Below are 115,343 nucleotides of genomic sequence, written 5' to 3'. Positions count from 1 at the left end.
TGGGATTAGGAAGCAGACTTAGTAAAAGGTTTACTAAGAACTTAATTAGAAATTTTCTATTACTTGAATTAGCTTTATCACTAATTGTTGCTTTTTCATCTGTATTAGTGTATACACTAGCAGCAGTATCATCATACTATGATGCAGTTATCTATTTTTTAAGTATGCTTGTTGGTTTACTAATTGGTTTAGAAATCCCTTTAGTTGTAAGAATTAATAAAGAATATGAAGATTTAAAAACTAACATTTCTTCAATTTTAGAAAAAGATTATTATGGAAGTTTATTAGGTGGAGTATTCTTTGCTTTTATAGGCTTACCTATACTAGGACTTACCTATACTCCTTTTATTTTAGGGTTCATTAATTTTTTTGTAGCCTGTTTAGTGTTTTATCGCTTTAAAGGTAAAATGATAAAAAACCAATTAAAATCAATGTTAGCTATGATAAGTATTGTTTTAATTACACTTATCATGGGAATGAGTTTTACTGACACAATTATTACCTGGGGTGAACAAAAAAAATACAAAGATAAAATTGTTTATTCAACCCAAAGTAAATATCAAAAAATTGTGCTAACTGAATGGAAAGATGAACATTGGCTATACTTAAATGGTAACTTACAATTTTGCTCAATAGATGAAGAAATGTATCATGAACCTTTAGTACATCCAATTATGCAACTACACCCAAATCCTCAAAAAATATTAATTTTAGGAGGAGGTGATGGATGCGCAGTAAGAGAATTACTAAAATATCCTTCAGTTGATAAAATTGATATGGTAGATCTAGATCCTAACATGACTGAACTTGGAAAAAAAAGTCCAATTCTTATCAATATTAACGAAGGATCAATGAATAGTGAAAAGCTTAAAATTTACAACAAAGATGCTTACGTTCATCTAGAACAAGACAATCAATCTTTCTACGACGTTATTATTATAGATTTACCTGATCCAAGAAGTGTTGAATTGGGCAGACTTTATTCTCATGAATTTTATACATTATGCAAACGTAAATTAAGACCTCATGGATTAATCATCACACAATCTGGTAGTCCTTATTTTGCAACCAAAGCTTTTCAATGTATTGATTTAACAATGCAATCTGCAGGTTTCACTACAGTTCCAATGCACAATCAAATTATATCTATGGGAGAATGGGGATGGATTATAGGAACAAAAAACAAAGATGTTTCTAAAGAGAAATTTAAGCAAAAACTTCGAAACCTACAATTTTCATCAGTATCAACAAAATGGATTAATAAGGAAGCTATGTTACTAATCACTTCTTTTGGTAAGAAAGATTTTTTTAATATTGGCACAAATAAAGTTGAAGTTAATAAAATTCAAAACCCAGTATTATATCAATATTATTTAAAAGGAAATTGGGATTTATACTAACACAAAATGAACACTGACTACAAACACATACAAGCCAATATATATAATTTTCAAGAATGGATTTCTGAAACTAATCCTGAGGTTTTAAAAACGAATTTTGAAAATTTATTACAACAAAGTAAATTTACTTTATTAGCTTTTAACGAACATCATTTTGAACAACAAGGATACACCTGTTTTTGGCTACTAGGAGAAAGTCATTTAGCCATTCATACGTTTCCTGAGAGTAACAAAACCTATATAGAACTTAGTAGCTGTAATCAAGAAAAATTGAACGTATTTAAAAACTTGATGCAAGTATGAGTTCCAAACAAAAATTAATATTCTTTATACTAGTCGCTGGAATCTATAATATACTAGTATATAGCCTATATCATTTTGAATCTAATTTTGAAAATACTAATATAAATAACCTTGCTGATGCTTATTGGTATTCTATTGTTACATTAACTACAGTTGGTTATGGTGATTTTTACCCAATAACATTCTGGGGAAGACTCATCGGTATTTTATTTGTATTGGGAAGTCTTGGTGTCTTAGGATACATCGTAACAGAATTAAGCTTAAAAATATCAGAATACTTAAAAAAAAGAGAAATGGGATACTTTGGAACTGACATGAATAACCACTGTATAATTATTGGATGGAATGCTTTTTCTAAACAAGTAGCAGATCAAATTATTAAGGCTGAAGAAGACCTAGCAATAGTTGTGAATAAAGAATCTGACTTAAAAACTATTAAGCAACTATACTCTGATAAAAACTGCTTTGTTTTACTTACTGACCTTAATGATTACAAGGCATTAGATAAAATAAAGCTTAAAGAATCAAGAAGAGTTTATATCAGTTTTGAAAATGATACCGACACATTAGTTTATACAATTAGTCTAAAAAAACGATTTGAAAACATTAATTGTGTAGTTGCTATAGAAAACATAGAATTAAAATCTTCTTTCAACTATTTGGGAGTTCAGTTCATTATTCCAAAAAATGAAATTGTTTCAAAATTTATAGCTAGTTATATATTTGAACCTAATGTTGCTTTACTTACAGAAGATTTAATTTCTACTTCTAACGACAAAAGTAATTTAGACATTTGCGAAACTAAGCTATCAAGTAAACATACTTATATTAACACCACTTATTTAGAAACTTTTATTCATTTAAAAGAAAAATATGGTATTACACTAGTAGCCCTTAGCAGAAAAGGACAACTCATTAAAAACCCTGAAAACCATCTTACACTTCAAGAGAATGATGTTATAATATATATAGCTAATGGGGAAAATAAACAGTTTATAAATTAGCCTATGGACAATCAATTAAATGATATACTAACAAACATTCCTTTATTAAGGAAAAAAGTTGAAAAAATAAGTTTTGAAAATAATATAGATAAAGATGAATTATTAATAGAAATGCTAAAATTTCTTAACCTTATTCATATTACAAAAACAAAATTAAGTCCATCCTTATTAATTGATTTAGCATGGCATGAATTTATTTTATTCACTAGGTATTACCAAAAGTTTTGCTCTACTCATTATAATAGGTTTATACATCATACTCCTAGTGAAAATGAAGATTATACTATTTATCAAAAAACAATAAAATTATATATTAAACATTATAATAAACCACCAGAATCTATTTGGGGATCTTATGCTATGACCCAATGGGAATCTAATAATTGTGGGGCTTGTCATAATTAAAAATTAGCCTATGTATTTAGAAGGAATTATTACCATTGACCCTAGTCAATTAACAGAAATTAAAAAAGTAAAACCAACAAAAGCTTTTAAAAAATTCTTCCATCACCTAACGCTTGGAGTTATTTCAGATAAAGAAGAACGTGAAACTTTTACTGCTGTAGCAATACTGCAACAATTAAACGCCACATTTAGAAGTTTAAAAATCAACAATATCATTAAAATATCACATGATGATATTGATTTCTATCATGATAAAGATGGAAAAGAAAATGATTTAAAACATGCTCTCGATAAATATGAAATAGAGGTAAACGATGCTATGTCTATTCATTTCAAGCAACTAAAACTTGTTTTAGAGCATGAAGATTTCGATTTTAAATACCTGATAGAAATTGAAATAAATAGAGATCACAAAATAGGAGTTTTCCCTTTAGTTATTAAAATTTCAGGGTTATTTAAAGAACTTGAATCAGGAAATCCTAATAAAACTATATCTCAGGCAACCAGTTCTCAATTAAAATTTGACCAGTTTAAAGAAAAGAAGACTTCAAGATTTGATTATTTTTTAAACAAAATAAAACTTGAATTAAAAAAACAAGTAGAAACTGATGACATTAAATCTTTCATTAAAAACAAACACGTACTACCTAAACAAAAAGTAAATACAAAAGAAGATATTAGATACAATACAAAAAGAGGGGGGATTTATGGTGGATATCATGGCTTTGATGACTATCTTTTTTATAGTTTAATTTGGTCAGATATCATGCATCATAATAACAATATAGTTATAACAGATTCTTATTATGAAAATGATTCTGGAGAAGATATTGGATATGCCAAAGAGTTAGAAGTTTCAAATGATGCTTTTAATAGTGAATCTAATAATGACTTAACTGATTCTGTCACTTTTGAAGAAGACCCTTTAAGTATTAATGAACCACCAACAAATGAATCAAGTAACTGGTTTGATTTCAATTCTTGGGGTGGTGATTCAGATTCAAATGGATTTGATTTCAGTAGTAGCCCATGCTCTAACTGTTCATCATGTTCAAGCTGTGCTTCTTGTGGTGGTGATTAATATTAAAAACATATTGAAAATTGATTTTAGCATTTGATACCTATTATTTTGAAAACCAAGCAAAAACCGTTTGTATACAATTTAATAACTGGAACAGTAAGGAAACTACTAAGGTTTATGAAGAAACTTTAACTGGTATTTCTGACTATATTCCTGGAGAATTTTACAAAAGAGAATTACCTTGCATTTTAAGCTTACTTAAAAAAATTAACCTAGATAATTGTTACGCAATAATTATAGATGGATTTGTTTTTTTAGATGACAACAAAAAACTAGGACTAGGTGGACACCTTTATAAATCATTAAAAAATAACATTCCTGTAATTGGTGTAGCCAAAAATGATTTTAAAAATATCAATACTCACAAAACATCGATTGTAAGAGGTAATAGTAAAAAAGCATTACATATTACTGCAATAGGAATGGATGTAAACATTGCTGCCAAAAAAATTAAAGAAATGCACGGAGAGTTTCGTTTTCCTGATTTATTAAAAAAAGTAGACTCACTAGGTAGAGAAAACCTTACAAACTAAACTTATGTTCTTTTCTGAAATAAAAAGTAATTACAACGAAGATATCTCTATCTTAATAAAACCAGATAATCACCCTTGGAATTATATTTGTGAATGTGGTGATGCTAGTAACTTAACCGTAAAAGAGATACAAAATACGAATGCGATTTTTATTAGTCATACCCATATAGATCACTTTGTAAACTTTGACGCTATCATAAGACATCAAATAGGTACACAAAGAAGAATTCTTATCTGCGGCCCTAAAAATATAGCTAAACAAGTTCAAAATAGAATAAAAAGTTACACTTGGAATTTGATTGAAAAAGATGCTATTATTTACGAAATACGTGAAATGATTTCTGACAATGAAATTCATATCTATGAAATAGAACCTCCTGTATGGGAACTTAAAAAAACTTCTATTAAACATAACAACATTCTTTTTGAAGAAAATAACTTTATAGTAACTGGAATATTGCTTAACCATAAAACACCTTCTCTAAGCTATAAATTTAAAGAAAAAGACACACTTAAAATCAACCTTAAAAACAGTAATTTTAAAGGAGGAAAATGGGTAAATGATTTAAAAAACGCTTTTCTAAAAAAAGAAGAAACCGTTGCTATAAATATTGAAGGTAAAAACTATGAATCTAAAGATTTATTTCATTTACTACACACCCAAGAAGGAGATTCGATAGGAGTTATTATGGATCATGCAGCTAATTTTGAAAATCATTCTAAGATTAAAAAGCATTTTTTTCAATCTAATAAAATATACATAGAATGTTTTTATAAAAATGAAGACAAAGAATATGCTCACCTTAATTATCATAGCTACTCAGAAAAATCAGGAGAAATAATGAACGCATCTAAAATAAATGAGGCAATACCTGTACACTTTTCTAGAAAATATAACGAACAACAAATAGAGGAAATTATTTCAGAATTTAAAACAGTTTTCAAAAACTAAAAAAACCCTTTGAATTTTATAAAAGCTCAAAGGGTTTAAAATAAATAAAAAACAACTTCTTTTTATTATCTTAGAATAACCATAAGTTATTTAATAATAAATCGTTTATCTTCTTTGGTATATTTATTTTCTATTGTTAAAATATAAATACCAGTTTTTAATTTATCTGTTTGAATACTTCTTCCTGCTAGTTTTCCAGTTTCCAGTACCTGCCCCAACATATTCGTAACACTATAAGAAGCATTTAATAAATTCTTACTATTTCCTGTTAAATAAAGAAGCTCTCCTCTTTTAACTGGATTCGGAGCTACTTCGATTGAAGAAAACACACCTTCATCCTGAGTACCAATAACGTCTGTTCGAATGCCAAATTCACTTACATTAATTGATGATGTTCCACAAGAGCCTTCATAAATTTTCACATTAGAAAAAGTAGAATTATTTCCTGATCCAGCATCATTATCATTAATAAAAACTAACCTATCCATGGTTCCTGTATAAGAACTACCTACAGGAATTACATATTTTTTTGTTCCACTTACATAATTATCAAAATTAGTTACTCCATAATTTTGAGTTCCATGAACTTTGAAATATCTTGAAGAAGTTAAATTATTGTCATTTTCAAATCCTACTGCGTGAATCTCACCTTCAGACGTACTGCTAAACTCAAACTCTATTACAGTGTTAGATGTAACTGTATAATTCATTAAAATATACTTCCAAGTATTATTCGTTAATGCTAGTGAACCTCCTGAGCCTCCAATAGAATAATTTCCACTTGAATCTTGATTAGAAAATGGACTTATAGTAAAATCGTTAAAATTCAAAGCTGTACAATCACCTCCTGGGTCTCCTGCTCCATTAGTAATAGATATTGCATCTATAGCAATATCACTTTGCCAACCACTATTTCCAGAACCAGTAACTACATTAAACCTTAATTGTACACTTGCTTCATTAGCATAAGCACCTAAATCAATAGTTGCAGTTTTCCAGCTATTTCCTTGATCTCCACTTTTGCTAAACACTGATGTCCAAGTACCTGTATTGTCTTTTCTTGCCTCAACTTTTAAAGTCGCAATTGCGCTACCATACATGTGATATTGAAAAGCCAATTTAGGATTTACTACCGAACCAAAATTTAAACAAGGAGAATTTAAAATAGCTCTCTTATTAGGGTACCCTGAACCATTTCCTGAAGCTTCAACATATAAATACGTAGAACCATCAGCTGCATTACTTGGCCCAGTATTACTTGAAGGAGTTCCTCCAGAATCTCTTGTAAAGTTTAAATCATCTCCAGTGGTTGCATCTTTCCATAAGCCTAAATTAGATTCAAAACTTTCATTGAAAGGAAAAGAAGTAACATCACCAGCACAACTTCCTGGATCTGGATTACCTCCATCACATGGATTGGTATACGATACTGTTTGATCTGAGTTAGTATTACTACCACCATTATTATTTTCTACAGCTCCTTCTCCTACTCCTCTGCCTGAGAAAGCTTTCCAAATTAAACATTTATATTTTCCTCCGTATAAATCTTGATCAGCTTGTAAAATACCATCTCTACCTGATACAAAACCAGGATTACTTGCTGTATTTTTTAAACCTTCTATAACTAAAGCCATTGCAACATTATTACCTCCAGTACCTGTATAAAAATTTGGATCAAAACCTTCTTGATCTATAATCAACCAAGTCATATCCCATAATATTGAAGCAAAACTATAACCAACTCCATGCGGTACTCTTAATCCACCTATATCAGCATAATCTGTATTATTCACAGATCTATCAGTAGAATACACCGTTGGCCTAATTCCTACTCCATCTAAAGCCTGACCTAAAGCATAAGTACCAACTCCTTTTCTATCTGTTCCTTTATCACCTGCTTTCATGGTTAACATTAATCCAAACCAATCAGACCAACCTTCACCCATTTGCTCAGATCCTCCTAACACATTCGCATTCCTTCCACCTACTAATCTTGTAGAGATACCGTGTCCATACTCATGAGCAATAATCATATTATCAAATGAACCATCTCTATTAGGATTCGTTCTAGTCCATAAATACATTTGCATTCTTGCATTACCTCCATCTGTTGGAGTTGCCATATTTGCATTATTAGTTCCTCCTCCATCTTGAGAATCAGCATTTACAGAATCACTTCCTGCTCCCCCTTTTCCATAGTTGTTTTCTTGAAAGTTTCCTGAAGCTTCATCAAAACCATATTGATACCATACATCATGCATAATATTATTCCAATAAAACAAATTTGTAGTTGAAGCATCTCGATAAGTACTTGGTGCTTGACTTAAATTAACTGGGAAATTAAAATCTAAACTAGAACCTCCACTTGGAGAAGCTCCAGTGCCATTATTTCCGTTTGCATCTTCTTGAGCCCATACATTATTACCTCTTGTAATTGTATGTTCAGCACCTGCAACACCATTTGTATCATGCCACCCATAAGGTGATGCTACAGAATTAGCTGGATTAGTAACAACTGTTCTTCCTCCATCATCTGGGTTAATTAATGGCATTGCATATACATTATAAGAATCTGGCGCTAACATGCTAGATTCTTTTAAATATGGAGTACTAGATTCTTTATTTGAATTAAAAAACTCAGAAGAATCATGAGTTGTATGAGAATCATGACCATGATGAGTGTCAAAATTACAAGTTATAACCCAGTTACTTTCCGATATAATTTTATTTGAAGAAGCATCTACGTAACTATTCCACCAGTTTTTACCTCCTTTTTCATATAAATTAACATTCCAGCACAAACGTAATTCACCTTCATGTAAGAAGTATACCTTTTTAACAAGAATGGGTTCATTATCTTCTGTAATTCCTGAATTCTTAAACTCAACTAAATCATCTCCTTTACTTTTTCTCATTGTTTTAACTAATTTAGCACTAGTTAATTTATGAGCTCTTATAACTTCATTTATAGCTTGTGTTTCCGTTATAGATATTGATTTTTGTTTAGATGTTTTTATCTTTATATCATTAACAAATTGATTTTTTGAATAATTAACTTTATTATTTATAATTGATAAATTATAAGTACCATTTACAATAGGAATACCATTATAATACTGTGTTAAATAATAATGCGTCAATCCTTTTTTTAAGGAAGACGCAGTACTAGTTACTTTCCATTCAGCATAATCTAAAGATGTCGTTTTTCGAGCTTTCTGTAAATCATTAAAATGTTGTTGGATCAGTCCTAAATTTTTAGGGGTTTGTGTTTGCGAAAAATTTGTTTGGCATATTAAAAGTAATACAGCAAACAGGTAGTTTTTTTTCATTTGTTTGGTTTTGAGGGATTTATATCTACGTAAAGTTAACAAACCATCTCCCAAAACTTAAAAATGTTAAAAAAATAAACATAATATCGTTTTTTAACAAAAAAACACACTTTTAAATCATTTTTTTAACAATAAAATAAATTAAACCAAAAATTAACAGTAAAAAAATATTAATTTTTTCAATAAAACACAATTAAAATTTACACTCCTATCAAAGTTAGCACCAGCTTTCTTTTCCCTCCACAATTTCTATGTTCTCCTAAATATATACCTTGCCAAATCCCCATATTCAATTTACCATTTGTTACAGGAATCAAAACTTGACAACCTAATATTGAACTTTTAATATGAGCAGGCATATCATCATCACCTTCATAATTATGCTTATAATAAGACATCCTCTCCGGTATCATTTTATTAATATGTGTTTCAAAATCTAATCTTACAGTTGGATCAGCATTTTCATTAATTGTTAAACTAGCAGAAGTATGCTTAAGAAACACTTGAAACTGTCCGGTTATAATATCTCCTATTTCAGGCATTTCTCTAACTAAAATATCAGTTATTAAATGATAACCTCTTCTATATTCATTTAATTGAATTTCTCTTTGGTAAATTTTCATTTGCTAAAAATAGAAGACTATTAATTTAATTCATAAAAATCATCTATTTTTTTAAACATTCTTTCATTGTTTTCACTCTTAGGAGTTATCTCTAAAGCCCCTCCCCATACTTTATCGTTACCTTTTAAATGTTTAAGTATTGCTTTCATATCTGAATACTCAATAACCTTCATTGCATCTACCAATGAAAACCATCTGATATCAGAACATGACTTAGGTATTTTTAAATCGCCTGATTTGTACGAAGCTTGATAATAATGCATTAATGTTGGTTTTACACGACCTTTATAATGAAAAGTAAACAACCCTCTTAGTTTAATTTTTTTAAGTTTAGCCCCAACTCCGTCACCCATTCTCTCAATAAATTTATATAACGAATAGTTGCCTTTATATTTTCTCCCTTGTATTTCCCATGAATCTCCCCATTTAACTAATAAAATTTCTTTTTTATTATTTGTTATAATTAATTTAAAGAAAGAATAATTGGTAGAAACTACTTCAGACTGACCTACAATTTTTGCACTTATTAAAAACAATACTATTAACAAAATTCTCTTCATTCTATTATATATTTTAAAAACAAAACCGAATAGTGTTTTCTACTATTCGGTTCAAACTTAAATAATCAAAAAAAAATGGATTTATTCATCTAAATAATCCTCTAAAACTGTGATCCACCCTTTAACTGGATCTAGTAATAGTTTTTCAGTATTTTTAGTATACTCTAATTGAATTGTACCTGTAGCTACAGGATCAATATTTTGTCCATCTTTATAAGCCCATACAGTTACTTTTAAATCATATACTTTTCCTTGAGTTAAATTATCTTGCGTTAATCTTAATAACTCTAAAAAAGCATAATCAGCAATATTGTTAGAAGTATTAATCGTTACTTTAGGATAAAAAAAGTAAAAATCATTTTTATAATCTGTTAATTGAGGAATGTTTTTAGAAAACTTTGTACTCGTTTTTCTTAAAGCCTCTCTACTGGTTTTTTGCCCTGCCATCTCATACGTAATATTAAACCACGCTCCTGGATGAGAAACTGATAACGGCTGCTCAAAGTAAGGCTTAAAAGCTACTGTTTCACCCAACTCTCTTTTTGTTATAAAATTAGCAGATTTTTCAACCGGTTGATTAGCTTTTGAACTTTTTAAATAGTGCGTTTGCTTAGCAAATGCAACTTTACCATGGTAATTTTTATACGTTTCAAAACGCATTAATTTCTTTTTAGTTTTAGCTATTTTAGCAGTATTTAAACTACTTATTAACATATCAACTTTAGCTTGTGCTGTTTCAATATCCCAAGTATCTAAGTCTGCTTTATTTTTTGCCATTACCTCAATTACTGTTCTTTTTGAATCTAATGGAACAGACTCTTCGTATTTATTAATACTTCTACTTGTTTGTTGAGTTTGTGCTAAAACCCCTGGTGCCACTTCAAAAACCTCAACATAAGATTTTGCATAAGAAGACATCCATACAAAAAACATTTTTACTTGTTTTTTTCTGTAATAACTCTCCTTAAAGTTCATTTTTAATTGAGGCTTTTCTTGTTTTTTTTCCCAATAATGTAATTCATTAACAACTTTCCCCTCATTTTCTTTTACAAATCTAAAGCCAAATGCTTTTTTATCTTTTAATCCATGATACTCACCACTTAAGCCTAAATCATCTTTTTCATTGTTTAAATATGAAAACGTACCCCCTGAAGCTCCTCCAGATTTAGATTTTTTAGATGAACTTTTTTTAGAAGTTACTTTTTTTAATAATCTTTTAAACTGAGCATTTGACTCATTACTTGTTCCGAATAGCATTGCTATACTTAACGCACATGTTACTAATATTTGTTTTCTCATTATACTTGAATTTAATAGTTTATTTAGAAACTTAATTTAACTGCTTTTACTTGTTTATTAATTCTTCCTTTATCTCCTCTTACTCCATTTCTTCCTCTACTTGCATATGAATATTTAGGAGCTCCTCCTTTTCCACCTGCTCCTCCTGCATTATTTAAAACAATATTTAATTTGGTAACAGAAGGATCTTTAATTAATAAAATATTACCTCCTGCTCCACCATTACCTCCATTTCCTCCATTTGGAGAGCCTTTTCTTCCTTCAAACCCATTCATTCCCTGACCACCATTATTATTTACAATTAGCTTAGTGTTTGGTGTTAACTTATACCTCACAACCAATTTATTTTTAGTTGTATTGAATATTTCTATTTTATTTAATTTCACTCCAGTTTGTTTGTGTGAAACCGTTTTAACTTTAATTGTTAAATTATCACCTCTTCCAGCATGTTGTCCATTTTGACCTTGAAAAACAGTTACATATTTATGTCTTTCATGCCCCCAGAAACCTGTTTGATTTACCTGTATAGACAAGTTGTTTGTTGTATTAATATGTTTAGTAGCTTTTAATGTTTTATGAAATTTTGAAATAGCTTGAAGCGTAATTCTATCTTCTTTTAAAGTTTTAGCATCTTCATCAATTCTTACTTCATCAATTGTATTACTACAACCTTTGTTTTTAAGAATAAAATCACTCCAAGGAATTTTACCTCCTAAATTTTCTGTTGATAATTTACTTCCATCTTTAAGAATTGCAACAACACCATATTTTATAGCTTCAGAAAAATGAGCTACTTTATTAGGAGTATTCACTAACTGTATTTCTATTTTACTTACCTCTCTATTTTGTAAAGAATTTTTCTTTCTTTCTGCTTCGGCTATAGCTGATTTTTGTTCTTTTACTTCTGCTCTGGCATTCGTTTGATTTTTAAATACAGCTTTTGAATAATTTTCTACTAACTTATTTAGCTCTTTATAGTTTTTATTTAAACCACCTTTTGTAAAAACATATTTTGTTGTTGCTTGCTCTTTTCCATTCCAACTATAATAAACCCCTATACCATCTATAAAAGTTAAACGATATGTTGAAAAAGAAAAATATGCTGGATGACCTGGTACGTCTGGTTTAAAAGTTTCATCTAAAATACCTGCTCTTTTTACTAAAACTGTGCTGGTTTTATCTCCTGATTTTGAAAATTGTATTGGCCATTGCTTCTTAACTTTTACCATCTTATACTTACCATAAGAAACTTTTTTAACTTTATACACTGTATATTTTCCAGAATTATAGTTTGCTAATATTTCATTCTGGTTTTGTTGTGCAGAAGCTATCAATGTAAAAAGCACTACTATTATTAATAAAATTCTCTTCATGTTTACTTCTATTTAATTCTGTTTATACCCCTCTTTAATTCTTATACAAATAACGCTTGCTAATATCAAAAAAGCAGAAAATTACTTCCCAAACACACTAAATTACTTCCGAATGAAAAACACACAAAAACCTACAAACCAACAATTTGAACACGCAAACAATTAAAAAACCTGAAACATCAAAAAACCTGAAACATCAAAAAATAACCTCCAATAAAAAAAGCCAAAACTAGTATCCTAGTTTTGGCTATTAATCTCTTTAAAAAAATTTACGTTATAATAATTTTGACAATTTTAAAACCTTGCCACAATGCTTACTTTCTATTTTAAAAATTACTTTTCCTTTTCTACCACTTTTTGCCCAACGTACTTCTTTTCCCACTTTACATGAAATACTTGTTTTTGACCCTTTATTTAAGGATACAAAACCAGTTCCTGTATAAATTGACACTTTACTTTTAGTATCATTTATTAATGAAAAACTGCTTCCAATTATTTTTTCTGTCTTTACTTCTTTAAAGGTTTTACTTTCTTTTGGTGAGTTAAATAATAAAGCTCCAATTGTTGATATAATAATAAATACTAATTTCATTTGATTATTTTTTAGTTAATTTTAAAAACAAAAACTGCATGAGACAATATGTATCTCATACAGTTTTTAACAACACTACTTTTTAACAAACTTCTTGATTCCTATTTTATCATTGTCTGTTTGTACTTTTATTAAATAAATACCTGAAGATAAGTCACTGATATTTATTTCTCTTTCTTTTGATGTTTTTACTTCTCTTCCCTGAATACTATATATAGTTATTTCTTTAACCTGCTCATTTAATTGTAATCTTAAAATTGTTTCTACTGGATTAGGATATACAGCAAAATCTTTTAATTTTTTCTCATCTTCTATCCCAGCTGTTACTTGACTAAACGTTGCTGTAATCGATTTATTTGCATTCATAGTAACTGTAATTTGGTTGGTAGTTCCACTTGCATCACCACTCCAACCATCAAACTTCCATCCAGATTCAGGAGTAGCTGTTAATGTTACATTTGTTCCATCAACATATCCACCTGTAACATTTGGATTTGTAGTTACTGTTCCATTTCCTGCTTTAGTTACAGTTAATGTTCTCATTATTCTACTAAACATTGCTGTTACCGTTTTATCTCCACTCATTACAACTGTTAATGGATTCGAAGTTCCACTTGCATCTCCACTCCAACCATCAAATTGATATCCTGCATTTGGCATAGCAGTTAACACAACACTTGTTCCATCATCATACGTTCCACTTGTTGGATTAGGATTCGTTGTTACTGCCCCGTTAGATGCATTGATTGTTAACGTACGTTGGATTTTACTAAACGTTGCCGTTACTGTTTTATTAGCATTCATTACAACTGTTACTGGATTCGTGGTTCCACTTGCATCTCCACTCCAACCATCAAATTGATATCCTGCATTTGGCATAGCAGTTAACACAACACTTGTTCCATCATCATATTTTCCATTTGTTGGATTAGGATTCGTTGTTACTACCCCGTTAGTAGCATTGATTGTTAATATACGTTGGATTTTGCTAAACGTAGCTGTTACAGTTTTATTAGTATTCATTACAATTGTTACTGGATTAGTGGTTCCACTTGCATCTCCACTCCAACCATCAAATTGATATCCTGCATTTGGCATAGCAGTTAACACAACACTTGTTCCATCATCATATTTTCCATTTGTTGGATTTGGATTTGTTGTTACTGTTCCATTTGTTCCATTAATTGTTAGCGTACGTTGAATTTTGCTAAACGTTGCTGTTACTGTTTTATTAGCATTCATTACAACTGTTACTGGATTCGTAGTTCCACTTGCATCTCCACTCCAACCGTCAAATTGATATCCAGCATTTGGCGTAGCAGTTAATACTACACTTGTTCCATCATCATACTTTCCATTTGTTGGATTTGGATTTGTTGTTACTGTTCCATTTGTTGCATTAACTGTAAGTGAATATTTAGCTGTACAATTAACACTATAACTAGCAGTAGCATCTTTATTCCATACCGAAGTTGGAGTAAATCCTGAATCTATTTGAATACAACTTAAATTTGGATTTCCAGTTACCGTCATATAAATAAACTGTGTATTATTACCATTAGCTACATTTAAACTCGTTAACTTACTATTTCTAGCATCTACCCCAGTTAAGTTAGAATTTTGAGACACATCTAAACTACTAATTAATGTTTGGTAAATGTTTACGGTTTTTAATGAAGTGTTATTAGACAAGTTTAAACTTGATATATTATTCTTTCTACAATTAAGAACCTCTAAAGCTATATTAGAAGAAACATTAATAGCTGTAAGTTCATTATCAGCACTAATCAATTCTTTTAAAGCTGTATTCGTAGTCAAATCTAAACTTGATATTTTATTAATTTGAGCATCTAACTTTATTAGTTTTGTTAATCCAGTAGTGTTCAAAGTAACAATTTTATTCACAGAACACTTCAATTCAATCATATTTGGGTTACCAGATAAATCTAAAGCTGTTATATCATTGTTAAAACAATTAACCTTAGTCAAAGTTCCTGTTTGAGGTAAAATTAAAGTTGTTAATGATGCTTGCTGCTGTGAGCAATCAATTTCTGTTAAAGCAGTATTACTTGATAAATCTATACTTGTTAGCTTATTTCTTTCAAAATTAAATTTTGTGATATTTTTAAACTCCTCAATACCCGTTAGATCACTAATATTTTTAACACGTATACTTAAAGTTCCAGTAAAAGCATTTGCCTCTGTACATTGTATTTTACCATCATTATTTATATCAATTTTTGGAGTATGATTTAATAAACCATTCTTAAAATTAACATCCGGTATAGATACAATACAGATAACACTAAACTTTGCTGTTACTGTTTTATTAGAGTTCATGGTAACATTTACTGAATTAGCAATACCAGTAGCATCACCTGTCCAACCATCAAATTGATAACCAGGATTTGGAGTAGCATTTAATGCCACCACTTGCCCCTCGTTATATTTTCCATTTACTGGATTAGGATTTGTAGTTACTGTACCATTAGTACTGGTTACTGTTAATGTGTATTTTATTCTACTAAATTTTGCAGTAATTGTTTTATCTGAATTCATTACTACTGTCAAAGGATTAGTTGTTCCACTTGCATCACTAGCCCATCCATCAAATTTATATCCAGCATCAGGAGTTGCTGTTAATACTACACTTGTTCCTTGACTATAGCCACCATCAACAGCTACTGGATTTGCAGTAACACTTCCATTTTCAGCTTTTATTTTCAACATTCTACTAACATAAGTAGACGCACCAAACTCATAAGCCCCCATATCAACAGTTCCATTATGAATTCTTACATTCCCTATTACATCAGAAGCTCCAATCATTACTGCATTGTCCCCAGTATCTTTTGCAGGAGAAGCTGTAGTTAATGAAACATCATTATTTGCCAAATCTGTAAATAAAGGATCAGAATTAGACACATTTGTTACTCTTGAACTTGGTAAATTTGAAAAGCTATCTTCTCCAATTGAGTTTTTTACAGTAATATTTTGCCCTAATGTTGTATGAACTTGAGCTATAGATTTACTAACAACACCTCCAGTAGTTGTGTTTTTCCAAAAAATACAATTTGCCACATTTCCATTAAACACTCCGTTTGTTCTTCCCATACCAACAGCTGACCTATTAAAATTATTTAGACCACTTGTTGTTCCTAAATTAACATTATTAACATAAGTATTATTTATTAAATCACAATTCATTGTAGATCCAGTACCATAAGCTCTAAACCAGCCTGCACTTCCTGCATGACCTTTATTTGTACCATTATCTTTAGCTATATTATTATCAAAAACAGAGTTTTTAATTTTTATAGTTGCTATTTTGTTATTTCCAGTATAACTATATATCGCAGTTCCATATCTTGATAAATTATTTTTTACAATCGTATTTCTAATTTTCAAATATCCAGACTCTTCAAACCTTGATAAAATAGCCGCCGCTGCTGAAGTCGATACATTATTATCTATAATACAATTTGCAATTTCTAAATTTATCACTGAATGACCTTTGAAAATAGCCCCTCCAGACTGATCATCAGACGCTGTTCCATTGGCATGACCTCCTTGAATAGTTAAACCATCAAGAACTACATCATCATTATTAACTTTTATAATATGATAAGAGTTATCATTTCTTGTAGTGTTAGTAAACTCTAAAGTAGAATTATCATTTCCTAATAAATCACCAGATAATACAGTTCTATTTGCATTTATATTTCTTTGAGATACTTCTGTTTCAGTACCTGCAAAACTTCCATATATTTTAATTCCTTTTTTAGAAATTGTAAAAGAATTAGATCTCCCCGAAGTTGATGGTAAATAGGTTCCTTTTGCAACCCATATTTCATTATTTTCATAAACCTCTGTCAAAGCATCATTTAAATTTACAAAAGCATCTACCCAACTAGAACCATCATTTCTTCCTGTTGCATTTTTATTCACATAAACTGGAACCCTTTCATTTTTGAATATTTTATACTCAGACCATGGAGAAGTAGTGCTTGCCCCACAATTTCTTCTTACATAAACTTTGTACGTACTAGGAGAGGTATTATTAAGAGTAAAACTCCCTGTTTTATTTGTAATAATAGTTGCTGAAGAAAAAGAGTCAGCAATTTTATGATAAGCTACATCTATAGCTTGAGATCCTGAAATATTAATATTAATTGTATCCTCTGTTACATTAGAAGCTGATAATATCTCTGCTGAAATTGATCTACAAAAATTATTATAAGAACCTATATTATTAATTTCCGTTGCAGTTAATAATCTTCCATACACTAATACATCATCAATATCGTTAGCATATTTGTAATTTGCAGGAGCATTACCACCATTTAAATTTGCGATTTGAAATTTACGTACATTTTGAGAATGCCCATTAGTAACCCTTAACTGTCTATTTAAGAAAGTATTTGGTCTTTTGTTCTTTTTATGATTTGTATCTAAGGCTCCATCTACATAAATTCTTATAAAATTGTCAACCCCTTTACTTGTTCCAATATTATCTGATCTATTAAATATTGAAACTACTATATGATGCCATTCACCATCACTCACATTTCTATTTGATATAGCTGAATGCCTATCTAATCTTCTTAATCCATTATAAAAAGTAAACTCATATCCATTTTCTACTCTTATTTTTCCATTTTCTAGTCTTACTGAATACCCTAACATATTAGTTGAGCTAGCTGCATTACCTCTTGAGCTTTTTTCAAAAATTATTTTTGAATCTGATGACACCTCACTTGTTTTAACCCAAAAACTAATACTTGTATCAATTGTTGAATTACTAGTTGAATAATTAGTATTAAATGAACTACCACTTAATTTAACTGCACTAGTTGGTGCAACATTGAACCTATCATTTATTTCAGTGTATGTTGTTCCTGAAACCGAAAGCGCCCCCCCATTAACTCCATCAACCAAAACACTTCCATTGTTGAAGCCATATTGAACAATTAAGTTATTCGTAGGGAATTGTGCACTTACAACACTAGTTACAAACAAACATATTAATAGTATTTTTTTTACCATAACATCTCTAAGTTTAAAGAATTTTATATTATTTCTCAAACAAAGAAAGTTTAACCCAAGTAGTAGAATTCATTTTTACTTCCGAATGAAGTATTTTATTTTCCAAATGAACTTTTTACTAAATATTTCTTCTCTTTTTATGTGTAAAAAAGTGTTTCGAAGTTCTCCTTATAGCTTTTACTTACTGGTACTTTAAAATCAGATTCTAACGTTACTTCTTTTTCTTTTTTAGAATATACTTCTATTTTATTGATATTTACAATCCACGAACGATGAAGCCTTACAAAATCTTTTTTATTGCATAATAAATTTTCATAATAGCTTAATTTTTTTGCTACCATATATTTTTTATTATTTTTTGTATATACTACTGAATACATTCTATCTGCTTCAATACACAATACATTATCAATATCTAATATTACATAATCTGTTTTATATGGTATCGCAATTTTTTGCAATGCTTTTTTATTCTCTTTTAAAACATTTAAATTGGCTTTTGAAAATTCAGTGTTTTTAATTGATTTTTTTACCTTTTTTACCGCTTCTTGTAAACGCTCAATATCTATAGGCTTTAATAAATAATCAATTGCTGCTACCTCAAAAGCTTTTATAGCATACATATCATAAGCAGTTATAAAAATAATTTGAAAATCAATCTCTGAAAACTCATCCAATAATTGAAATCCATTTTTTCTAGGCATTTCAATATCTAAGAAAACTAATTGCGGTTTATGTTTATTTATAGCAACAGTAGCTTCATCTACATTTGCTACTTCTGAAACAATTTCAACTTCTTTACAAAATGCATTTAATAAGTATCTTAAATTCTCTCTTGCATTTAATTCATCATCGACTATTACAGCTTGTATTTTATTCATCTTTATTTACATAGGGTATTTTAACAATTACTTTCGTTCCTTCATTGATTGCCTCATATTCAAAACCTATGTCGGTTTTATAATAATCTTTCAATAAGGTTAATCGTTCTTGAATTGCTTTGGTTGAAAACGAAGCTTTTTTTGTATTTAAAATATTTATTTCTTTTGACTTTTCCACTCCAATTCCATTATCAATTATCACACATTTAAAAACTTCTTCTTGATAAAAATTAATAGTTACTTTTTTTAGTCCAGTAATTTTATGAAGTAAACCGTGTTTGATTGAATTCTCTACAAAAGGTTGAATTATCATTGAAGGTATTTTTATATCTTCAATATTTTCAATTCCTTTTATTTCATATACAAAATCATCTCTAAATCGAAGTTTTTCTAACTCTAAATACTTTTTTAATAACGATAATTCTTCTTCAAAATAAACGAAACTCTTTTCACTCATTTGTAAATTCTCTCTAATTAAAGAAGCAAATTTTGTTAAATAAGTATATGCTTCATGCTTATCTTCTTTTAAAATTAAACTTTGAATAGAATTTAACGCATTAAACATAAAATGAGGATTCATTTGTGCTTTTAATGATTTTAATTGCAAATGTGCTAATTCATTTTTCTTTTTATCTTCTAGTTCTTTATATGCATACGCTAACTCATTTTCATTTTTTTGATTTTGTTTTTTAAAATAATTTACTAAAATAAATGTTCCAAAAAATTGAAATAACACATTCAGATAACCAAAATATTTTTCTGGATAAATAGGGTTTATATAATTTGGCAAATAATATAAACTTATTGCTAAGAATAGCACACCAAAATGAATTACTTTATTATCGAAAAAAAACAATGCCAATAATGGTAGTATTATATAACTATACTCTCCATAAAAACCTCTAAAAGCAAAATTTGTATTATAAAATAAAGCTATTATCACTAGCATAACAAATAACACCCTTCCTATTTTATACTTTTTTTGACTCTGTAAATAATATATAGTTATAAAAACAACAATTTGCACAACAAAAGAAAGTGTTTTACTTATATCTAATTGACCTAGAAAAAAATCAACTGTTAAAAAAAATACAGCTGACAACAAACCAAAAGCACAACAGTAATTTAAAACTTTAATTCTTTTAACATCTGTTGTTGTTAATTCTTTTACTATTCCTGTATGAATAATTTTATATAACAGACTCATTCTTATTCATCTTTATTTACATAAGGAATTTTAACAATCACTTTTGTTCCTTCATTTATTTTTTCATATTCAAAACCTATATCACTTTTATAATAATCTTTTAAAAAAGTTAATCGTTCTTGTATTGCTTTTGTTGAAAATGACGCTACTTTACTATTTAAAGTATTTATCTCTTTTGATTTTTCTATTCCAATTCCATTATCAATTATTACACATTTAAAAACTTCTTCTTGATAAAAATGTATGTTTACTTTTTTTAATCCAGTAACTTTATGAAGTAATCCATGTTTTATTGAATTTTCTACAAAAGGCTGAATTATCATTGAAGGTATTTTTATATCTTCTATATTTTCAATTCCTTTTATTTTATATTCAAAATTATCTCTAAATCGTAACTTTTCTAATTCTAAATATTTTTTTAATAACGATAATTCTTCTTCAAAATACACAAAACTCTTTTCACTCATTTGTAAATTTTCTCTTATCAAAGAAGCGAATTTGGTTAAATAAGTATATGCTTCATGCTTGTCTTCTTTTAAAATTAAACTTTGAATAGAGTTTAATGCATTAAACATAAAATGAGGATTCATTTGCGCTTTTAATGATTTCAATTGTAAATGTGCTAATTCATTTTTTTTCTTGTCTTCTAATTCAACATAAGCTTTTTTTAACTTGTCTTCGTTTTTAATATTTTCATTCCTGAAATATTGCACAGCCACAAACATTCCTAAAAAAAAAGGAATTACATGAAAGAAACCAAAGCTTTCCTTATCATAAATATTTAAATAGTAATTGGGTATAAAAAACAGTAATAAAGCAATTATTAAAAAAATATAATGGACCCACTTGTTGTCAAAAAACAGTAATGTTCCAATTGGAACTACTAAATAATAGTATTCCGTATACTCCCCTTTATACAAGAAATTATTATGTAAAAATAAAATTGAAGTGAATAATATGATAAATAAAAACTTGGCAGCTTCGTATTTTTTAAAATAACTAACAATTAAAACTGAAAAATACAATACTGATTCTAACAAAAATAACAAAGCCATTTTATCAGGTAAATCATTTGTAAAGTATTTAACCACTAATGCTATTAATGGATTTAACCCCATAAAAAAAGCTGCAAAATTTAATATTTTAATCCTCTTTACGGTTTTCTGAGATAAATAGCCATGAACACCAATACTTATAATACTCTTGTATACATTTTTTATTCCATTCATTTTATATAGTATATGGTATTCTAATAACAACTTTCACCCCTTCTAAAGCTTCTTCATAAACAAAACCTATATCTGTTTTATAAAATTCTTTTAATAAACTTAACCTTTCATAAATTGCACTTGTAGAAAACGATTTTTCTTTATTATTCAGCTTATTTATTTCTTTTGATTTCTCAAGACCTACTCCATTATCTATTATTTCGCATTTAAAAACTTCTCCTTTAGAAAAAGATACTGTTAATTCTTTTATTCCTTCAATTTTATGAAGTAATCCATGCTTTATTGAATTTTCTACAAAAGGTTGAATTATCATTGATGGAATTTTTATATCACCAATATTTTCTATTCCTTTTATTTGATATTTAAAATCATTTTTAAAACGTAGTTTTTCTAATTCTAAATATTTCTTCAGTAACGATAATTCTTCTTCGAAATGAACAAAACTTTTTTCACTCATATTTAAATTCTCTCGAATCAATGATGCAAACTTTGTTAAATACACATAAGCTGCATGTTTATCTTCCTTTAAAATTAAACTTTGAATTGAATTTAAGGCGTTAAACATAAAGTGAGGATTCATTTGTGCCTTCAGTGATTTTAATTGTAAATGTGCTAATTCATTCTTTTTTTTATCTTCGAGCTCTTGATAAGCCTTTTCTAATTTTTTTTCATTTTTTAAATTTAATGACTGTGAGTAATTAAGAATTACATAGCATCCTACAAAAGCAGAAAGCAATAGTAATGGATTAAATATTTCAATGGGATAAATACCTGGTATTAATTTATAGGGTACATAATATAACAACCAACAAAATATCATTATTGAAATTGTTATTTTCTTATTATCTATTAAAATAAGAGCAACTAATGGATATACAAAGTAAAAATTTTCCATCATTCTAGATGGCTCTATAAAATTTGCAAAAATAAACGTCACTACTATTAACGTTACTATAAATAAGACTCTTGCTGTAATATATTTCTTATGTTTCTGTAATCCATATACAGATACAATAGTTACAAATGAAAATAAATGTAAAACAATACTTCTATCTAAGCTTTGTGAAAAAAAAGGATCTAAAATCATAAAAAAACAAATACAAATAGCCCATGTTAAACAAAACGCATTCAGTAACCTTATTTTTTTATGTTCTCTTTCATTAGTATCATAAATACCAATATTTAAAGCAAATTTATATCCTCTTCTTAAAACCTCCATCTCTATATTGTATATGGTAATTTTATAACAACCTTTGTTCCCTCTTCAACCTCTTCGTAGGAAACTCCAATATCCATTTTATAAAATTCATTTAATAACTGTAACCTATTCTGTATTGCTATTATTGATGATTCATTAATATTCGATTTAGTGTTAAGTACACTTACCTTTTTAGACGCTTCAATACCAATACCGTTATCAGTTATTACACAAGTAAATATCTTACTCTGATAAAACTCTATTGTAATTATTTTTTTTCCATCAGTTTTATGCAGCAAACCATAACGAATAGCATTTTCTATAAACGATTGTATTACTGAAGACGGTATTTTTATTCTTTGAATTTCTTTCTCTCCTTTTATTTCATATATGAAATCTTCTCCAAAACGTAATTTTTCAAGTTCTAAATACTTTTTTAACATTGATAATTCTACATCAAAACCTATAAAACTTTTCTCACTTGTTTTTAAACTTTCTCGCATTAATAAAGAAAATTTTGTCAAGTATTTATATGCTTCTTCTTTATTATTTGTAAGTATTAAATTTTGTATTGAGTTTATTGCGTTAAATAAAAAGTGTGGATTCATTTGAGCTTTTAATGCTTTTAACTGTAAACTAGCCAACTCACTTTTTTTACGTTCTTCTAACTCTAAAAACGCCTGTTCTAATTGCTCTTTATTTAGTAACAATTCTTTTTCATGCTTTTTATTTAAAGTTTCGGCATAATTTAAAATTACGAAGGCAGCAACAAATACCGAAAACACTAAAACTGGTAAAATGGTATTTTTAGGATAATGTTCGTAATATAAATTTGGCACAAAATATAATAGAAAACATACTACAAGAATAACTATATTAATCCATTTTTTATCTACTAGTATCAAAGCTATTAGAGGGTAAACAAAGTAAAAATTTTCAATTAAATTTAATGGAGTAGTATAATTTGCAAACACAAATGTAACACCAATTATAGAACTCAAAAATAAGACCCTTGCTAATGTATAGAATTGTTTACTTTGAAAATAAAAAATGAATGCTATTAAAATATAAGAAACACCATGCATTATCAAACTACCTTCCAACTCTCTTCCAAAAATAATATCAAAAATAGTTATCACAGGAATCATGACAGACCATGTAAAACAAAATATATTTAAAAGTTTTATCTTTTTATTTTCTTTTGTCCCCTTAGTATTTTGTATACCTGTATCAAATATTTTTTTTACAATAGAATTCATTGAGCTTTTATAATCTTAAAACAAGGAAAAACACTTTCTTTTTTCAAGAATATTCCTGTAATATATTTTTATTTTTTTCGATAACTTAAATCTTCTTCCTAATCAAGCAAATTTGTTTCCAAATGAATATTTTACACTTTTGTAAATGGAATTTTAATAACAACTTTAGTTCCTATAGGAACTTTTTCATAGACCACTCCAATATCAGTTTTATAATAATCTTTCAAAAAAACTAGTCGATCTTTAATTGCTTTAGTAGAAAATGACTCACGAGTTATGTTACTTTCTTTTTTAATTTTCTTAGCTGCTTCTACCCCAATTCCGTTATCAAATACAACACATTTTAAAACACCATCTTCTTGAGAAAATTCTAAAATTATTTTTTTATCATCTCCTTTCTTATGTAATAAACCATGTTTTAAAGCATTTTCTAGATAAGGTTGAATTATCATTGTAGGTATTTTTATATCTTCAACCTTACTATCTCCTTTAATTTCATAAGCAAACTCCCCTCCAAAACGAAGTCTTTCTAATTCTAAATACTTAACTAACAACTGTAATTCATTATCAAATTGAACAAAACTTTTTTTACTCATATTTAAATTTTCTCTAATTAAAAATGAAAATTTAGTTAAGTAATCATACGCTTCATGCCTCTCACCCTTTAATACTAAGTTTTGAATAGAATTTAACGCATTAAACGTAAAGTGTGGATTCATTTGAGATTGAAGGCTTTCTAATTTAGAAGATACCAATTGTTTTTGCATTCGTTCTTTTTCTAACAATTGTTTTTGTTTTATTCTTAAGCTCTTTATCCTATTCGTAAAATAAAACCACACAAATACAAACAACAACAACAAGCCACCTACAATGAACCACCATTCTTTATAAAAAGGGGGATTTATTTTTAATTTAATGGTTTTTACTGCTGTTTCTTCTTTTCCATTTATTTGAACAGCTTTTAATTCAAACGTATAAGATCCAGCAGCCAAATTATTAAAAGTAACCTGATTAACACCTTGTGAAATCAAACTCCATTCTTTTGATGCTCCTAGTAATCGATACTTATATTCAATGTTGTCTTCAGCTAAAAAGCCATTGGTATGAAAACTAAACTGAATTTTTTTTGTATTAGAATCAAGCTTATAACTTTCCTTTATAGAAACCTGCTTATCTTCAACTGAAATCTTAGTGAAATAGAAATCTAAAAGAACAGTATTGGTAAAAACCTTTTCTTTATCTATTTGAAAAATACCTTTATTAGAGCTTAAAAAAACAGTTTTATCAAAAATTGAGATATCAGAAATATTAAAAGAATTTAATCCATGCCTCTTAGTTAAATTTCTAAACCTACCAGTTATTGTATTTAATACTTGTACACCTTTGTTAGTAGAAATCCATAAATAATCTCCATCACTTTTTATAACACTTGTTAAATTAGAAAGCAACCCATTTTTTTGTGTGTAGTTAATAATTGTCCCATCTTCTTTTAAACCAACTATACCATCTTTAAATGTAGAAAACCACACCACACCATTAGCTGTTTCATCAATATCAACTGCAAAAATTTCTCTATTTTTAAAAGTTATTGTCCTACTTTTTAAATTCTCATCATATTCTTTTACCCCGTACACATATCCTACATAAATTTTTTTGCTTTTTTTACTATAATAGGTTGAATATGATCTTTTAGATCCAATTCTTTTATTCTCTTTTGGATTATCTACCAAAACAATAGCTGCTGAAGAATAGGCTGCCATCACTACTCTATTTTTATCTATGAACGAAAAGTCTTTTACATTACCATTCATCTGGAATTTTTTATACTCTTCAGTTTTTATATTAAAAACATAACAATAGGTAGCAAAACTTATTAAAGCTAGTTCATCAGTTAATCCTATAATAGCAAACACTTTTTGTTTATCATTTAAATCAAATTTCTTAAGTGTTTTTTGTTTAATATCAATAACACCAATATCTCCATTAGTAGCCCCAAACAATACACTATTATCCCCTACCCTATCCATGGCACTAATATTTTGCCTGCTTTCATCTAATTCATACTTATTCAAATAAGAATTTGGTACTATAAAAACACCATTTCTATGAGTGGTATACCAATAATTGTTATATCTATCTCTTAAAAAACCAGTTATATACTTTCCTTCAAAATTTGTTCTTTTATAAAAAAACTCTCCTTCTTTATATTCACAAATTATTACTCCTTTATTAGTTCCAAACCAAAATTCATCTCCAGCATCGTAAAAACTTTTAACAATTGTATTACCTCTTAAAATTCTTGGAAGTAATATCTTTTTAAAAGATTTGCCTTGCTTCATTAAAATTGATGGTTTTTCAACATTCACCCCATCAGCCTGAAAATTAAAGGAATAAACAAACTGCTTATTTTTATGAGTAAAATAACTTGTAGCTCCTTCTATTGAAATATTAGAGCCCAATGAAAACTCATTGGAATATTCCTTACCATTAAGACTATACTTATAATAATTAGTACTTAATAAGAACAGTGAGTCCTTGCTTCTAAAAACCGAAGCAACTACATTAACACCATCTTTAAATATTTTTTTTTCTTTTGTTTCTAAATCAATTTTTGCCACATAACCTAAATTTGAAGCTATCAAACTATTTTTATATAAAAAAAAGCTTGCTAATTGGCCACTTGCATGTTCTTTTATATCTACAGATAAATTTAGTTTATCATTTTCTATATAAAAATACTGACCAGAAATATTATTACACCAAACCCTACCTTTTTCATCCAATTTCAATCCGAATACTGATAACCCTCGTTTGTCAGGGTGTGAATAATTTTTAAATTCCTTTCCATCATAACGAAAGAGACCTTTATCTGCAGCTAGCCATACAAAACCTTCTCTATCTTCTATAACGCCATAAAATTCAATATCTGGTAAACCATCTTTTTCTGTTAAGTGATTATATACTGGATGTTGAGCAAAAGTTAACTTACTCAAAAACAGTAAAAAAAATAAAAAGTAAAGGGTTATTTTATTCATAATACTTCTTCAGATCTATATTTTCAAATGTAGTTATTATTATAATAGAAAAAACCCATTGCAATAAATTGCAATGGGTTTAATGTATATATTAGAATGTAATTACTTCACTTCTTCGAAATCTACATCTTCAACATTATCACCTTGAGCATCACCTTCAGGTTGTGCTTGTTGTTGAGCTCCTGCATCTGCTCCACCAGCTTGTTGCTGTGCAGCATACATTTCTTCTGAAGCAACTTTCCATGCTTCATTAATCTTCTCCATTGCAGTATCAATTTGCGCTAAATCTTTAGATTCGTGAGCTTTCTTCAACTCCTCTAAAGCTGCTTCTATTGGCTCTTTTTTATCTGCTGATAATTTATCTCCAAATTCTTTTAATTGCTTTTCCGTTTGGAAAATCATAGAATCTGCACCATTAATTTTCTCTGCAGTTTCTTTAGCTTGCTTATCTGCATCTGCATTTGCTTCGGCTTCTGCTTTCATTTTCTCAATTTCTTCATCAGATAATCCTGAAGAAGCTTCGATACGAATATCTTGAGATTTCCCTGTAGCTTTATCTGCAGCAGAAACATTGATAATTCCATTTGCATCAATATCAAAAGTTACTTCAATTTGAGGAACTCCTCTTTGCGCTGGTGGAATATCAGTCAATTGGAAACGTCCAATTGTTTTATTATCTGCAGCCATTGCTCTTTCTCCTTGTAAAACATGGATATCAACAGAAGGTTGGTTGTCTACTGCTGTAGAAAACACTTGAGATTTTTTTGTAGGAATAGTTGTATTTGCATCAATTAACTTAGTAAATACGTTACCCATAGTTTCGATTCCTAAAGATAAAGGCGTTACATCTAATAATAAAACGTCTTTTACATCTCCAGTTAAAACTCCTCCTTGAATTGCAGCTCCTAAAGAAACTACTTCATCAGGATTTACTCCTTTACTTGGTGCTTTTTTGAAAAACTTCTCAACCGCTTCCTGAATAGCAGGAATACGAGTAGAACCTCCAACTAAAACAACTTCATCAATTTCATCAATTGATAAATCTGCATTTTTTAAAGCAGTAGCACAAGGCTCAATAGTTCTTTTAATTAAATCATCAATTAACTGCTCAAATTTAGCTCTAGTCATTGTTCTAACTAAGTGCTTTGGTCCACTTGCAGTAGCAGTAATATACGGTAAGTTAATTTCAGTAGAAGTTGTACTAGATAACTCAATTTTCGCTTTCTCTGCAGCTTCTTTTAAACGTTGTAAAGCCATAGGATCTTGACGTAAGTCCATGTTTTCTTCAGCTTTAAACTCTTCAGCTAACCAGTTGATTAATTTTTCATCAACATCATCTCCTCCTAAGTGTGTATCTCCATCAGTAGCTAATACTTCAAATACTCCATCTCCTAACTCTAAAATAGAAACATCATGTGTACCTCCTCCAAAATCAAATACAACAATTTTCTTATCGTCATGAGATTTATCTAATCCATAAGCTAAAGCTGCAGCAGTTGGTTCGTTAATAATTCTACGAACTTTTAATCCTGCAATTTCTCCAGCTTCTTTAGTTGCCTGACGTTGTGCGTCATTAAAATATGCTGGAACTGTAATAACAGCTTCAGAAACTCCTTGACCTAAATAGTCTTCAGCAGTTTTTTTCATTTTTTGTAATACCATTGCAGATATTTCTTGTGGCGTATATAAACGTCCATCAATATCTACACGAGGTGTATCGTTATCTCCTTTAACAACTTTATAAGGAACCCTTCCTGCTTCTTTAGAAGATTCAGAAAATTTATTCCCCATAAAACGTTTTATAGAATAAACAGTTTTAGTTGGATTAGTAACTGCTTGTCTTTTTGCTGGATCACCAACTTTACGCTCTCCTCCTTCTACGAAAGCCACAATAGATGGTGTAGTTCTTTTTCCTTCTGCATTTGGAATTACTACTGGCTCATTTCCTTCCATTACAGAAACACATGAGTTGGTAGTACCTAAATCAATACCTATAATTTTACTCATAATACTATTTATTTTTTTATTTTTAATTCAATTTTACGAGTAGAGATAGACAAACTGTATGCCAATAGAAATTTAGCAATAATTTGTCAGTAATTAATAACAAAACAGAAGTATTCAATGACACAATGTCATTTTACATGTCTTTTTGGTATTCTTTATAAACTAATTTAATATTAGCGTATGTATTTTGTAGTGCTTCTTCTATTTCTTTTTCATTCTTAAAACACACATCGGTAATTCCTTCTTCTATTTGAGGCTTTAATTCTCCTTTATAATTTGAGTGCATCAAATACCAATATGTTTCTTTAAGTCTTTTTTCTCCATTTTGTAAAAAAAGATGGTATGTATTTAACAAGAATTTCTTTATTACTAAATTTTCAATACCACATTCTTCTTCTACCTCTCTAATGGCAGTTTCTTCAATTTCTTCTCCTCTTTCAATTCTTCCTTTTGGCAAGTCCCACTTATTTCCTCTGTATATAAATAAAACTTCTTTTTCTTCATTCAAAACTAACCCTCCTCCCGCTACAATAGGATTAAATTTTTCTCTAAATCTTCTCCAATCTTCATCTAAATTTGTAGAAAACAGGTAAACACCTGATAAAATATTTGCTTTTAACTTATAAATTAGCTCCTCTATAACAGTGTTTTTAAAAAGATAAACAGGATAGTTTTCTTCTTTTTTTATCGAAGTTGTTAATATTATTGGTTTATCATTAACAAAAACTTTATACATTTGCGACATGGATTTTAACAAAGATACGGCAAAAAAAACGGCTGAACTCCTTTTACAAATAAAAGCGATTAAACTTAGCCCTCAAGAGCCATTTACATGGGCTTCAGGATGGAAGTCTCCAATTTATTGTGATAATAGAATTACATTATCTTTCCCTTCAGTTAGAAATTTTTTAAAAGAAAAAATAGCAAAAATTGTAGAAGATAAGCATGGTAAGCCTGATGTTATTGCAGGTGTTGCTACTGGAGCAATAGCCATAGGTGTATTGGTTGCTCAAGAATTAGGTGTTCCTTTTATATATGTAAGACCAGAGCCAAAGAAACATGGTCGAAAAAACCAAATAGAAGGTTACTTAGAAAGTGGACAAAATGTTGTGGTTATTGAGGATTTGATAAGTACTGGTAAAAGTAGCTTGAATGCTGTTAAAGCTTTAAAAGAAGCAAACGCTACTGTAAAAGGTATGGTTGCTATATTTTCTTATGGATTTGATATAGCTTCTGAAAACTTTAAAAATGATAATGTCGAATTAACCACTTTAAGTAATTACGAGTTTTTATTAGAACAAGCTTTAGATAGCAAATATATAACTAGTGAAGAACTTCGTACTTTAGAAGATTGGAGAGTTTCTCCTAGTACTTGGAAACAAAAAGAAGAATAGTTAAAAAATAGATTAATGAATATTGAAGGAAATATTGTAAGAGTAAAAAAATCTTCGGAAGAACTTTTTAATTTTTTTACTAAACTTGAGAATTATGAGCAATTAATGCCTGAAAACACTCAAAAATTTGAAGTTGATGGTGATAGTTTTATTTTTGGATTAAAAGGTATGCCAGAAATTAGATTGGTTATGAAAGAGAAAACTGAGTTTTCAAATGTAACTTTAGGTGCTGCTAGTAGTAAATTACCTTTTACCTTGGCTTCAGACATCAAAGAAATATCTGAAAATGAAAGTGAGGTTACATTAAAATTTAATGGAGATTTTAATCCTATGATGGCCATGATGGTAAAAAAACCTTTAACTAAATTTATCGAAACCCTAACAGAAAATATAGCTAAATTATAACAGTATATTTTTAGTACTAAGCAAATGAAACTTCTTTAATTTCAAATTCTTTAATAGTTTCATCGCTTAATTCTATTTGGAGTTTACCATTTTTAGATACTCCAACTATTTTACCCATAAATAAAACGTTTTGATTTGTTTTAAACATACTCGGAACGTTTTTTTTATACAACACATCTAAATACTTTGATTCAAGATAGTCATACTCTTTTGCATTTAAAATTTCTATATTTTTTTCTAATCTAACAACTACTTTTTTTAATAAATCATCCAAACCTAATTCTTCTTTTAAAATATCTTTAATTGAAACAGCTTTTAATTCTTTATTAGACAAAAAAGATTCATTAACATTTAACCCAACACCTATTACTGACGATTGTATTTCATTGCCTTTCAAAGAATTCTCTATTAAAATTCCGCATATTTTCATTCCTTCTGCCAGAATGTCGTTAGGCCATTTTATAGACATTTTTGGCAATTTCAACTCATTAAGTACTTCATATACACTTATAGCAACAGAAAAGTTTAAATATCTCTGACTTGTTACCAACAAACCTTTAAACTTAACAAAAACACTAAAAGTCAGGTTTTTACCCTCTTTAGAATTCCATTCAGTTTTCATTTGCCCTCTACCTAACCTTTGATGTTTAGCTACAACAACTGTAAAATTTTCTAGTATTGAATTTCCTGCCATTTCTTTCAAAAAAGTATTTGTTGAATCAATGGCATCAAGTTTGATTATTTTCATAAATATTTTATAAGTAAAAGTAGTATCAATAATACACTATTTACTCGCAAAAAAATAATAACTTTGCTAAAATTTAATTTTTTTTAATGACTAAAAAACAAGCAAGCACAGACGATTTAATAGCTGTGATTATAAAGGGGATTGATGACGTAAAAGGAGAAGACATTCAACTACTTGATTTAAGAGAAATTGAAAATACCGTATGCGATTATTTTATAGTTTGCTCTGGTAATTCAAACACACAAGTTAATGCTATATCTGGTTCAATACAAAAAGTCGTTAGTAAGGAACTAAAGGATAAACCTTGGCATGTAGAAGGTCAAGGAAACTCTGAATGGGTTTTGATGGATTATGTAAACGTAGTAGTACATGTTTTTCAAAAACAAACACGTGAATTTTATGATATTGAAAGCCTTTGGGGAGATGCAAAAATAACGCAAATAAATCCGGCATAATTAATATATTTTGAAACAAATTTTATGAGTGATAAGAAAAAAAACACACCTAAACTAACCTTTAATTCTCTTTGGATATATATTCCAATAGCAGTTTTATTTATAGGGTTAACTTTTTTTAACTCAGGTTCAATGGGTTCTAAAAATTTATCTGAAAACGAATTCAATCAAATTCTTAAGGATAATGATATTTCTAAAATTTTTATATACAATAAATCATACGCAGAAATATTTATTAAAGATGAATCTTTGAGTAAAGAATCTCATAAAAAATTAAGTAATTCTCCTTTTTACAGAAAAGGGGCTCCACTTTACAAATATAATTTTGGGGATTTACAAAATTTTGAAAAAGAACTTCAAAAAGCAAAAGATACATATTCTTTAGATTTTGATAAAGGGAATGATAGTAAAACTAGTATGATGGATACCATTATAAGTTTTTTACCTTTTATTTTACTAATTGTTATTTGGTTATTTTTTATGAGAAGAATGTCAGGATCTGGTGGTGGTGCCGGTGGTGGTGGACAAATTTTCAACATTGGTAAATCTAAAGCTAAACTTTTTGATCAAGATACTAAAGTAAAAACTACTTTTAAAAATGTTGCTGGTTTAGAAGGTGCTAAAGAAGAAGTACAAGAAATTGTAGATTTCTTAAAGAGTCCTGAAAAATACACAAGATTAGGTGGAAAGATACCTAAAGGGGCCTTATTAGTAGGACCTCCTGGAACAGGGAAAACGTTATTAGCTAAAGCTGTTGCTGGTGAAGCTGGTGTACCTTTCTTTTCTTTATCTGGTTCTGATTTTGTTGAAATGTTTGTAGGTGTTGGTGCTTCACGTGTAAGAGACCTATTTAAACAAGCTCAACAAAAGTCTCCTTCAATTATATTTATTGATGAGATAGATGCTATTGGTAGAGCAAGAGGTAAAAATAGTATGACTGGTGGTAACGATGAACGCGAAAACACGTTAAACCAATTATTAACTGAAATGGATGGTTTTGGTACTGATACAAATGTTATTGTACTTGCCGCAACAAACCGTGCAGATGTTTTAGACAAAGCTTTAATGCGTGCTGGTCGTTTTGACCGTCAAATTTATGTTGACTTACCTGACTTACACGAACGAAGAGAAATTTTTGAAGTACATATAAAGCCTTTGAAATTGGCAGACAATGCTAATTTAGAATTTTTAGCACAACAAACTCCTGGGTTTTCTGGTGCTGATATTGCCAATTTATGTAATGAAGCTGCTTTAATAGCTGCAAGAAATAATAAAGAAGCTATTGAACATCAAGATTTCTTAGATGCTGTTGATAGAATTGTTGGAGGTTTAGAAAAGAAAAACAAAGTAATTACTCCTAAAGAAAAGAAAGTAATAGCTTTTCATGAAGCAGGTCATGCTACAGTAAGTTGGATGTTAGAACACGCAGCTCCTTTAGTTAAAGTTACTATTGTACCACGTGGGCAATCACTAGGTGCAGCATGGTACCTTCCAGAAGAAAGAAAGATTGTTCAAACCGAACAAATGCTAGATGAAATGTGTGCTACCATGGGAGGAAGAGCTGCTGAAAAATTAATGTTTAACAAAATTTCTACTGGAGCTTTAAGTGATCTAGAAAAAGTAACTAAACAAGCAAGAGCAATGGTTACTGTATACGGATTAAACGATAAAGTAGGAAATATTACATATTATGATTCATCTGGTAATGACGGTTTTGTAAAACCTTATAGTGATGCTACTGCTAAAACTATAGATGAAGAAATTTCAAAAATAATAGAAGGTCAATATGTTAGAGCTATTGAAATATTAGAGCAACATAAAGATAAGTTAACACTATTGGCTGATCGTTTACTAGAAAAAGAAGTTATCTTTAAAGACGATTTAATTAAATTATTTGGTAAAAGACCATTTGAAAAAGACGAAACAAAAGAAAATACAAATCCAATAACAGAAGAATAAGTTTTTTGTTTTAATGAATTTTTTTAAAAAACTATTTAAATCATATACAGAATCATCTAAAGAAGAAATTAATCGTCAACCGGTTAATCTTTCTTTAGATGATTTGTTTGTACATCATTTTATTAACAAAGGAGGAAAATTTTTATATTCTACAAGTATTAATGAAGTTATCATCAATTTAGAAAATATTTTGAAAGAGAATAACTGGGAAAATATAACTTGTACTGATTTTGATTTATTAAAAATCACCCAGCAATTAAAAATAAAATCTCAAGATACACCTAACAATACTATTCCTTTTTTTACTAGTTGTGAGCATTTAATTGCTAATAAAGGAGACATATTATTTTCTTCAAACCAATTAGGAAGTAATAAAATATCTGAATTATCTGAGAACTTTATTATTTACGCAACCACAAGTCAATTAGTGAAAAACATTAGTGAAGGTTTAACAGGTATTAAAACCCATTTTAAAGGTAATATCCCTACTAATATTAGTTCTATAACCAATTATACAATACAAAAGAATAATGATGATTTTTTGAATTACGGTAATAGCAATTCAAAAAATTTATACTTACTTCTTTTTGAAGACCTCTAAAACATGCGAAACTTAGTAATAAGAAGTATTTCTGGACTTGTTTATGCTATTATTTTTATCTCAGCAATATTATACTCAGCAGAATCATATACTGCCTTAATTGCAGTTTTCTCTGCTATATGCTTGTGGGAATTTAATAAAATCATTAATTTCAAAAATTATATTCCATATATAATACTCCCTATAGCTATATATTACACTAAAGAAATAGCATCTAGAAGAACTCTTTTATTCATACTGATTATTACATTAATTTGTTCTTTTCAGATGATTTATAACCTCTATAGAAGTAAAAATTCAGAATATCCAAAAACATTTATGGATAAATTAGATGTAGGTATTCGTTATATTATTTTACCTTTTACTTTTTTAACTTTACTTCCTTTTATAAACAACAACTATCATCCATATGTTATAATATATATTATAGTTCTTATATGGACTAACGATAGTTTTGCTTTTTTAGTTGGAAAGAATTTTGGTAAAACTAAATTATTTGAAAGAATCTCTCCTAAAAAAACTATTGAAGGATTTATTGGAGGTTTATTTTTCTCTTTAATTGTTGGTGTTTTAATTGGTTATTATTCTTCTGTATTATCTATATTTAACTGGATTATCATTGCTTTAATTGTTTCTACAGCTGGTACTTTTGGTGATTTAGTTGAATCGATGTTTAAAAGAAGAGCAAATGTTAAAGATAGCGGAACCATAATGCCAGGACATGGTGGATTACTTGATCGTTTAGATAGTTTATATTTCCTTGCTCCTTTTGTATATTTGTATATACACTTTTTAATGTAATACCATTTACATATTATTTATGATAAATGATTTAGACATACAATTTCAGGAGGCTTATAAAATAGCTTCAAACATGCAAGGTAAATTACCTCAAGATATTATGCTTAAATTATATGCGTATTATAAACAAGCTATGAAAGGAGATCAATTTTCTTTTAACGCTAATAATAACACAACTACAGGCCTGAGAAGTGCATTTAAATTCAATGCTTGGGTACAGTTGAAAGGCATGAGTCCTGAAGATGCAAAAAAAGAATATATTAACTTAGTAAATACTATTATAAAACAATACTTATGAAAAAATTAATCTTTCCTCTCTTATTATGTGCTATTACTTTACAGCTAACTTCTTGTAAAAAAGAAACAAAAAAAGAAGAGCAAAAGGAAGCTAAAGTTGAAAAAAAACAAGCTCCTTTTTCATTAAAAAATGCTGATAATAAAGTAAACTGGACAGCTTATAAAACCACAGAAAAAATACCTGTAAAAGGTCAATTTAAAAAAGTAAACATCACCGCTGGTGGTGAAGGAAACTCTGCTAAAGAAGCACTTAATAACGCTGAATTTTCAATTCCTGTAAGCAGTATTTTCACTTCTGACTCTGGAAGAGATTTTAAAATTAAAAAATTCTTTTTTGGTATCATGGACAAAACTGAATTACTTTCTGGAAAATTAGTTTTAGAGAATGATTCTATTGGGTATTCTGACATCACAATGAATAATGTTACTAAAAAATTACCTTTTACTTATACTTTAGATGGAAAAAAATTTAGTTTAAATGCAACTATGAAAGTAAGTAACTGGGAAGCACGAAAAGCTTTAGATTCATTAAACACAATATGCAAAGACTTGCATAAGGGAGCAGATGGAGTTTCTAAAACCTGGGATGAAGTAGCTATAAATATAGTTTCTGTATTTAAATAAAAAGAAATAAACATAATAAAAAAGGTCGTCTAATTTTTTAGACGACCTTTTTTAGTTTCTTAAATACATTTTCTTATTTAAATATACAGAGATGCTTGTTTAACTCTTTTTTGTTGCTTTTAATGTAAATATTAATGGATATAATTTATCTTTTGTCGTAAACATTCCATTTTCAGTTTTTACAAGGTCAGGAAAAACATCATAGGGGCTTTCGTCATACTCATTTAGGTACTCTATCTGCAATCCTTCAGATGTTAAGGCTGTAATTATCTCTCCTAAACCATGATTCCACCCATATTCCTTACTGATAACTTCATTTTTTTCATCTGCATAAGTACCTGAATATTCTTCATAGATAACTTCCTTTTGATTGTATCCAAAACTAAGTTCTGCAGGTTTCTTTAGATAATCAAACATCCACACGATTGGGTGGAATTCTGCAATAAAGAAAACCCCTCCTTCTTTTAATCTAGATGCTATTATTTTTGCCCAAGGCTTTAAATCTGGCAACCAACCAATGGCTCCATAACTTGTGAACACGATATCAAATTGCTCGGAAACATGTTTATTTACATCATATACATTACAACATATAAATTTAGAATCTAGCTTTAATTCTTCATTTAACTCTCTTGCTAACTTAATTCCTTCATCTGATAAATCGATGCCAGTGCATTTAGCCCCCTTTCTACTCCAACTTAAAGTATCTTGTCCAAAATGACATTGCAAGTGTAATAATGATTTATCTGAGACATCTCCTAAAGCATCCAACTCATATTTCATTAATGAATTTTCACCTTCCTTAAATGCTTTTAAATTATACATTTCACTTTTAGCATGCACAGCAACTTTTTTATTCCAAGTTTCTTTATTTGTTTTAAAATAATGTTCAGTAGTTTCCATAGTACCAATATATAAAAAAATAAAAACTAAACCCTTAAGCTAATACTAATGTACATTTTGCATCATTCTTTTTATTTTTTTTGAAAATATCATTACCAACACACCTATTAAAAAAGTAAAAAATCCAAAACCAGAATACACAGAAACATAAGAATATAATTGATGAAATATTGGTTCTTTAGATAAAATTACTTCACTTGACATTCCTGTTATAAATGTTGTTATTTCTCCTAGTAATCCATTTGAAAACATTCCTAAATCACCTTCTGAAACAGTTGTTAAATTTGCTATTTTCCCTGCAAAAAAATGCCCATAAAAATTAGCAGAAAACCAAACTCCCATTATAAAAGCTACATATTTAGTTGGAGATAATTCTGTTATTTTAGACAACCCTATTGGAGATAAAAAAAGCTCCCCCATAGTTAACACTAAATAACCTATTATTAAATAAAGCATTGGCGTTTTAGCAAACTCATCAACTTGGTATGCAGACATTGCAAAAACTACAAACCCTAATCCTAAAAGAGCTACACCTATACCAAATTTGATTACTGAATTTGGATTTTTGTTTATTTTATTTAAGTACATCCACAACATTGAAAATGGTATGGCAAATAAAATTATAAAGCTTGAATTTATACTATTAGTTTGAGCAGCATTTATTCCTATTAAATTCACGTTTCTGTCTGCAAATAACGTTAGTGAACTACCAGCTTGTTCAAATATTGCTGAAAAAACAGTATACAATACTGTAAAGTAAACAGCTACTAATAATTTTTGGCGTTCAGAAACAGTTACATTTCGTAAAACATTAATTATATATAAAACCAAAAACAACGAAACAATCCAAACTAAATAGTGTTCAAACTGATGATATCTTACAATTAAAGCAAAAACAGGCACGAATAATAAAGCGCAGACTGTTATTAAACTTCCCATTTTAATACCAAACCTTTTTTGATTATATACCGCTAAATTCGGAACAGCACCATGCTCATCAAATACATTATTATTTAATCCTTTTTTAAACACTAAAAGCCCTAAAAGCATTCCTATTCCTGCTAAAACAAATCCGTAATGCCATCCATACAATTCAGCTAACCATGCACATAATAATGGAGCTACAGCTCCACCAATATTAATTCCCATATAAAAAATAGTAAAACCAGCATCGCGCCTTGTGTCTCCTTCATTGTATAACTTCCCTACAAAAGAAGATATATTAGGCTTAAAAAAACCATTTCCTATAATTATTAAAGAAAGTGATCCATAAAAAAATATAGGTTGTTCAAAAGTTAAAAAAAAATGTCCTAAAGCCATTAATACCCCACCTAAAACAATTGCCTTTCTAAAACCTAATACTTTATCTGCTAACATCCCACCTATCATTGGCGTTACATATACTAATGACATATAGGCTGCATAAATACCAAAAGACATTTCATCTGTAAATAACAAATGCTTGGTCATGTATAGAACCAATAATGCTCGCATTCCATAAAAAGAAAAGCGTTCCCATAATTCTGCAAAAAATAAATATAACAATCCTCTAGGATGACCTAAAACATCTTTTGTTGATGTATGATTTTTCATATAAAAATAGTTTTGAGCGAATATAAAATCTGCTAAAACCACTTTCTACAATTGTAGTTAATTGTAATAAAAAATAACCTTTTGTGAGTTTATGTAACACTGAAAATCAGTACTTAAGAATTTTAAAACATAATAGACTTAACCTTCCAATTTATACTATCTTTTTCAACAATAATTAACCCTTCTTTTTCAGAATCTAAGGCTACTATTTTTTTTCCTTTTTCATTCCAAAAGGCACTTTTACCTCCAGCTTTAACACCCCAATGTTCTCCACAAAAGTTACTCATAAGAATTGGTAACATGTATTTTTCAGAATACCTTTTTAAAGACGAACACCCATTATCAATACCTTCTTTAGAAAAGAATATACTAGGAACATAAACTGTTGACTTATCTACTTTTGCTTGTTTAGGATGTTCTTCATTATCAATATCTGCACAAATAGCAAAAGATAATTGTTCTTTTGTAATAGTCACTTTTGGATTGTATAAAAAAGAACTTTTATAGTACATCTCTTCTCCTGAATGTAAATATTGCTTTGTATAAATTTCCTCGTCTCCTTTTGGTTTTAGTATGAAAGACCCTATGAATAACATATCATCTAACAATATTGGAGCTCCAACAACAATTATAATATTATTCTCTTTAGATAATTTTCTTAAGCTATTTAATCTATTATCTTTTCTTTCAAAAGCTACTCTTCTTCCTTCTTCTCTACAATATCCAGTTATTGACATTTCAGGAAATGTAATTAAATCTACTTTTTCTTTTACAGCTTCTTTTATAGCTTTGATATGAGTAATAATATTCTTTTCAATTTCACCTACAGTTACATCAATTTGAGTTGCTGCTATTTTCATTTAATTACAAGTTTTTTATACTCTTCTAATAATGCTTCATCAACAAATATATGTTCTGGAATAATTCGTAATCTATATTTACTTTCTCCTATAAAAGTAATTAAATCTTTACGCTCTAATTTATTTTCATCTGTTAATTGAAGTATTACATTTATATTATCTATAATCCTTGTTAAATATGTTTGACTCTTTATCTCACCTCCATAACTAACAACAATACTTTGCTTATTAACTTCATTAAACTTTCTTTTATATGCAAAATTCAGTAAATTTTTATACTGAGTAGTTTTTGAACCAAAATCAATTTTCTCTGCTATAATTCCTTTAGAAGGAATAGTTAATTCGACTAAAGACCAATCTAGAAACTTTATTTTCATTTCATTTGGTTTTGGTGTATTCGCTAGTTGAATAACCCAACTTGTTGCTAAAACTAGAAAAACGGAAACTAACGAGGTTTTAGTTATAATTCTAATAAGCTGATTAAAAAAATCGTTATTCAAGACTGTGAACACATCTGAAAACTGTGAAATAAACAATAAAAAAATTGCAATTATTGAAATAACAGCTACTAACTTTAAATCTCTATGCATAAAGGTTCTATAAAATGAAACCCCCATTAAATAACATAGAAAAGTTGTTAATAAGAAATCAGGAATTCCAACAAGTTTAATTCCATAGTAAATATTAGTACCAATTATAAAAGATAACAATAATGTTAATGAAGCAGCTATAATTATAATAATAGAAATAATTTTTACATTTTTTTCATTTCTATAAATAAACTTAGGAGCATCGTGCACATAATGTAGCGCCAATAACCAAAATAAATTATTTATAGTAGATAATATATTTATTCCTATTTGGTACGATAATGTGTCTTGAAAATTAAAATAATTAGCAATGAGTCCCCATGAACCTGAAAACACCCACACCAACATACCAAAGCTAAAATATAATAACCCTTTATCTACTCGTTTAATTCCGTTTCCATCTTCTAATACCGAAAAAAAACGTTTTCTTATATTATAATAAATTGCCAATAGTAAAACAGCACCTATTAATGAGATAAAAATATGTGACAGGTTATGAAACTGTGTTACTTCTGACATACTTTTATTTTGAAAGTATCTTATTTACCAAATCCTGTTTTGCTTTTACATCATCTCCAAATAACCATCGTAAAGTATTATCTTCCCAAATTTCATCATATTGCTTCTGGTCGATAATATCTCTATCAATTGCTAAATCTAATAATTTTCCTGGATATGATGATTGGGCATCACTTTCCATTTCTCCTAACGGATATGGATCATCTAGCCCCATTATTATTTGATTTGACCCTTGACGATCTATCATTAATTTTAAAGAATCTGTATCATGAACTAACGTATCAAAAAAGATATTAGGATGCCCTACCGCCTTCCTTGGATGCGTTTTTCCTTCAAACAAATCTGGCCTTCCATCAAATCCTTGAATACGTCGTCCTAAATTCATTTGAGCTAATTGCCCTCCATGTGCAAAACATGTTCTAATATTTGGAAAGCGTTCTTGCATTCCATTTAATGTATAAAAATGATAAGCATCACCACATTGCGCCAACATCCAAATTAAATGAAAACGCCAATTAGTGTTCTCTAATTTTATCATTTTATCTCCATCATACGGGTGAATTTCAATAGCTAACTTATACTTATCTGCTAACTCAAAAATACGGTCATTTTCTTTATCAAATACACAACGCCATTGACCAATTGAATCCATAAAATGAGTTGGCAAACACAATACTTTTAACCCCAACTCTTCTACGCAACGTTCCATTTCATATAATGCTCCGTAAATAAACCCTGGATGAACTACAAAACCACAAGTAAACTTATCTGGATGATCATGCTGAACTTTTGCATTAAAATCATTTTGAAAACGCAATGCTTTTTTCATTTCTTCTAAACGCAACCCGTTACCATATAATTGAGAAAGATTTAGAACCACTGCATGATCTAATCTATTTTTCTCCATCCAAATCAATTTCTCATCTAAGAAAAAACTAGAGTCAGTTACAGGTCTTTTCCATCCTTTTTGAAGCATATGTTTACGTTCATCATCTACCCAAAAAATTTCTTTTTCCTTCATAAATTGAGGAATTTGTTCTGGATAAGGTAATAAGTGTGAGTGACCGTTTATTCGTAGTTTTCGTTGTTTCATTTTTTATTTTAATTGCAACTATAATTTATAATATTAATTAGCATTCTTTTTCTGTAAACAAATCATTGTAGCCTGCATAGTAGTATACAATGTGCCTTGTTCATCTTCAACTTTAGCTTCACAAAACACTAGAGTTTTTCCCGACTTTACCACCTTTCCTGTGGCTACAACTAATTTAGAATTAGCTGGTCGTAATAAATTTGTTTTAAATTCTACAGATAAAACATCTGAATTTTCTGGCATTATTGTTAACGCTGCATAACCACAAGCAACATCCATAATACTTGTTAGTACGCCAGCATGAAAAAAACCATGTTGCTGGGTAAGATTATCTACCTTCATACACTGTATTTTCACTTCTCCTTCTTTGATATGAAGAATTTTTGCTCCTAGAGTTTTCATAAAACCCTGTTTAGAAAAACTTTTCTTTATCTCATCAATCATTATTTTACTTTACTAGGAGATTCCATTACTGTTCCACAGTTAGAACAGGTACATTTTTCCGTATTAGAATAGTACTTATCAAAAATAATAGGCATATCAGTTTCTATATTATCTAAAGCAAATTTTTCTCTATAAAGCTGCGTACCACATTTTTCACAATACCATTCTAAAGCATCTAACATACCCTCATCTCTTGGATATTCAATAACTAAACCTACGGTATTAGCTTTACGTTGTGGTGAGTGAGGTACTTTTCCTGGCAATAAATAAATATCTCCTTCTTTAATTTCAACATCTATCATTTCTCCTTTATCATCAATAATTTTCAACACCATATCTCCTTCTACTTGATAGAAAAATTCTGGTGTTTCATTATAATGATAATCCTTTCTATTATTTGGGCCTCCAACTACCATAACAATATACTCTCCATTATCCCAAACTTGTTTGTTACCTACTGGTGGTTTTAATAAATGACGATTTTCATCAATCCACTTTTTAAAATTTAAAGGTTGTACTAACTTGCTCATTTTTTATTATTCTATAATAGGTCAAAAAAAAGATTGTCTAAAAAAGTAACACTTTTTCATAAAAAACAATTTACAAAAACAGTCTTAATCAAAATTTATGATTTATATAAGACTCTATTGATTTATTTTAAATGATATACTTTCTAGACAATCTCCTTTTAAGAAACCTTAGTTACTTTTTTAATCTAACAGATAATTGCTCTAGATTTTTTTCTACTACTTTTTAACGTAATAGTATTATTCAATTTATTTTTATAAGAAAAAATACTTTCCTTACCTTTTTTAGCTTCTTGTATTTTTACAGGAAAAGCGAATTCGGCTAAATCATAGCTAAAACCATTTGTATCCATATTATAGCTATAGTTTTTTATTAAAGTATTAAACTCAACAGCTAACTTCTCTTCTAAAATATAATACTTACTCGTTCCGTTCTCTTCAATAAGTATTGCTAACTCATCACTTGTAAACCCTAATAAGGATTTTTTCTGTACCGAAATAGCATAACACTTACTAGATAATTTAACTAGTTTATTAGAATCATACATATACCCTAATTGATTCAGCTCTGCTATTAAACCTTCATGTGCCTTTGTAAAGTTAAATGGTAAACTACTCAATGAAATATTTTTAATTTTATTTAAACTAGACAAAGAGTTTACATTGTTACTAGCAATAGTTGAAGTTGGAAGCATTGTTAATGCACCTGCTCCAATAGCTGAAGTTATAATAAATTTTCTGCGATTCATACTTTAATATTTAAGTTGGTTAATTAATTATTTACTAAGTTATAAAGTTACTATATTTATATATATATTTAGCTACCCCTTATTTTTTTTAGTATTTTAACCTTAAAATCATCACAAACTTTTAGTCCTACCCCCATCAACAGGGACATTAATTCCATTAATAAAACTTGCTTTATCACTTGCTAAAAAAACTACTGCATTTGCTATTTCTTCTGGTTTTGCAAAACGTTTAGCTGGTGAAGCATTTTTCATTGCTTCAGATACTTCTTCTATTGTTTTACCCGTTTTTGTTGCTTTGTTATTTATTATTTCGTTTAAACGCTCGGTTCCTGTAGCTCCTGGTAATACATTATTTACAGTTATTCCAAACTGTCCTAATTCATTTGCTAATGTTTTAGACCAACTAGCTACTGCACCTCTTATTGTATTAGACACTCCCAATCCGTCAAGTGGCTGTTTTACAGAAGTAGAAATTACATTTATAATCCTTCCATATCCTTCTTTTTTCATAAACGGCACTATTGCCTGAGCCAACACATGATTACATTTTAAATGCTGAGTAAATGCTCTTTCAAACTCATCTAATTGAGCATTGAAAACAGGACCACCAGCAGGGCCTCCTGTATTATTTATTAAAATATGAAATTCTAAAGATGTAGCTTCTATTTTTTCTTTTAACTCTTTAGGGTTTGAAAAATCGGCAACAATATAAGCATGCCTTTGATTATTATTTGGTAACTCGTCTAAAACCTTTTTTAACTTTTCTTCATTACGAGCTATTAAGGTTACATTAACTCCTTCTTCAGCTAATTGAATTGCTGAAGCTTTTCCTATACCTTGTGTACTTCCGCAAACTAAGGCATTCCTATTTTGTATATTTAAATTCATATCTATTCGTTATTCTTAACCTTTCTTTTAATTTTAATTGCTTTTTCAAAATGATCTAATTGATGTGTTTGAATCCACCAAGTTGCCACTTCCATGAGTAATTTAGGATCATCATTTTTATTTTTAAAAAATGCGTAGAATGAAACTCCAACTTGATCTCCTTTTTGAGCTATTTTTTTATCACAAACCTCAACAATTCTTTGTCGTATTTCATTATTCATATTTTATACAAATATTTTTAGGTTCAGTAAAAAAACGCAATGCTTCAAAACCACCCTCTCGTCCAACTCCGCTCGCTTTTTGTCCACCAAAAGGCGTTCTTAAATCTCGCAACATCCATGTATTTACCCAAACAATTCCAGTATTCAATTGTTTAGAAAACTGCATTGTTCTGTTTAAATTATTAGTCCATAAAGTTGCTGATAACCCATACTTTACATCATTAGCCAACAATAGAGCTTCTTTATCCGTTTTAAAAGACATTAAGGTTACTACAGGTCCAAATATCTCTTCCTGGTTCAATACACATTTATTATCTCCAACTTCGATAATTGTAGGTTGTAAATAGTATCCGTTTTCACTTCCCTCTACCACTACTCGATTTCCTCCATAAAGAATTCTTCCTCCCTCATTTTCGGCTATATCAATGTATGATTTTACTTTTTCTAAATGTTGTTTTGAAACAAGTGCTCCTACATTTGTATCATTATCAAAAGGATTACCTATTTTTAATTCAGATACTTTTTTTACAAAATCTTTCTTGAATTGCTCATATATAGATTCTTCAACAAAAATTCTACTTCCACATAAACAAATTTGACCTTGGTTAGCAAATGAAGATCGTACCGTTGTAGTTAGCATCTTATCGTAATCAGAATCTGCAAAAATGACATTCGGATTTTTTCCACCAAGTTCTAAAGACAACTTTTTAAACATAGGTGCTGCAGTTCTTGCAATATGTGCTCCTGTTGCTGTACCTCCTGTAAATGAAATTGCTTTTACCTCAGGATGCTCAATAATTGCTTGTCCAGTAGTTTGTCCTAAACCATGAACTATGTTTAATACTCCTTTTGGTAATCCAGCTTCATTACATATTTCTCCTAATAAATATGCAGTCATTGGCGTTACTTCACTTGGTTTTGCTACAACACAATTACCTGCTGCAATTGCCGGAGCTATTTTCCATGTAAATAAATATAAGGGAAGATTCCATGGTGATATACAACCAACTACGCCAATAGGTTGACGTAATGTAAAATTGACAGCACCTAATCCAATACTTTCATGAGACTCTGATGAAAACTGAGTAATGGCATTTGCAAAAAAACGAAAATTACTTGCAGATCTTGGGATATCAACCACACTTGCTAACGAAACTGGTTTACCATTATCTTTAGCTTCTGCATTAGCAAAACGTTCAAGATTAGCTTCTAATAACTCAGATATTCTTATTAGAATTCTACTTCGATCTTCCAATGTTTTATTAGACCATTCAGGAAAAGCATCACTTGCTGCTTTATAAGCCAATGCAACATCCTCTTTAGTCGAGTTAGGTATTGTACCGTATACTTCTCCTATTGATGGATTATAGTTATCTATGTAATTCTCATTAATTGGAGACAGAAACTCGCCATTTATGTAGTTTTTTATGTTCATATAATCTCTTTTCTTTCTAACCACTCCATTGGAATTTCTTGATTACAAAATTCTAAATGAATTACTCTTCTATCATGATTTGTTATTGATTTAGAAGATGCATGTAATAGTAATGGTTTCATTAACATAACTCCACCTTCATTTACAATACACAACTCTTCTTTACCTATATTTTCTTTTTTAAAATTTTCATCAATTCTAATAATTCCATTTTTATGGCTCTCTAATATCACTTTTAAAGCACCATTAGTTTCGTCTGTTTTATCTAAATGTATTCTAAAAGTGATTATGTTTTCTAAAATTTCTTTAGGAGGTATAACTCCTAATTGCCCTTTTTTATTAGTCCAATTAGTATAGCCTTCAATAATTAATTTCTTTTTTACACTAATGCTTAAATCTTGATGATGACTAACAAACCAATTAAATTTCCCTATTTTATTAAAAAAGATAGCTTTTGACAAAAAATAATCAGTACAACAAACAGAAGCATATAGTTTTTTAAATTTTTCATTTTTAAAAATAACTTCTTTTATTTCTGGCACCTTGTTTACTAATTGCCTAATAGCATATTTATTTTCTGAACTTTCAATCAAATGAATTAATTGTAAACGTTCTTCATCACTAAAAATAGACTCAGTAATTGAATAACCTTTATTAATTAGCTCTTTTTTATTTTGACTGAATTTACTCATTAAATTAGTTTGCTTTTTTATATGCTGTAACTTTAATTTCTACCACTAAATCAGGGTGTGGTAATTGATGTACAGCTACAGTAGTACGTGTAGGACCTGTTTCTTTTTCAAAAAACTCAGCATATGCTTTATTATAACCTGCAAAATCATTCATGTTTACCAAAAAAGTAGAAACATCTACTACATCTTTTATGCTAGCACCAACTGTTTGTAAATTCTTGTCAATGTTTTTTAAAACTTCACGCGTTTGTGTTTCTATATTCAAACGTTTGGTTCCCATTTCATCAATAATATCTACTCCAGCAATTGAATTATCTGCACGGCGCGAACTTGTTCCTGATACAAAAATAAAATCTCCTACTACCTTAACATGTGGATAAGCTCCTCTTGGTGTTACTTTTTTTTCTCCCATTATTCTTTTGTTGCCAACTCTAATAATTTTACAGTTGTTTTATAGTTTCTTGTAGTTGCTACTACATTTAATTTTTTTTCAATGCTATTATTTGTCAGTTTCGTTTTTCCAAAACCAGACACACAATTTAAATACACAACATCACCATCAACTTTATATTTATCATCTTTAATCCCTTTTACTTCTATCTCGGTAGATGCTGGTTTTTTATTTAAAAAAGAAAATGCAACTATTTTTTCATTCTCTAATGAAAAAGGATAAGCTGTAATTGCTTTTTTCCATTCTTCTTGATTTCTTGCAAATACAGGAACTTTATACCCGTATTTGCTAGTAATTTCTTTTTCTATTTTTTGACAGATAACTTCCTTTGAATCGTCAGAATCTAAAATAACATTTCCACTTTGAATATATGTTTGTACATTTTTAAATTTCAAATTGTTTAATAACTCTCGTAATTCTGCCATAGGAATTTTATTTTTTCCTGACACATTAATACCTCGTAATAAAACTATGTATCTTCTCATCTATAAACCTGCTATCTTATCTTCCTCTAAAATCTCATTCGTTTCTTCTTGCACCTTTCTAAGTACCTCTTTTAAATTAGAAACTGAATTCAAATCATTATGAGCAACCATATTTAACAATGCTTTATCTTGCGCTCTTCCCTTCTTCATTGCTTCTGAATAGGATATGTTTTCATTAAAAGTAACCATTGAATATTTTGAGAAATACTCTTTAGGAAAATTTTCTTCTAACGACATTTCTAACATACGTTTTTGCTTAAATAATGGGTTAGCAACATGATCACGCATTTCATAATAATTATCTATTGCTAAATCGGCTATTGCATCTGTATCTTCTTTTCTAACCAGTTGGTATTCTTTAAAAACAGCTTCCCAGTTACCTTCATGTTTGTCTAAAATTGTATCAAAAACTGTTACATCTTCAAAAGAAGCATTCATACCTTGCCCATAAAATGGAACAATCGCATGAGCTGCATCTCCCATAAGCACTGTATTTCCTTTATAAAACCATGGAGAACATTTTACTGTTCCTAATGCTCCTGTTGGATTATTAAAGAACTCATCTTTTATACTTGGAATTAATTTTAACGCATCTGGAAATTCTTTTTCAAAAAATTCAGTTATTCTCTTTTCAGTTGTTAAGTTATTAAAATTATATTCTCCTTCATCATAACTTAAAAATAAAGTAACGGTAAAACTTCCATCTAAATTTGGCAAAGCTATTAACATGTATTCTCCACGAGGCCAAATATGTAAATGGTCTTTACTTATTTGATGATTTCCTAATGCGTCTGCAGGGATTTCAAGTTCCTTATATCCATGTGTTAAGTAATTTTGAGAATAACTAAACAAAAATTTCCTTTCTAAATAATAACTTTTCCTCAATACAGAACCGGCTCCGTCAGTTCCAAAAATCACATCTCCATTTACTGAAAACTCTTCTTTTGTTTTATAATCTTTAAAACGTACTACCGTTTCTTCAATATCTACTGAAATACATTTTTTGTTAAAATGTATGGTTACATTTTCATGCTTTTCTGCTTCAGTTAACAAAATACCATTTAAATCTCCTCTAGAAATTGAGTTAATATATTCCCCTTGTCTTCCTGAATAATTTGAAGCAAATGTATTTTCTTTAGCATCATGAATTAAACGCCCGTGCATTGGAATACATATCTCTCGTGCCTTATCTTCAACTCCAGCTAAACGCAATGCTTTAAAGCCTCTATCCGATAATGCTAAGTTAATAGATCTACCTGCTGATATATCATTAGTTCGTAAATCTGGCCTACTTTCAAATAATTCAACTTTGTATCCTCTTTGTGCTAATCGTAAAGCTAACAATGAACCACATAAACCAGCTCCTATAATAAGTATATTATCTTTTTTATTCATAAAACTAAATTAGTTCATTTCTCCGTTTCTTAAATTTATCCCTGTATACAAATACGCTTTTAATGAACAAATAAAATCTGTCCATCCTTGAGTTTGTTGCATTACTTTTTTAATCCCTTCTTCATTATTATCATAACTTCTTTCTTTAATACTTACTTCAGTTACATTATCACTTTGGCTATTAAATTCCATTTCAACTTCAGTGGTAACTTTATTTCCTTTCCAACTAAAAATAATCTTACTATTTTCATTAATTGATAATACGGTAACCAAACATTCGGCACAAAAATCTTTCCACTCCCATTTTACTTTCGTTCCTTCAATTAAATCAGCACTTGCATTAGAAACAAAGTATTTTGAAATTATATTTTTATTTACTACTGCATTAAAAACAGTATTTACATCTCTTTTAACTACATCTTTAATATGAACTTCTAAACTCATAATAGTCCTTTTAAAATTGAAACCATTTTATAAACATCTTCAAAACTATTATACATTGGTACGGGTGCACAACGAATAACATCTGGCTCTCTCCAATCAGTAATAATATTATTCTCTGTTAACTTTTTATGTAAACTTTTATCTGCATTCTTTACTTGAATAGATAACTGACAACCTCTTTCTTTTGGGTTTGAAGGAGTAATTATCTTAATGTCATCAGAATTTATTTCATTTATTAAAAACTCAAAATAACCTGTTAGTTTTTCAGATTTTTCACGTAATGCTTCCATCCCTACTTCATTAAACATATCTAAAGAAGCCTTAATTGCTGCCATTGATAATATAGGAGGATTTGACAATTGCCAGCCTTCTGCTCCAGCCATTACGTCAAAAGGTTGACGCATATTAAAACGTGTTTCTTTATTATGATTCCACCAACCTGAAAAGCGCGGTAACTCTTTATTTTCTGCATGTTTCTCGTGTACAAACAAGCCTCCTAAACTTCCTGGTCCTGAATTTAAATATTTATATGTACACCAAGCAGCAAAATCCACTCCTGAATCATGTAACTCTGGAGATATGTTACCTGCTCCATGCGCTAAATCGATACCTACAAAACAGTTTTTAGCATGACCTATTTCTGCTATTCTTTTTAAATCTAAATATTGACCTGTATAATAGTTTACTCCTCCTATTAACAATAAAGCAATTTCATCACCTTGCTCAGAAACAATACTTTCTAAATCTTCTATGTTTAAAAGCTCTTCTCCCTCTCTTGGCTTCCATTCAATTAATCCTTCTTCAACATCAAAACCATGAAATTTTAATTGCGACTGAACTGCATATCTATCAGATGGAAATGCATCACTTTCAATAACTATTTTATATTTTGTTTTTTTAGGCTGATAAAAAGAAACCATTAACAAGTGTAAATTTGTTGTTAATGTATTCATTACAACAACTTCTAATGGTTTTGCGCCAACTATTTTTGCCATAGTTTCCGTTAAAAACTCATGATAAGGTAACCATGGTGTTTTACCTTCAAAATGACCTTCAACTCCATAATTAGCCCAGTCATTTAATTCTTGTTGAATATATTTTTGTGTTTGTTTAGGTTGCAATCCTAAAGAGTTTCCTGTAAAATATAACCAATCATTCCCATCTTCATCTTTTGGTATATGAAACTCTTCACGTAAATATGATAATTTATCTTCTTTATCTAACCCTAACGCGTATTCTAATGTTGCTTTATACATACTTTCTTTTTAAATCACCTAGTAAAAAGAGCTTTTAAATGCTCAATTTATATAACATAAAAAACAATAAGTGTTTCACTATTTAAAACGGTGTTTTATAAATTTATATCTTTTTTATTACTTTAGCAAATAAGTAATACAATTATTTTTTATTAGATGAAAGAAGTTAACGACAATAAATTAAATCAATCTATCATAAAAGCTTTTAAACTTTTAGATGCTTTTACTGAAGAAAAATCTTCGTGGGGGGTTAGAGAACTAGCTATAAAAACTGGTTACAACAAAAGCACAACTTATCGTTTATTGCACACATTAACTTCATTAAATATTGTTCATCAAAACAGTGACGAAAAATACAGTTTAGGTAGTAAAATTTTTGAATTAGGCAATCGAGTTTCCATATATAAAGCAATCACTAAACTCACCAATAAGTCTATAAAAAAAGTAGCTCTTGAAATACAAGAAACAGTTTTATTTAGTATACTTAAAGACAATAAGGTATTTCATATAGACAAAGCAGATAGCTTACATGGTTTAAAGATCAACACATCAATTGGATCATTTGAACCAATTCATGCTACAGCTTCAGGAAAATTATTATTAGCATTCTCTTCTACCTCTATCAAAGAAAATATTTTAGAAAATATTGAATTAACTTCTTATAATAAAAACACTATCTCTTCTATTTCTTTATTAAAAAAAGAGTTAGAAAAAATACAAAAACAAGAATATGCCTTAGACATGGAAGAGTTAGAATCTGGTCTAGTGTGTATTGCTATTCCAATAAAAAACAAAAATAAAAAAGTAATCGCTAGCATTAGTGCTTCTGGGCCTTTAAGTAGATTTAAAGTTGAAAACATCACTAACTATATTACAACATTACAAAAAGGCGCAAATATTATTGAAACAGAGTTAAGTAGTTTTGACACTTTATAAAATACATTATGAATCAAATAAGAAACTCTTTAAATGAATTATCTAACATTTCAGACGCTGACTGGACATATTTCTCTTCTAAATTAAAAAAAATTGAATTCAATAAAAAAGAAACTATTCTTTCTAATGGTCAAACTGAAAATTACTTATTGCTTAAACTTATTTTTTTACCATAAAAAATGCCTCGAATTAACTTCAAGGCATTTTAATAAATTTTAAACTTAATTACTAGTACAATACTCTAAATTTAATTGTACCATTTACTTTTTTAAGCTTACCTATCACTTCTTGGTTATACTCTTTATCAACATCAGTAATAACGTATCCAACTTTCTCATCAGTAGAAAGGTATTGACCTGTAATATTCAATTCATATTTTGCAAGCACCTTATTAACTTCTGCCATAACACCAGGTACATTTTTATGAATATGCAAAAAACGATGTGCGTTTTTATGCTTTGGCAATCTAATATTAGGGAAGTTTACAGCATCTACCGTATTTCCAGAATTAATATAACTCATGATTTTATTTGGTACAAAATCCGCTATATCTTTTTGAGCTTCTTCAGTACTCCCTCCTACATGTGGTGTTAATATAACATTATTCAACCCTTTCAATTCAGTATAAAAATCACCATTTTTCCTTGGCTCTTCAGGATACACATCTACAGCTGCGCCAGATAATTTCCCTGACTTTAACCCTTCAACTAAAGCTTCAATATCCACTACAAAACCTCTTGACAAGTTAACTAAGTGTGCACCATCTTTCATTTCAGCTATCTCTTTTGCTCCAATAAAATTTTTATTTGCAGCGTTATCATCAATATGCAACGTAATTACATCTGAGATATTTAACAACTCTTTTAAAGTGTTAATTTTCGTTGCATTACCCAATGCTAATTTATCTTCAACATCATAATAATACACATCCATACCTAAAGCTTCTGCCAATATAGAAAGCTGTTTACCAATATTACCATAACCAACAATCCCTAACTTTTTACCTCTAACCTCTCTAGAGCCCTGTGCTGTTTTATTCCATTCTCCGTTATGTAATTCTGTACTTCGTTGAAAAACACTACGCATTAACATGATAATTTCTCCAATAGCCAACTCAACTACCGAACGTGTATTACTATATGGCGCATTAAAAACTACAATTCCATTTTCTTTACAAGCTTCTAAATTTATTTGTTTAGTACCAATACAAAAAGCTGATACGACCATTAATTTTTCAGCAGCCTTAATCACTTTTTCAGTAACTTGAGTTTTAGAACGAATACCTAATACATGTACATCTTTTATTTTCTCTATCAACTCTTCTTCTGATAAACTTCTTGACACAGTTTCTACAGAAAAACCATCAGCAGAAAGTTTTGTAAAAGCATCAGCATGTACATTTTCTAATAATAAAATTTTAATTCTATTCTTTGGGTATGAAATATTTCTTGGCAAATCGTTTACGTATAAAAATTCATCTAAATTTGGAGTAATATAATCAGCATTAGCAACTGTCTTATCTCTTGATACATTTTCAGTATAAGCAAAAAATTTATCTGCTACTCCTGCTTCTCTAGTTACATAATCACTATATCCATCACCTATCACTTGAATTTCTCCTTCAAGCTCTAAATTTTTCAAGCATTGGATCTTCCCATTATGAGTTGATAACACATTATCCTTATCAAAACCAACTATAACATCATTTTCATCAAACTCAAAAGTATTTGCATACACTCTTTCAGATGGAATATTATATGCGGCAACTATAGGGTCAATAAACTCTTTAAAACCAGCGGAAATAACATAAATATCATCAGAAAAATTTTCAAAAAACTCTTTATTCCTTTCAATTGACAAAGATACTTTTTGTTTTAACTCCTCTATTAAAACTGTCAAATCTGATTTTTTAGCATCCAATAACTGAATTCGTCTTTCCAAAGATTCAGGAAAAGAAATTTCGCCATCAATCCCTAAGTTTGTTATATTAACTATACCATTAATAATCTCTTCTTTTTTAGGATTATTAACTAGAGTAATTTCAGCTAAAACATCTAGTGCTTCTACTTTAGTTAACGTACTATCAAAATCAAAAATATAATTTCTTTTTAAAGTACTTATTGTGTTCATTTTTTAAATATTTTAGTATGTTGTGTTGTGTCAGCGCAAATTACAAAGGATGTGTTAAAAAAGTATCACAAAATGATAACATTTTCATTTTTAAGTTAATTTGCTTAAAAAAAGAAACTTTTACCCCTTATTTTTTAAAAAATCAAAAGCATTCCCCACCACAACAAAGGAATAGCTTCTACCCAAAAAGAACTATAATACTTTGACTGTTCTTCTTTCGCTCTCATTAACATTGTAGAAAAAAGTAGAAAAACAATAAAAAACACCTTTCTAAAAACATTCTCCTCTGCTATTAAAAACTCTAGAAACAAACATATCATTAAAATAAAAAAGCCAGCTTTTTTAGTATTTTCAATTCCTATTTTTCTTGGTATCGTTTGAAGAGAAATAGCATCAAATTTTATATCTCTTATATCAAAAGGCAGAATTAATACTATTACAAATAAAAAACGTTGAAATAACATATAAAAAGTTTTAACATCTAACTGATTGCCCGCATCATATATTGGCAACAACACAGTTACTCCAGCCCAAACTAATGCAACTACTATAATTTTCAAATAACTAATATTTCGTAAATTTTTTTGAAGCTTCCCTATAAAAGGCACAGCATAAAATAAAGTCAATAAACCAAATGGTAGAGTTAGTATTAGTGTTTTTACTTTTAAGTGAGCTAAATAATAACACGCTAAGAGAAAACACACTAAAGAAAAAACTTGAATATATTTCAGATTATTAGTCAAGCTTTTATGATGTAATTTTGCTACACCTGCATATTTTACAAAGTTATAACCTGTTATTGTTCCATAAAACACAAAAAAATCTAACGGTTCATTATAAGGTAATCCAAAATACAATTCTGTTAACCTCATAAAAGCATACACAGAAAACCCTACATGAATACTTGAATTTATATAAAAATTTACAACTTTTTTTAAGTAATCCATTAAACAAAAATAACACATATGTTTATTATTATATATATAGGTAATAAATTAATAGTTTACGATAAAAACATGCTTATTAAATCATCTATTTTAATTATTTTTGAGGCACTTAAAACAAACAGCACAAATGAACACGAATTCATTTCAATTAAGACACATTGGTCCTCGTGTTAAGGATCAAGAAAACATGCTAAAGACCATCGGTGTAGATTCTTTAGATCAAATTATTAATGAAACTATCCCTGACGATATTCGATTACAAGAAGAGTTAAATTTAGCTCCCGCAATGAGTGAATATGAATATTTAGGGCATATAAATGAACTAGCTGCCAAAAATAAAGTTTTTAAAAGTTATATAGGTTTAGGTTACCACGAAGGTATTGTACCTAGTGTTATTCAACGTAACATTTTAGAAAACCCAGGATGGTATACTGCTTATACTCCTTACCAGGCTGAAATAGCTCAAGGACGTTTAGAAGCTTTATTAAATTATCAAACAATGGTTTGTGATTTAACTGGAATGGAATTAGCTAATGCTTCTTTATTAGATGAAGGTACTGCCGCTGCTGAAGCAATGGCTTTATTATTTGATGTTCGTGAAAGAGCTAAGAAAAAAGCTGGTGCTAACAAATTTTTCGTTTCTGAAGATATTTTACCGCAAACGTTATCGGTATTACAAACTCGAGCTATTCCTATTGGAATTGAACTAGTTATTGACAACCATGAAAACTTTGATTTTTCAGATGAGTTTTTTGGGGCCATTGTTCAATACCCTGGAAAACATGGACAAGTATATGACTATACTGATTTCGTTGCTAAAGCAAATGAAAACAACATAAAAGTAGCTGTAGCTGCTGATATTTTATCTTTAGTTTTATTAAAAGCACCTGCTGAATTTGGAGCTGACGTAGTTGTTGGTACTACACAAAGATTTGGTATTCCATTAGGATATGGAGGTCCTCATGCTGGTTATTTTGCTACTAAAGAAGCTTACAAACGTAGTATACCTGGTCGTATTATAGGTGTTACTAAAGATAGAAATGAAGACCGTGCTTTACGTATGGCTTTACAAACTCGTGAACAACATATCAAACGAGAAAAAGCTACTTCAAATATTTGTACTGCTCAGGTATTATTAGCTGTTATGGCTGGTATGTATGCCGTATACCACGGTAAAGACGGCTTAAATTTCATTGCTAATCAAGTTCACACTGCTGCTACAACATTAGCTAGCGGGTTAGAAAGATTAGGTTTCAAACAAAAAAATAGTTCTTATTTTGATACTATTTTAGTTGAAGTAGAAACTAGTAAGTTACGTTCTGTAGCTGAATCAAATGGAATAAACTTTAACTACATTGATGAAAATCATGTTTCAATTTCTGTAAACGAAACTGTTGGTTTAAAAGAAATAAACACAATTATTGATTGTTTCGAACAAACTTTCAATATACAAGATATTACTATAACTGAATTTACTTCTGTTGATGTAATACCAACAAACATTCAAAGAAATACTACTTTCTTAGAAAACGAAGTATTTAATACGTATCAATCTGAAACAGATATGATGCGTTATATTAAAAAATTAGAACGCAAAGATTTAGCTTTAAATCACTCTATGATTTCTTTGGGTTCTTGTACTATGAAGTTAAATGCAGCTTCTGAAATGTTACCTTTAAGCAACCCTCAATGGGGTAATATTCACCCTTTTGCTCCTTTAAATCAAGCTCAAGGGTATCAAGAAATGCTTATCAATTTAGAGCAACAATTAAATGTTATTACTGGTTTTGCAGGTACTTCTTTACAACCTAACTCAGGCGCACAAGGAGAGTTTGCTGGATTAATGGTTATTAGAGCATACCATAAATCAAACGGTGATGATCACAGAAACATCTGTTTAATACCCGCTTCTGCACATGGTACCAATCCTGCTTCTGCTATCATGGCTGGTATGAAAGTAGTTGTTACTAAAACTGATGAAAGAGGAAACATTGATGTTGAAGACTTACGTGTCAAAGCCGAATTACACAAAGATAATTTAGCGGCATTAATGGTTACCTACCCATCTACTCATGGAGTTTATGAAAAAGCCATTAAAGAGGTTACACAAATTATTCATGATAATGGAGGACAAGTTTACATGGATGGTGCTAACATGAATGCTCAAGTAGGTTTAACTAACCCTGCTACAATTGGAGCTGATGTTTGTCATTTAAATTTACATAAAACTTTCGCTATACCTCATGGTGGTGGTGGACCTGGAGTTGGCCCAATTTGCGTTGCTCCTCAATTAGTTCCTTTTTTACCAACAAACCCAATTATTAGTACAGGTGGTGATAATGCCATCACAGCAATTTCAGCAGCTCCTTGGGGTTCTGCTTTAGCTTGTTTAATTTCTTACGGGTATATTACAATGTTAGGTGCAGATGGATTAACAAACTCTACTAAAAATGCAATATTAAACGCAAACTACATAAAGGAAAGATTGCAAGGTCATTTTGACACCTTATATACAGGTGAAATGGGGCGCGCGGCTCATGAAATGATCTTAGACTGTAGAGCTTTTAAACAAAACGGTATTGAAGTAGTAGATATAGCTAAGCGATTAATGGATTATGGCTTCCATGCACCAACTGTATCTTTCCCTGTAGCTGGAACTATAATGGTAGAACCTACAGAAAGTGAAAGCATAACTGAACTAGATCGTTTTTGTGATGCATTAATATCCATCAGAAAAGAAATTAATGAAGCTGTAAAAGATAACAACAACAATGTTTTAAAGAATGCTCCTCATACTCAAGAGATGTTAACTGCTGATGAATGGGACTTACCTTATTCTCGAAAAGAAGCAGCCTTTCCTCTAGAATATATAGCTGAAAATAAATTTTGGCCGTCTGTTAGAAGAGTTGATGATGCTTATGGAGATAGAAATTTAATTTGTTCATGCAACCCTATTGAAGACTACATGGAAGTTGAAGCTTAAAAGCAAATACTTTATATTCACAAAACCACCTAAAAGAAACTTTAGGTGGTTTTTTATTTATTTAACTCTCTACCCCCTTTCTACGCTTTCTAATTAACTCAATTTTATTTTCCATATTAATTTCACAAAAACACTAGCTACTTACCAGTATTAATTATCTCTAATTATCCTTAATAAAAAAACACCCACTAGTACAATAATTATTAACATATTTTGTATCTGGAAATTAAATTAGTCCATTCGGAAATTAATCAACTCACCTATAATAGAAATAATGTTTTTTTACATTAGATTTAAATAAATAACTTTATGAAAAAAATAATAATTGCTGCAATTTTTATCGCAAGCGGAATTTTAAATGCTCAAGAAAATAAGGGAGTCACTAAAATCGAAAAAGGAACATGGAATTTCACAACTGATCTTTCTGTTTACAGCTTTAATCGAAGCTATGACCAAATTAAAAATGAAAACTCAACTTTTTCATTTAATATCACACCAAAACTAAATTATTTTATTGGTGATAACCTTAGTCTTGGCTTTGGAATAGGGTATAATTATAGAAACAATGATAATACAGACAATAATCAAAATCTAACTACACAAAACACAAATACTTTTAGTTTCAACTCTTACATCAAAAAACATTATTTTATTGTTTCAAATTTATCTTTTTTCTTACAGGGTGAAGTGAATTATCAAACTGGAAAAACAAAAACTATTTTTCAAAACTCAAGTAATATACCAACCAGTGATATTAATACATTTTTCATAGGAATTAGACCAGGAGTAAGCTATTTTTTAACAAATAAAATAGCTATTCAAGCCTACTTTGGATCTTTAGGATACACAAATACTACTATTAAAAATGGTACTTCATTTAAAGAAAATCAAAATAGATTTGACCTTAACTTAAACTCTTCTCAATTAATTTTTGGAATGTCATATTATTGGTAATTATTTTTAAAAATCAACAAAAAGGCCACATAAAACATGTGGCTTTTTTATATTTTAATAAATTCTAACTACTCTTTATCATATTTACCTCTAATTAACACATTCATAAATTATAAATTTTGCATTTTCAGCCATTACAGTAACATTATTAAATAGAATAGTTAAATGAGTTTTATAATTCAAATGTTTATTCGCAACTAAAAGAAAACGACCGTCTCCATTTAAAACCCTCTTTACTCCCTTAAATAACTCTAAAGCTACTTCTATATTATTTTCATGTTCAAAATGAAAAGGTGGATTAGAAACCACCAAATCAAAATACCCTTCTTCTAAATTATTTAAATTATTATCACAAATAAAAGTAGCTTTTTTATTTTTTAAATTAAGTTTAGACGAAGCTATTGCCAAATTAAAATCATCAATTAAAGTAGCTTCTATATCTGGATATTTACCTATTAACTCATGAGCAATTACACCATTACCACTAGCTAAATCTAAAACTTTCAATTCACTTGGTAACACTTTTATATGTTTCAAAAAAAACTGTGTCCCAATATCAATTTGCCCAGATGAAAACACTCCGTAATATTGATTAAATTCTTTTCCTTTGTAACCTATTTTATTACTACATTCTTTATATTCAATATCCTCTTTTGGTTGTTTTAACACTAACAATCTAGCTTTTTTCCATGCTTTTGATTGTTCCGAAATTTCGAAATAATTTGAAGCTATTTTTAAAAAAGAAGGTGAAAAATACTTAGTCATAAATCCACATACAACTTCCGTAGAAGAAATTGAAGCTTTATGGACTTGTTGTAAAAACAATTCAAATAACTCTAATGATTTAGGTATCTTAATCAATGCCAACTCTACTTTTTCTAAATTATCTAAAGAAGTTTTATAAATAATATTCGAATTTAATTCATTAAGGTTTTTATTATGATTAATTGCCTTTTGCTGACTTGCGTAATTCCAAATAGTAGTTACTTTTTTATCATTTAATGTACAATTCCAAAAACCAAAACGATCATTAAATAAATGAATATTTTTTACGTCTTTACTTATAACATTATTCAACACCAACAACTCAGCATTACTCCATGCCTTTAAAGTATTATCTTTTGTTTTTGGATAACGTTCTAATTGATATTTCTGATTGTTTATAGTAAGAGTTGATTCCAAAAAATCTTGTTTGTTTTGATTTATAAATTTTTATGAAAATTTAATTTTCATAAATTTCATTTAAAGAAATAATAGCTCCAGCTTTATCTCTTCTAAATACATGTTTTGAAGTAACATCGCTAATTTTATCTTTACCCATGGCTGCAACTACCTCCTTAACTGCATCAATTGTTTTACTATGATAATTTTTAACCCTAACGTTTTTGTACTTAACAACCAGGGCTTCTACTAAATCTTCATCTTGTGTTGCCACTCCAACGGGACAAGTATCTAAATTACATTCACGCGCCTGAATACACCCTAAACTTAACATAAAACTTCTAGCCATACCTATTACATCTGCTCCCAATGCTAAATATTTAACCACATCAAAAGCATCAATTGCCTTACCACTTGCTATAATTTTAATTTGTTCTTTTAATTTATACTTTTTTAATGTTTTATTCACAAAAACCAATCCATCTAGCAAAGGAGTACCAACATAGTTAGAAAACTCAAGAGGTGCTGAACCTGTTCCTCCTTCTCCTCCATCAACTGAAATAAAATCTGGATAGTTCTTAACCTCTGCAAAAGTTTTAATCATTTCTTCAATCTCATCATTATCGCCTACACAAAACTTAACTCCAACAGGTTTTCCATCACTTAAATCTCTAACCCTTTGAATAAAAGCTATCATTTCTTCAAAATTAGAAAAGGCATCATGATTGGGTGGAGAGTCAACCCTAGTATATGGCTCAACAGAACGAATTTTAGAAATTTCTTTTGTATTTTTCTTAGCTGGTAAAATACCTCCATGTCCTGGTTTTGCTCCTTGTGAAAATTTAATTTCAATCATCTTAACTTCCGGTCTTACAGCATTTTTTCTAAAAATTTCCTCATCAAAAACACGCTTACCTTTAACTGTTTTTCCAGCACCAAAATAACCAGTTCCAACTTGAAAAATTAAATCACCACCTTCTAAATGATAGGGTGAAATACCACCTTCACCTGTATTATGTGCAAAATTCCCCATTTTTGCTCCTTGGTTTAGCGCCATAATAGCGTTTTTACTCAAAGACCCAAAAGACATTGCTGAAATATTTATAATAGAAGTATCATACTTTTGAATACACTTATCTGAACCTATTAGCACTCTGTCCCCTTTTACTATATGATGATCTTTTGGAAATAGAGAATGTTTTACAAACTCGTATCCCTTTTCATATACATTATGCTGTGTACCAAAAGGAACAGTTTCAATTTCTTTTTTTGAGCGTTGATACACAATACTCCTTTTTTCTCTATTAATTGGAGTACCGTTTAAATCATCTTCAATGAAATATTGCTGAATTTTTTCTCGCTCTTCTTCAAAAACCCAACGCAACCTAGCTACTATTGGAAACGCCCTCATCAATGAATGCTTTTTTTGTAAAAAAGCATCATATATCGCTAACAAGGTGAATGCCGATGCAATGGTTAGCAAAATATAATTCCCCATATCAGGTATAAAATAAACCAATACGCCACATAAAACATTTGCAACAATAACAACTGACAAAATAGTGTCTCTCATTTTTTTTGAATTTTACTCGCTAAAATACAAGATTTTCATCATAAAAAAAGCTCTGATATTTATCAGAGCTTTTTTTATATTGTGAATAAACAAAATTACTTTTTGAATTTTGAATATTTATTTTTGAATTTATCAATACGTCCTGCAGTATCTACTAATTTAGATTTACCTGTATAGAACGGATGAGAAGTTCTAGAAATTTCTAATTTTAATAATGGATATTCTTTACCTTCAACTTCTAATGTTTCTTTAGTATTAGCTGTTGAACGAGTTAAAAACACATCTCCGTTAGACATATCTTTAAATGCTACCATTCTATAATTTTCTGGGTGTATACCTTTTTTCATCTTTTAAAAAACTTTAAACTTTATAGTGAAATTATTTATAATTGGTAAGATTATAAACGCTTTCAGTAAAATCAAAAACCTGCAATGGCTATTTGAAGTTGCAAATTTAATTCTTTTTTTTAATTTCCAAACAAAAAAATGTTTTAATTTGTAGTATTAATACATAAATTGAAAATCAAACAACAAAATATGCGCATCTATAAATACTTAACAATACTAGCACTACCTATCATCGCATTAACATCCTGTAGTGAAACCAGTTACAAATTCAAATTAAACACAAGCAAAAAAGTTAAATTAGGAGATAAGGCTGCTGTTAAACTTGAACAATTAAAGGGAGATGCTATTGATTCTGTTCACTTATATGTAAACAGTAAACGTATTAATAATAAAGAAACAAGTATTGCTATAAATACGAATGATTTTGGAGTCGGTAAACATGCTGTAACCGCAGTTGTTTTTTATCCAAAAAAATCAAAAAAACTAAATAATTCTATTGAGGTTTTAGCTAACAAAAAACCTGACCTTTATAAATATAAAATTGTGAACACTTTTCCTCATGACAAAAATGCATATACGCAAGGTTTAGAGTTTCATGATGGTTTTTTATATGAAACAACTGGAAAAAGAGGGAAATCTTCTTTAAGAAAAGTAGAACTGGAAACAGGAAAAGTTATACAAAAAATTGACTTAGATAAAAAATACTTTGGAGAAGGAATGACCATCTTTAACAACAAAATTTACTGGCTAACTTGGCAAGCTCGTAAAGGTTTTATTTATGATTTAGAAAGTTTTAAGAAATTAGGAGAATTTAATTACAATAATAGTAATGAAGGATGGGGATTAACTCATAGTAAAAATGAACTAATAAAATCTGATGGTACAAATAAAATTTGGTTTTTAAACCCTAATAACCAACAAGAAAAAAGAAATATACAAGCCTATACCAATAAACTTTCTTTAGAAAAATTAAATGAACTTGAATTAATTAATGGTAAAATTTACGCTAATTATTGGCAAAAACCATTAATTGCTATTATCAATCCTAAAAATGGAATTGTAGAAGGAATTGTGGATTTAAAAAATTTAGTAAAAGAAATGGAAAAGACACAAAAATTAGTAGATGAAGATGATGTTTTAAATGGAATAGCTTACAATTCAGAAAATAATCACTTATATGTTACAGGTAAGCATTGGGGTAAATTATTTGAAATTGAATTGGTAAAACAATAATTTCAATAATCTAAGGTTATATTGTTATTTTTATCACTTTGTTAAACTTATGATACTTAAATTATGAGATATGTTTATTGCTTTTTATTTGTTTTTTTATTAATTATTAATAGTTCTTGTAGAAAAGATTTTGAAACTATTCCAAGTTTTGGAAGCCTAGAATTCTCAAAAGACACAGTTTTTTTAGATACTATTTTTAGCAATATAGGTTCAGCTACCTATAATTTAAAAGTTTATAATAAAAGTAATAAAGCTATCACCATCCCTGAAATAAAGCTAGAGAACGGAACAACATCTAACTATCGTTTAAATGTAGATGGAACACCAGGAAAGGATTTTAAAAATGTTGAAATTTTAGCAAATGACAGTATGTATGTTTTCGTTGAAACTACTATTGATTTCAATACTGTAACAAACCCTCTTTACACTGATAAAATTTTATTTGATAATGGTAATAATCAACAAGATGTAGATTTAGTTACTTTGGTTCAAGATGCTCATTTTATTTTCCCTGCTAAAAACAATATGGGAATTGAAACACTTACTATAGATGGTAATGATTCCAAAATACAAGGACGCTTTCTTAAAGACAATGAACTAATTTTTACTGATGATAAACCCTATGTAATTTATGGATATGCAGCTGTTCCTAATGATAAAACTTTAACTATAAATCCTGGTGCTAAACTTCACTTCCATAGAAATTCTGGATTAATTATAGACACAAAAGCAAGTTTAAAAGCAAATGGAACTTTAAACAAAAAAATAGTCTTTCAAGGAGATAGATTAGAACATAGTTTTAAAGATGTACCAGGGCAATGGGGTACAATATGGATGCGAGCTGGAAGTAAAGAAAATGTATTAAACAATACTTTAATAAAAAACGGAATTGTTGGTGTTTTAGTAGACAGTATAGGACATAATAGCACTCCTACTTTAACAATTAAAAACACAGAGATTTACAACAATTCTAGTTATGGAATTTTAGGTAGAAACACCAATATATTAGGTGAAAATTTAGTTATTGGAAATACAGGGCAATCCTCTTTGGCTTGCACATTTGGTGGCACTTATAATTTTACTCATGCTACCCTCTCTAATTTCTGGAACAACAGTTTACGTCAGTTACCTGCTGTTTTAGTTAATAATTTTATAATTTTCACGAATAGTAATGGTCAAGAAAACACTTTAACAAGAGATTTATTTGCAGCTAATTTCACTAACTGTATTATTGATGGCAATAACAATATTGAATTTATTTTAGATAAAAGTGATAAAAGTTTATTTAATTATAACATAAAGAACTGTATGATTAAATTTAATGACATTAATAATAGCTTTACAAATAATCATGAGTTAAAATTTGACAACACTATACATTATCAAAATATTTATTTAAATAAATCTTCAAATTTTAAAGATGTTTTCTCTAATACTTTTATTATTGGAGATAAAAGTGAAGCTATTAACAAAGGAATCTCCACTACAGCTACTTCTGATATTCTTGGGGTTAGCAGAGCAACAAATATAGATTTAGGTGCATATCAACACATTATTTTTTAAACTTAATCACAAACACACTCCACTTAACTAACTACTAATTAACACCATAAGAAACACACATCTACCTTTTCACTAATTAATAATTATTAAAAAAACTAGGTTAATTCTTTCAATATTTTATAAAATCTTCAATAAAATAAAGGCTTCTACTAGATAGTTTTTGTTAAAAAAGTTGTTTTTTTAAGAATAAATTAAGATTTTAGCCACTAATTAATTCAAATAATTATATAATGAGAACAAAGTTTAATGGAATTTTAACGCTTTTGCTAGCGTTTCTTGTTCATGTTACGTATGCGCAAGATAAAGTTATTTCGGGTAGTGTATCAGATGAATCTGGTCCTTTACCAGGAGTAACTATTTTAAAAAAAGGTACCACTCAAGGTACTGAAACTGATTTTGATGGAAACTATTCTTTAAAGGTTAAAGTAGGAGACGTACTAGTCTACAGTTTTGTAGGTATGAAATCTGAAGAAAGAACAGTTGGATCTGCTAACAGCATTAATGTTAAATTAGAAAACGATAATGTTTTAGAAGAGATTATTGTAACTGGATATGGAACTGTAAAGAAAAATGAATTAACAGGTTCAACAGTACAAATTAATGCGGAGGATATAGAACAAGTTCCTGTAGCTTCTATTGATCAAGTGTTACAAGGTAAAGTTGCTGGTTTAACATTAAATTCAACATCAGGAACACCTGGGTCAGTTCAAAACATTAGAATTAGAGGTATTAGTTCTATTACAGCAGGAAATGAGCCTTTATATGTTATTGATGGAGTACCTATGAGTAATCCTAATTTAGCTGGTTCTAATGCTACATCTTCATTTACTGCATTATCAAGTATTAGTGTTGATGATATTCAAAGTGTTACTGTTTTAAAAGATGCATCTGCCACTTCTGCTTATGGAGCTAGAGGTGCAAATGGTGTAATTGTAATAACCACTAAGAAAGGTAAGACTGGTAAAGTTTCTATTAACGTTACATCATCGGTAGGTTTTTCTAATGATGCAGTTGATGGCCCACAAATGCTTACTACAGCTCAAAGGGAAGAATTATACCTTGATGGTATTTTTAATACTTATGGAGCTGCTCAAGGTTTCACTAGAGACCAAGCTCAGAGTTTTTACAATGCTAATTTAGGTTTTTTCGGTTCACAGTATAAAACATGGAACGATAATGGAAGAACAGAATATAACTGGTCTGATCTTATTACTAATAAGAATGCAGTTACTAAGTCTTATGGTCTTTCTGCAACTGGTGGTGATGCTATATCTAATTTTTATGCCTCTCTAAGTTTATTCCAAGCTGAAGCTACTGTAATTGGATCTGATTTTGAAAGATTTACAGCTGCTTTTAGATATTCTAGACAGTTAAGTGATAAATTTAAATTAGAAACTTCTCTTACTGGTTCTAATTCAGTTCAAGATGGTTTATTAGAGCAAAGTGCTTACTTTTCATCTCCAAGGGCTGCAAAATATTTTATGAATCCAACAAATAACCCTTATAATGCTGATGGTAGTATTAATATATCTAACCTAGCTGGATCTGTAAGAAATCCTTTATATATAGCTGAAAACGATGTTAACTTAAACAAAACTACAAGGCTTATAGCTAATACATCTCTTACTTGGGATACTCCTATAGAAAACTTGAAGTTTACTACTCGTTTTAATATGGATTTTATTGTAAATGATTATACAGCTTTCCAAAATCCTATACATGGTGATGGTGTTAGTGTTGGTGGTTCAGCTACTAGAGACAATACTAATATTGTAAATTATACAGCTCAAAATAGTTTAGATTATATTTTAAACCTTGGTGAAGATACTAAAGTAGACATCAAGCTTTTACAAGAATTTCAAAAGAATAAAAGAAACTATTTCCAAGCTTATGGGGAAGGGTTTTCTGTTCCTGGTTTACAAAACTTGAATAGTGCTGCAGAACCTAAAGGTGTTGACGGAACTTTTACAGATTGGAGTATTGCTTCATACCTTGCAATGGCTAACTTTACACATAAAAACAAATATATACTTAGTACAACTGTAAGGCGTGAAGGTAGTTCAAGGTTCCCAACCAATAGCAGATGGGGTACTTTTTGGTCTGTTGGTGGAGCATGGAATATTCACAAAGAATCATTTATGGGTAGTCTTGATTTCATTAATAGTTTAAGGTTAAGGACATCTTATGGTAAATCTGGTAATGCAAACATAGGATTAAACTTATACCAATCTAAATTTGCCTTTGCAGGAGCTTATAATGGTAGTGGAAACATACGTCCTTCTTCATTTGGTAATCCTAATTTATCTTGGGAGATTGCTAAAACTTTAGATATAGGTCTTGAATTTTCAATGTTTGACAGTAGATTAAATTCATCTGTTTCTTATTACAAGAGAAAAACAAGTGAACTACTTTTAGATGTACCTTTATCTAGTACATCTGGATTTACTAGTCAATATGCTAATGCTGGTTCTATGGAAAATAAAGGTATTGAGGTTGAGTTAAGTTACGATGTAGTTAGAAATAATGATTTGAAAATTACTATTGGTGGTAACTTAGCAACTGTAGATAATAAAGTATTGGAACTACCTAAAGATGGTAATGGTGTTGAGATTGGTCCTACTACTGGAACAAGAGCCGTATCAGAAGGAAGAATAGTTCGTGAATGGTTTATGCGTAAGGAAGCAGGTATCGATCCTCAAACAGGTGAAAGACTATACTATATTAATGGTAATGACGGTGCTACTACAAATGATTATAATGTTGCACAAAGGGGATATCAAGGTACAAGTGCTTTACCTACTTTAACTGCTGGATTAAATTTCAATTTAGATTACAAAGGTTTCTTTATAAGTGCTAATGCATTTTATGCTGGTGGACATCAAGTATATGAAAGCTGGTCACGATATACTATTGGAGGTGATAGATTTTCTACAGATTTTTTTAATGGTATAAACGTATTATTAGATAGATGGCAAAAACCAGGAGATATTGCTCGTTTCCCTAAAATTACACATACAGCTGAGCCATGGAGAACTCATACTGGTAATTTATATGATGGTGATTATTTACGTTTAAAAGATTTAACTGCTGGTTATAATTTAAGCAGTGAATTATTAGACAAAATAGGTATGGATGCAGTTAGAATTTTTGTTAAAGGTACAAACCTATACACTTGGGTTAAAGATGACAGATTAAAATATGACCCTGAAGTAGATATTGATGGGTTCTCTAATTTAACAACTCCTCCTGTAAAAACAGTTTCTTTAGGTGTTAACTTAAAATTTTAATAAAATGAAAAATATAAAATATTTAATAGGAGCTCTATTTGTTTCAACAACTATCTTAGTTGGTTGTGGAACTGAGAACTTAAACCCAGCTTTAGAGCAAGATAAAATTGTAGAGGGTAGTATTAAAACAGATGCAGAATTAGCTGGTGTTTTAGCTAATGCTTATGATAGAATGACGGCTAGTTCATATTATGGTCGTGATTACATTATATATGGTGAGGTTCGAACTGACAACGTATTTGCAAATGGTAATTCAGGGCGTTTTCAAACACCTGCAACTTATACACAAACTCCATCATTTGCTGGTATTTGGACTCAAGCGTATAGAGTAATTTCAAATGCTAATATAGTAATTGGTCAAGATGCTGGTTCTTTAGGAGGTGATCAAGCTAAAATAGCTCATATAAAAGGGCAAGCATACGTAGTTAGAGCTTTAGCTCATTTTGATTTAGTTAAGGCTTATGGACAACAACATACTGGTGGAACTTTAGGAGTACCTTATATTACTAAATTTAAAGATCCAAATAATGTATACCCTTCACGAGAAACAGTTGATCAAAATAAAGCTTCAATTTTAGCTGATTTACAAAAAGGGTTTGATATGATGTCAAATGCATTTTTTGACGGTTCTAAAACCACAATTAATAAATATGCTGCTAAAGCATTAGAATCTAGAGTTGCAGTTTATTTTAAAATGTGGCCTGAAGCAAAATTAGCTGCTGAAGCTGTTATTAATTCAGGTAAATATAGTATTATTTCACAAAGTAGTTATATTAATTCTTTTGCCGTTGATGCTGCAGGTAATTCTATTTTTGAGCTTGCAAATTCTAGCGTAGATAGACTTGGAAGTAATTCTTTAGGTTTTATTTATAAAGGATCTGTATATGGAGATATAGAAGTTTTACCAAATGCTAGTAATTTATATGCTGCTGGAGATGTACGTGCTTCTGTATTAGGTTTAGAGTCAGGTAAAATGAGAAATTTAAAAAAATATCCTGCTTTAAACGGTGATGATAATACATCTTTAATTAGATATGAAGAAGTTATTTTAAATTATGCTGAAGCTCTAATGGAAACTAGTGGAGATGCTTTAACTCAATTAAATAAAATAACAGCTCAAAGAGGAGCTCCTGCTTTAACAGGTACTGTAACTAAAGACATCATACTAGAAGAAAGAAGAAAAGAATTAATTTTTGAAGGTTTTAGATTTGATGATTTAATGAGAACTGGTAAAAACATAACAAAAATAGACTCTAAGCAAAATATTTCTGCTACTATTAATTATGGTGATTCAAAATTAGCGTTTCCAATTCCAGTTTCGGAATTAGATGCTAATAGTAACATGATTCAAAATAAAGGATATTAATATTATCTATTTATAATATTATTTTTAAACCACCTCTTTTAAGAGGTGGTTTTTTTATACTATAAATTAACTACATTTGCATCATGGAAGAAAACACAGTAATTTTTGGAATTAGAGCAATTATTGAAGCAATTGAAAGTGGTTCATCAATAAATAAGGTATACCTTCAAAAAGGATTAAGAGGTGATCTATTTTTTCAATTAGAAAAATTAGTTAAAAAGAATAAAATTTCAACTAGTGTTGTGCCTAATGAAAAGTTAGACCGACTTTCTAAACATAGTAATCATCAGGGTGCTGTTGCAAAAATTTCACCTGTAGAATTCCATGATCTAGAAAACTTAATAGAAACTACTCTTGAAAACACAGATAAACCTTTATTTCTATTGTTAGATCAAGTTTCTGATGTAAGAAATTTTGGAGCTATTATTAGAACTGCTGAATGTACAGGTGTTCATGGAATAATAATTCAAAAAGGAGGTAGTGCACCTGTAAATGCCGAAACAATAAAAACTTCAGCTGGAGCTGCATTTAAGATACCTATTTGTAAGGTTGATCATATTAAAGATGCTATTTTTCAATTAAAAGCTGCAGATATTAAAATAGTTTCTGCTACTGAAAAAACACAAGATTCTATTTATGACATCAATTTTAATCAACCTTTAGCTATTATAATGGGATCAGAACATAAAGGAGTTAGTAATTCTGTTCTAAAACTTTCAGATTATAAAGCGAAATTACCATTACTAGGTGAAATAGAATCATTGAATGTATCTGTTGCTTGTGGTGCGTTTTTATATGAAACTGTAAGACAACGTTTATAAAGTATATAACCTAATTATCAGAAATAAAAAACAACCTTAATTGAACGAATTAAGGTTGTTTTTTATTTCTGATAACGCTTTTATTTTATTCTTCTTCTATGTAAATATATTTATAGTTAATTTCTTTTAAGCTTTCTATTTCCTCTTTATCAATAATTTCAGGATGTAAATAATTCCCTTCATCGTCAAACATTTCATCAAATTCAGTTTTAGAAAACTGAAAATTTTCTTTAACAATACCTTCTTTCCTAAAAATAAATGAAAAAATACTTCCTATTAAAAAACCTGATAAATGTCCTTCCCATGACATTCCATCTTTAATTGGTAAAACATACCAAACCATACTACCATATAGAAAAATAATAACTAGGGATACTGCTATTAATCTAAAATGTTTTTTTATTATACCACTAAAAAAAGTAAAACTAAAAAGTAAATAAACAATACCACTAGCTCCTATATGATGTGCTTCTCTTGCTATTAACCATGTGAGAATACCTGTAAGTAAACCACCATAAATTAAAACTTTGTCAGCAACTTTATTATAAAAGAAAAAAAGTATTGATGATAATACAAATAAAGGTATTGAATTATTAAATAGATGACTTGTATCGCTATGTATAAATGGAGATAGTATTACCCCCCTAACACCTTTTAAGGTTCTTGGAAAAACACCATACTTATTAAAATTAAACCCAAATTTAATTTCAACCCAATAGACAAGCCATATTAAGATTACAAAACTTAATGGGATTAAAAATAAACTATTTGAGCCTTTTAATTCATCTTTATCATTCATATCATAAAAATAGCAAAAACACTTCCAAATAAATATACCTGAAATAATGACATATAATAGTAATTATTATAATTAAATCGAACCAATCAAATTATTACAAATATTGTTAACTTTGAAATTAAATAGGAAATTTCTATAATGATCCAGCCATTAGCAGAACGCATAAGACCAAAATCACTGAATGATTACATCAGCCAACAACATTTAGTAGGTAAACAAGGTATTTTAACTAACCATATAAAACAAGGAATAATACCTTCTTTAATTCTATGGGGACCTCCAGGAATTGGAAAAACTACTCTAGCAAATATTATAGCTAATGAATCTGGAAGGCCTTTTTATACCTTAAGCGCTATTAGTTCTGGGGTTAAAGATGTACGTGAAGTAATTGAAAAAGCAAAAAAAAGTGGTGGTCTATTCACTCAAAAAAATCCTATTCTATTTATTGATGAAATTCATCGTTTTAGTAAATCTCAACAAGACTCTTTGTTAGCTGCTGTAGAAAAAGGTTGGGTTACCCTTATTGGAGCAACTACTGAAAACCCTAGCTTTGAAGTTATACCTGCCCTATTATCAAGATGTCAAGTTTATATTTTAAATTCATTTGATAAAGATGATTTAATTTCATTATTAAAAAGAGCGATGGTAGAAGATGATCTCATTTCTAGTAAAGAAATTACCCTTAAAGAGACGGATGCTTTATTACAAGTTTCTGGAGGAGATGCAAGAAAACTATTAAACATATTTGAATTACTCGTTGCTGCAGAAGATAAAATTGAGATTACAAATGAATTAGTTTTAAAAAACATTCAAAAAAACACTGCTAAATACGATAAAACAGGGGAACAACATTATGACATTATTTCAGCATTTATAAAATCAATCAGAGGTAGTGATCCAAATGCCGCTGTTTATTGGCTAGCAAGAATGATAGAAGGTGGTGAAGATGTAAAGTTTATTGCTCGTAGATTATTAATACTTGCATCAGAAGATATAGGAAACGCAAACCCAACTGCCTTAATTTTAGCTAACAATACTTTTCAAGCTGTTTCAATTATAGGAAACCCTGAATCTCGAATTATTTTAAGTCAATGTGCAGTATACTTAGCCAACTCGACTAAAAGTAATGCTTCATATATGGCTATTGGTGAAGCTCAAAACTTAGTTAAAACAACTGGTGACTTATCTGTTCCTTTACATTTAAGAAATGCTCCAACTAAGTTAATGAAAGATTTAAATTATGGTAAAGATTATCAGTACTCCCATAACTATCAAGGAAACTTTGTAAACCAAGAATTTTTACCTGATGAAATAAAAGGCACTAAATTATATGAACCTGGTAATAATTCTCGCGAAAATCAATTTAGAGAATTATTAAAACAACGTTGGAAGGACAAGTATAAATATTAGAAAACTCTAACCTTAAAACTTAATCGAATAGTGTTTAACTACTTTAGTAGTATCTTCATAGTACTCAACTATCCATTTGTCTTTATTTTTAAATAAAATACCTTTTTTATTTTTTAAAACAAAAACATCCTTAACACTCGTATTTAAAATTTCATAAACCCTTTCAGGTTTTGTATTCACTAATTGAAAACCATTATTTATAGGCTGGGCATATAAAACGTTATTTTCAATATTTATTGTTTTAACTGCATCAACAACTTTTACTTCTTTAACAATTGGAGTTACTACTTCTTTTTTAGAAATATCTACTATCTTAATTGCTTCAGAATTGTATTTGTATTTTAAAGCTTGAACAGACTTAAAAGCATCTCTGATAGCTTCATGATATCCTTTTTTATAATCTTTTAACTTGCTCTTCCCTACTTTTGAAGAAAACACAATATTATTATAACAATCTTTTAACTGAACAATACTCTTAACAGTAAACATTCCTGAATCATCTTTAATAGTACCTGTTAATGCTAAACATCTGTTATCTCCTAATTCTTTAGGTAGTTTCTCATTATCTAAGAAAACAGTAAAACCATATTTTTTGAATAAAAATTTTGTCAAGGAATTCGCTTTGTACTGATCTTCTTTTTTTAAAAAATCAAACCTAGTAGGAACTATTACATATTTGTAATTATTCACCTTTTTTTGACAAAATACTGTTGTTGTTACTAAAAATAAAACAAAAAATACTTTTTTCATTACTTAAAAATTAAATTTACTCCAACTTGAAATGAAGCTTGATTAGCATCAGCAATATCGGTAATTTTAAACAAATTATCTACCATTCCAAATACATTAACTTTTCCTAATTTTGCAGAAAGCCCTACTCCTAAATTACTATAAGAAAAATCATCAATAGTATATGTTACTTTACCTTTTATACTTTCAAATAGTCTTTTTTCAAGAAAACCTGTTAAAGCAAACTTAGGTCCATTTGGCCTTATAACAGAAAAAATCTGAGCACCAATAGCATTATCAAAATAGTCATTATATGATATATCATGGCAATTTTCTTCTCTTCTAGATTTACCCCAACTATGTTTAATAGAACTATTAAATTTTATAGGTCTTGCTACTGTATATGACTCTTTATTTTCTGCTCTTGGAACTTGTTGTCTAAACTCATTGTCTATATCTCCCCAATAATCAGGATTTGTAGCATCGTATTGAAATTCAATTCCAGAAAAAACAAAATCACCTATCATTGTTCCATTTCTTACATCTTGAGAATAACTGATAAATCCTAAATCTAGTAAACTTGCAGTGATTTCTGTTTGATCATTTAGTTTATAAGTAAATCCAATATCTACTCCTAATCCTAAATTTCCTCCAAAGAAAGTTCTACCTAATAATGTACCAGCAGAAAGATTTGATTCATTATTCTCATCATAAATACCAGAACTATTTCCTGATATATTTATATTATTTAAATAATGAGAATAAATATTATTTTGCCCTAATCTAGTTGTAAAGCTTCCAGTATTACCTGTAGAAGTTACATTTACTGCTCCAGAATAAATTTTCAATCTAGTTCCAACTGTTAGTTTTTTATTTAAGGTTCTTGAAATACCAAAATGTAAAACCCCAATAAACTCAGCTTTTACAGATGCTTGAGATAACAAAAAACTTCTATTTACATTTGAAGCATTTCCTTCGTTTATTAAACTCAAAATATCTTTAGGTATAGTAGCAAAAGCATCCATTTCAGTATAAAAACCTGCTGTAATATAATCTCTTTCATTTAATTTATACCCTCCATTTAAAACTTCTATTTGAGAATTTACTTGTATATAGTCATTCTCTGATAGTTTATTAAGAGCATTTCTATATTTAGTAGTAAAATCAACACCGTCATTTCTAAATACATCAGCTAAAGTAACACCTGTTATACCAACATTGGCTGATATATTTGACATTAATGGAATTCCAACATGGTACTTATAATTTGTTACTGCCCCTGGGTTTAGTAATAATGTTTGAGGGATTTCATCAAAACCGTACAAGATTTGTTTGTTTTGACCATAAGAATTAGACATAACTCCAAAAAGAGTTATTAAAATAATTAATAACTTTTTCATTAGTTTATTTTAAAATAAAAGGTTCCTGCTGATTTAAAAGTAAAAACTTTACGCTCGTTGATATTTATAATAGACCCATCTGAACTTGGAAGCAATTCTAATATTACTTCTATCCTTTTAGAGTTTAAAATACTGTTATTAACACTCAAGTCAATTTCTTCTTTATACTTATAATTTAGAGTATTTTCAGGAACAGCTACTTGTCGTAATCTAAATGTTTCAGTACCTGCACCATCCAAAAACCTAAAATCTACTGTAAACCTTCTATTAAAAGGATTGTCAATTTCAAAATCAACATCTATTTTTACTAAATCGTCAGTTACAGAATTTTCAAAAACGAAAAAATTCGAAGTATCAGTTATGCGTGTAATTTCTGTACCTGTTGGGCTTACAAAAGTAGTTTGCTCCAATTTTGTATACGCCAATGAAGCTACAAATGTTGGTGATATTTCAAAATTCTGTGCTTGATCAAAATCTAAATCTTTTACACAAGATGTAAAAAAAATAAGTAATGCACAGCTAATAACTTTAAACAAACTTTGTTTCATCATAATTAGTATAGTAGGTTAAACTTCAACGTTATTTTTTTATAAATATTGCTTTAAATCTAATAATGAACTAACACTAGTTACATCATTTCCTTTGGATTTTTCTTCAGTAAAATGTATTGCATTCATCCCTGTATTCAATGCTCCCATTATATCAGCTTCATAACTATCTCCAATCATAATAGACTCTTGTGGTAAAGCTTCTGCTTCAGATAAAGCAAATTCAAAAACTTTAGGATTTGGTTTTTTAACACCAACACTTTCTGAAGTTACAATGATATCAAAATATTTAGAAATACCTGATTTTTTCATCTTTAATTGTTGAACTTCTTCAAAGCCATTAGTTATAATATGTAATTGATATTGTTTTTTTAAATATTCTAACGTTTCAATTGTTCCTTCAAACAAATGACTAAAGTTTGGTAAATATTTAATATAATCTTCTGCTATTAAATTAATCAATTCATCAGTAATCACATAATTTAAAGCATCAAAAGTATCTTTGAGTCTTTTATATCTCAAACTAGATTTTGAAATTTTTTCATCTCTATATAATCTCCAGTAACTAAAATTTATAGGAGAATATATTTTAATAAACTCTGTAAAATCAAGGGTTATACTTTGTTCTTTAAATATTTGCTTAAAAGTTAACTCAGAATTTTTTTCAAAATCCCATAATGTATGATCTAAATCAAAAAAAAGATGCTTAATATTCGTCATGCTTCAAATTTAAAGGGTTTTATGATTAAAAAAACTATTTTAGCATAAATTTTACTGTAAAATTTTGACAAAAAGTAAACTTCATATCCTTTTTTTATGTGGATGGTACCCCTCAAGGGTTCTGCCTAATAATGGTGATTTTATTCAGCGACATGCAGAAGCTGTGAGCTTAAAACATCAAGTTTCTGTTTTACACATTATTTCAGACGCATCTCTAAATAAAAATATTGAAATTTTCTCAGAATCAATTAATGAAATTCACACACACATAGCTTATATAAAACCCAGTAAAAATCCTATTATAAAAATAATTCGATATTATAATGCTTTCATAATTTTATTAAAGAGAATTGGTACTTTTGACATAGTACACCTCAACAAACTATTTCCTTTCGGAATATTAGCATTGTATTTAAAATGGGTTAAAAAAAAGCAGTTTGTTATTTCTGAGCATTGGACAGGCTATCATATGCCTTTGGCAAAAAAAATTTCAAATATTGAATTATTTTTATCTAAAATTATAGCAAAACAGGCCTCTTATATTTGTCCAGTTTCTGATGATTTAAAACATTCAATGTTAAACTTAAATTTAATAGGAAAGTATCTAAAAGTACCTAATGTAGTTAATACTAATTTATTTTTCCCATTAAAAATAGCAACTAAACAATTTACTATTGTTCATATTTCAAACATGCTCGATTCACATAAAAATGTGTCAGGTATTATAAAAACCATCACTGAATTAAATAAGACGGTTACTGACTTCAAATTAATTTTAATTGGAGAAAATTCTTTAAAATATAAAGATCTAGCTGATAAATTAAAAATTAGTCATAAAATAGATTTTATTGATCATATTCCTCATTTTAAGGTTATAAACTACATACAACAAGCTGACGTTTTTGTATTATTCAGCAACTATGAAAACTTACCATGCGTTATTCTGGAAAGTTTTGCTTGTGCTACTCCAGTAATTAGTACAAATGTTGGTGGTATTTCTGAGTATTTCCCCAATAAATTCGGATTTTTAATTGAACCAAAAAACGAAGATCAATTACTAGAAAAATTAATATATATATACCGTTTTCCAAAAAACAATACAGAAAAAATGTATAAATATGCTCAAGAAAACTTCAGTAATAACAGTATTGCTAATCAATTCTCTAAACTATATGAAAAAGCATTAAATTGAATTTAATTAAAACCTACATACAAAATTTTTTAAATCGTTCAGGGGGGTATATATTCACTGCCACTATTACAGCACGAATATTCTCTTTTTTAACTTCATGGATCGCTTTACAGTTAATACCAAACAAAGAGCTAGGTTTAGTATTATTTTCTTGGAATATTATTACTTTTTTAATTCCATTTATAGGTTTTGGATTGCATCAAAGTTATATTCGTTATGGAGCACTAACAAATAATAACAAAGACAAAGAATTCCTCCTCAATTATGTATTAAAAAAAGGTGTTATTGCTTCTGGAGTTCTTTCAATTATAATTGCTTCTATAGGTTTTTTGTTTCCTTTTAAATTATTTAAAACAGGACATTACCTAAGTATTTTTTCTTTAATTTTCATTCCTCTCTTTTTATTTGAAGTCATTAAAATAAAAGCACGTCTGGAACATAGAAATAAAGTAGTTGCTTATTCCGAAATCATATACAATTCACTTTTAATAGTTACTGTAAGTTTATTTTGCTACTTTTTTCAAGAGAATGGATATATCACTGCCTTAATAACTACACCTATCATTACTGTTTTTGTATTCCGAAAAGAAATAAATATTCAATCAAAAACAAAATTAGAAAAACCTTCTTTTATTAATAAAGAATTTTGGAAATACGGTTTTTTTGGAGGGTTAGCTAATGTAGCTACCATGTTACTTTTTGCTATTGATATTTTATTAGTTGGTTATCTTTTAGAAGAACCAGAAAGCATTACTGCTTATAGATATATATCCTTAATACCTTTTAGTATTTTATTTTTACCTAGAGTTTTTATTACTACAGACTTTGTTTCTTTTACTGAAAAAATCACTCAAAAAAAATACATTTATAACTATATAAAAAGTTATATGTTATTATTTTCAGTCATTAGTATAGTTTTTGTTATCTTTTTTGATCTTTTTGATGAAATAACTTTAACTTTTTTTGATGCAAGTTTTACTCAATACAGGGAGAGTTTTTTTATTTTGAATATAGGTGTATGTGGAATTTTGATATTTAGAGGTCTTTTTGGTAATCTTTTATCTTCTATTGGAAAAATAAAAGCAAACTATTATATAACTTTAACTGCACTATGTATAAATATAATTTCTAATTATTATTTAATACCCAAATTAGGTATTAAAGGAGCAGCAATAACTTCAGCCTTATTAATGTGGTTTACAGGAATAACTTCCTTTCTTACTTTTGTTTATTATTATAAAAGAAACAATTTCACCGTTTAAAAAACTTAATAAATTTGGATAAGTCATTATAATACAATTGTATATATTTCTCATCAACTGCACCAAAACTTTTATAATAATTAGCAATGTTTTTCATAGAAGAACCTCCAAAATCAAAAACATCAAAATTTCTTGAATATTTATAGATTGCTCTATCGTTCATAAATGTATTAGCCCCATTTTTCCGATTTTTAAAATCAGAAGAACAAACCAATTCAGTTACTCTTTTTTTATGTTTTAAAAAAAAAGCTCCAGAAACAATTCTATTATCCATATCATAAACAGTTAAAAGCTCACCTACTTTTTTACGAATACAAACCTGCATTAATGATAGTAATCTATCATAATCTTTTTCAGAAATTTTTTTTACACGTTTACCTACGTTTTCTTTAAATAAGTTAATTAAAACTGTTGGGCAATCACTCCAACATTCGTTTAAGTCATGAATCACAGCTTTTTTTAATTCTCTTTTTCTATTTCTATTGTAATTAGTATAAATAATCTCATAATCTTGTTTTAACGATAAAACTTGTATTCTTCTTTCTTGTTGAAAAACAGAAAACATGCTAAACGAATTCATGTAATTCAAACGTAATTCGACAAACTTAAAGTTTTCAAAGAGTTCTATTAAAAACTCATTTTCATCTTCAACCTCTTTTGAATATATGCCCAATTGAATTAACCAAAAAGGTGGATAAACATACTTAATAAAAGCTTTTTTTCTAAAAGGCAACGGCATTACAGCTTCATAATCATTCAACACTAAAACACTCCAATCATCAGCTATTGTATCTAAATACCAAGAAAACCCGAATACATTTGATTGTAGAGAATTGATAATACAATCATTATACTTTTCTATCTCTAGATCTTTTCTCTTTACGAATGAAATCATTAAGCTTTTACTATTTTTAACATAGAATCATACAACCTACTCCACCCTCTCCAACGTTGATACCCACTTAAACTTTCATTATGAAACAATGTTATAAAAACACCATTTACTCTTTTTACTTCATTTTTTAAATCTCTAATTTTACCTAGAGCTTGTTTAGGAGTTAATTTCATATAATCATTTAACGTAGTATCCATAACAGCAAAAGGAAAAACTTTTAATGGTGTTTGTATTTCAAAATCAATATCGTAAAAATAAAATGGTGTACAAGTACTTGCTCTAAATCCTGCATGGCTTGCATACCCCATTGAATAATCTTCCTCTATTTCTAAATCAATTAGTTTCTGGTAAGTATCAGGCAATGAAAAACGTAAATAATGTTGCCTTGATCGTTTAATAGGCATATTGGTTATAGCTTCCAATCGTTCTTTTTCTTTTTTTAGCATCGCTAAATCATTCATTGTATAATAGGAAGGATGCAAACCTACTCTTGCATAGTCTACCATGTTTTTAATTAATAATTTAAATTTAGTTTTTGAGGCAGAAACATTAGTGTCAAATGTTGTATAATCTGCTATTAAAAAAAAGAAAAGCGTTCTTATATCGTGTTGTTTTTTTAAATCAATAATTTTCTGAAATGTATCAAATGGATCTTTTTTAATATTAAAACGAATACTAAACCTATCCCATAAATTAAAAACTTTTAACTGATATGCATCTTTAAAAAAACCACCTACAGTTCTAACAAAACTTTTATGTTTATATGCAAAAGCATTATCAACGTCAATTGTAGAAATGAAACTATATTTTCTTGAACTATATTTATATTCAGGAAAACGTTGTTTTAATTCTTCTAAAAACATGTACGACCAAATATCAATAAGTGGTTTTTCTAAAAACTTATATTTAAAAGCTATACTTTCTGCTGCTTCAAACCGTCCATGTTTATCTTTTATATGAGGTAAATATTCTTCATAACGAGTAATTAAATAAAAGCTTGCTGAAAATATATCAAAAGGTATATTTGATTTGTCTCCTTGTAAGAAAAAACAAGGAACTCCTTTCCATTTTTGCATGTGTATTTCTACATCTCTTATTCCTTGCTGAAAAAGTAAATCGTGACTTTTAATAAAAAATTCTTTTCCTAATGCTACTTTAGTGTATGAAAATTTAGGTCCATTATGTGCTACAAATTCTTCAACTTTATTTGTAAAACTTATAGGTATTTGTAATACACGGGTTATGATGTGTTTAAAAGTATATCTAACCCTAGGAGTAATCTTATGCGTATAAATTAAAAGCATTTTTATAATTTTATAAGTAGCAAAGTTTTAAGTTTTTTATAAAACTCCCTCATCTGCAAAGCTAAAATACGCTTTTTCAGTAATTATTAAATGATCTAATAATTTTAAGTCTAATGTAAAAGTTGCTTTCTTTATTTTTTTTGTTAATTCAATATCTGAATTGCTTGGTATTAATTTACCTGACGGATGATTATGACACAATATTAACCCAACGGCAAAAAGTTCCAATGCTTTTTTAAATATAATTCGAACATCAACTAAAGTAGCAGTTAACCCACCTTTACTTATTTGATGGTTTGCTAAAATTTTATTTGAATTATTTAAATACAACACCCAAAATTCTTCGTGTTCCAAATCTCCTATTATAGGTTGCATTATTTTTGCAACATCAAATGAAGATGTTATTTTACTTATTTGTTGTTTTTTTTCAAATTGTTTTCTTTTACCAAATTCTAATGCAGTAACAATAGTTGTAGCTTTTGCCTCCCCTATTCCTTTAAAGTGCATTAACTCTTCAATGGATAATTTTGATAAATTATTGAGATTATTCCCTACTGATTGTAATATCCTTTTAGATAAATCTACTGCGCTTTCTTCTCTATTACCAGAACTTATTAATATCGCAATAAGCTCAGCATCTGATAATGTATTTTTTCCTTTTAACAATAGTTTTTCACGAGGTCTATCATCTTGAGACCAAGATTTTATAGCTAATTTTTTCATTGTGCAATTTTTCTTTTTAATGATAAATATAAATCATTTTTTGCACAACCCAACCAAGCACAGTATCTTTGTACTCTATCTTTTTTAATTTTAAATATGAAGATTATCATAGCCGGGGCTGGAGACGTAGGTTTTCATTTGGCTAAATTACTTTCTTATGAGTCTCAAGATACTTATGTAATCGATTTTGACGGAGACAAACTTAATTACATCAATAATCATTTAGATGTTATTACCAAAAAAGGTGATGCTACTTCTATTAAATTACTGAAAGAGATTGGTATTAACTCTGCAGATCTTTTATTAGCTGTAACTGAAAGTCAAAATACAAATTTTACAATCTCTGTTATTGGTAAAGCCTTAGGCGTTAAAAAAACTATTGCTAGAATAAACAACCCAGAATTTTTAAATAATGATGTTATCAACTTTAAAGATTATGGTGTAGACTTTATGATTTCTCCTGAGGAGTTGGCTGCTAAAGAAATTAAACTTCTTTTAAATCAATCTTCTTTTAATGACACAGTAGCTTTTGAAAATGGTGTTTTCAATATAATGGGAACAACTTTAGGTTATAAGTCTCCTATTTTAGATTTAACAGTTAAAGAAGTTAAAGAGAAATATTGCCTAGTTGATTTTATTACTATTGCCATAAAAAGAGAAGGAATAGCACAAACTATTATTCCTCGTGGTGATACTGTATATAAAATGAATGATCAAGTTTATTTTTCTGTACCCAGCTATAGTATTGAAAAGTTACATCCTATTATAGGAAAAGAACATGTTGATATTAATAATGTAATGATTCTTGGTGGTAGTAGTATTGGAGAAAAAACAGCAAGGAATTTATGTATTGATAATTTTAAAGTAAAATTAATTGAGCGTAAAAAAGAAAAAGCTTTACAATTAGCTGAAAATCTTAGAAACACACTTGTTATTAATGGAGATGGAAGAGATTTAGAACTCCTTGAAGAAGAAAACATTCGAGAAATGGATGCTTTTGTTGCTGTTACTGGTGATTCTGAAACAAATATCATGTCTTGTTTAGTAGCTAAATCAAAAGGAGTAAAAAAGACAGTGGCTTTAGTTGAAAATATGGACTATATCAATATTTCTCAAACTATTGGTATTGACACACTAATTAATAAAAAATTAATTGCGGCTAGTAATATTTTTCGCCATATCCGTAAAGGTGAAATTTTAGCATTAGCTAATTTACATAATATTGATGCGGAAGTTTTTGAATTTGAAGTTCAACCAAATGCAAGAGTTACAAGAAAAGTAGTAAAAGAGCTACGTTTCCCTAGAGAAGCCATTATTGGAGGTGTAATTAGAGATGGAAAAGCGTTAATGTCTTTTGGTGATTTTCAACTAAAAAGTGGTGACAAAGCTATTGTGTTTTGTTTACCAGAAGCAATATCAATTGTAGAAGATTTATTCAACTAATGGAAAATCTTAACTTTAAACTTATTTATCGTTTTTTAGGCATAACTGCTGTTTTAAATGGCTTGTTTATGTGGCTTGCCATCCCTTTTAGCTTATACCATAATGAAAATGCTGTTTTAGGAATTTTAAATGCAGGAATAATAACCGTTGCTATTGGGCTTTTACTTTTTTTCTTTAACAAGCCTAATTCAAAAAAAATTCAAAAAAAAGAAGGATATCTAATTGTTACTTTAGGATGGTTAACATTGTCATGTACTGGAATGCTTCCTTACTTATTATCTGGTGCTATTTCGTCAATTCCTGATGCTTTTTTTGAAACTATTTCTGGGTATTCAACAACTGGATCTTCCATATTAACAGACATTGAATCTATGCCAAAAGGAATTCTTTTTTGGCGAAGTGCAACACATTGGATTGGTGGTATGGGAATTATAGTACTTACCATAGCTATTCTTCCGCTATTGGGTATAGGAGGAATGCAATTATTTATGGCTGAAGCTCCTGGTCCTTCTGCTGATAAATTACACCCTAGAATAACTGATACAGCCAAACGCTTGTGGTTAATTTATGTTCTTTTAACATTTGTTGAATTTATATTATTAAAAGTTGCTGGTATGACTTGGTTTGATGCCATTAACCATGCCATGGCTACTGTAAGTACTGGAGGTTTTTCAACAAAGAACTCTAGTGTAGCTTATTATAATAACATGCCTATTATACAATACATTATAGCTATATTTATGTTTATAGCTGGTACTAACTTTGTACTTACTTATTTTGCTTTAAAAGGAAAAATTCAAAAAGTTTTACAAAACGAAGAATTCAAATATTATTTATTTAGTGTAATAGGTATTTCAACAATTATTGCAGTAACTATCATCTTTTTTCAAGATCCTAATTTAAATACTAGTATTGAACACCCAATGGTATTTGGAAAAGTAGAAAGTGCTTTTCGCCATTCATTTTTCTCTGTTATTTCAGTAATTACAACTACAGGTTTTGTAACTGCCGATTTTACCATGTGGAACTTCTTTATTACGGCAATATTCTTTTCGTTATTTTTCTTAGGAGGGTCTGCCGGATCAACTTCTGGTGGTGTAAAAATAGTACGTCATATTATTCTACTTAAAAGTAGCTTTTTAGAATTTAAAAAATCATTACACCCAAATGCCATTATACCTGTTCGTTATGATGGTAAAGCAGTTAGTCAGACCATTGTATTCAATATTCTATCTTTCTTTGTTTTATACATGCTAATTTTTATTCTAGGAACAGTTATTCTAGCATTTTTAGGCTTAGATATTAAATCTGCCTTAGGTGCTTGTGCTTCTTCTTTGGGGAACATAGGGCCTGCTATTGGCTCTGTTAGCCCTGTTGATAATTTTTCTCATTTATCAGTTGGTGCAAAATGGTTCTGTTCATTTTTAATGCTTATTGGTCGTTTAGAACTTTTTACAGTTTTAATATTATTAACTCCTTTTTTCTGGAGAAAAAACTAATACGCCTTTCTCTTTTTAATTAATATCATTCAACTCTTTTATTAATTGTTATTCAATAACATGGAGCTTAAACCTCAATAAATACAAGATGTTTTTATAAATTAAACACTTTCTTAATTCCTTAGAATAACACAGAAATAGTTTAATGTTATACAACTTCACAAAAAAGAGCTCAAACTTCACAAAAAATAAAAATTTGCTTTGAAAATTTCTTCCTTTGCTTAAAGCAAAAAACATGAAATCACACATATTCCAAAAAATAATACACTTACGCCTCAATAAATATCACTTAGGTCTTATTTGCAAAAATTAGAAAAGTCTATTCCTACATTTGAGATAAGAAAACTAAATAACTCACTTTAAATAAGACTCTTAAAATCTATACCTTTTTGTATGGATTATGATTAGCAGGACAACCTATTATAATTTGTCTCTGTATGGTATTAACAATTTTAAATTAAATATTAACTACTAAATTTTATTATTATGGATCCATTTTTAGGACAAATCGTATTATTCGGAGGAAATTTTGCTCCAAGAGGTTGGGCTTTATGTGAAGGTCAATTATTACCCATAGCACAAAACTCTGCTTTATTTTCTATTTTAGGAACAATTTATGGAGGTGACGGAAGAACAACATTTGCTTTACCAGATTTACGTGGTAGAGCTGCAATTAGTTCAGGTCGAGGACCAGGATTATCTGATCGTAGATTAGGATCAAGAAGTGGTCAAGAAGTTCATACACTAACAACTCTTGAAATGCCTTCTCATAATCACCTTGCATCTTCGGCTTCAAAATTTTATGGACAGAGTGCCGCAGGAGATGATGATACTTTAAGTGAAGGAGCATCAATCGCTAGTGGTTCTGCTACTAGTTCTGAGATATTCAGCAGTACAGCTCCAAATACCCAAATGAACACTAACTCTGTTATAACCACTACAACTACTTTAAATCAAGGAGGGAGTCAAGCACATAACAATATGCAACCATATTTAACTACTAATTATATTATTGCATTGCAAGGAGTTTTTCCATCGAGAAATTAAAATAAATAAGTCTATTCCAGGTAATTAAACAAAAAAATACCTGGAATAATTTATTATTGACTATATTTATTGCTAACAAACTAAACTTAAATCATGAAAAAAATTACTCATTTACTTTTATTTTCTTTTTTATTTATTTTCTTTATACCTATTTCTTTTTCACAAACTGTTATATATACTGAAAATTTTGAAGCAGCTGATCTTTCTGGATATGCTGTTGGTAATGGCGATACTAATACTGATTATGGCTCTCAAGTTTTAGGAGGTACAGCTTCTGATTATATTAAGAGAGGTACTGTTGGTAATTTTTCATTTGATCCTTTAACTGGAACAACTGGAAATTTTATAGGTTTAGAAGACATTAATGGAGCTGGGTTAGGATACAATGGTCACTCATACATTGAATTAGACCCCATTAATATTACTGGAAAAGCTAGTTTAACAATTGATATAGATTTAGCATTTCCTGATGCTACAACTACACGTTATGAAAACACAAAATTCCTAATTGTTGATTATAAAATAGATGGAGGTTCATATCAAAAGGCTTTAGCCTTTTATGGTAATAGTCCATCAGGAGCTGGTATGATTAGAGATACCAACTTAAATGGTAGTATAGATGGAGGAGAAAATACCGTTGTACATAATACTATGACAACTTTCCCCTCACTTCCAATTAGTGGTACTGGAAATACAATCGAAATTAGAGTACGTTTTAACTCTCCTGATTCGCATGAAGAAATGGCCTTTGATAATATAATTTTGAAAGGAATAGCAGGAAACACAGCTCCAGTAATAGCAGGTACGTCTGCAGGTCAAACGGTAAATGATAATGCTACAGTATCTCCTTTTTCTGCTATAACAACTACAGATGCAGACGGAGATAATCTTTCAGCTACTATTACTTTAGATACTAATGCTAAAGGTGTTTTATCTGGAACTGGATTAACTGGTACTGGTCCTTATGCTATTGCTAGTACTTCACCTGCTGACTTGCAAGCAAAACTTAGAGCTTTATCTTTTAATCCTACTGATAATAGAACAAGTACATCTGAAACAACTACTTTTACTGTAGTTATAAATGATAATACAGATACAGATACTAACAATACAACTACAGTAATTTCAAATGCAGTAGCACCGACTGTTACAAGTATAAGTTCTTCAACTGCCAATGGCACCTATAAAGTTGGCGATAATGTAATAGTTACCGTTACTTTCTCTGAAATAGTTACTGTTACTGGTACTCCTCAAATAACCTTAGAAACTGGAACTACAGATAGAACTGTAAATTACAACGGAACTGGTAGTGGAACAAATACGATACAGTTTACGTATACTGTTCAAGCTGGGGATTTAAGTGCTGATTTAGATTATGTTGCTACAAATTCATTAACTGCCGGTACTAGTATTCAAGATTCTGGTAGTAAAGATGCTACCTTAACTTTACCTAGCCCTGGAGCTGCAAATTCTTTAGGTGCTAATAAAGCATTAGTTATTGATGGAGTTGTTCCTACTGTAACGAGTGTAAGTTCTTCAACAGCTAATGGAACTTATAAAGCTGGAGATAATATTATAGTTACTGTTACTTTCTCAGAAGTTGTTACTGTTACTGGAACACCTCAAATAACTTTAGAAACTGGAACTACCGATAGAACTGTAAACTATAATGGAACTGGTAGTGGAACCAATACTTTACAATTTACATATACTGTTCAAGCTGGTGATGTAACTGCTGATTTAGATTATGTAGCTACAAATTCATTAACTGCCGGTACTAGTATTCAAGATGCTTCTGGGAATAATGCTTCTTTAACATTACCTAGTCCTGGTGCTGCTAACTCATTAGGTGCTAATAAAGCAATTGTTATTGATGGAGTTACTCCTAATTTAACATCCTCTAATCCAGCAGATGATGCTACTGGAGTTGTTATTTCGCAAAATATAGTATTAACATTTAATGAAAACATTAGCAAAGGTACTGGTAACATACTTATCAAAAAATCATTAGACAATAGTACTATTGAAACGATAGACGTTACAACTGCTTCTGTTACTGTAAGTACGAATACTGCCACAATTAATCCTAGTTCTGATTTTGATTTAAATACTGGGTATTATATTCAAATAGCTAATACAGCTTTTAAAGATGCAGCTAATAATAATTATGCTGGTATTTCTGATGCTACTTCTTTGAACTTTACATCAGAATCAAATCAAACAAATGCATATGCTGTTGCTAGCGGAAATTGGTCTGTACCAAGTAACTGGTCATTAGGTAGGCTACCTATTAGTACTGATAATGTTAATGTAGGTACCAATACTATTAATTTAGATGTTAGTAATGTTACCATAAACGATTTAAGTATAAGTATCGGTGGATCTTTTAATATATTAAGCGGTCAATCTATTACAGTTGAGGGAAACCTTAACCAAAATGGTACATTAAACATATTATCTAACGCTTCTAATAATGGTTCTTTAATTGTTAAAGGAAACCATACGGGAATTAGTAATGTTGATTATCACCGATATTTATCTACCAATTGGCATTTAGTTGCTTCTCCAATTTCTGGTAAAAACATTAATGATTTTTCAGGAAATGTAAGTACTAGTGGTAACAAATATGCTATTGCTCCTTATGTAAATAATGTTGTAAGCGCTTCTCGTTGGAATCACTACACTACAGCAGCTGGATCAAATGATATTGCAAGTGCAGGAACATTTACTGTTGGTAAGGGGTATTCAATACAAAAAAGTACAGGTGGTACCATAAATTTTTCAGGTACTCTAAATACTACTGACAAAACTTTCCTAATTACGGATGGTGGTGATAATCCAGCTGGAAACAGATGGAATTTAGTAGGTAACCCATTTACTGCATCATTACATGCTAGTAATGCAGCTGATGCTACTAATAACTTTTTGAAAGTAAACATTGATGCTGGTAACCTTGATCCTTCAAGAGCTGGTTTATACTTATGGAACGGTTCAGCTTATGTAGAAAAAACTGTTGATGATGCTGCTTTTTATATTGCACCAGGACAAGCATTTTTTGTTCATGCTCCTGATGCAGGTGGAACTTCTGTAAGCTTTACGGAAGCTATGGAAACACATCAAACTGGTAATGTATTTTTAAAAGGTAACTCTGTAATTTATCCTGAGATAATTTTAAATGTAACTGAAGATAAAAACACATCTTCAACAAAAATTAGATATATAGAAAACAAAACTAAAGGTTTAGATCCAGGATCAGATGTTGGTACTTTTACAGGTACAAACGCTACCTTTAAAACATTTACTCATTTAGTTAGTGATAGTAAAGGTATTGATTTTGCTATTCAAGCTTTACCAAATAAAGATTATGAAAACATAGTTGTTCCTATTGGTTTAAAAGCTAAAGCTGGAAAATCGATAGAAATCTCTGCTAAAGGTACTAATTTACCTAGCGGTATTGACATGTATTTAGAAGATAGAACAAACAATGTTTTTACTAATTTATCTAAAGAAAACTACACTATTAGCCTTAAAAGTGATGCTGATGGTATAGGTCAATTTTATATTCACACAACTTCTCAAAAGTTAGGTACTAGTGATACTAATCAATTATTAGAAAACGTAAGTATATACAAGTCTTCTAAAAATGAATTAACAGTAGCTGGATTACAATCAGAAAAAGCTTCTTTAACTGTTTACTCTATACTTGGTAAAAAAATTACTACTAAAAAATTCAGAACTAATGGTGTTTCAACTATTTCCCTTCCTGAAATTGCATCAGGAGTATATGTAGTAGAGTTATCAACTGAATTAGGAAAGTTAAGTAAGAAAATTATAGTTCAATAATTAAAAAGTATGACCATGAAAAAACAAGTTAAAAATAACGACACCGATATAACTCGTAAAGAAGCTCTTAAAAAAATAGGAAATTATGGTAAATATACAGCCCTAACAGCCTTAGGAACCTATATATTATTAAACCCTAAAAAAGCGCAGGCACAAAGTCCTGAAGCACCAGGGTTTTAATTTAAACCAGCATACATAAAAAAGCCTCAAGAAATTTCTTGAGGTTTTTTTATATCTCTTATCTCAAATCAAAAAACCCCATTACCACCTATGAATCAATAAATTAAATAAAAAAATTATCAAATAATATTTTTCTACTAATTATTTTTTTTCTAAGTTTAGAATCTGAAAAAGAAAAATCATGAAAAGAAAAAATTGTCTCGCTTATGCGATAGCTCTTCTATTGCCCTATTTTTTAATCACTTCAACCTATAGTCAACAAATTAATGATAATTTTGACAATGGTGCCATTACAGGTTGGACTCAAGGAACAAATGGTCACTGGACAAGTTCTACAACCTCTCCAATTAATGGTTCTCATTCATTAAAACATAATCTATCAAATACAGCTGGAAAAAGTTATATCAGTAAAAGTATTTCCGGTTTAGATCTAACTACACAAGAAACAACTTGGCAATTCAACTTAAAAAACGGGAATTGGGATCCTTCTGGCTCCAATAAGTTTTGGATTTATTTAACAGCAAATGAATCTAATTTAAAATCTAGTACCGTTGATGGTTATGCTATTGGGGTTAACTTAACAGGTACTTCAGACATTTTAACCTTATGGAAAGTAACAAACGGAACAGCAGATACATCTATAATTACTACTACTATTGATTGGGATGCTAATAAAATTAAAGGTATTAAAGTTACACGAAGCACAAATGGTTTATGGAAATTATTTATTGACGAAAACGGAGGATTTGATTCTTTAGATTTTAAAGGAAGTGTTACTAACAATGATTATATTATACAAAACTATTTTGGGATTTATTTTCAATACACTAAGTCTAGAGCTGGTTTATTATGGATCGATGACATAGTAGTTGAAGGTAAAACTCCATCAACTAATCCTACTGTAAGTTTTAAAACCAGTACTAGTTCTATTAATGAAACAAACACCACTTTCAATAAACAAATACCTCTCTCGTTTTCCAATTATACATCCAACGCTACAATTAATATTACAATTGACGGTAATAGCACGGCAGAAGTAACAGACTATTCATTAAATACATCTTCATTAATTTTTACTTCTAACGGAACTAAAAACATCTCTTTAGATATTAATAATGACCTTGATATGGACAATGAAACAATCATTTTAAAATTAACTATTACTAGTGGTGTTGCCGATATAAATATTAACACTCATACGTTAGCTATAATAGATGACGATCTACCTAAAATTATTATTAATGAAATTTTAGCTGATCCAACTGGAATTGATGCAAATGGAGATGGTACAATTAGTACTTCACAAGACGAGTTTATTGAATTAGTTAACACTGACATTACCCCTCACATTCTTACAGACTACACCATTTCTGATAATAGTTCTATTAGACATACTTTTGGAAATATAACAATACCAGCTGGTGGATCTGTAGTTATTTTTGGTGGAGGTGCTCCTACTAATATTTCTGGAATATCATTAGCTGCTTCAACAGGACGTATTAGTTTAAATAATACTGGAGATACAGTAACTTTAAAAAACAACAACGGTGTAATAATTACAACATATACCTACGGAAGTGAAGCAAATGCAGATCAATCCATTGGCAGAAATGATGATTTAACTGGCAACTTTGTAAAACATTCATTAATTACCTCCAATCCGCAAAAGGCTACACCCGGTAAATATAACACCACAGATTTACCTTTTTCTACAATAACGTGGAAAGGTGCTGTTGATTCAAACTGGAATACTTCTTCAAACTGGAGTACAGATAAAATTCCATCAACTTCTGATGAAGTTTTAATTTTAAAAACTACAAATCAGCCTACAGTTAACTCTTCTACATCTGTAAAAAAAGTAACCTTAGCTTCTGGGGCTTCATTAATTGCGAATGCACACTTAAATGGAGACATAACTTATAGAAGAAGTTTAGCTACTAATAATTGGTATTTAGTCGCTTCTCCATTAAAATCAGAAACTATTGAAAACTTAATTGCTTATAATGATTTTGCTACTGGTCCAAATAAAAATATCGGCATTGCTCCATATAAAAATGATGGATCAGCCTGGAACTATCTATCAAACAACTCAACTGGAGTAATTACTTCTGGAAAAGGGTATTCTGTTAAATTAAATGTTCCTAGCGATTTAAAATTTACTGGTGAAATAAATACAGGTACCATTACTTATCCTATTACCCAAGCTACCAATAATTTTAATTTAATAGGAAATCCATTTACATCTTATATTAATCTTAGTACTTTCTTTACTGATAATTCAACTGCTTTATCTGAGGAAACAATTTGGCTATGGAATCAAGCAACTAATAGTTATGATTTAAAAATGGGCGGTATAGATGGTAGCTTTCAAATATCACCTACTCAAGGTTTTTTTGTTAGTGCTAATCGTAATACCAATATTACCTTTAGTAAAACTAATCAAAGTCATCAATCTGATACCTTCCAACGAAATACAAAAACAGAAATTAATGTAACAGTAACAGAAAACAAAAATACTAAGTCAACCAAATTATTCTATTTAAATGAAGCAACTACTGGTTTTGATAATGGTTATGACGGTACAATGTTTAATGGTACTTCTTCAAGTTTTGCAATCTATTCTCAATTAGTTAGCAATAATAAAGGCAAAAATTTTGCTATTCAATCCTTACCTATTAATAATTTAGAAACGATAATTGTTCCTATTGGTTTAAAATTTGATGCAGGAAAAACAATAGAATTTTCTGCCAAGTCTATTAACTTACCTTCTAATATTCAAGTATATTTAGAAGATAGAATTCATAATACTTTTACTAACTTATCTAAAGAAAATTATACTAGTACCCTTAAAAATAATGTAGATGGTATTGGACAATTTTACATTCATACTACTTCTCAGAAATTAAGTTCTAGTAATAATAACCAAATATTAGAAAATGTAAGTACTTACCAATCTTCTAAAAACGAAATAACAATAACTGGACTACAGTCTGATAAAGCTTCTTTAAGTCTATATACTATACTTGGCAAAAAAATAATTGAAAAAAAATTCAGATCTAATGGTAAAATAATTATTGGTATACCAAAAATAACTTCTGGAATCTACCTTATAAAAATAACCTCTAAAAACGGGTCTATCAACAAAAAGATTCATGTAAACTAACAATAAAAAAGGTTGTAAAGTATTTTATAACCTTTTTTAAACACCACTAAACAATTAAAAATCAACATTTAATCTATTTTAATTTTCATTCATCTATACTTTAAGGGAATCCATCTAATCTCCTACATAACAACCATCTTCCTTTTTTAATTTTACAATAAGAAACTTAAAAAATAATATTATGATTACTGATTTTACTCTTAAAAAATTATCTTTTGAATATGTAGCTTACGATACCCTTTTAAGCGGAATACATTATAATTTCAATCATCCAACAAAAGGCGCGTTTACAGCATTAATGCCAGATAAGTACTCAAAAATAGAAATTGACTCTGTTGATTTATCCGTTAATCTAATTTTCAACGACATTAACGATTTAAAAGAATGGGTAGCAAATTGATAATAAAAAAACAAGTGACAATTTAAAATCATCACTTGCTAAAACTTTTTACTAAATCAATTAAAACTTACAACTTCCTTCGGTTATCGTCAGATTTTGTATCAATTAATTTATTGTATGGATCAACACCTACTTCAACAGGTTTTTTATCAACTATAATAGAAATTTTATTATTAACCTGCGTAATCTTATGTTTCTTTAAATAAAGTTCTATTTCTTTTTTGTTTCCGTCAACTGTTTCTTCTCCGAAAACACCTATATCAATATAATCTTTTAAAGGAACAGATAAAATAGGCTTTTTCATTTTTTCTGTTTTATATGAAATAGTATCACCTACTTGTTCTCCATAATAACGCTTCCCTTTGTCATTATTTCTATATTTACTAACATTAAATTCAATATCAACTTGATACTTACCATTCTCTAGTTTTTTAGAAGAAACATCCACTACTCTATTTCTATATAATGTAACAGTTTCAAACATATCTTTAATAGTGTACTGTAAGCTATCAGGTACAACTTTTTGTATATAATCAACCATTTCTATAGAAGTAGTATATGGAGCATCTTGAAACTTTACTTTCTCTACATACTCTTTTAACGCTCCATTCAGTTTCTCTTCACCAATATAATCACTCAACGCATAAAATATTAACGATCCTTTTTGATAACGAATATATCCTTGCCCATCATTATACATTAATGGTTTTTCACGCTTTCGCTCCATAGTTCTTTGCGTTAAATACCCGTCTAATGATTTCTTTAAAAACTTACGCATTTCAGTTTTCCCAGCTTTATGTTCTAAAACTTTTAATGCAACATACTCAGATAAACTTTCTGATAACATGGTTGCTCCTAAAACATCAGCACCAATAACTTGATGTGCCCACCATTGGTGTGCTAATTCATGCACTGTTACAGCAAATGGGTAATCTACACCTTCATCTTTTTTATCTACATCAGCAATAAAACCAATAGATTCTGAAAAAGGTATTGTATTTGGAAAAGACTGCGCAAAAGTTCCTCCTGTTTTTGGAAACTCAATAATACGGACTTGCTTATGTTGATAAGTACTAAAGTTTTTTGAATTATAATCTAAAGATGCTTTAATTCCTTTCATCATTCTATCTAAATTATACTCATGTCCTTTTTGATAATATATTTCAAGATTAACATCATTCCATCTATCTTTCTTAATTTCATATTTTGCAGAGTTAAAAGCATAGAAATTCAATATTTTACTATCCATTTTATAATGAAAATATTTACGTCCATCTTTTACCCATTCTTTTTGTAAATACCCAGGAGCAATAGCTATTTGATCTTCATCTGTACTAACAGTAGCTTCAAAATCAATCCAATCACTATCTCCAGAAATATAGGTATTCCCTAAAGCAGTACTATCAGATGGATGTGGCTTTAAATCATTTTTAGCCAATCCATATTTTTTTCTAGTTTTATTATCCGTTAATTCTCCTCCGTCAGAGTATCCAAATGAAGGATAAATTCCACTATTCATAAAAGTACCATTTCTTCGAACTGGTGAATTCTTTCTAAAAAAATTATTTGGTTTATTCTTAACTGTAAAATTAAGTTCTAAACTGTCTCCTGGTTGTAATGGTGTCTTTAATTTATAAATATCAAAATTTTGAATAGTATCCTCTAACACCAAAGTTGTTGATTTATTAAATTCAAATGTACTTGGATAATTATTATGATTTAAAAACAAGCTATCTATTACCTCGTTTGTTTTATTAATCATTTTATAAGTTCCAGATGATTTAAAATCATATGTTTTTGGGAAAATATTCATATCAATATTTACAGCTACAATTCTTGGTTGTGCTTTTCCTTGATATTTTTTATAATCTTTTTCCCACTTTACTCGTAGTTGTTCACGCTCTTTTCTAGAAGTTCTTTCATTTTTTATATTGTTTTCATAATAAATTCTTCCCCCTAAGGTAAAAAATGCTATTAAAAACACTCCCAATACAGTTATAGTTTTAACTGTTAAACGGCTTTTAAAAATTGTTAATCTTTCTTTAAAAGAATGTGGTAATCCACGAACCCAAAACAAGCTAGTTAATACTAATAATACAAGTCCTCCTAATGTCCAATATCCTTTATATGTTATATATCTTCTTAATGAAGAACCATAACCATTCATATCTGAATATCTAAAACTAGGTCCTTGATTGTATTTGAAAATTGATTGTTCTATACCTGCAAAGGTTAAAAAAGGAAGTCCAAAATTAATTACAATTAAAATAAATAACCCAACATATGGATTTCCTACCAAAGTTTGAATAAACAATGCTAACAATGCCCAAACTGCAAAATGTATAAACTGTAAAACAAACAACTCATATATATAGTGAGTAAGCTCATAATTATAAAACCCTTTATATGTTTGGTAAATAATTCCAGCAAACATAACAACTGCTAACAAAACTAACTGAACCTTTAACAATGCTATTAATTTAGACAACCACAAAACCCAGTTAGGAGTTGGTGTTACATCAATTAAATGATTTGTTTTTGCCATTTTACCTCTATGCACCAACATTCCTGCATATAAAAATGTTATAATGTTTATTGACAGTGTAAATGCACCTATACCACTTTGTAACATTTTCCAAGTTACAGGCAATGTTTTAGTTCCAAATATTAACCCTGTTTCAGATAAGGTTATTATGGTTAAAATTAAACCTACTAAAACAATTGCTATAAAAGGTAATGCCTTAACTATATATTTAAAATCTATATTAGATAACTTCCAAGTGTTTTTTAAGTTTTGGGTAAATGAAAAATTATAATTCACTTCTGGCAATTGAACTCTTGTTACACTTCCAAAATTCTTCTTTGTTACCCTATCTCCTTTTTCTTTTCTGAAGAGAGACAACGTTACAGCATTTTGACTAAATGAAAATTTCTTATAAACCGTAGCAAATATTAATGCAGCAACACCTAACCAAATCAATCTATTATAAATAACAATTCCTTTAAATGGTAAAGTCGCTTCGTTTTGTTCTGCTAAGGTCCAATAACGTGTATAATAATTCAAAGCAGCATCTCCATAAGGATCAATTAAACCTGCTAAAAGCCTGTTTCCTTCTTCAGACAAAAGACTCTGCATTAACCCTTGAACAAACATTAACACTATAATAGTAATAAAACCAGCTGCTATATTTCTAGTAAAAGTTACAACTGCAAAAACAATAGCTCCAAATAATAAGGAATTTGGAATGACATATACTAAATACGAATGTAAATAGGCTCCAAAATTAAATGCATTTACTATTTCAGGATTTGTTCCTGGTAATCGAAACCCTATAACAACCCCTAATCCAATAACTAAAACAATTAAAGAAACAATTAACAAACCACTTAAAAACTTAGCAAACAAATAGCTTGCCTTTGTAAATGGATACGAATATAAAATTGAATGCATTTCACTTTTATAATCCCTAAAAATTGTAACTCCAATGATGGATGGAAATAAGAAGAAGATTAACTGAGCTGTACCAGCAAACATACCGTAAACACCAATTGGTGAATTTACAATTTTACTACCTCCTACTGAACCTGACATCGAGTCAAAAAAACCAGCTGTCCCTCCTGCAAAAAGTGTAGCAATAATAAAAAATATTGCAAGATAAATATAGAATGCCGGTTTTTTAAACCAGTAATTTATTTCGTGTTTAAATATTGTAGAAAACATATATTTTATTTTTAATTAATTAAATAGCACTTAGGCAGTAACTGGTTCGTCTTGCTTTAATGCAATAAAATACACATCATCTAATTGAGGTGATACTGAAACAAAATCCTCCGATGGTTTATCATCGGCAAACACACGTATATTCAACGTATTATCTTGATTGTAATTTGATGAAAGAACATTAAAAGTAATATTATGCTTTTCTAAATCATCTCTATCAATAATCTTAGTCCATATTTTCCCTTCTATTTCTTTTGTTGATTGTATTGGAGTAGTATGTTTTAAAATTCGCCCACCATTTAAAATAGCCATTTCATTACACAACTCTTTTACATCTTCAACGATATGTGTAGAAAAAATTACGGTTGAATTGGTTCCTACTTCACGTAAAACATTCAAAAAACGATGACGTTCTGCTGGATCTAAACCTGCTGTAGGCTCATCAACAATAATTAACTTAGGATTGTTTAATAATAATTGAGCAATTCCAAATCGTTGCTTCATTCCTCCTGAATATCCTGCTACGTATTTTTTCCTTACCTCATATAAATTAGTTATTTCTAAAACCTCTTTAACAATTTTTTGTCTATCAGATTTTGAACTAATTCCTTTTAACGTTGCAAAATAATCTAACAAATCTTCAGCTGACATTTTAGGATATACTCCAAAAGACTGTGGTAAGTACCCTAACATTTTTCTAAATTTCATTTGATTTTCTAACACATTAATTCCATCAAAAGAAATACTTCCAGAATCTGGACTTTGCAATGTTGCTATTGTTCTCATTAATGATGATTTTCCAGCTCCATTAGGCCCTAAAAGACCAAACATCCCTGTTCCTATCTCTAAATTTAAATTATCAATAGCTTTTACCCCGTTTTTATAGGTTTTAGTTAAGTTTTTTATAACTAATCTCATAATTATCTGATTTAGTTGGTTTTATTTAGTTTCTATGTTAGAAGCTTTAAAAGCTATTTTGTTACAAAAAAAAAGCTCTTTTCGGAAAAAATTTTTATTCATACGGAAACAATATCCTTTAGATTTTATTTAAAAATGGAATATTCGTAGCAAATAAAATATACTATTATGAAAAAATTATTTCTATTACCTATTATTTACTGTATGTTAATAATGGGATGCCAAACAACAGATTCTGATGTATTGGAGAATGACAAAAAAGAAACTTTAACAGTTCAACAACGATCAGAAAACATTCCTCTTATAAGAAAAGTTTCTGCTACTTTTAATAAAATTGTTCAAAATAAAGAGGTCTGGAAACAAATACAGACTTTTGTTACTGAAGATCATGTAATGCTTAAAAGCGATTATGTTTTTGAAGATAATATAATGATGAAAACTTCTTGGGTAATTGAAGATAATATCATCTTCAGAGCAGAAACGATAAAAGATGATGTTTTACCTAAAACTTCTTTTAAAAATGTATTTATGAGTACCTACAATACACTTTATCCAGAAGAAAACATTAATTATACTACTATTTTAAAGCAATTACCAAAACTTCATTTTGGAATACCAGTTTCAGCATTAAAAAATTATGATGCATGGAAAGAAAACGGATTTCCTGTATTAGCAAAAAGCTACGATGTAAACAATAATAAATTAGAGAAGGTTAACAAAGAAGAAGCTATTAAACTAATAGGTATTGATAACTTTAATAAGCTTACTGAAAAATCAAAAGAGCCTTATGAAAGTTATTACGCTTCTAAGTCAGATGTTGTTATTGCAATAATAGCTATTGCTACAAGAAAAAAACAAGGAAACATTATAACTATTAAAGATGATAAAACGTCTATTGCTTCATTTGAAATCAATGACGAAAAACATTACAATGAATTGATTGTTAATGATGGTAATGAAACCTTTGCTTTTGCACAAAATAATATGATGCAACAAACTTACATCGATTTACCAAATGGATGTAATGGTTATTATTCATTTATATGTGGAAGTGATAAAATGAATACATATACCCAACAAATGCAAAAATTAGCAAATGATACCTGTAACACTATTTGGAGATGTATTCCTTGCTGTGACCCTTATACTGGAGGAATTAATTATTACGCAATGATTTTTGAACCAAATTCTATAAAGTGTAAAAAAACAATGGACTACTTACAAGTATTAAGTATGTACTCATTAGAGGTTAACTATTAATTTAAAATTAAAAAGAGGAGTTTGAAACATTTCAAAACTCCTCTTTCATCCCCTAAAAAAAATTATTTATTTTGGCTTCCTTGTGGATATTTAGCCATTATTTCTTTTACAAATTCTTTAATTCGAGCTTCTTTTCGCTCTACGTTACTTACACTTAAAGCTCCAGTACCAATACCCTGCCAAACCAACTCTTTCTTACCCGCGTCTAATAAATCTATAAATAAAGTTCCTTCAGTGTGTTGTGATACCCTCATTGGACTTGGTCCATAATACCATGGATACCAAAATCCTCCAAAACGATTATCATTTACATTAATTCGTTCTCTTGATTTTGTAAATAAACTAACTAGAACATCTGGTGAAGATGATTTCTTCATTCCTTTCGCTATTAATTCAGCTTCAATAGCACGCATTATACGTTTTTTATCAAGATCAGAAATTGGTGCTTTATCAATACCTTTTTTATAAAAAGCAAATGTTTTGTATTTAGAAAAATCTACTTTGGTATCGTAATCTGTAGTAACTCTTACTGAGACACAAGAAACAGCTAGTAAAGCTATGATAGGTAAGAATAATAATTTAGATAGTTTCATTTTTTATAGAATTTAGAGTTTCAAGCATTATAGCATTCATTAGTTAAAATTGCCTAACTTGAAACTCTAATTCTTGAAACTGTTATACATTTTCAAACAGTGCGTCATCTACTATATTTGGAAGCGTTACTTGTAATTTTTTCTCAACTTCCATAGCTCTTTTAATTGCAAAAATAGCTTCATCATTTCTTGCCCAACTCCTTCTTGCTATTCCATTATTTACATCCCAAAAAAGCATAGATTGTAAACGACGTGATGCTTCCTTAGAACCATCAAGAAGCATGCCAAAACCTCCATTTATTACTTCACCCCAGCCAACACCACCTCCATTGTGGATTGATACCCAAGTAGCTCCTCTAAAACTATCTCCAATTACATTCTGTATTGCCATATCAGATGTAAAACGAGACCCATCATAAATATTTGAAGTTTCTCGGTACGGAGAATCAGTACCTGATACATCATGATGATCACGCCCCAATACAACTGGCCCTATTTTTCCTTTTTTAATAGCTTTATTAAAGGCTTCTGCTATTTTCATTCTTCCTTCTGCATCAGCATATAAAATACGTGCTTGCGAACCTACTACTAATTTATTTTCTTGCGCTCCTTTAATCCACTGAATATTATCAGCCATTTGTTGCTGAATTTCAATAGGCGACTTTTTCTTTATCTTTTCTAAAACTTTACAAGCAATAGCGTCTGTTTTTGCTAAATCTTCTGGCTTTCCTGATGTACATACCCAACGGAATGGACCAAATCCATAATCAAAACACATAGGCCCCATAATGTCTTGTACATAACTAGGATACTTAAACTCACGACCAATTGTTGGATTAGAACTCATAACATCAGCTCCTGCTCTACTTGCTTCCAATAAAAAAGCATTTCCATAGTCAAAAAAGTAAGTACCTTTTTCTGTATGCTTATTTATAGCAGCTGCATGACGACGTAAAGTTGACTGAACTTTATCTTTAAACTCTTCAGGTTTATTTGCCATCATTTCATTTGCATCTTCAAATGAAATATCTACTGGATAATATCCTCCAGCCCAAGGATTATGCAATGATGTTTGATCAGAACCTAAATCAATATGGATATTTTCTTCGTCAAATTTTTCCCATACTTCAACAATATTACCTAAATATGCTATTGAAATAACTTCTTTATTTTCTTTAGCTAAACAAACTCTTGAAACCAATTGATCTAAATCAGTAATTTTTTCATCAATCCACCCTTGATCTAAACGTACTTGAGTAATTTTAGGATTTACCTCAGCACAAACTGTAATACAACCAGCTATATTTCCTGCTTTAGGTTGCGCTCCACTCATACCACCTAACCCAGCAGTTACAAATAAATTCCCTTTAGGTTCTTTTTTTATTTTACGAAAACCATTTAATACAGTAATAGTTGTTCCATGAACAATACCTTGAGGACCAATATACATATAACTTCCAGCAGTCATTTGTCCATATTGTGTAACTCCTAACGCATTAAACTTTTCCCAATCATCTGGTTGTGAATAATTCGATATCATCATACCATTGGTAACAACTACTCTAGGTGCATCTTTATGAGAGGGAAATAATCCCATAGGGTGACCAGAATACATAGTTAACGTTTGTTTATCGGTCATTTCCGATAAATATTTCATTGTTAATAGGTATTGCGCCCAATTAGAAAATACTGCACCATTACCACCATAAGTAATTAATTCATGTGGATGTTGAGCTACTGCATAATCCAAATTATTCTGAATCATTAACATGATTGACTTTGCCTGAGTAGATTTCCCTGGATACTCTTTAATATCACGAGCATGCATTTTGTATGTTGGACGAAAACGATACATATAAATACGACCATATTTCTCTAACTCTTCCTTAAATTCTGGTAATAATACTTCATGATGTTTTTTATCAAAATAACGTAATGCATTTTTTAGCGCTAATTTTTTTTCTTCAGCAGTTAAAATATCTTTACGCTTTGGTGCTCTATTTATTGACGAATCATAAATTGGCATTTCTGGTAATTCACTAGGAATTCCTTGTTTTATTTGTTCTTTAAATGTCATCATAATGTCTTTTTTAAGCTACTTTAAACTTTTGATTTTTAACCATATTTATTAATGCATTAATATCATCTTTCAATACTCTATCATCTTCTAACTTTGCTACTTCACTTCTAATTAACTTAAAATTATCTTCTATGATAGGTGAAAATGTATTTGGCCTTCTAAAGTCCATAGCTTGTGCAGCATACATAAACTCAATTGCAAATATTTTATCAATGTTTCCTAGAATTTGATTGAATTTACGTCCAGAAATACTCCCCATAGAAACATGATCTTCTTGTCCTAATGAGGTTGGAACACTATCAGCTGATGGAGGGAAACACAATGATTTATTTTCAGTTACTAAAGCTGCTGTAGTATATTGAGGAATCATAAAACCTGAATTTAATCCACCGGCTTCGGTAAGTAATCTTGGTAATCCATACTTTCCTTCTAAAAGTAGATAACATCGTCTATCTGCTATATTTCCTAATTCAGATGCTGCAATTGAAGCATAATCTAATGCCATTGCTAAAGGTTGCCCATGAAAATTCCCTCCAGATATCGCCTCTGTTTCACTTAAAACTATAGGGTTATCTGTAACCGAATTCATCTCTATTTCTGCCAAATCATTTAAATGAAAATATGCATTTCTAGAAGCCCCATGAACCTGAGGCATACAACGGATTGAATATGGGTCTTGTACTCTAGGAAAACTTGTATCTTCTACGTTTTGAGAATCTTTTAATAACATTCGCATACGTTCAGCAACTTTTAAATTTCCTTTAAATGGTCGAATTTGATGTAACTCTTCTTTAAATGGTGATACATTACCTGAATATCCTTCTAAACTCATAGCTCCAGCTACATCAGCTAAATCTAAAAGGTATTCCATCTTTTTTAAACCTAAAATAGCGTGTGCTAAAATAAATTGTGTTCCATTTATTAAACCTAAACCTTCTTTAGCTTCTAATACTAAAGGCTCCAAATTATTTTTAGCTAATACTCCTTTAGCTGGTTGTATTGTATCTTCAACCCAAAATTCACCTTCACCTAATAGTGGTAAAAAAAGATGTGATAATGGCGCTAAATCTCCTGAAGCTCCAACTGAACCTTGCTCAGGAACAACTGGTAATAAATCATTTTCAATAAAATAAACGATACGTTCAATCATTTCTATACGTACTCCAGAGTATCCTTGACATAATGCTTGTACTTTACAAATCATCATTATCTTAGATAGCTTTTTATCAATTGGATTCCCTACTCCAACAGCATGTGTAATTAGTAAATTTTCTTGTAATTTACTCGTTTCTTGAGGTGTAATTTGCACATCACACAATGGTCCAAAACCTGTATTTATACCATAGATAGCTGCATCAGAATTTGCCATTGTATCTACCTTCTTCCTACATACATCTACTTTGCTCTTAGCTTCTGCTGTTATACCTGCTTTTAAAGTTCCTTCGGCAATTGCAATTACTTTATTTACCGTTAACTGATCTATTCCGTATTTAAACATGTCTTTTATTTCATTTTCTACAAAGTTATTTTTATTTTTGATAACCAACAATATCATCTTTATCATTAAATAATAACCATGAGTTATCAAATAGAATTAAGACATTTTCGTTACTTCTTAGCTGTAGCTGAAGATTTACACTTTAGGAAAGCTGCCGAACGCCTTTTTATATCTCAACCAGGATTAAGCAGACAAATTAAACAAATGGAAGAAGATTTAGACATACAACTGTTCGTTAGGCACAATAGAAAAGTACAATTAACTCCTGTTGGCATGTATTTAAAAACTGAATTAACTAGGAACCTAAAAAACCTTGATTATATTTTAAACTATGCTAAGCTATTACAAGAAGGTAAACATGGACAATTAAAATTTGGATATGTAGGTTCGGCTATGCAAGAGATTATTCCTAATTTGTTAATTCGCTTTAAAAAAGAACATCCTAATGTTCAATTTGGACTAAAAGAAATGGATAATGATAAACAAATTGATAGCTTATTATCTCAAGATATTGATGTTGGCTTTGTAAGATTAGATCGTGTACCTAGAGGCTTAGTTATTAAACCTATTTTAAAAGAATCTTTCTGCTTAGTATTACCTAAAAACCATCCAATTAATTCAGATACTTTTAAAAATTTAAACCAATTAAAAGACGAATCTTTTATATTATTTGATCCCTCTTATAGCCCCTCTTATTATGAAAAGGTAATGCAAATTTTTGATGATAGTGATTTCACTCCAATTATTTCTCATAATACCATACATGCTGCCTCAATATATAAATTAGTTGAAAATAATTTTGGCTTATCTATTGTTCCTAAATCTCTTCAACATGGATATGCTATGGGTGTAAAATTTATTGAACTTACCAATATTTCACAACGCACTACTTTATCTATTATATGGAATAAAAATAACAGAAATCCTATAGTAACTTCATTTCTTGAAAAAACAACTTCATAGATGATTTGAGATTTTTATGCTATATTATAAAATTCATTATTTTTACAAACTCAAGAAATGTTGTAATACAACCATGATTTTTATATCAAAACACATAATACCTAAAGGCTTTATTGGTCTAACTTTATACCCTTTTATATTTTTAAAAAGAAAGGACTTAAGATATAATTACGAGCTTGTAAATCATGAAAAAATTCATTTAAAACAACAACAAGAATTACTTATTATTTTCTTTTTTTTGTTTTACGCTATTGAATGGTTAATTAAGTTAATTATATACAAAAACAAACACTTAGCATATAAAAACTTAAGTTTTGAACGAGAAGCTTACTGTAATGAAACTAATTTATATTATTTAGAAGAGCGTAAATTATGGGCTTTTTTAAGTTATTTATAATTTACCTACTAGTTTTTGCTTATTCTTTGACTTTAATATCATTTCAAAATTAAATAATGTTTTTCTAACAATACATTTTTCCATAATACCTTCATCATTATAAATGTAAGTATCTATATGCCTACTTCTAGGATTTATTAACTCAAACTCATTAACCTTTATTTTTTTTATTTTTTTATAAAAACCTCCAACCTCTTCAAATACTTTTTCTTTGTCTTTTGGTTTATAATACGTTAACATAATAGTACTTAAATGTATTGGTTTTGTATGTTTTGTTTTTTCTCCGTTAGTAATAATATTATATGTACTATTTAAATATTCTAGTGTTGATTTCTCTCGTATTTTTCCATTCTTTTTCACTTCATAAAAACTCTTTTTTAGAACATTATTTTCATATGATGTTTTCATTATAGTACTTATTTCTTTTTTTCCAAAAAAACGAATTATTGATAATGAATTTGTTGAATATTCTATCTTATTTCCTTTTATAGTTCTGTTAGCTATAACAGTACCAATCGTTTTTCCAAAAACATTTACATCATATTTATATTCTTGAGCTACGAGCACATTACAACCAATAAATAAAGCTAATAACAATAAAATTCCTCTTACTCTATTTTTCATATTCCTAAAATGAAGTTTTAAACCCTACTCTTATTCCAAATTTTGGACTCTCTGGACCATTCACATTTTTAAAATCTCCTCTCCAAATAAAATCTACTCGTAATGGCCTTAAATTACCATACCCAATATTCTCAATACCAAAGCCGTATTCAAAATATGGTTTTCTGTTTGGTGCTACATATTTAATTGACGATCTATTTATTTTTTTATTTCTTTTTGAAATACTGCCATACACAGTTCTAAAAGTAAGCAGACTACGCAACCCTAATTTTTTAATTAGTGGAATTCGATTCATCAATAAACCATTAAAATGTTGTTCAAAATGACCTTCAACTGAACTATCAGCAACAAAATCATAATAATCTAGTAAAGCAAAAGTATTAGGTGTTAAAAAGTACGTTTGATTTGATGGTACTGCTGTTAATACAGAAAGTGGTGTTTTACCAAAAGTTTTAGCTACAATTAATGTTGGGTCAAATACTCCAAACTTACCAACAGGCAATGGATGATTATATAATATTGATAATTTTTCATAATCTACATTCCCTCCAAAAATTCCTTTATAAGCTTTCTTATAATTTATCAACAACTTAGGGTGTAACTTTGTTCCTAGCTGTCTATCTACTCCAAACCCTTCTGTTACTCTACCTGGTTGATAATTTAAGTAAAAATCAGAATAAACATCATTAGTTACGTTTATTGTTTTATTATTTTTTTGATTAAAAAATGCCATTGAGAAACGATCAGGGTCAGCTGAAATAATTTTTTCATGAGCAAACTTAATTCCCATGTTAAAGTTGTTTACTATTTCTACATCAAATCGAAACATTTTCTTTTTAACTTTTGCTAAAAAATAATTATCACCTCTTACAAAAATTGCTTTTGGTCCTTTATCTGGTTGAGGTATTAAGTTTCTTTCATTAAACTTTGTAAAACCCATTTGCTCAACATCATCTATGTAAGCAGCTCCAACAGTAATTCTAGGCTGAGACGAAAGTAAATACCTTGCTTCTAAACCAAACTTTATTTTTTTATCTTTAAAACCATAAGCCCCATGCCCTAAAATTCTAAAACGATCATTGTTTGTTTTAAAAGTTTTAAAACCTAAACGTAAACGTACACCTTCAATATCATTTTTTGCTGTTGTTGTGAATAAATTACCTAATTGTATTCCTGTAATTGGTGTAAAATATCCATCTGATATAGTATAAATGGTTCCTGTAATTTTTTTTATTTTACCACTTGTCTTTATTTTATTTACAAGTTGAAATGTTTCATTAATTTTTTCATCTTGTTTTCTTTTCCAATAACTAGCTTCTTTTTTATATTGATTCGCTCTTTTTTGAACTATTTTAACATCATAAAAATCAGTTGATTTTTCGTGATCAAAAACATATTTTGAAAACTTTTCGTTCTTCACTAAATATATTCCCTTTTCTTTTTTGTTCTTTGTTAAAAAAGTAAATTCTCCTTTGTAGGTGTTTGTTTTTGGTAAGTAAATACTGTCATTTTTTAAAAGGAATGTTTTTCTAATAGATAAATCTCTAACGAAATTTAAGTTAACATTTTTTAATATTTCCATTTCAATTGAAGTAAGAGCAAAACTTTTATCGACTACTTTTAAGTGACCTTTAAAAACTAAATCTCCTTTTTGTCGAGGAAAAAAATGGATTGTATATTCTTTTCTATTATTTACTATTGAGCTATCTGACAAAACATAATCATAACTTCCAAAACCTGATGTAGAAATTGGACTAACAAATGTTTTATCTAAAATATAAATATCGTCATTATACACATCTATTTCTTTAAAAATAGTAGTTGCTCTATCTACATACTTTCCTAATTGATGGATTCCTATTTTACGTTCTCCTTCAATATCTCTCCGTATTTTACCCAGTGAATTATTCCCATAAACTTTTTCACTTTTTTCAATTAACTCTACTGGAATATAATAGGTGTTATTTTCATAATTTTTTTGAACATAGTTTTTCATTTTATTAAATTTATTACGTAAAACTTTACGCATAAATAAACTATCCATATTTCCAAAACCTAATTCTCTTGAACTGTATTGGTTATACTGATAGGCTTTCACTAAAGAAAGTCCGTTTTTTTTCTTTCTTCTCCAAATCTCTTTTAAAATACGAAAAGCTGGGTTCTTTTGTTTTTTCAGTCTTTTTTTAGGTTGTTTTACAATAATAACCTCATCTAACGTAGTACTATCTTCTTTTAAAACTACTTTGATTTTATTAATCTTACTTTTTAATAATATTTCTTGTGATTCAAACCCTAAAAAAACAATTGAAATTATTGAAAAATTCTTTGAACTTTGTATATAAAACTCTCCCTCTTCATTCGTGGTTGTACCAGTTGTAGATCCTTTAAAAAAAACATTCACATAAGGTAAAGGCTCTTTATTTTCATCTAAAACTACTCCACTAACTTTTGTTTGGCTCCATAATGTTGAACATAATAGAACAAATACTATTGTTAATATTCCCTTCACTATAAAACTACTTTACGGTTTTTAATTTGTTTTTTTTGTAAATAGGATTTGTTGAATGAACCCTGTTTCCATCAAATGGACGAGTTATTAAGTTTTTGAAATCTTTATTTTCTTCCACATTCATATTGGTATCTATGCCATGAACAATTTCTGATTGTTTCATTTTACTAAATGTAGAAAAAACACGATCCCAGATTGAAAAAATGTCTCCATAATTACTATCAGTTTGTGGTAATACATAATGATGGTGTATATGATGAGTATTTGGGGTTACAAAAATTAATGATATTATCGCATTATAACGATCTGGTAATTTAGCCTTTGAGTGTGATGTTAAATTAATAAAACTTTGAATAAACTGTTTAATTAACAAGAACTGTACTGGTACTCCTAAAATGAAAACTATACCTATTAAAAAACTTACTCTTACTGTTGTTTCACCTGGGTGTTCTCTTACTGTTGTTGAAATATCTACATCCATGTCGCTATGATGTACTTGATGGAATCTCCAAAAAAAAGGAACTCTATGCATCATTACATGATACCAATAGTCAAAAAAATCTATACAAATAAAAGCCACCAAAAAATGAGCTATAGAGAACTCATTTAATGGTAACTGATAAACAAGCCCCCATTGTTTATCTTGTGTCCAATTTGCAACAATAAAAACAATAGTAGAAAGTGCTATTTGAACTGGTAGCACAAAAATTATAAACTTTGCATTTAACAAAGAATGCAAGGCTTTCTTTTTTACTTTTTCAGAAAATAAAATCAGCTCTAAGCCCCAAAAGAAAAAAATAATTAAGGCATAGGCGATTAACTGTAAAACCAAAGGGTTTTCATTAAGTATTGACATAGTAGGTTTTTTATACGATTATAACTTATTCAGTTTGGTTGATTGATAGTTATAATTCTCTACGCTATATTTTTATATAAAATAGCGATAGCTAGTGTAATTTAAATTTAGGATTGAACTAAATAGAAGTAAATTATTTAGTTACTTTTTCATAATATAAAGTAATAACACCTTCTTCAGTTTTTAAATTCAAAACCATATTTTTAGTAGTAAAGGTTTTAATTTTAAAAATTGTGCTTTCGTTATTTACATCGATTTCAATTTTATTAGCTGCTTTATCTATTTTAAATTTACCCGTAACTTTTTCACCTAAAAATCCCGTAAACTTATTTGGTTTTGTATATTCTTGATACGCTTCTGCTACTCCAAAAACTTCTAAAGGGCTTCCTTTTTGCCCCATCATTCCAACTTCTGTTAACTTCCACTTACCAATAATTTCTTTTGAAATTTCTTGGCTAAATGCTGAACCACATCCTAACCATAACAAGATAATTACTATTGCTTTTTTTTTCATTTTCTCTATATTTTAAATTAATACATATTTCTTCTTTAACCAATATCTATTTCAACATTAGCAGTTAGCAAAGAAACGCTGTATCTCTAAAAAAAATGAATTTAAGAAGTCCTAGAACACGTATCCGGACACTTTAATGTTTTTTTGTACTCACTAGGAGTTATGCTTTCTGAATCTTTAAAGGCTTTATAAAATGTTGATTTTGAAGAAAAACCTGACTCCTTAGCTAGTCCTAGTATAGAATATTGTTTTGCTTTTTCAGAATTAATCAATTTTTTAAATTCTGTAATACGAAACTGGTTTATAAAATGATGAAAATTCTTTTTTGCACACAAATTTATTAAACTAGACAACTCTCTTTCCTTTAAAGCTAACAACTCAGATAATAATTTTATGGTCAAATTAGGATTCGTAAAATACTTTTCTTTTTGTATTTCATTACAAAGTTCTACATACTTTAAATCTTCTAAACTTTCATCAATTTTAATATTTCCTTTAATAATTTCTGTTGGAATTTCGATTTCTGAAACTTCTTCTACATGTGCTATTTGTTGAAAACCATTATAACCAACCCAGTATACAATAAAAAAAGTAACTCCAGTTACTATAAAATCTATACTGTTTTCTAAAAACTGATTCTCTTCATTAATAAATAACATACCACAAACAAACATAAATACATGCAGGCATACAATTGTAATCATTATCACTTTAATCCATGAAAGTGTTTTATTCTCTACATAAGAATAATAACTCTCTAACCGTTCCTTAAACTTTCTTAATTTATAAAAACTAATAATTAGTAATGGTATGTTTATTAGTAAGTATACTAACTCATATAAAACCTCTTCTAATTCAGAATCTTTATATGAAAAAAGATTTAAAAATATTCCAGGAACATACAAAAGCAACCACCACAAAGCCTTTTTATCTTTACTTATTGTAACCAAATAAAGAAATAACGATGGAATTATGAATAGATATGTATTTAGTTTTATAGATAAATGACTAAATAAATTGAACAGCTCTTTATCTTTTAAAAAGTCATTAAATATATCAATGCTTAAACTCCACAAAAAAAGAATTAAAAAAATATTTCTAGCTTGGTTTTTTATTTTTAATGTTAAAAACAAAAAACCAATCATAACTCCTGCAAATGCGGCTAATAAACTTACAAATATTGTTAGCTGTTCTAAAATTCCCATATTAATTTAACAAAATATAAATATTAGATGTTTTAATTTAATTTTTGTTACAAATCAAAACCCCAGTTTTAAGCGTTTAACTTGTTAAAAAATTTCCTCCTTAAAAAGACTTTATAGTAAGTTTAACAGTTTTCATTACTTTCCCCCTATAATTACCTTCTTATTATTCTTAATAAATCGGAATATTTTTTAATATTTCCGTAAATTGCATGCCAATAATTCAAGTTAATTTACGAATGGAACAAATAACTCCTTATAAACCTATACATAAAGTACGAATTGTAACTGCTGCCTCTCTTTTTGATGGGCACGATGCTGCTATTAATATCATGAGAAGAATTATACAATCAACTGGTGTTGAAGTAATTCACTTAGGGCATGATAGAAGCGTTGAAGAAGTAGTGAACTGTGCTATTCAAGAAGATGCAAATGCTATAGCAATGACATCATACCAAGGTGGTCACAATGAGTATTTTAAGTATATGTATGATTTGCTTCAAGAAAAAGGAGCTACTCACATCAAAATTTTTGGTGGAGGTGGTGGAGTTATTCTTCCTGAAGAGATTAAAGAATTGATGGATTATGGAATAACTCGTATTTATTCTCCTGATGATGGAAGAGAATTAGGTTTACAAGGCATGATTAATGATTTAGTAAAAACTTCTGATTTTGCTATTGGTGATGTTTTAAATGGAGAGGTTAAAAAATTAGCTTCTAAAGAAATTGGTAGCATAGCTCGTGTAATATCTTCTGCTGAGAATTTCCCTGAAGTAGCTAAAGAAACTTTAGATACCATTCATGAAAAAAACAAAAATTCTAAAACACCTGTTTTAGGGATTACTGGAACTGGTGGTGCTGGAAAATCTTCATTAGTAGATGAGTTAGTTCGTCGTTTTTTAATTGATTTTCCTAAAAAAACAATTGGGCTAATTTCTGTAGATCCTTCTAAACGTAAAACTGGTGGAGCTTTATTAGGAGACCGTATTCGTATGAATGCTATTAATAATGACCGTGTTTACATGCGATCATTAGCTACTCGTCAATCTAATTTAGCCTTATCAAAATATGTAAATGAAGCAGTTGAAGTTTTAAAAGCTGCTGAATTTGATTTAATCATCTTAGAAACTTCTGGAATTGGGCAATCTGATACGGAAATTATTGAGCATTCAGATACTTCTTTATATGTAATGACTCCTGAATTTGGGGCTGCTACTCAATTAGAAAAAATTGACATGCTTGATTTTGCTGATTTGGTTGCAATCAATAAATTTGATAAACGTGGTGCCTTAGACGCTATACGTGATGTAAAAAAACAATACATGCGTAATAATAATTTATGGGATGTTCATATGGATGACATGCCTGTTTTTGGTACTATTGCCTCTCAATTTAATGATCCTGGAATGAATACGCTATACAAACGTATTATGGATAAATTAGTTGAAAAAACTGGAGCAGATTTAAAGTCTAATATGGAAATTACCAAAGAAATGTCTGAAAAGATATTTGTAATTCCACCAAGTAGAGTTCGTTATTTATCTGAAATATCTGAAAACAATAGAGCATATGATAAAAAAGTTGACAGTCAAGTAATTGTTGCTCAAAAATTATATGGTATTCATCAAACTATAGAATCAATAGTTAATTCGGATGTTAAAATTATTAAAACAGGATTAAATGAAGATGAAATTTTACAAGAAACTCAAAACGATGAACAAGATTTCATTAAGCTTTTAATAGCTCAATTTGATAAGGTAAAACTAAATCTTGACCCTCATAATTGGGAAGTCATTTTAAACTGGCAAGAAAAAGTACAGAAGTATAAAAACCCTATTTACACGTTTAAAGTACGTGATAAAGAAATTAAAATAGCAACACACACTGAGTCTCTTTCTCATTCTCAAATACCAAAAGTAGCACTTCCAAAATACCAAGCTTGGGGAGATTTATTACGTTGGAATTTACAAGAAAATGTTCCTGGAGAATTCCCTTATGCATCTGGTTTATATCCTTTTAAACGTACAGGTGAAGATCCTACAAGAATGTTTGCTGGTGAAGGTGGTCCGGAACGAACAAATAGACGTTTTCATTATGTAAGTTTAGGTATGCCTGCAAAACGTTTATCTACTGCTTTTGATTCTGTTACTTTATATGGTAATGACCCTGGTCACAGACCTGATATTTATGGTAAAATTGGTAATGCAGGAGTTTCAATTTGCTGCTTAGATGATGCAAAAAAACTATACTCAGGTTTCGATTTAAGTCATGCTATGACTTCAGTTTCTATGACTATTAATGGTCCAGCACCAATGTTATTAGGGTTCTTTATGAATGCTGCTATCGATCAGAATTGCGAGAAATACATCAAAGAAAACGGCTTAGAAAACGAGGTTGAAGCTAAATTTAAAGAAATTTATGACTCTAAAGGGTTGGATAGACCTAAATACCAAGGTGAACTACCTGAAGGAAATGATGGTTTAGGTTTACTTTTATTAGGCTTAACTGGTGATATGGTTTTACCTGCCGATGTTTATGCTGATATTAAAACTACTACATTAGCACAAGTTCGTGGTACCGTACAAGCAGATATTTTAAAAGAAGATCAGGCTCAAAACACATGCATTTTTTCTACAGAATTTGCTTTACGTTTAATGGGAGATGTTCAAGAATATTTTATAAACAAACAAGTTCGTAATTTTTATTCTGTTTCTATTTCTGGGTACCATATTGCAGAAGCTGGTGCTAATCCAATCACTCAATTAGCGCTAACCTTAGCCAATGGATTTACCTATGTTGAATACTATTTATCTAGAGGAATGGATATTAATAAATTTGGACCAAATTTATCATTCTTTTTCTCTAATGGAATTGATCCTGAATATTCTGTAATAGGTCGTGTGGCTCGTAAAATATGGGCTAAAGCATTAAAAAACAAATACAATGCTAACCCAAGAGCACAAATGTTAAAGTACCATATTCAAACTTCTGGTCGTTCTTTACACGCTCAAGAAATTGATTTTAATGATATTCGTACTACATTACAAGCTTTATATGCTATATATGATAATTGTAATTCATTACATACCAATGCATATGATGAAGCAATTACAACGCCTACTGAAGAATCAGTACGTAGAGCAATGGCAATTCAATTAATTATTAATAAAGAATTAGGTTTAGCTAAAAATGAAAATCCTATACAAGGATCATTCATTATTGAAGAATTGACTGACTTGGTTGAAGCTGCAGTTTTAGAAGAATTTGATAGAATCACTGAACGTGGTGGAGTTTTAGGCGCAATGGAAACTATGTATCAACGTTCAAAAATACAAGAAGAAAGCTTGTATTATGAAACTTTAAAACATACTGGTGAGTTCCCTATTATTGGTGTAAATACATTTTTAAGTTCTAAGGGATCTCCAACCGTACAACCAGCAGAAGTTATTCGTGCAACGGAAGAAGAAAAGCAATTCCAAATTCAAACAAAAGAGCTACTTAACAAAGCTAATGACGGAAAAGTTCAAGAACAGTTAGCTATTTTACAAGAAGCAGCTATTCAAAACGAAAATTTATTTGACAAATTAATGGAAGCTACTAAGTATTGTTCATTAGGACAAATTACTCAAGCTTTATTTAAAGTTGGAGGGCAATATAGACGTAATATGTAATAAGTATTACCTTTTTATAGATATCTAAAACCCTCACAAAATTTGTGAGGGTTTTATTTTTAACAGTAAAAAATATTTTTTTACTATTATAACATAATAGCATTTAAATTTACTGTAAAGAAAGTGGTAAATGGTATTAATATAATATTCGTATTTTTGGTAATGCTATGAAAAAAACACCTGATTACCCTATTTCTATTACCATAAAAAGAGTTTTACATAAAAAACAAGATGTTTTAGTTATTGTATTTCCTTATTCAGATTTAATCATTTCAAAATTAAAAAAGCTTAATGGTTACTATTGGAGTAAAACTCTTCATTCCTGGCTCTGTTCTTTTTCAGAAAAGAAACTAGCTGAAATTCAACATGCTTTAAAACAAGAAGCTTCTTTTGTTTTGGATACATCATTATCCATTAATCCGACCATTAAACCTAAAAAGGAAAAAAGAAATATTTCTTATGAAAACAAAATACTTATTAGACAATTTGTTCAATATTTAAAGGGTAAACGATATAGTGAGAGTACAATAAAAACATATTTCACTTTCGTTGCAGATTTTATTAATTACATAGAACCAAAACCTATAAAAGAACTTATAAACAGAGATGTTGAGCTATTTATTGAAAATATTTTTGTTCCATTAAATTACAGTATTAGCTCTCAAAGGCAATTTGTAAGTGCTATAAAATTATTTGTTATTTTTTATCCCTCATGTAAAATTGATAATTTAAAACTACAACGTCCCAGTAAAAGTAAAATTTTACCTTCTATTTTATCTCAGGAAGAAGTAATTACCTTATTACAGGTTACCAAAAACCTAAAGCATAGAGCTGTTTTAGCATTAATTTATTCTGCTGGTTTAAGGGTAAGTGAATTAATTTCTTTAGAATTAAAAGATATTCATATTAATAGATGTCAATTATTTATTAAAAATGGAAAAGGAAGAAAAGATAGATATGTTGTTTTAGCAAAAAGCTTTTTACCTCTATTAGAAAACTACATAAAAACTTATACTCCTGAAACATATTTTGTAGAAGGCTTACCTAACAAACAATATTCAACAAGTAGCATTCGTAAGTTTTTACATCGTTCAACTAAACTAGCGAATATAAAACGTGTAATTACACCTCATACACTAAGACATAGTTATGCTACACATCTACTTGAGAATGGAATAGGTTTACGCTATATACAAGAATTACTAGGGCATTCAAAACCAGAAACAACTATGATATACACGCATGTAGCTAAAAAAGATTTATTAGACATAAAAAGTCCTTTAGATACAATTTTATTATCTTTAGCAAATAGGGATAAAAAGGAAGAAAAGTTCCTTTTATCCGGAAGAATAATCGAATAAATGAGAACTTTGTTCTCTATATAACGAGTTGTAAGTCATTAGAATGAACGATAGAAATGATATAATAATTAAAGATAAAATCAGAAATCTTGAATTTATTCAAAAGGTTGAGAAATCTCTTTGTGAAAAATTAAATATTCCAGATTTAAGACCTGGAAATATAACAATTAGAG

General features: G+C 29.1%; 95 protein-coding genes (1 of these 95 running past the window's edge). 39 read left to right on the top strand and 56 right to left on the bottom strand.

The genetic code is table 11. The annotated features are described in order from the left end of the window. The 7 genes in view from ACKTTQ_RS03090 to ACKTTQ_RS03060 are tightly spaced (at most 20 nt apart) and all read left to right on the top strand, a layout consistent with a single transcriptional unit that may run on beyond the window. Nucleotides 1-1,400, top strand: partial view of a polyamine aminopropyltransferase gene (locus ACKTTQ_RS03090; protein ID WP_113785752.1) — the 3' portion only. It extends 163 nt beyond the left edge of the window; the window shows 1,400 of its 1,563 coding nt (coding positions 164-1,563); its start codon lies beyond the left edge, outside the window; the stop codon is at nucleotides 1,398-1,400. A gap of 6 nt (nucleotides 1,401-1,406) precedes the next feature. Beyond that, nucleotides 1,407-1,703 (top strand): S-adenosylmethionine decarboxylase family protein, encoded by a 297-nt coding sequence (locus tag ACKTTQ_RS03085; protein WP_113785753.1) that lies wholly within the window; start codon nucleotides 1,407-1,409, stop codon nucleotides 1,701-1,703. Continuing rightward, nucleotides 1,700-2,707: a potassium channel family protein gene (locus ACKTTQ_RS03080; RefSeq protein ID WP_093870674.1), complete on the top strand. Its 1,008-nt coding sequence runs from the start codon at nucleotides 1,700-1,702 to the stop codon at nucleotides 2,705-2,707. The genes ACKTTQ_RS03085 and ACKTTQ_RS03080 overlap by 4 nt, the downstream gene beginning before the upstream one ends. Nucleotides 2,708-2,710: 3 nt before the next feature. Beyond that, nucleotides 2,711-3,112, top strand: coding sequence for a glycine-rich domain-containing protein (locus tag ACKTTQ_RS03075; RefSeq protein ID WP_093870673.1), 402 nt, complete (start codon nucleotides 2,711-2,713; stop codon nucleotides 3,110-3,112). A 10-nt stretch (nucleotides 3,113-3,122) separates the two neighbouring features. Further along, nucleotides 3,123-4,193, top strand: coding sequence for a hypothetical protein (locus ACKTTQ_RS03070; RefSeq protein WP_299135782.1), 1,071 nt, complete (start codon nucleotides 3,123-3,125; stop codon nucleotides 4,191-4,193). A 20-nt stretch (nucleotides 4,194-4,213) separates the two neighbouring features. Continuing rightward, nucleotides 4,214-4,726, top strand: coding sequence for an endonuclease V (locus ACKTTQ_RS03065; protein ID WP_408048359.1), 513 nt, complete (start codon nucleotides 4,214-4,216; stop codon nucleotides 4,724-4,726). A 4-nt stretch (nucleotides 4,727-4,730) separates the two neighbouring features. Next, nucleotides 4,731-5,678: an MBL fold metallo-hydrolase gene (locus ACKTTQ_RS03060; protein ID WP_113785757.1), complete on the top strand. Its 948-nt coding sequence runs from the start codon at nucleotides 4,731-4,733 to the stop codon at nucleotides 5,676-5,678. An 86-nt stretch (nucleotides 5,679-5,764) separates the two neighbouring features. Here the strand turns inward: ACKTTQ_RS03060 and ACKTTQ_RS03055 are convergent, their stop codons facing one another. The 15 genes from ACKTTQ_RS03055 to ACKTTQ_RS02985 all read right to left on the bottom strand — a co-directional run bounded on the left by ACKTTQ_RS03055 (nucleotide 5,765) and on the right by ACKTTQ_RS02985 (nucleotide 30,052). Then, the gene (locus ACKTTQ_RS03055) at nucleotides 5,765-9,007 is read right to left on the bottom strand and encodes a M36 family metallopeptidase (RefSeq protein WP_408048358.1); all 3,243 of its coding nucleotides are present in this window, start codon (nucleotides 9,005-9,007) and stop codon (nucleotides 5,765-5,767) included. A gap of 200 nt (nucleotides 9,008-9,207) precedes the next feature. After that, nucleotides 9,208-9,630 carry a secondary thiamine-phosphate synthase enzyme YjbQ gene (locus ACKTTQ_RS03050; protein ID WP_408048357.1) on the bottom strand — a complete coding sequence of 141 codons (423 nt, stop codon included), beginning with the start codon at nucleotides 9,628-9,630 and terminating at the stop codon, nucleotides 9,208-9,210. A 20-nt stretch (nucleotides 9,631-9,650) separates the two neighbouring features. Continuing rightward, the gene (locus tag ACKTTQ_RS03045) at nucleotides 9,651-10,190 is read right to left on the bottom strand and encodes an NUDIX hydrolase (protein ID WP_408048356.1); all 540 of its coding nucleotides are present in this window, start codon (nucleotides 10,188-10,190) and stop codon (nucleotides 9,651-9,653) included. An 81-nt stretch (nucleotides 10,191-10,271) separates the two neighbouring features. Further along, the gene (locus ACKTTQ_RS03040; RefSeq protein ID WP_093870666.1) at nucleotides 10,272-11,489 is read right to left on the bottom strand and encodes a hypothetical protein; all 1,218 of its coding nucleotides are present in this window, start codon (nucleotides 11,487-11,489) and stop codon (nucleotides 10,272-10,274) included. A 23-nt stretch (nucleotides 11,490-11,512) separates the two neighbouring features. Next, a complete protein-coding gene (locus ACKTTQ_RS03035; RefSeq protein WP_408048355.1) occupies nucleotides 11,513-12,862 on the bottom strand; it encodes a hypothetical protein in 1,350 nt (449 codons plus the stop codon). A 274-nt stretch (nucleotides 12,863-13,136) separates the two neighbouring features. After that, nucleotides 13,137-13,454 carry a hypothetical protein gene (locus ACKTTQ_RS03030; RefSeq protein WP_408048354.1) on the bottom strand — a complete coding sequence of 106 codons (318 nt, stop codon included), beginning with the start codon at nucleotides 13,452-13,454 and terminating at the stop codon, nucleotides 13,137-13,139. Nucleotides 13,455-13,529: 75 nt separating this feature from the next. Continuing rightward, nucleotides 13,530-18,500: an InlB B-repeat-containing protein gene (locus ACKTTQ_RS03025; RefSeq protein WP_408048353.1), complete on the bottom strand. Its 4,971-nt coding sequence runs from the start codon at nucleotides 18,498-18,500 to the stop codon at nucleotides 13,530-13,532. Nucleotides 18,501-18,637: 137 nt separating this feature from the next. Then, nucleotides 18,638-19,381, bottom strand: coding sequence for a LytR/AlgR family response regulator transcription factor (locus ACKTTQ_RS03020; RefSeq protein WP_093870662.1), 744 nt, complete (start codon nucleotides 19,379-19,381; stop codon nucleotides 18,638-18,640). Next, the gene (locus ACKTTQ_RS03015; protein WP_093870661.1) at nucleotides 19,374-20,588 is read right to left on the bottom strand and encodes a sensor histidine kinase; all 1,215 of its coding nucleotides are present in this window, start codon (nucleotides 20,586-20,588) and stop codon (nucleotides 19,374-19,376) included. The genes ACKTTQ_RS03020 and ACKTTQ_RS03015 overlap by 8 nt, the downstream gene beginning before the upstream one ends. 2 nt (nucleotides 20,589-20,590) lie before the next feature. Further along, nucleotides 20,591-21,817 (bottom strand): sensor histidine kinase, encoded by a 1,227-nt coding sequence (locus ACKTTQ_RS03010; RefSeq protein WP_299135771.1) that lies wholly within the window; start codon nucleotides 21,815-21,817, stop codon nucleotides 20,591-20,593. A 1-nt stretch (nucleotide 21,818) separates the two neighbouring features. Continuing rightward, nucleotides 21,819-23,036: a sensor histidine kinase gene (locus ACKTTQ_RS03005; protein ID WP_093870659.1), complete on the bottom strand. Its 1,218-nt coding sequence runs from the start codon at nucleotides 23,034-23,036 to the stop codon at nucleotides 21,819-21,821. Between the two features lie 2 nt (nucleotides 23,037-23,038). Next, nucleotides 23,039-24,163: a sensor histidine kinase gene (locus tag ACKTTQ_RS03000; protein ID WP_408048352.1), complete on the bottom strand. Its 1,125-nt coding sequence runs from the start codon at nucleotides 24,161-24,163 to the stop codon at nucleotides 23,039-23,041. Nucleotides 24,164-24,405: 242 nt separating this feature from the next. Continuing rightward, on the bottom strand, nucleotides 24,406-27,309 hold the full coding sequence (locus tag ACKTTQ_RS02995; RefSeq protein WP_408048351.1) for a sensor histidine kinase: 2,904 nt from the start codon (nucleotides 27,307-27,309) through the stop codon (nucleotides 24,406-24,408). 102 nt (nucleotides 27,310-27,411) lie between these two features. Beyond that, nucleotides 27,412-29,316, bottom strand: a complete 1,905-nt coding sequence (dnaK, locus tag ACKTTQ_RS02990; protein ID WP_093870656.1) for a molecular chaperone DnaK — start codon at nucleotides 29,314-29,316, stop codon at nucleotides 27,412-27,414. 133 nt (nucleotides 29,317-29,449) lie between these two features. After that, complete coding sequence (locus tag ACKTTQ_RS02985) at nucleotides 29,450-30,052, bottom strand: NUDIX hydrolase (RefSeq protein ID WP_093872013.1); 603 nt, start codon at nucleotides 30,050-30,052, stop codon at nucleotides 29,450-29,452. Between the two features lie 7 nt (nucleotides 30,053-30,059). Here ACKTTQ_RS02985 and pyrE point away from each other — a divergent pair, with 7 nt between their 5' ends. Together pyrE and ACKTTQ_RS02975 are read left to right on the top strand one after the other, a co-directional pair. Beyond that, nucleotides 30,060-30,710 carry an orotate phosphoribosyltransferase gene (gene pyrE, locus ACKTTQ_RS02980; protein ID WP_299135765.1) on the top strand — a complete coding sequence of 217 codons (651 nt, stop codon included), beginning with the start codon at nucleotides 30,060-30,062 and terminating at the stop codon, nucleotides 30,708-30,710. Nucleotides 30,711-30,725: 15 nt separating this feature from the next. Beyond that, nucleotides 30,726-31,115, top strand: a complete 390-nt coding sequence (locus ACKTTQ_RS02975; protein ID WP_093870654.1) for an orotate phosphoribosyltransferase — start codon at nucleotides 30,726-30,728, stop codon at nucleotides 31,113-31,115. A 16-nt stretch (nucleotides 31,116-31,131) separates the two neighbouring features. On the opposite strand, the gene ACKTTQ_RS02970 is transcribed toward ACKTTQ_RS02975, so the two are convergent. After that, nucleotides 31,132-31,863, bottom strand: a complete 732-nt coding sequence (locus tag ACKTTQ_RS02970) for a biotin--[acetyl-CoA-carboxylase] ligase (RefSeq protein WP_093870653.1) — start codon at nucleotides 31,861-31,863, stop codon at nucleotides 31,132-31,134. A gap of 86 nt (nucleotides 31,864-31,949) precedes the next feature. Between ACKTTQ_RS02970 and rsfS the strand changes: the two genes are divergently transcribed. From rsfS to ACKTTQ_RS02940, 6 genes are read left to right on the top strand one after another with little or no spacing between them, the layout of a single operon-like run. Next, nucleotides 31,950-32,318: a ribosome silencing factor gene (gene rsfS / locus ACKTTQ_RS02965; RefSeq protein ID WP_113785771.1), complete on the top strand. Its 369-nt coding sequence runs from the start codon at nucleotides 31,950-31,952 to the stop codon at nucleotides 32,316-32,318. 24 nt (nucleotides 32,319-32,342) lie between these two features. After that, nucleotides 32,343-34,277 carry an ATP-dependent zinc metalloprotease FtsH gene (gene ftsH, locus ACKTTQ_RS02960; RefSeq protein WP_093870651.1) on the top strand — a complete coding sequence of 645 codons (1,935 nt, stop codon included), beginning with the start codon at nucleotides 32,343-32,345 and terminating at the stop codon, nucleotides 34,275-34,277. A gap of 13 nt (nucleotides 34,278-34,290) precedes the next feature. Next, the gene (locus tag ACKTTQ_RS02955) at nucleotides 34,291-34,878 is read left to right on the top strand and encodes an LUD domain-containing protein (protein ID WP_093870650.1); all 588 of its coding nucleotides are present in this window, start codon (nucleotides 34,291-34,293) and stop codon (nucleotides 34,876-34,878) included. Nucleotides 34,879-34,881: 3 nt separating this feature from the next. Then, nucleotides 34,882-35,679, top strand: coding sequence for a phosphatidate cytidylyltransferase (locus ACKTTQ_RS02950; protein WP_093870649.1), 798 nt, complete (start codon nucleotides 34,882-34,884; stop codon nucleotides 35,677-35,679). Between the two features lie 19 nt (nucleotides 35,680-35,698). Further along, nucleotides 35,699-35,977 (top strand): acyl-CoA-binding protein, encoded by a 279-nt coding sequence (locus ACKTTQ_RS02945; protein WP_093870648.1) that lies wholly within the window; start codon nucleotides 35,699-35,701, stop codon nucleotides 35,975-35,977. Further along, nucleotides 35,974-36,600, top strand: coding sequence for a YceI family protein (locus tag ACKTTQ_RS02940; RefSeq protein ID WP_093870647.1), 627 nt, complete (start codon nucleotides 35,974-35,976; stop codon nucleotides 36,598-36,600). The genes ACKTTQ_RS02945 and ACKTTQ_RS02940 overlap by 4 nt, the downstream gene beginning before the upstream one ends. Before the next feature lie 99 nt (nucleotides 36,601-36,699). Here the strand turns inward: ACKTTQ_RS02940 and ACKTTQ_RS02935 are convergent, their stop codons facing one another. The 17 genes from ACKTTQ_RS02935 to kynU form a co-directional block, all read right to left on the bottom strand. Then, nucleotides 36,700-37,503, bottom strand: coding sequence for a class I SAM-dependent methyltransferase (locus tag ACKTTQ_RS02935; RefSeq protein WP_408048350.1), 804 nt, complete (start codon nucleotides 37,501-37,503; stop codon nucleotides 36,700-36,702). 45 nt (nucleotides 37,504-37,548) lie between these two features. Continuing rightward, nucleotides 37,549-39,096 (bottom strand): peptide MFS transporter, encoded by a 1,548-nt coding sequence (locus ACKTTQ_RS02930; protein ID WP_408048349.1) that lies wholly within the window; start codon nucleotides 39,094-39,096, stop codon nucleotides 37,549-37,551. Nucleotides 39,097-39,218: 122 nt separating this feature from the next. Next, complete coding sequence (locus ACKTTQ_RS02925) at nucleotides 39,219-39,956, bottom strand: carbon-nitrogen hydrolase family protein (RefSeq protein WP_408048348.1); 738 nt, start codon at nucleotides 39,954-39,956, stop codon at nucleotides 39,219-39,221. Further along, nucleotides 39,953-41,065: a hypothetical protein gene (locus tag ACKTTQ_RS02920; RefSeq protein ID WP_093870643.1), complete on the bottom strand. Its 1,113-nt coding sequence runs from the start codon at nucleotides 41,063-41,065 to the stop codon at nucleotides 39,953-39,955. Before ACKTTQ_RS02920 ends, ACKTTQ_RS02925 begins: the two co-directional genes overlap by 4 nt. A gap of 4 nt (nucleotides 41,066-41,069) precedes the next feature. Next, on the bottom strand, nucleotides 41,070-42,158 hold the full coding sequence (locus ACKTTQ_RS02915) for an amidohydrolase family protein (RefSeq protein WP_093870642.1): 1,089 nt from the start codon (nucleotides 42,156-42,158) through the stop codon (nucleotides 41,070-41,072). A gap of 33 nt (nucleotides 42,159-42,191) precedes the next feature. Continuing rightward, on the bottom strand, nucleotides 42,192-42,560 hold the full coding sequence (locus tag ACKTTQ_RS02910) for a PaaI family thioesterase (protein WP_233487100.1): 369 nt from the start codon (nucleotides 42,558-42,560) through the stop codon (nucleotides 42,192-42,194). 41 nt (nucleotides 42,561-42,601) lie between these two features. Next, complete coding sequence (locus ACKTTQ_RS02905; protein ID WP_093870640.1) at nucleotides 42,602-43,132, bottom strand: 3-hydroxyanthranilate 3,4-dioxygenase; 531 nt, start codon at nucleotides 43,130-43,132, stop codon at nucleotides 42,602-42,604. 185 nt (nucleotides 43,133-43,317) lie between these two features. After that, nucleotides 43,318-43,878, bottom strand: coding sequence for a hypothetical protein (locus tag ACKTTQ_RS02900; protein WP_408048347.1), 561 nt, complete (start codon nucleotides 43,876-43,878; stop codon nucleotides 43,318-43,320). Between the two features lie 111 nt (nucleotides 43,879-43,989). Continuing rightward, complete coding sequence (locus ACKTTQ_RS02895) at nucleotides 43,990-44,766, bottom strand: SDR family oxidoreductase (protein WP_299135756.1); 777 nt, start codon at nucleotides 44,764-44,766, stop codon at nucleotides 43,990-43,992. Between the two features lie 2 nt (nucleotides 44,767-44,768). Next, complete coding sequence (locus tag ACKTTQ_RS02890) at nucleotides 44,769-44,987, bottom strand: DUF6500 family protein (protein WP_093870637.1); 219 nt, start codon at nucleotides 44,985-44,987, stop codon at nucleotides 44,769-44,771. Further along, on the bottom strand, nucleotides 44,980-46,422 hold the full coding sequence (locus ACKTTQ_RS02885; protein ID WP_093872012.1) for an aldehyde dehydrogenase: 1,443 nt from the start codon (nucleotides 46,420-46,422) through the stop codon (nucleotides 44,980-44,982). Before ACKTTQ_RS02885 ends, ACKTTQ_RS02890 begins: the two co-directional genes overlap by 8 nt. Continuing rightward, a complete protein-coding gene (locus tag ACKTTQ_RS02880; protein ID WP_408048346.1) occupies nucleotides 46,419-47,114 on the bottom strand; it encodes a phytanoyl-CoA dioxygenase family protein in 696 nt (231 codons plus the stop codon). Before ACKTTQ_RS02880 ends, ACKTTQ_RS02885 begins: the two co-directional genes overlap by 4 nt. Before the next feature lie 4 nt (nucleotides 47,115-47,118). Beyond that, nucleotides 47,119-47,526 (bottom strand): RidA family protein, encoded by a 408-nt coding sequence (locus tag ACKTTQ_RS02875; protein ID WP_093870635.1) that lies wholly within the window; start codon nucleotides 47,524-47,526, stop codon nucleotides 47,119-47,121. Next, entirely contained in the window at nucleotides 47,526-48,050 is a 525-nt protein-coding gene (locus ACKTTQ_RS02870) for a DUF1697 domain-containing protein (RefSeq protein ID WP_408048345.1), read from the bottom strand. Before ACKTTQ_RS02870 ends, ACKTTQ_RS02875 begins: the two co-directional genes overlap by 1 nt. Then, the gene (locus tag ACKTTQ_RS02865; RefSeq protein WP_408048344.1) at nucleotides 48,051-49,445 is read right to left on the bottom strand and encodes an FAD-dependent oxidoreductase; all 1,395 of its coding nucleotides are present in this window, start codon (nucleotides 49,443-49,445) and stop codon (nucleotides 48,051-48,053) included. A 9-nt stretch (nucleotides 49,446-49,454) separates the two neighbouring features. After that, nucleotides 49,455-49,889 (bottom strand): SRPBCC domain-containing protein, encoded by a 435-nt coding sequence (locus ACKTTQ_RS02860; protein WP_093870632.1) that lies wholly within the window; start codon nucleotides 49,887-49,889, stop codon nucleotides 49,455-49,457. After that, the gene (gene kynU / locus ACKTTQ_RS02855) at nucleotides 49,886-51,145 is read right to left on the bottom strand and encodes a kynureninase (protein WP_093870631.1); all 1,260 of its coding nucleotides are present in this window, start codon (nucleotides 51,143-51,145) and stop codon (nucleotides 49,886-49,888) included. Before kynU ends, ACKTTQ_RS02860 begins: the two co-directional genes overlap by 4 nt. Nucleotides 51,146-51,301: 156 nt before the next feature. On the opposite strand from kynU, the gene ACKTTQ_RS02850 reads away from it, so the two are divergent. Together ACKTTQ_RS02850 and ACKTTQ_RS02845 are read left to right on the top strand one after the other, a co-directional pair. Continuing rightward, nucleotides 51,302-52,081: an IclR family transcriptional regulator gene (locus ACKTTQ_RS02850; protein ID WP_113785783.1), complete on the top strand. Its 780-nt coding sequence runs from the start codon at nucleotides 51,302-51,304 to the stop codon at nucleotides 52,079-52,081. 8 nt (nucleotides 52,082-52,089) lie between these two features. Continuing rightward, the gene (locus tag ACKTTQ_RS02845; RefSeq protein ID WP_176974391.1) at nucleotides 52,090-52,257 is read left to right on the top strand and encodes a hypothetical protein; all 168 of its coding nucleotides are present in this window, start codon (nucleotides 52,090-52,092) and stop codon (nucleotides 52,255-52,257) included. 52 nt (nucleotides 52,258-52,309) lie between these two features. Here ACKTTQ_RS02845 and serA read toward each other — a convergent pair whose 3' ends face one another. Both serA and ACKTTQ_RS02835 read right to left on the bottom strand, forming a co-directional pair. Beyond that, entirely contained in the window at nucleotides 52,310-54,211 is a 1,902-nt protein-coding gene (gene serA / locus ACKTTQ_RS02840) for a phosphoglycerate dehydrogenase (protein ID WP_408048343.1), read from the bottom strand. 134 nt (nucleotides 54,212-54,345) lie between these two features. Further along, nucleotides 54,346-55,158 (bottom strand): UbiA prenyltransferase family protein, encoded by an 813-nt coding sequence (locus tag ACKTTQ_RS02835; RefSeq protein ID WP_093870629.1) that lies wholly within the window; start codon nucleotides 55,156-55,158, stop codon nucleotides 54,346-54,348. Nucleotides 55,159-55,285: 127 nt separating this feature from the next. On the opposite strand from ACKTTQ_RS02835, the gene gcvP reads away from it, so the two are divergent. Next, nucleotides 55,286-58,141, top strand: coding sequence for an aminomethyl-transferring glycine dehydrogenase (gene gcvP / locus ACKTTQ_RS02830; RefSeq protein ID WP_408048342.1), 2,856 nt, complete (start codon nucleotides 55,286-55,288; stop codon nucleotides 58,139-58,141). Between the two features lie 309 nt (nucleotides 58,142-58,450). Continuing rightward, entirely contained in the window at nucleotides 58,451-59,095 is a 645-nt protein-coding gene (locus tag ACKTTQ_RS02825) for an outer membrane beta-barrel protein (protein WP_408048341.1), read from the top strand. A gap of 90 nt (nucleotides 59,096-59,185) precedes the next feature. Here the strand turns inward: ACKTTQ_RS02825 and ACKTTQ_RS02820 are convergent, their stop codons facing one another. The 3 genes from ACKTTQ_RS02820 to ACKTTQ_RS02810 form a co-directional block, all read right to left on the bottom strand. Next, on the bottom strand, nucleotides 59,186-60,277 hold the full coding sequence (locus ACKTTQ_RS02820) for a class I SAM-dependent methyltransferase (RefSeq protein WP_408048340.1): 1,092 nt from the start codon (nucleotides 60,275-60,277) through the stop codon (nucleotides 59,186-59,188). 40 nt (nucleotides 60,278-60,317) lie between these two features. Then, nucleotides 60,318-61,829 (bottom strand): FMN-binding glutamate synthase family protein, encoded by a 1,512-nt coding sequence (locus ACKTTQ_RS02815; RefSeq protein WP_408048339.1) that lies wholly within the window; start codon nucleotides 61,827-61,829, stop codon nucleotides 60,318-60,320. Between the two features lie 95 nt (nucleotides 61,830-61,924). Further along, nucleotides 61,925-62,176 (bottom strand): type B 50S ribosomal protein L31, encoded by a 252-nt coding sequence (locus ACKTTQ_RS02810; protein WP_093870624.1) that lies wholly within the window; start codon nucleotides 62,174-62,176, stop codon nucleotides 61,925-61,927. 189 nt (nucleotides 62,177-62,365) lie between these two features. Here ACKTTQ_RS02810 and ACKTTQ_RS02805 point away from each other — a divergent pair, with 189 nt between their 5' ends. The 5 genes from ACKTTQ_RS02805 to rlmB all read left to right on the top strand — a co-directional run bounded on the left by ACKTTQ_RS02805 (nucleotide 62,366) and on the right by rlmB (nucleotide 70,446). After that, entirely contained in the window at nucleotides 62,366-63,409 is a 1,044-nt protein-coding gene (locus ACKTTQ_RS02805; RefSeq protein WP_408048338.1) for a glutaminyl-peptide cyclotransferase, read from the top strand. A 63-nt stretch (nucleotides 63,410-63,472) separates the two neighbouring features. Then, nucleotides 63,473-64,972 (top strand): hypothetical protein, encoded by a 1,500-nt coding sequence (locus tag ACKTTQ_RS02800; RefSeq protein WP_408048337.1) that lies wholly within the window; start codon nucleotides 63,473-63,475, stop codon nucleotides 64,970-64,972. Nucleotides 64,973-65,202: 230 nt separating this feature from the next. Continuing rightward, complete coding sequence (locus ACKTTQ_RS02795; RefSeq protein ID WP_408048336.1) at nucleotides 65,203-68,259, top strand: SusC/RagA family TonB-linked outer membrane protein; 3,057 nt, start codon at nucleotides 65,203-65,205, stop codon at nucleotides 68,257-68,259. 4 nt (nucleotides 68,260-68,263) lie between these two features. Next, nucleotides 68,264-69,625: a RagB/SusD family nutrient uptake outer membrane protein gene (locus tag ACKTTQ_RS02790; protein ID WP_408048335.1), complete on the top strand. Its 1,362-nt coding sequence runs from the start codon at nucleotides 68,264-68,266 to the stop codon at nucleotides 69,623-69,625. 83 nt (nucleotides 69,626-69,708) lie between these two features. Next, nucleotides 69,709-70,446, top strand: a complete 738-nt coding sequence (rlmB, locus tag ACKTTQ_RS02785) for a 23S rRNA (guanosine(2251)-2'-O)-methyltransferase RlmB (RefSeq protein WP_408048334.1) — start codon at nucleotides 69,709-69,711, stop codon at nucleotides 70,444-70,446. A gap of 85 nt (nucleotides 70,447-70,531) precedes the next feature. Here the strand turns inward: rlmB and ACKTTQ_RS02780 are convergent, their stop codons facing one another. Next, the gene (locus ACKTTQ_RS02780) at nucleotides 70,532-71,245 is read right to left on the bottom strand and encodes a rhomboid family intramembrane serine protease (protein ID WP_408048333.1); all 714 of its coding nucleotides are present in this window, start codon (nucleotides 71,243-71,245) and stop codon (nucleotides 70,532-70,534) included. Nucleotides 71,246-71,383: 138 nt separating this feature from the next. Between ACKTTQ_RS02780 and ACKTTQ_RS02775 the strand changes: the two genes are divergently transcribed. Beyond that, a complete protein-coding gene (locus tag ACKTTQ_RS02775) occupies nucleotides 71,384-72,655 on the top strand; it encodes a replication-associated recombination protein A (RefSeq protein WP_113785794.1) in 1,272 nt (423 codons plus the stop codon). A 12-nt stretch (nucleotides 72,656-72,667) separates the two neighbouring features. Here ACKTTQ_RS02775 and ACKTTQ_RS02770 read toward each other — a convergent pair whose 3' ends face one another. Genes ACKTTQ_RS02770 through ACKTTQ_RS02755 form a run of 4 tightly spaced genes read right to left on the bottom strand, consistent with a single transcriptional unit; the run spans nucleotide 72,668 to nucleotide 76,052 of the window. Continuing rightward, complete coding sequence (locus tag ACKTTQ_RS02770) at nucleotides 72,668-73,405, bottom strand: hypothetical protein (RefSeq protein WP_408048332.1); 738 nt, start codon at nucleotides 73,403-73,405, stop codon at nucleotides 72,668-72,670. Then, the gene (locus ACKTTQ_RS02765; protein ID WP_113785796.1) at nucleotides 73,405-74,784 is read right to left on the bottom strand and encodes a DUF5723 family protein; all 1,380 of its coding nucleotides are present in this window, start codon (nucleotides 74,782-74,784) and stop codon (nucleotides 73,405-73,407) included. Before ACKTTQ_RS02765 ends, ACKTTQ_RS02770 begins: the two co-directional genes overlap by 1 nt. Beyond that, a complete protein-coding gene (locus tag ACKTTQ_RS02760; RefSeq protein WP_147239364.1) occupies nucleotides 74,784-75,335 on the bottom strand; it encodes a hypothetical protein in 552 nt (183 codons plus the stop codon). Before ACKTTQ_RS02760 ends, ACKTTQ_RS02765 begins: the two co-directional genes overlap by 1 nt. A 36-nt stretch (nucleotides 75,336-75,371) precedes the next feature. Continuing rightward, on the bottom strand, nucleotides 75,372-76,052 hold the full coding sequence (locus ACKTTQ_RS02755) for a YjjG family noncanonical pyrimidine nucleotidase (RefSeq protein ID WP_299135740.1): 681 nt from the start codon (nucleotides 76,050-76,052) through the stop codon (nucleotides 75,372-75,374). Between the two features lie 64 nt (nucleotides 76,053-76,116). Here ACKTTQ_RS02755 and ACKTTQ_RS02750 point away from each other — a divergent pair, with 64 nt between their 5' ends. Further along, nucleotides 76,117-77,244 (top strand): glycosyltransferase family 4 protein, encoded by a 1,128-nt coding sequence (locus ACKTTQ_RS02750; RefSeq protein ID WP_093870613.1) that lies wholly within the window; start codon nucleotides 76,117-76,119, stop codon nucleotides 77,242-77,244. Then, nucleotides 77,241-78,506, top strand: a complete 1,266-nt coding sequence (locus ACKTTQ_RS02745) for an MATE family efflux transporter (RefSeq protein ID WP_408048331.1) — start codon at nucleotides 77,241-77,243, stop codon at nucleotides 78,504-78,506. Before ACKTTQ_RS02750 ends, ACKTTQ_RS02745 begins: the two co-directional genes overlap by 4 nt. Here ACKTTQ_RS02745 and ACKTTQ_RS02740 read toward each other — a convergent pair. From ACKTTQ_RS02740 to radC, 3 genes are read right to left on the bottom strand one after another with little or no spacing between them, the layout of a single operon-like run. Beyond that, complete coding sequence (locus ACKTTQ_RS02740) at nucleotides 78,496-79,401, bottom strand: hypothetical protein (RefSeq protein ID WP_408048330.1); 906 nt, start codon at nucleotides 79,399-79,401, stop codon at nucleotides 78,496-78,498. The genes ACKTTQ_RS02745 and ACKTTQ_RS02740 overlap by 11 nt on opposite strands. Next, entirely contained in the window at nucleotides 79,401-80,705 is a 1,305-nt protein-coding gene (locus tag ACKTTQ_RS02735) for a polysaccharide deacetylase family protein (protein ID WP_093870610.1), read from the bottom strand. Before ACKTTQ_RS02735 ends, ACKTTQ_RS02740 begins: the two co-directional genes overlap by 1 nt. Before the next feature lie 36 nt (nucleotides 80,706-80,741). Continuing rightward, complete coding sequence (gene radC / locus ACKTTQ_RS02730) at nucleotides 80,742-81,428, bottom strand: RadC family protein (protein WP_093870609.1); 687 nt, start codon at nucleotides 81,426-81,428, stop codon at nucleotides 80,742-80,744. A gap of 96 nt (nucleotides 81,429-81,524) precedes the next feature. On the opposite strand from radC, the gene trkA reads away from it, so the two are divergent. The 7 genes from trkA to ACKTTQ_RS02695 all read left to right on the top strand — a co-directional run bounded on the left by trkA (nucleotide 81,525) and on the right by ACKTTQ_RS02695 (nucleotide 93,003). Continuing rightward, a complete protein-coding gene (gene trkA, locus ACKTTQ_RS02725; RefSeq protein ID WP_093870608.1) occupies nucleotides 81,525-82,871 on the top strand; it encodes a Trk system potassium transporter TrkA in 1,347 nt (448 codons plus the stop codon). Beyond that, nucleotides 82,871-84,370, top strand: a complete 1,500-nt coding sequence (locus ACKTTQ_RS02720; protein ID WP_408048329.1) for a TrkH family potassium uptake protein — start codon at nucleotides 82,871-82,873, stop codon at nucleotides 84,368-84,370. Before trkA ends, ACKTTQ_RS02720 begins: the two co-directional genes overlap by 1 nt. Before the next feature lie 486 nt (nucleotides 84,371-84,856). Next, nucleotides 84,857-85,417 carry a phage tail protein gene (locus tag ACKTTQ_RS02715; protein WP_408048328.1) on the top strand — a complete coding sequence of 187 codons (561 nt, stop codon included), beginning with the start codon at nucleotides 84,857-84,859 and terminating at the stop codon, nucleotides 85,415-85,417. 93 nt (nucleotides 85,418-85,510) lie between these two features. Further along, nucleotides 85,511-89,260, top strand: coding sequence for an Ig-like domain-containing protein (locus ACKTTQ_RS02710; protein WP_408048327.1), 3,750 nt, complete (start codon nucleotides 85,511-85,513; stop codon nucleotides 89,258-89,260). A gap of 15 nt (nucleotides 89,261-89,275) precedes the next feature. Then, nucleotides 89,276-89,440, top strand: coding sequence for a hypothetical protein (locus ACKTTQ_RS02705; RefSeq protein ID WP_176974390.1), 165 nt, complete (start codon nucleotides 89,276-89,278; stop codon nucleotides 89,438-89,440). Nucleotides 89,441-89,621: 181 nt separating this feature from the next. Then, the gene (locus tag ACKTTQ_RS02700; protein WP_408048326.1) at nucleotides 89,622-92,603 is read left to right on the top strand and encodes a lamin tail domain-containing protein; all 2,982 of its coding nucleotides are present in this window, start codon (nucleotides 89,622-89,624) and stop codon (nucleotides 92,601-92,603) included. A gap of 181 nt (nucleotides 92,604-92,784) precedes the next feature. Continuing rightward, nucleotides 92,785-93,003 (top strand): hypothetical protein, encoded by a 219-nt coding sequence (locus tag ACKTTQ_RS02695; RefSeq protein ID WP_093870603.1) that lies wholly within the window; start codon nucleotides 92,785-92,787, stop codon nucleotides 93,001-93,003. 67 nt (nucleotides 93,004-93,070) lie between these two features. On the opposite strand, the gene ACKTTQ_RS02690 is transcribed toward ACKTTQ_RS02695, so the two are convergent. Both ACKTTQ_RS02690 and ACKTTQ_RS02685 read right to left on the bottom strand, forming a co-directional pair. Further along, nucleotides 93,071-96,724 carry an ABC transporter permease/M1 family aminopeptidase gene (locus tag ACKTTQ_RS02690; protein WP_408048325.1) on the bottom strand — a complete coding sequence of 1,218 codons (3,654 nt, stop codon included), beginning with the start codon at nucleotides 96,722-96,724 and terminating at the stop codon, nucleotides 93,071-93,073. Between the two features lie 30 nt (nucleotides 96,725-96,754). Then, on the bottom strand, nucleotides 96,755-97,642 hold the full coding sequence (locus tag ACKTTQ_RS02685; protein WP_408048324.1) for an ABC transporter ATP-binding protein: 888 nt from the start codon (nucleotides 97,640-97,642) through the stop codon (nucleotides 96,755-96,757). A 168-nt stretch (nucleotides 97,643-97,810) separates the two neighbouring features. Here ACKTTQ_RS02685 and ACKTTQ_RS02680 point away from each other — a divergent pair, with 168 nt between their 5' ends. Continuing rightward, the gene (locus ACKTTQ_RS02680; protein ID WP_408048323.1) at nucleotides 97,811-98,902 is read left to right on the top strand and encodes a hypothetical protein; all 1,092 of its coding nucleotides are present in this window, start codon (nucleotides 97,811-97,813) and stop codon (nucleotides 98,900-98,902) included. Nucleotides 98,903-98,964: 62 nt separating this feature from the next. On the opposite strand, the gene ACKTTQ_RS02675 is transcribed toward ACKTTQ_RS02680, so the two are convergent. From ACKTTQ_RS02675 to hutH, 3 genes are all read right to left on the bottom strand, one after another. Beyond that, a complete protein-coding gene (locus tag ACKTTQ_RS02675; protein WP_408048322.1) occupies nucleotides 98,965-99,495 on the bottom strand; it encodes a DUF4136 domain-containing protein in 531 nt (176 codons plus the stop codon). Nucleotides 99,496-99,577: 82 nt separating this feature from the next. Continuing rightward, nucleotides 99,578-101,572: a urocanate hydratase gene (locus ACKTTQ_RS02670; protein ID WP_408048389.1), complete on the bottom strand. Its 1,995-nt coding sequence runs from the start codon at nucleotides 101,570-101,572 to the stop codon at nucleotides 99,578-99,580. Between the two features lie 13 nt (nucleotides 101,573-101,585). Next, entirely contained in the window at nucleotides 101,586-103,073 is a 1,488-nt protein-coding gene (hutH, locus tag ACKTTQ_RS02665) for a histidine ammonia-lyase (protein ID WP_408048388.1), read from the bottom strand. Nucleotides 103,074-103,151: 78 nt separating this feature from the next. Between hutH and ACKTTQ_RS02660 the strand changes: the two genes are divergently transcribed. Beyond that, the gene (locus ACKTTQ_RS02660; RefSeq protein ID WP_093870597.1) at nucleotides 103,152-104,036 is read left to right on the top strand and encodes a LysR family transcriptional regulator; all 885 of its coding nucleotides are present in this window, start codon (nucleotides 103,152-103,154) and stop codon (nucleotides 104,034-104,036) included. A 73-nt stretch (nucleotides 104,037-104,109) separates the two neighbouring features. After that, on the top strand, nucleotides 104,110-104,433 hold the full coding sequence (locus ACKTTQ_RS02655) for a hypothetical protein (RefSeq protein WP_093870596.1): 324 nt from the start codon (nucleotides 104,110-104,112) through the stop codon (nucleotides 104,431-104,433). Here ACKTTQ_RS02655 and ACKTTQ_RS02650 read toward each other — a convergent pair. The 5 genes from ACKTTQ_RS02650 to ACKTTQ_RS02630 all read right to left on the bottom strand — a co-directional run bounded on the left by ACKTTQ_RS02650 (nucleotide 104,428) and on the right by ACKTTQ_RS02630 (nucleotide 110,141). Then, nucleotides 104,428-105,057 carry a DUF6134 family protein gene (locus tag ACKTTQ_RS02650; RefSeq protein WP_299135718.1) on the bottom strand — a complete coding sequence of 210 codons (630 nt, stop codon included), beginning with the start codon at nucleotides 105,055-105,057 and terminating at the stop codon, nucleotides 104,428-104,430. The two genes, ACKTTQ_RS02655 and ACKTTQ_RS02650, sit on opposite strands and share 6 nt — an antisense overlap. A 4-nt stretch (nucleotides 105,058-105,061) precedes the next feature. Beyond that, complete coding sequence (locus ACKTTQ_RS02645) at nucleotides 105,062-107,566, bottom strand: DUF5686 family protein (RefSeq protein WP_408048321.1); 2,505 nt, start codon at nucleotides 107,564-107,566, stop codon at nucleotides 105,062-105,064. A gap of 7 nt (nucleotides 107,567-107,573) precedes the next feature. Next, a complete protein-coding gene (locus ACKTTQ_RS02640; RefSeq protein WP_299135716.1) occupies nucleotides 107,574-108,422 on the bottom strand; it encodes a sterol desaturase family protein in 849 nt (282 codons plus the stop codon). A 133-nt stretch (nucleotides 108,423-108,555) separates the two neighbouring features. Next, nucleotides 108,556-108,936, bottom strand: a complete 381-nt coding sequence (locus ACKTTQ_RS02635; protein ID WP_299135715.1) for a hypothetical protein — start codon at nucleotides 108,934-108,936, stop codon at nucleotides 108,556-108,558. 101 nt (nucleotides 108,937-109,037) lie between these two features. Next, the gene (locus ACKTTQ_RS02630) at nucleotides 109,038-110,141 is read right to left on the bottom strand and encodes a helix-turn-helix domain-containing protein (protein ID WP_299135714.1); all 1,104 of its coding nucleotides are present in this window, start codon (nucleotides 110,139-110,141) and stop codon (nucleotides 109,038-109,040) included. 236 nt (nucleotides 110,142-110,377) lie between these two features. Here ACKTTQ_RS02630 and ACKTTQ_RS02625 point away from each other — a divergent pair, with 236 nt between their 5' ends. Both ACKTTQ_RS02625 and ACKTTQ_RS02620 read left to right on the top strand, forming a co-directional pair. Continuing rightward, nucleotides 110,378-113,809 (top strand): methylmalonyl-CoA mutase family protein, encoded by a 3,432-nt coding sequence (locus ACKTTQ_RS02625; RefSeq protein WP_408048387.1) that lies wholly within the window; start codon nucleotides 110,378-110,380, stop codon nucleotides 113,807-113,809. A gap of 167 nt (nucleotides 113,810-113,976) precedes the next feature. Then, entirely contained in the window at nucleotides 113,977-115,170 is a 1,194-nt protein-coding gene (locus ACKTTQ_RS02620; protein ID WP_113785816.1) for a tyrosine-type recombinase/integrase, read from the top strand. The last annotated feature ends 173 nt before the right edge of the window (nucleotides 115,171-115,343 follow it).

The sequence above is a fragment of the Tenacibaculum halocynthiae genome, from assembly GCF_964512825.1.
GTDB classification, from domain to species: Bacteria; Bacteroidota; Bacteroidia; order Flavobacteriales; family Flavobacteriaceae; genus Polaribacter; species Polaribacter halocynthiae.
Note: the sequence above shows the minus strand (reverse complement) of the source record. Positions and strands in the feature narration are given on the sequence as shown.

Bases quoted from the DNA above. Each gene is read 5' to 3' on its own strand.
- ACKTTQ_RS02660 (WP_093870597.1), top strand. From the start codon at position 103,152: ATGAGTTATCAAATAGAATTAAGACATTTTCGTTACTTCTTAGCTGTA.
- ACKTTQ_RS02815 (WP_408048339.1), bottom strand. From the start codon at position 61,829: ATGAGAGACACTATTTTGTCAGTTGTTATTGTTGCAAATGTTTTATGT.
- ACKTTQ_RS03050 (WP_408048357.1), bottom strand. From the start codon at position 9,630: ATGAAAATTTACCAAAGAGAAATTCAATTAAATGAATATAGAAGAGGT.
- ACKTTQ_RS02790 (WP_408048335.1), top strand. From the start codon at position 68,264: ATGAAAAATATAAAATATTTAATAGGAGCTCTATTTGTTTCAACAACT.
- ACKTTQ_RS02710 (WP_408048327.1), top strand. From the start codon at position 85,511: ATGAAAAAAATTACTCATTTACTTTTATTTTCTTTTTTATTTATTTTC.
- hutH (WP_408048388.1), bottom strand. From the start codon at position 103,073: ATGTTTAAATACGGAATAGATCAGTTAACGGTAAATAAAGTAATTGCA.
- ACKTTQ_RS02870 (WP_408048345.1), bottom strand. From the start codon at position 48,050: ATGAGAAGATACATAGTTTTATTACGAGGTATTAATGTGTCAGGAAAA.
- gcvP (WP_408048342.1), top strand. From the start codon at position 55,286: ATGAACACGAATTCATTTCAATTAAGACACATTGGTCCTCGTGTTAAG.
- rsfS (WP_113785771.1), top strand. From the start codon at position 31,950: ATGACTAAAAAACAAGCAAGCACAGACGATTTAATAGCTGTGATTATA.
- radC (WP_093870609.1), bottom strand. From the start codon at position 81,428: ATGAAAAAATTAGCTATAAAATCTTGGTCTCAAGATGATAGACCTCGT.
- pyrE (WP_299135765.1), top strand. From the start codon at position 30,060: ATGGATTTTAACAAAGATACGGCAAAAAAAACGGCTGAACTCCTTTTA.
- ACKTTQ_RS02885 (WP_093872012.1), bottom strand. From the start codon at position 46,422: ATGAACATAAAAAACTACATAAATGGCGAGTTTCTGTCTCCAATTAAT.
- ACKTTQ_RS02825 (WP_408048341.1), top strand. From the start codon at position 58,451: ATGAAAAAAATAATAATTGCTGCAATTTTTATCGCAAGCGGAATTTTA.
- ACKTTQ_RS03005 (WP_093870659.1), bottom strand. From the start codon at position 23,036: ATGGAGGTTTTAAGAAGAGGATATAAATTTGCTTTAAATATTGGTATT.
- ACKTTQ_RS02900 (WP_408048347.1), bottom strand. From the start codon at position 43,878: ATGAATCGCAGAAAATTTATTATAACTTCAGCTATTGGAGCAGGTGCA.
- ACKTTQ_RS02720 (WP_408048329.1), top strand. From the start codon at position 82,871: ATGGAAAATCTTAACTTTAAACTTATTTATCGTTTTTTAGGCATAACT.
- ACKTTQ_RS03075 (WP_093870673.1), top strand. From the start codon at position 2,711: ATGGACAATCAATTAAATGATATACTAACAAACATTCCTTTATTAAGG.
- ACKTTQ_RS02975 (WP_093870654.1), top strand. From the start codon at position 30,726: ATGAATATTGAAGGAAATATTGTAAGAGTAAAAAAATCTTCGGAAGAA.
- ACKTTQ_RS02780 (WP_408048333.1), bottom strand. From the start codon at position 71,245: ATGAATGATAAAGATGAATTAAAAGGCTCAAATAGTTTATTTTTAATC.
- ACKTTQ_RS02985 (WP_093872013.1), bottom strand. From the start codon at position 30,052: ATGTATAAAGTTTTTGTTAATGATAAACCAATAATATTAACAACTTCG.
- ACKTTQ_RS02880 (WP_408048346.1), bottom strand. From the start codon at position 47,114: ATGAGTAAATTCAGTCAAAATAAAAAAGAGCTAATTAATAAAGGTTAT.
- ACKTTQ_RS02680 (WP_408048323.1), top strand. From the start codon at position 97,811: ATGAAAAAATTATTTCTATTACCTATTATTTACTGTATGTTAATAATG.
- serA (WP_408048343.1), bottom strand. From the start codon at position 54,211: ATGAACACAATAAGTACTTTAAAAAGAAATTATATTTTTGATTTTGAT.
- ACKTTQ_RS02620 (WP_113785816.1), top strand. From the start codon at position 113,977: ATGAAAAAAACACCTGATTACCCTATTTCTATTACCATAAAAAGAGTT.
- ACKTTQ_RS02735 (WP_093870610.1), bottom strand. From the start codon at position 80,705: ATGCTTTTAATTTATACGCATAAGATTACTCCTAGGGTTAGATATACT.
- ACKTTQ_RS03035 (WP_408048355.1), bottom strand. From the start codon at position 12,862: ATGAAGAGAATTTTATTAATAATAGTAGTGCTTTTTACATTGATAGCT.
- trkA (WP_093870608.1), top strand. From the start codon at position 81,525: ATGAAGATTATCATAGCCGGGGCTGGAGACGTAGGTTTTCATTTGGCT.
- ACKTTQ_RS03030 (WP_408048354.1), bottom strand. From the start codon at position 13,454: ATGAAATTAGTATTTATTATTATATCAACAATTGGAGCTTTATTATTT.
- ACKTTQ_RS02810 (WP_093870624.1), bottom strand. From the start codon at position 62,176: ATGAAAAAAGGTATACACCCAGAAAATTATAGAATGGTAGCATTTAAA.
- ACKTTQ_RS02705 (WP_176974390.1), top strand. From the start codon at position 89,276: ATGAAAAAACAAGTTAAAAATAACGACACCGATATAACTCGTAAAGAA.
- ACKTTQ_RS03020 (WP_093870662.1), bottom strand. From the start codon at position 19,381: ATGAATAAAATACAAGCTGTAATAGTCGATGATGAATTAAATGCAAGA.
- rlmB (WP_408048334.1), top strand. From the start codon at position 69,709: ATGGAAGAAAACACAGTAATTTTTGGAATTAGAGCAATTATTGAAGCA.
- ACKTTQ_RS02760 (WP_147239364.1), bottom strand. From the start codon at position 75,335: ATGATGAAACAAAGTTTGTTTAAAGTTATTAGCTGTGCATTACTTATT.
- ACKTTQ_RS02950 (WP_093870649.1), top strand. From the start codon at position 34,882: ATGCGAAACTTAGTAATAAGAAGTATTTCTGGACTTGTTTATGCTATT.
- ACKTTQ_RS02860 (WP_093870632.1), bottom strand. From the start codon at position 49,889: ATGAGTTTAGAAGTTCATATTAAAGATGTAGTTAAAAGAGATGTAAAT.
- ACKTTQ_RS02625 (WP_408048387.1), top strand. From the start codon at position 110,378: ATGGAACAAATAACTCCTTATAAACCTATACATAAAGTACGAATTGTA.
- ACKTTQ_RS02865 (WP_408048344.1), bottom strand. From the start codon at position 49,445: ATGAATAAAAAAGATAATATACTTATTATAGGAGCTGGTTTATGTGGT.
- ACKTTQ_RS02945 (WP_093870648.1), top strand. From the start codon at position 35,699: ATGATAAATGATTTAGACATACAATTTCAGGAGGCTTATAAAATAGCT.
- ACKTTQ_RS02930 (WP_408048349.1), bottom strand. From the start codon at position 39,096: ATGAAAAATCATACATCAACAAAAGATGTTTTAGGTCATCCTAGAGGA.
- ACKTTQ_RS02910 (WP_233487100.1), bottom strand. From the start codon at position 42,560: ATGAAAACTCTAGGAGCAAAAATTCTTCATATCAAAGAAGGAGAAGTG.
- ACKTTQ_RS03080 (WP_093870674.1), top strand. From the start codon at position 1,700: ATGAGTTCCAAACAAAAATTAATATTCTTTATACTAGTCGCTGGAATC.
- ACKTTQ_RS02775 (WP_113785794.1), top strand. From the start codon at position 71,384: ATGATCCAGCCATTAGCAGAACGCATAAGACCAAAATCACTGAATGAT.
- ACKTTQ_RS02690 (WP_408048325.1), bottom strand. From the start codon at position 96,724: ATGTTTTCTACAATATTTAAACACGAAATAAATTACTGGTTTAAAAAA.
- ACKTTQ_RS02685 (WP_408048324.1), bottom strand. From the start codon at position 97,642: ATGAGATTAGTTATAAAAAACTTAACTAAAACCTATAAAAACGGGGTA.
- ACKTTQ_RS02655 (WP_093870596.1), top strand. From the start codon at position 104,110: ATGATTTTTATATCAAAACACATAATACCTAAAGGCTTTATTGGTCTA.
- ACKTTQ_RS03055 (WP_408048358.1), bottom strand. From the start codon at position 9,007: ATGAAAAAAAACTACCTGTTTGCTGTATTACTTTTAATATGCCAAACA.
- ACKTTQ_RS02635 (WP_299135715.1), bottom strand. From the start codon at position 108,936: ATGAAAAAAAAAGCAATAGTAATTATCTTGTTATGGTTAGGATGTGGT.
- ACKTTQ_RS02765 (WP_113785796.1), bottom strand. From the start codon at position 74,784: ATGAAAAAGTTATTAATTATTTTAATAACTCTTTTTGGAGTTATGTCT.
- ftsH (WP_093870651.1), top strand. From the start codon at position 32,343: ATGAGTGATAAGAAAAAAAACACACCTAAACTAACCTTTAATTCTCTT.
- ACKTTQ_RS02795 (WP_408048336.1), top strand. From the start codon at position 65,203: ATGAGAACAAAGTTTAATGGAATTTTAACGCTTTTGCTAGCGTTTCTT.
- ACKTTQ_RS02700 (WP_408048326.1), top strand. From the start codon at position 89,622: ATGAAAAGAAAAAATTGTCTCGCTTATGCGATAGCTCTTCTATTGCCC.
- ACKTTQ_RS02955 (WP_093870650.1), top strand. From the start codon at position 34,291: ATGAATTTTTTTAAAAAACTATTTAAATCATATACAGAATCATCTAAA.
- ACKTTQ_RS02740 (WP_408048330.1), bottom strand. From the start codon at position 79,401: ATGATTTCATTCGTAAAGAGAAAAGATCTAGAGATAGAAAAGTATAAT.
- ACKTTQ_RS03015 (WP_093870661.1), bottom strand. From the start codon at position 20,588: ATGAGTCTGTTATATAAAATTATTCATACAGGAATAGTAAAAGAATTA.
- ACKTTQ_RS02940 (WP_093870647.1), top strand. From the start codon at position 35,974: ATGAAAAAATTAATCTTTCCTCTCTTATTATGTGCTATTACTTTACAG.
- ACKTTQ_RS02715 (WP_408048328.1), top strand. From the start codon at position 84,857: ATGGATCCATTTTTAGGACAAATCGTATTATTCGGAGGAAATTTTGCT.
- ACKTTQ_RS03060 (WP_113785757.1), top strand. From the start codon at position 4,731: ATGTTCTTTTCTGAAATAAAAAGTAATTACAACGAAGATATCTCTATC.
- ACKTTQ_RS02915 (WP_093870642.1), bottom strand. From the start codon at position 42,158: ATGAAACAACGAAAACTACGAATAAACGGTCACTCACACTTATTACCT.
- ACKTTQ_RS02755 (WP_299135740.1), bottom strand. From the start codon at position 76,052: ATGACGAATATTAAGCATCTTTTTTTTGATTTAGATCATACATTATGG.
- ACKTTQ_RS02845 (WP_176974391.1), top strand. From the start codon at position 52,090: ATGAATCAAATAAGAAACTCTTTAAATGAATTATCTAACATTTCAGAC.
- ACKTTQ_RS02650 (WP_299135718.1), bottom strand. From the start codon at position 105,057: ATGAAAAATAGAGTAAGAGGAATTTTATTGTTATTAGCTTTATTTATT.
- ACKTTQ_RS02805 (WP_408048338.1), top strand. From the start codon at position 62,366: ATGCGCATCTATAAATACTTAACAATACTAGCACTACCTATCATCGCA.
- ACKTTQ_RS02920 (WP_093870643.1), bottom strand. From the start codon at position 41,065: ATGTCAGAAGTAACACAGTTTCATAACCTGTCACATATTTTTATCTCA.
- ACKTTQ_RS03025 (WP_408048353.1), bottom strand. From the start codon at position 18,500: ATGGTAAAAAAAATACTATTAATATGTTTGTTTGTAACTAGTGTTGTA.
- ACKTTQ_RS03070 (WP_299135782.1), top strand. From the start codon at position 3,123: ATGTATTTAGAAGGAATTATTACCATTGACCCTAGTCAATTAACAGAA.
- ACKTTQ_RS02770 (WP_408048332.1), bottom strand. From the start codon at position 73,405: ATGAAAAAAGTATTTTTTGTTTTATTTTTAGTAACAACAACAGTATTT.
- ACKTTQ_RS03085 (WP_113785753.1), top strand. From the start codon at position 1,407: ATGAACACTGACTACAAACACATACAAGCCAATATATATAATTTTCAA.
- ACKTTQ_RS02675 (WP_408048322.1), bottom strand. From the start codon at position 99,495: ATGAAACTATCTAAATTATTATTCTTACCTATCATAGCTTTACTAGCT.
- ACKTTQ_RS02800 (WP_408048337.1), top strand. From the start codon at position 63,473: ATGAGATATGTTTATTGCTTTTTATTTGTTTTTTTATTAATTATTAAT.
- ACKTTQ_RS02890 (WP_093870637.1), bottom strand. From the start codon at position 44,987: ATGAATAATGAAATACGACAAAGAATTGTTGAGGTTTGTGATAAAAAA.
- ACKTTQ_RS02875 (WP_093870635.1), bottom strand. From the start codon at position 47,526: ATGGGAGAAAAAAAAGTAACACCAAGAGGAGCTTATCCACATGTTAAG.
- ACKTTQ_RS03045 (WP_408048356.1), bottom strand. From the start codon at position 10,190: ATGAAGAGAATTTTGTTAATAGTATTGTTTTTAATAAGTGCAAAAATT.
- ACKTTQ_RS03010 (WP_299135771.1), bottom strand. From the start codon at position 21,817: ATGAATGGAATAAAAAATGTATACAAGAGTATTATAAGTATTGGTGTT.
- ACKTTQ_RS02835 (WP_093870629.1), bottom strand. From the start codon at position 55,158: ATGGATTACTTAAAAAAAGTTGTAAATTTTTATATAAATTCAAGTATT.
- dnaK (WP_093870656.1), bottom strand. From the start codon at position 29,316: ATGAGTAAAATTATAGGTATTGATTTAGGTACTACCAACTCATGTGTT.
- ACKTTQ_RS02850 (WP_113785783.1), top strand. From the start codon at position 51,302: ATGAAAGAAGTTAACGACAATAAATTAAATCAATCTATCATAAAAGCT.
- ACKTTQ_RS02630 (WP_299135714.1), bottom strand. From the start codon at position 110,141: ATGGGAATTTTAGAACAGCTAACAATATTTGTAAGTTTATTAGCCGCA.
- ACKTTQ_RS02970 (WP_093870653.1), bottom strand. From the start codon at position 31,863: ATGAAAATAATCAAACTTGATGCCATTGATTCAACAAATACTTTTTTG.
- ACKTTQ_RS02670 (WP_408048389.1), bottom strand. From the start codon at position 101,572: ATGACATTTAAAGAACAAATAAAACAAGGAATTCCTAGTGAATTACCA.
- ACKTTQ_RS02640 (WP_299135716.1), bottom strand. From the start codon at position 108,422: ATGTCAATACTTAATGAAAACCCTTTGGTTTTACAGTTAATCGCCTAT.
- ACKTTQ_RS03000 (WP_408048352.1), bottom strand. From the start codon at position 24,163: ATGATTCCTGTGATAACTATTTTTGATATTATTTTTGGAAGAGAGTTG.
- ACKTTQ_RS02935 (WP_408048350.1), bottom strand. From the start codon at position 37,503: ATGGAAACTACTGAACATTATTTTAAAACAAATAAAGAAACTTGGAAT.
- ACKTTQ_RS03040 (WP_093870666.1), bottom strand. From the start codon at position 11,489: ATGAGAAAACAAATATTAGTAACATGTGCGTTAAGTATAGCAATGCTA.
- ACKTTQ_RS02905 (WP_093870640.1), bottom strand. From the start codon at position 43,132: ATGAGCAAGTTAGTACAACCTTTAAATTTTAAAAAGTGGATTGATGAA.
- ACKTTQ_RS02925 (WP_408048348.1), bottom strand. From the start codon at position 39,956: ATGAAAATAGCAGCAACTCAAATTGATGTAACTGTAGGTGAAATTGAA.
- ACKTTQ_RS02995 (WP_408048351.1), bottom strand. From the start codon at position 27,309: ATGAATAAAATAACCCTTTACTTTTTATTTTTTTTACTGTTTTTGAGT.
- ACKTTQ_RS02695 (WP_093870603.1), top strand. From the start codon at position 92,785: ATGATTACTGATTTTACTCTTAAAAAATTATCTTTTGAATATGTAGCT.
- ACKTTQ_RS02895 (WP_299135756.1), bottom strand. From the start codon at position 44,766: ATGAATTTAAATATACAAAATAGGAATGCCTTAGTTTGCGGAAGTACA.
- kynU (WP_093870631.1), bottom strand. From the start codon at position 51,145: ATGTATAAAGCAACATTAGAATACGCGTTAGGGTTAGATAAAGAAGAT.